General features: G+C 73.2%; 92 protein-coding genes and 5 pseudogenes (1 of these 97 running past the window's edge). 53 read left to right on the top strand and 44 right to left on the bottom strand.

Annotated elements, in window-relative coordinates; translation table 11 throughout:
* The 9 genes from pgi to ACIA6T_RS18705 all read right to left on the bottom strand — a co-directional run.
* On the bottom strand, positions 1-902 hold the 5' portion of the coding sequence (gene pgi / locus ACIA6T_RS18745; RefSeq protein ID WP_399447578.1) for a glucose-6-phosphate isomerase. It extends 745 nt beyond the left edge of the window; the window shows 902 of its 1,647 coding nt (coding positions 1-902); it begins with the start codon at positions 900-902; its stop codon lies off the left edge, out of view.
* Positions 895-1,830: a glucose-6-phosphate dehydrogenase assembly protein OpcA gene (gene opcA, locus ACIA6T_RS18740; protein WP_399447577.1), complete on the bottom strand. Its 936-nt coding sequence runs from the start codon at positions 1,828-1,830 to the stop codon at positions 895-897. The genes pgi and opcA overlap by 8 nt, the downstream gene beginning before the upstream one ends.
* The gene (gene zwf / locus ACIA6T_RS18735; protein WP_399447576.1) at positions 1,827-3,449 is read right to left on the bottom strand and encodes a glucose-6-phosphate dehydrogenase; all 1,623 of its coding nucleotides are present in this window, start codon (positions 3,447-3,449) and stop codon (positions 1,827-1,829) included. Before zwf ends, opcA begins: the two co-directional genes overlap by 4 nt.
* Positions 3,446-3,634 (bottom strand): hypothetical protein, encoded by a 189-nt coding sequence (locus ACIA6T_RS18730; RefSeq protein ID WP_399447575.1) that lies wholly within the window; start codon positions 3,632-3,634, stop codon positions 3,446-3,448. Before ACIA6T_RS18730 ends, zwf begins: the two co-directional genes overlap by 4 nt.
* A 359-nt stretch (positions 3,635-3,993) precedes the next feature.
* Positions 3,994-5,406: a glycoside hydrolase family 16 protein gene (locus ACIA6T_RS18725; protein ID WP_399447574.1), complete on the bottom strand. Its 1,413-nt coding sequence runs from the start codon at positions 5,404-5,406 to the stop codon at positions 3,994-3,996.
* 508 nt (positions 5,407-5,914) lie between these two features.
* Positions 5,915-8,023, bottom strand: a complete 2,109-nt coding sequence (locus ACIA6T_RS18720) for an MMPL family transporter (protein ID WP_399447573.1) — start codon at positions 8,021-8,023, stop codon at positions 5,915-5,917.
* 128 nt (positions 8,024-8,151) lie between these two features.
* On the bottom strand, positions 8,152-8,823 hold the full coding sequence (locus tag ACIA6T_RS18715) for a response regulator (RefSeq protein WP_399447572.1): 672 nt from the start codon (positions 8,821-8,823) through the stop codon (positions 8,152-8,154).
* Positions 8,820-10,016: a sensor histidine kinase gene (locus ACIA6T_RS18710; RefSeq protein WP_399447571.1), complete on the bottom strand. Its 1,197-nt coding sequence runs from the start codon at positions 10,014-10,016 to the stop codon at positions 8,820-8,822. The genes ACIA6T_RS18715 and ACIA6T_RS18710 overlap by 4 nt, the downstream gene beginning before the upstream one ends.
* Positions 10,017-10,406: 390 nt before the next feature.
* On the bottom strand, positions 10,407-11,177 hold the full coding sequence (locus ACIA6T_RS18705; RefSeq protein ID WP_399447570.1) for an IclR family transcriptional regulator: 771 nt from the start codon (positions 11,175-11,177) through the stop codon (positions 10,407-10,409).
* 101 nt (positions 11,178-11,278) lie between these two features.
* On the opposite strand from ACIA6T_RS18705, the gene ACIA6T_RS18700 reads away from it, so the two are divergent.
* Positions 11,279-12,616: a 6-phospho-beta-glucosidase gene (locus ACIA6T_RS18700; RefSeq protein ID WP_399447569.1), complete on the top strand. Its 1,338-nt coding sequence runs from the start codon at positions 11,279-11,281 to the stop codon at positions 12,614-12,616.
* A 183-nt stretch (positions 12,617-12,799) separates the two neighbouring features.
* Here ACIA6T_RS18700 and ACIA6T_RS18695 read toward each other — a convergent pair whose 3' ends face one another.
* Positions 12,800-13,933 carry an ATP-grasp domain-containing protein gene (locus tag ACIA6T_RS18695; RefSeq protein WP_399447568.1) on the bottom strand — a complete coding sequence of 378 codons (1,134 nt, stop codon included), beginning with the start codon at positions 13,931-13,933 and terminating at the stop codon, positions 12,800-12,802.
* Positions 13,934-14,173: 240 nt separating this feature from the next.
* On the opposite strand from ACIA6T_RS18695, the gene ACIA6T_RS18690 reads away from it, so the two are divergent.
* Both ACIA6T_RS18690 and ACIA6T_RS18685 read left to right on the top strand, forming a co-directional pair.
* Complete coding sequence (locus ACIA6T_RS18690) at positions 14,174-15,031, top strand: metallophosphoesterase family protein (RefSeq protein WP_399447567.1); 858 nt, start codon at positions 14,174-14,176, stop codon at positions 15,029-15,031.
* Complete coding sequence (locus tag ACIA6T_RS18685; RefSeq protein WP_399447566.1) at positions 15,028-15,705, top strand: 4'-phosphopantetheinyl transferase; 678 nt, start codon at positions 15,028-15,030, stop codon at positions 15,703-15,705. The genes ACIA6T_RS18690 and ACIA6T_RS18685 overlap by 4 nt, the downstream gene beginning before the upstream one ends.
* A gap of 14 nt (positions 15,706-15,719) precedes the next feature.
* Here the strand turns inward: ACIA6T_RS18685 and ACIA6T_RS18680 are convergent, their stop codons facing one another.
* Both ACIA6T_RS18680 and ACIA6T_RS18675 read right to left on the bottom strand, forming a co-directional pair.
* The gene (locus ACIA6T_RS18680; RefSeq protein WP_399447565.1) at positions 15,720-15,956 is read right to left on the bottom strand and encodes a hypothetical protein; all 237 of its coding nucleotides are present in this window, start codon (positions 15,954-15,956) and stop codon (positions 15,720-15,722) included.
* A 318-nt stretch (positions 15,957-16,274) separates the two neighbouring features.
* Positions 16,275-16,931 (bottom strand): helix-turn-helix domain-containing protein, encoded by a 657-nt coding sequence (locus ACIA6T_RS18675; protein WP_399447564.1) that lies wholly within the window; start codon positions 16,929-16,931, stop codon positions 16,275-16,277.
* 223 nt (positions 16,932-17,154) lie between these two features.
* Between ACIA6T_RS18675 and ACIA6T_RS18670 the strand changes: the two genes are divergently transcribed.
* From ACIA6T_RS18670 to ACIA6T_RS18630, 9 genes and pseudogenes are all read left to right on the top strand, one after another.
* Complete coding sequence (locus ACIA6T_RS18670) at positions 17,155-17,814, top strand: hypothetical protein (RefSeq protein WP_399447563.1); 660 nt, start codon at positions 17,155-17,157, stop codon at positions 17,812-17,814.
* A gap of 65 nt (positions 17,815-17,879) precedes the next feature.
* A complete protein-coding gene (locus ACIA6T_RS18665) occupies positions 17,880-19,043 on the top strand; it encodes an NAD(P)/FAD-dependent oxidoreductase (RefSeq protein WP_399447562.1) in 1,164 nt (387 codons plus the stop codon).
* Positions 19,040-19,339 (top strand): (2Fe-2S)-binding protein, encoded by a 300-nt coding sequence (locus ACIA6T_RS18660; protein WP_399447561.1) that lies wholly within the window; start codon positions 19,040-19,042, stop codon positions 19,337-19,339. The genes ACIA6T_RS18665 and ACIA6T_RS18660 overlap by 4 nt, the downstream gene beginning before the upstream one ends.
* Positions 19,329-20,759 (top strand): FAD-dependent oxidoreductase, encoded by a 1,431-nt coding sequence (locus ACIA6T_RS18655; RefSeq protein WP_399447560.1) that lies wholly within the window; start codon positions 19,329-19,331, stop codon positions 20,757-20,759. The genes ACIA6T_RS18660 and ACIA6T_RS18655 overlap by 11 nt, the downstream gene beginning before the upstream one ends.
* A 17-nt stretch (positions 20,760-20,776) precedes the next feature.
* Positions 20,777-21,667: a dihydrodipicolinate synthase family protein gene (locus tag ACIA6T_RS18650; protein ID WP_399447559.1), complete on the top strand. Its 891-nt coding sequence runs from the start codon at positions 20,777-20,779 to the stop codon at positions 21,665-21,667.
* 12 nt (positions 21,668-21,679) lie between these two features.
* The gene (locus ACIA6T_RS18645; protein ID WP_399447558.1) at positions 21,680-22,681 is read left to right on the top strand and encodes a proline racemase family protein; all 1,002 of its coding nucleotides are present in this window, start codon (positions 21,680-21,682) and stop codon (positions 22,679-22,681) included.
* The gene (locus ACIA6T_RS18640) at positions 22,678-23,337 is read left to right on the top strand and encodes a GntR family transcriptional regulator (protein ID WP_399447557.1); all 660 of its coding nucleotides are present in this window, start codon (positions 22,678-22,680) and stop codon (positions 23,335-23,337) included. The genes ACIA6T_RS18645 and ACIA6T_RS18640 overlap by 4 nt, the downstream gene beginning before the upstream one ends.
* A gap of 57 nt (positions 23,338-23,394) precedes the next feature.
* Positions 23,395-24,393, top strand: a complete 999-nt coding sequence (locus tag ACIA6T_RS18635) for a LacI family DNA-binding transcriptional regulator (RefSeq protein WP_399447556.1) — start codon at positions 23,395-23,397, stop codon at positions 24,391-24,393.
* Positions 24,394-24,748: 355 nt separating this feature from the next.
* A pseudogene (locus ACIA6T_RS18630) lies at positions 24,749-25,912 on the top strand (alpha-amylase family glycosyl hydrolase); the annotation flags it as partial.
* Between the two features lie 28 nt (positions 25,913-25,940).
* Here the strand turns inward: ACIA6T_RS18630 and ACIA6T_RS18625 are convergent.
* The 4 genes from ACIA6T_RS18625 to ACIA6T_RS18610 are packed head-to-tail and all read right to left on the bottom strand — an operon-like array spanning position 25,941 to position 29,282.
* Positions 25,941-26,744: an ABC transporter ATP-binding protein gene (locus ACIA6T_RS18625; RefSeq protein WP_399447555.1), complete on the bottom strand. Its 804-nt coding sequence runs from the start codon at positions 26,742-26,744 to the stop codon at positions 25,941-25,943.
* A 20-nt stretch (positions 26,745-26,764) separates the two neighbouring features.
* Positions 26,765-27,544, bottom strand: coding sequence for an ABC transporter permease (locus ACIA6T_RS18620; RefSeq protein ID WP_399447554.1), 780 nt, complete (start codon positions 27,542-27,544; stop codon positions 26,765-26,767).
* The gene (locus ACIA6T_RS18615) at positions 27,541-28,314 is read right to left on the bottom strand and encodes an ABC transporter permease (RefSeq protein ID WP_399447553.1); all 774 of its coding nucleotides are present in this window, start codon (positions 28,312-28,314) and stop codon (positions 27,541-27,543) included. The genes ACIA6T_RS18620 and ACIA6T_RS18615 overlap by 4 nt, the downstream gene beginning before the upstream one ends.
* A complete protein-coding gene (locus tag ACIA6T_RS18610; protein WP_399447552.1) occupies positions 28,311-29,282 on the bottom strand; it encodes an ABC transporter substrate-binding protein in 972 nt (323 codons plus the stop codon). Before ACIA6T_RS18610 ends, ACIA6T_RS18615 begins: the two co-directional genes overlap by 4 nt.
* A 240-nt stretch (positions 29,283-29,522) precedes the next feature.
* Between ACIA6T_RS18610 and ACIA6T_RS18605 the strand changes: the two genes are divergently transcribed.
* Positions 29,523-30,338, top strand: coding sequence for an IclR family transcriptional regulator C-terminal domain-containing protein (locus ACIA6T_RS18605; RefSeq protein ID WP_399447551.1), 816 nt, complete (start codon positions 29,523-29,525; stop codon positions 30,336-30,338).
* Here ACIA6T_RS18605 and ACIA6T_RS18600 read toward each other — a convergent pair.
* Positions 30,289-30,531, bottom strand: a pseudogene (locus ACIA6T_RS18600) (2Fe-2S iron-sulfur cluster-binding protein); the annotation flags it as partial. The gene ACIA6T_RS18605 and the pseudogene ACIA6T_RS18600 sit on opposite strands and share 50 nt — an antisense overlap.
* A gap of 225 nt (positions 30,532-30,756) precedes the next feature.
* Positions 30,757-31,152: a hypothetical protein gene (locus ACIA6T_RS18595; protein WP_399447550.1), complete on the bottom strand. Its 396-nt coding sequence runs from the start codon at positions 31,150-31,152 to the stop codon at positions 30,757-30,759.
* A gap of 258 nt (positions 31,153-31,410) precedes the next feature.
* Between ACIA6T_RS18595 and lanKC the strand changes: the two genes are divergently transcribed.
* From lanKC to ACIA6T_RS18575, 4 genes are all read left to right on the top strand, one after another.
* Entirely contained in the window at positions 31,411-34,113 is a 2,703-nt protein-coding gene (gene lanKC, locus ACIA6T_RS18590) for a class III lanthionine synthetase LanKC (protein WP_399447549.1), read from the top strand.
* Positions 34,110-34,238 carry a SapB/AmfS family lanthipeptide gene (locus ACIA6T_RS18585; RefSeq protein WP_006130296.1) on the top strand — a complete coding sequence of 43 codons (129 nt, stop codon included), beginning with the start codon at positions 34,110-34,112 and terminating at the stop codon, positions 34,236-34,238. The genes lanKC and ACIA6T_RS18585 overlap by 4 nt, the downstream gene beginning before the upstream one ends.
* A 117-nt stretch (positions 34,239-34,355) precedes the next feature.
* Entirely contained in the window at positions 34,356-36,110 is a 1,755-nt protein-coding gene (locus ACIA6T_RS18580) for an ABC transporter ATP-binding protein (RefSeq protein WP_399447548.1), read from the top strand.
* 387 nt (positions 36,111-36,497) lie between these two features.
* Positions 36,498-38,246, top strand: coding sequence for an ATP-binding cassette domain-containing protein (locus ACIA6T_RS18575; RefSeq protein WP_399447547.1), 1,749 nt, complete (start codon positions 36,498-36,500; stop codon positions 38,244-38,246).
* 41 nt (positions 38,247-38,287) lie between these two features.
* Here ACIA6T_RS18575 and ACIA6T_RS18570 read toward each other — a convergent pair whose 3' ends face one another.
* Entirely contained in the window at positions 38,288-38,920 is a 633-nt protein-coding gene (locus tag ACIA6T_RS18570) for a LuxR C-terminal-related transcriptional regulator (protein ID WP_399447546.1), read from the bottom strand.
* 585 nt (positions 38,921-39,505) lie between these two features.
* Between ACIA6T_RS18570 and ACIA6T_RS18565 the strand changes: the two genes are divergently transcribed.
* The 5 genes from ACIA6T_RS18565 to ACIA6T_RS18545 all read left to right on the top strand — a co-directional run bounded on the left by ACIA6T_RS18565 (position 39,506) and on the right by ACIA6T_RS18545 (position 53,334).
* Entirely contained in the window at positions 39,506-40,375 is an 870-nt protein-coding gene (locus tag ACIA6T_RS18565; protein ID WP_399447545.1) for a DUF4132 domain-containing protein, read from the top strand.
* A 41-nt stretch (positions 40,376-40,416) separates the two neighbouring features.
* Complete coding sequence (locus ACIA6T_RS18560) at positions 40,417-45,435, top strand: DNA-binding protein (RefSeq protein WP_399447544.1); 5,019 nt, start codon at positions 40,417-40,419, stop codon at positions 45,433-45,435.
* Positions 45,436-45,500: 65 nt separating this feature from the next.
* Positions 45,501-49,181 carry a DUF5682 family protein gene (locus ACIA6T_RS18555; protein ID WP_399447543.1) on the top strand — a complete coding sequence of 1,227 codons (3,681 nt, stop codon included), beginning with the start codon at positions 45,501-45,503 and terminating at the stop codon, positions 49,179-49,181.
* Positions 49,178-51,127, top strand: coding sequence for a hypothetical protein (locus ACIA6T_RS18550; RefSeq protein WP_399447542.1), 1,950 nt, complete (start codon positions 49,178-49,180; stop codon positions 51,125-51,127). Before ACIA6T_RS18555 ends, ACIA6T_RS18550 begins: the two co-directional genes overlap by 4 nt.
* Positions 51,128-51,279: 152 nt before the next feature.
* A complete protein-coding gene (locus ACIA6T_RS18545) occupies positions 51,280-53,334 on the top strand; it encodes a phosphocholine-specific phospholipase C (protein WP_399447541.1) in 2,055 nt (684 codons plus the stop codon).
* A 27-nt stretch (positions 53,335-53,361) separates the two neighbouring features.
* Here ACIA6T_RS18545 and ACIA6T_RS18540 read toward each other — a convergent pair whose 3' ends face one another.
* Both ACIA6T_RS18540 and ACIA6T_RS18535 read right to left on the bottom strand, forming a co-directional pair.
* The gene (locus ACIA6T_RS18540) at positions 53,362-54,423 is read right to left on the bottom strand and encodes a hypothetical protein (protein WP_399447540.1); all 1,062 of its coding nucleotides are present in this window, start codon (positions 54,421-54,423) and stop codon (positions 53,362-53,364) included.
* On the bottom strand, positions 54,420-55,223 hold the full coding sequence (locus ACIA6T_RS18535) for a phosphatase PAP2 family protein (RefSeq protein WP_399447539.1): 804 nt from the start codon (positions 55,221-55,223) through the stop codon (positions 54,420-54,422). Before ACIA6T_RS18535 ends, ACIA6T_RS18540 begins: the two co-directional genes overlap by 4 nt.
* A gap of 159 nt (positions 55,224-55,382) precedes the next feature.
* Between ACIA6T_RS18535 and ACIA6T_RS18530 the strand changes: the two genes are divergently transcribed.
* Positions 55,383-55,997 carry a TetR/AcrR family transcriptional regulator gene (locus ACIA6T_RS18530; protein WP_399447538.1) on the top strand — a complete coding sequence of 205 codons (615 nt, stop codon included), beginning with the start codon at positions 55,383-55,385 and terminating at the stop codon, positions 55,995-55,997.
* Positions 55,998-56,137: 140 nt separating this feature from the next.
* Here the strand turns inward: ACIA6T_RS18530 and ACIA6T_RS18525 are convergent, their stop codons facing one another.
* Positions 56,138-57,142 (bottom strand): DUF2510 domain-containing protein, encoded by a 1,005-nt coding sequence (locus ACIA6T_RS18525; RefSeq protein ID WP_399447537.1) that lies wholly within the window; start codon positions 57,140-57,142, stop codon positions 56,138-56,140.
* 263 nt (positions 57,143-57,405) lie between these two features.
* On the opposite strand from ACIA6T_RS18525, the gene ACIA6T_RS18520 reads away from it, so the two are divergent.
* Entirely contained in the window at positions 57,406-60,093 is a 2,688-nt protein-coding gene (locus ACIA6T_RS18520; protein WP_399447536.1) for an ATP-binding protein, read from the top strand.
* Between the two features lie 13 nt (positions 60,094-60,106).
* Here the strand turns inward: ACIA6T_RS18520 and pcaD are convergent, their stop codons facing one another.
* The 6 genes from pcaD to ACIA6T_RS18490 are packed head-to-tail and all read right to left on the bottom strand — an operon-like array spanning position 60,107 to position 65,334.
* Positions 60,107-61,222 (bottom strand): 3-oxoadipate enol-lactonase, encoded by a 1,116-nt coding sequence (gene pcaD, locus ACIA6T_RS18515; RefSeq protein WP_399447535.1) that lies wholly within the window; start codon positions 61,220-61,222, stop codon positions 60,107-60,109.
* Entirely contained in the window at positions 61,219-62,550 is a 1,332-nt protein-coding gene (pcaB, locus tag ACIA6T_RS18510; RefSeq protein WP_399447534.1) for a 3-carboxy-cis,cis-muconate cycloisomerase, read from the bottom strand. Before pcaB ends, pcaD begins: the two co-directional genes overlap by 4 nt.
* On the bottom strand, positions 62,547-63,152 hold the full coding sequence (pcaG, locus tag ACIA6T_RS18505) for a protocatechuate 3,4-dioxygenase subunit alpha (RefSeq protein ID WP_399447533.1): 606 nt from the start codon (positions 63,150-63,152) through the stop codon (positions 62,547-62,549). Before pcaG ends, pcaB begins: the two co-directional genes overlap by 4 nt.
* Positions 63,153-63,158: 6 nt before the next feature.
* Positions 63,159-63,938, bottom strand: coding sequence for a protocatechuate 3,4-dioxygenase subunit beta (pcaH, locus tag ACIA6T_RS18500; protein ID WP_399447532.1), 780 nt, complete (start codon positions 63,936-63,938; stop codon positions 63,159-63,161).
* Entirely contained in the window at positions 63,935-64,579 is a 645-nt protein-coding gene (locus ACIA6T_RS18495) for a CoA transferase subunit B (protein WP_399447531.1), read from the bottom strand. Before ACIA6T_RS18495 ends, pcaH begins: the two co-directional genes overlap by 4 nt.
* Entirely contained in the window at positions 64,579-65,334 is a 756-nt protein-coding gene (locus tag ACIA6T_RS18490) for a CoA transferase subunit A (RefSeq protein WP_399447530.1), read from the bottom strand. Before ACIA6T_RS18490 ends, ACIA6T_RS18495 begins: the two co-directional genes overlap by 1 nt.
* Positions 65,335-65,476: 142 nt before the next feature.
* Here ACIA6T_RS18490 and ACIA6T_RS18485 point away from each other — a divergent pair, with 142 nt between their 5' ends.
* Positions 65,477-65,941, top strand: coding sequence for a MarR family winged helix-turn-helix transcriptional regulator (locus ACIA6T_RS18485; RefSeq protein WP_399447529.1), 465 nt, complete (start codon positions 65,477-65,479; stop codon positions 65,939-65,941).
* 3 nt (positions 65,942-65,944) lie between these two features.
* On the opposite strand, the gene ACIA6T_RS18480 is transcribed toward ACIA6T_RS18485, so the two are convergent.
* A complete protein-coding gene (locus ACIA6T_RS18480; protein WP_399447528.1) occupies positions 65,945-66,928 on the bottom strand; it encodes a DUF3048 domain-containing protein in 984 nt (327 codons plus the stop codon).
* A gap of 198 nt (positions 66,929-67,126) precedes the next feature.
* Here ACIA6T_RS18480 and ACIA6T_RS18475 point away from each other — a divergent pair, with 198 nt between their 5' ends.
* Complete coding sequence (locus tag ACIA6T_RS18475; RefSeq protein WP_399447527.1) at positions 67,127-68,317, top strand: zinc-dependent alcohol dehydrogenase; 1,191 nt, start codon at positions 67,127-67,129, stop codon at positions 68,315-68,317.
* Between the two features lie 60 nt (positions 68,318-68,377).
* Here ACIA6T_RS18475 and ACIA6T_RS18470 read toward each other — a convergent pair whose 3' ends face one another.
* Both ACIA6T_RS18470 and ACIA6T_RS18465 read right to left on the bottom strand, forming a co-directional pair.
* Entirely contained in the window at positions 68,378-70,570 is a 2,193-nt protein-coding gene (locus tag ACIA6T_RS18470; protein ID WP_399447526.1) for an OmpL47-type beta-barrel domain-containing protein, read from the bottom strand.
* 23 nt (positions 70,571-70,593) lie between these two features.
* On the bottom strand, positions 70,594-73,104 hold the full coding sequence (locus ACIA6T_RS18465; RefSeq protein WP_399447525.1) for a ThuA domain-containing protein: 2,511 nt from the start codon (positions 73,102-73,104) through the stop codon (positions 70,594-70,596).
* Positions 73,105-73,305: 201 nt separating this feature from the next.
* Between ACIA6T_RS18465 and ACIA6T_RS18460 the strand changes: the two genes are divergently transcribed.
* The 4 genes from ACIA6T_RS18460 to ACIA6T_RS18445 all read left to right on the top strand — a co-directional run bounded on the left by ACIA6T_RS18460 (position 73,306) and on the right by ACIA6T_RS18445 (position 76,919).
* Positions 73,306-74,298 carry a multicopper oxidase domain-containing protein gene (locus ACIA6T_RS18460; RefSeq protein ID WP_399447524.1) on the top strand — a complete coding sequence of 331 codons (993 nt, stop codon included), beginning with the start codon at positions 73,306-73,308 and terminating at the stop codon, positions 74,296-74,298.
* An 86-nt stretch (positions 74,299-74,384) separates the two neighbouring features.
* Positions 74,385-75,425, top strand: a complete 1,041-nt coding sequence (locus ACIA6T_RS18455) for a LacI family DNA-binding transcriptional regulator (RefSeq protein ID WP_399447523.1) — start codon at positions 74,385-74,387, stop codon at positions 75,423-75,425.
* 322 nt (positions 75,426-75,747) lie between these two features.
* Positions 75,748-76,542, top strand: coding sequence for a VOC family protein (locus tag ACIA6T_RS18450; RefSeq protein ID WP_399447522.1), 795 nt, complete (start codon positions 75,748-75,750; stop codon positions 76,540-76,542).
* A gap of 131 nt (positions 76,543-76,673) precedes the next feature.
* The gene (locus tag ACIA6T_RS18445; RefSeq protein WP_399447521.1) at positions 76,674-76,919 is read left to right on the top strand and encodes a WhiB family transcriptional regulator; all 246 of its coding nucleotides are present in this window, start codon (positions 76,674-76,676) and stop codon (positions 76,917-76,919) included.
* Between the two features lie 30 nt (positions 76,920-76,949).
* Here ACIA6T_RS18445 and ACIA6T_RS18440 read toward each other — a convergent pair whose 3' ends face one another.
* The 3 genes from ACIA6T_RS18440 to ACIA6T_RS18430 all read right to left on the bottom strand — a co-directional run bounded on the left by ACIA6T_RS18440 (position 76,950) and on the right by ACIA6T_RS18430 (position 80,700).
* Positions 76,950-77,918 (bottom strand): acyl-ACP desaturase, encoded by a 969-nt coding sequence (locus ACIA6T_RS18440; RefSeq protein WP_399447520.1) that lies wholly within the window; start codon positions 77,916-77,918, stop codon positions 76,950-76,952.
* 202 nt (positions 77,919-78,120) lie between these two features.
* On the bottom strand, positions 78,121-78,897 hold the full coding sequence (gene ddaH / locus ACIA6T_RS18435; RefSeq protein WP_399447519.1) for a dimethylargininase: 777 nt from the start codon (positions 78,895-78,897) through the stop codon (positions 78,121-78,123).
* A gap of 177 nt (positions 78,898-79,074) precedes the next feature.
* Complete coding sequence (locus ACIA6T_RS18430; protein WP_399447518.1) at positions 79,075-80,700, bottom strand: ABC-F family ATP-binding cassette domain-containing protein; 1,626 nt, start codon at positions 80,698-80,700, stop codon at positions 79,075-79,077.
* 314 nt (positions 80,701-81,014) lie between these two features.
* Between ACIA6T_RS18430 and ACIA6T_RS18425 the strand changes: the two genes are divergently transcribed.
* Entirely contained in the window at positions 81,015-81,662 is a 648-nt protein-coding gene (locus ACIA6T_RS18425; RefSeq protein WP_399447517.1) for a GPP34 family phosphoprotein, read from the top strand.
* A 231-nt stretch (positions 81,663-81,893) separates the two neighbouring features.
* Positions 81,894-82,121, top strand: a pseudogene (locus ACIA6T_RS18420) (isocitrate lyase/phosphoenolpyruvate mutase family protein); the annotation flags it as partial.
* 99 nt (positions 82,122-82,220) lie between these two features.
* On the opposite strand, the gene ACIA6T_RS18415 reads toward ACIA6T_RS18420, so the two are convergent.
* Positions 82,221-82,634, bottom strand: coding sequence for an SsgA family sporulation/cell division regulator (locus tag ACIA6T_RS18415; protein ID WP_399447516.1), 414 nt, complete (start codon positions 82,632-82,634; stop codon positions 82,221-82,223).
* A gap of 727 nt (positions 82,635-83,361) precedes the next feature.
* Here ACIA6T_RS18415 and ACIA6T_RS18410 point away from each other — a divergent pair.
* The 3 genes from ACIA6T_RS18410 (at position 83,362) to mmpA (ending at position 84,677) form a co-directional block, all read left to right on the top strand.
* Complete coding sequence (locus ACIA6T_RS18410; RefSeq protein WP_385055736.1) at positions 83,362-83,685, top strand: plasmid stabilization protein; 324 nt, start codon at positions 83,362-83,364, stop codon at positions 83,683-83,685.
* 67 nt (positions 83,686-83,752) lie between these two features.
* On the top strand, positions 83,753-84,442 hold the full coding sequence (locus ACIA6T_RS18405; RefSeq protein ID WP_399447515.1) for an endonuclease V: 690 nt from the start codon (positions 83,753-83,755) through the stop codon (positions 84,440-84,442).
* A gap of 88 nt (positions 84,443-84,530) precedes the next feature.
* On the top strand, positions 84,531-84,677 hold the full coding sequence (gene mmpA, locus ACIA6T_RS18400; RefSeq protein ID WP_399447514.1) for a morphogenic membrane protein MmpA: 147 nt from the start codon (positions 84,531-84,533) through the stop codon (positions 84,675-84,677).
* Between the two features lie 172 nt (positions 84,678-84,849).
* On the opposite strand, the gene ACIA6T_RS18395 is transcribed toward mmpA, so the two are convergent.
* Complete coding sequence (locus tag ACIA6T_RS18395) at positions 84,850-86,028, bottom strand: saccharopine dehydrogenase family protein (protein WP_399447513.1); 1,179 nt, start codon at positions 86,026-86,028, stop codon at positions 84,850-84,852.
* A gap of 273 nt (positions 86,029-86,301) precedes the next feature.
* Here ACIA6T_RS18395 and ACIA6T_RS18390 point away from each other — a divergent pair, with 273 nt between their 5' ends.
* Genes ACIA6T_RS18390 through ACIA6T_RS18380 form a run of 3 tightly spaced genes read left to right on the top strand, consistent with a single transcriptional unit; the run spans position 86,302 to position 90,935 of the window.
* Positions 86,302-87,456, top strand: coding sequence for a CaiB/BaiF CoA transferase family protein (locus ACIA6T_RS18390; protein WP_399447512.1), 1,155 nt, complete (start codon positions 86,302-86,304; stop codon positions 87,454-87,456).
* Between the two features lie 11 nt (positions 87,457-87,467).
* Positions 87,468-88,682: an acetyl-CoA C-acetyltransferase gene (locus ACIA6T_RS18385; protein ID WP_399447511.1), complete on the top strand. Its 1,215-nt coding sequence runs from the start codon at positions 87,468-87,470 to the stop codon at positions 88,680-88,682.
* 39 nt (positions 88,683-88,721) lie between these two features.
* Positions 88,722-90,935, top strand: a complete 2,214-nt coding sequence (locus ACIA6T_RS18380; RefSeq protein ID WP_399447510.1) for a 3-hydroxyacyl-CoA dehydrogenase NAD-binding domain-containing protein — start codon at positions 88,722-88,724, stop codon at positions 90,933-90,935.
* A gap of 30 nt (positions 90,936-90,965) precedes the next feature.
* Here ACIA6T_RS18380 and ACIA6T_RS18375 read toward each other — a convergent pair whose 3' ends face one another.
* Positions 90,966-91,661 (bottom strand): MerR family transcriptional regulator, encoded by a 696-nt coding sequence (locus ACIA6T_RS18375; protein ID WP_399447509.1) that lies wholly within the window; start codon positions 91,659-91,661, stop codon positions 90,966-90,968.
* Between the two features lie 305 nt (positions 91,662-91,966).
* Between ACIA6T_RS18375 and ACIA6T_RS18370 the strand changes: the two genes are divergently transcribed.
* The 3 genes from ACIA6T_RS18370 to ACIA6T_RS18360 all read left to right on the top strand — a co-directional run bounded on the left by ACIA6T_RS18370 (position 91,967) and on the right by ACIA6T_RS18360 (position 96,389).
* Positions 91,967-92,446 carry a macro domain-containing protein gene (locus tag ACIA6T_RS18370; protein WP_399447508.1) on the top strand — a complete coding sequence of 160 codons (480 nt, stop codon included), beginning with the start codon at positions 91,967-91,969 and terminating at the stop codon, positions 92,444-92,446.
* Positions 92,447-92,574: 128 nt separating this feature from the next.
* A complete protein-coding gene (locus ACIA6T_RS18365) occupies positions 92,575-94,527 on the top strand; it encodes a Xaa-Pro dipeptidyl-peptidase (RefSeq protein WP_399447507.1) in 1,953 nt (650 codons plus the stop codon).
* Positions 94,528-94,667: 140 nt separating this feature from the next.
* The gene (locus ACIA6T_RS18360; protein ID WP_399447506.1) at positions 94,668-96,389 is read left to right on the top strand and encodes a BCCT family transporter; all 1,722 of its coding nucleotides are present in this window, start codon (positions 94,668-94,670) and stop codon (positions 96,387-96,389) included.
* A 278-nt stretch (positions 96,390-96,667) separates the two neighbouring features.
* Here ACIA6T_RS18360 and ACIA6T_RS18355 read toward each other — a convergent pair.
* Positions 96,668-97,012, bottom strand: a pseudogene (locus ACIA6T_RS18355) (FAD-dependent oxidoreductase); the annotation flags it as partial.
* Positions 97,013-97,075: 63 nt separating this feature from the next.
* On the opposite strand from ACIA6T_RS18355, the gene ACIA6T_RS18350 reads away from it, so the two are divergent.
* Both ACIA6T_RS18350 and ACIA6T_RS18345 read left to right on the top strand, forming a co-directional pair.
* Positions 97,076-98,098, top strand: a complete 1,023-nt coding sequence (locus tag ACIA6T_RS18350) for an oxidoreductase (RefSeq protein WP_399447505.1) — start codon at positions 97,076-97,078, stop codon at positions 98,096-98,098.
* Positions 98,099-98,146: 48 nt separating this feature from the next.
* Complete coding sequence (locus ACIA6T_RS18345) at positions 98,147-99,790, top strand: ABC-F family ATP-binding cassette domain-containing protein (protein WP_399447504.1); 1,644 nt, start codon at positions 98,147-98,149, stop codon at positions 99,788-99,790.
* 134 nt (positions 99,791-99,924) lie between these two features.
* On the opposite strand, the gene ACIA6T_RS18340 is transcribed toward ACIA6T_RS18345, so the two are convergent.
* Positions 99,925-102,279: a Tex family protein gene (locus ACIA6T_RS18340; protein ID WP_399447503.1), complete on the bottom strand. Its 2,355-nt coding sequence runs from the start codon at positions 102,277-102,279 to the stop codon at positions 99,925-99,927.
* Between the two features lie 105 nt (positions 102,280-102,384).
* Entirely contained in the window at positions 102,385-102,516 is a 132-nt protein-coding gene (locus ACIA6T_RS18335) for an LPFR motif small protein (RefSeq protein WP_267883264.1), read from the bottom strand.
* Between the two features lie 155 nt (positions 102,517-102,671).
* Between ACIA6T_RS18335 and ACIA6T_RS18330 the strand changes: the two genes are divergently transcribed.
* Both ACIA6T_RS18330 and ACIA6T_RS18325 read left to right on the top strand, forming a co-directional pair.
* Positions 102,672-103,640: a GlxA family transcriptional regulator gene (locus tag ACIA6T_RS18330; RefSeq protein ID WP_399447502.1), complete on the top strand. Its 969-nt coding sequence runs from the start codon at positions 102,672-102,674 to the stop codon at positions 103,638-103,640.
* Between the two features lie 10 nt (positions 103,641-103,650).
* Complete coding sequence (locus tag ACIA6T_RS18325; RefSeq protein ID WP_399447501.1) at positions 103,651-104,286, top strand: DJ-1/PfpI family protein; 636 nt, start codon at positions 103,651-103,653, stop codon at positions 104,284-104,286.
* Here the strand turns inward: ACIA6T_RS18325 and ACIA6T_RS18320 are convergent.
* Complete coding sequence (locus tag ACIA6T_RS18320) at positions 104,273-105,028, bottom strand: enoyl-CoA hydratase/isomerase family protein (protein WP_399447500.1); 756 nt, start codon at positions 105,026-105,028, stop codon at positions 104,273-104,275. The two genes, ACIA6T_RS18325 and ACIA6T_RS18320, sit on opposite strands and share 14 nt — an antisense overlap.
* A 113-nt stretch (positions 105,029-105,141) precedes the next feature.
* Between ACIA6T_RS18320 and ACIA6T_RS18315 the strand changes: the two genes are divergently transcribed.
* Positions 105,142-105,801 carry an HdeD family acid-resistance protein gene (locus ACIA6T_RS18315; protein ID WP_399447499.1) on the top strand — a complete coding sequence of 220 codons (660 nt, stop codon included), beginning with the start codon at positions 105,142-105,144 and terminating at the stop codon, positions 105,799-105,801.
* A gap of 137 nt (positions 105,802-105,938) precedes the next feature.
* Complete coding sequence (locus ACIA6T_RS18310) at positions 105,939-106,400, top strand: ATP-binding protein (protein WP_399447498.1); 462 nt, start codon at positions 105,939-105,941, stop codon at positions 106,398-106,400.
* 294 nt (positions 106,401-106,694) lie between these two features.
* Here ACIA6T_RS18310 and idi read toward each other — a convergent pair whose 3' ends face one another.
* The 3 genes from idi to galE form a co-directional block, all read right to left on the bottom strand.
* Positions 106,695-107,288, bottom strand: a complete 594-nt coding sequence (gene idi / locus ACIA6T_RS18305) for an isopentenyl-diphosphate Delta-isomerase (protein WP_399447497.1) — start codon at positions 107,286-107,288, stop codon at positions 106,695-106,697.
* 158 nt (positions 107,289-107,446) lie between these two features.
* Positions 107,447-108,385 (bottom strand): cation diffusion facilitator family transporter, encoded by a 939-nt coding sequence (locus ACIA6T_RS18300; protein WP_399447496.1) that lies wholly within the window; start codon positions 108,383-108,385, stop codon positions 107,447-107,449.
* Positions 108,386-108,532: 147 nt separating this feature from the next.
* Complete coding sequence (gene galE, locus ACIA6T_RS18295) at positions 108,533-109,504, bottom strand: UDP-glucose 4-epimerase GalE (RefSeq protein ID WP_399447495.1); 972 nt, start codon at positions 109,502-109,504, stop codon at positions 108,533-108,535.
* 285 nt (positions 109,505-109,789) lie between these two features.
* Between galE and ACIA6T_RS18290 the strand changes: the two genes are divergently transcribed.
* From ACIA6T_RS18290 to ACIA6T_RS18265, 6 genes and pseudogenes are all read left to right on the top strand, one after another.
* A complete protein-coding gene (locus ACIA6T_RS18290; RefSeq protein WP_399447494.1) occupies positions 109,790-111,610 on the top strand; it encodes a DUF5941 domain-containing protein in 1,821 nt (606 codons plus the stop codon).
* Positions 111,607-112,359, top strand: a complete 753-nt coding sequence (locus ACIA6T_RS18285; protein ID WP_399447493.1) for a sugar phosphate nucleotidyltransferase — start codon at positions 111,607-111,609, stop codon at positions 112,357-112,359. The genes ACIA6T_RS18290 and ACIA6T_RS18285 overlap by 4 nt, the downstream gene beginning before the upstream one ends.
* Positions 112,347-113,408, top strand: a complete 1,062-nt coding sequence (locus tag ACIA6T_RS18280) for an iron-containing alcohol dehydrogenase family protein (protein WP_385055800.1) — start codon at positions 112,347-112,349, stop codon at positions 113,406-113,408. Before ACIA6T_RS18285 ends, ACIA6T_RS18280 begins: the two co-directional genes overlap by 13 nt.
* Positions 113,386-114,165 carry a CDP-alcohol phosphatidyltransferase family protein gene (locus tag ACIA6T_RS18275; RefSeq protein ID WP_399447492.1) on the top strand — a complete coding sequence of 260 codons (780 nt, stop codon included), beginning with the start codon at positions 113,386-113,388 and terminating at the stop codon, positions 114,163-114,165. The genes ACIA6T_RS18280 and ACIA6T_RS18275 overlap by 23 nt, the downstream gene beginning before the upstream one ends.
* 8 nt (positions 114,166-114,173) lie before the next feature.
* Positions 114,174-115,046, top strand: a complete 873-nt coding sequence (locus ACIA6T_RS18270) for a glycosyltransferase family 2 protein (protein ID WP_399447709.1) — start codon at positions 114,174-114,176, stop codon at positions 115,044-115,046.
* A 100-nt stretch (positions 115,047-115,146) separates the two neighbouring features.
* Positions 115,147-115,343 (top strand): annotated as a pseudogene (locus ACIA6T_RS18265) (ABC transporter permease); the annotation flags it as partial.

Below are 115,343 nucleotides of genomic sequence, written 5' to 3'. Positions count from 1 at the left end.
CGGAACCCGTCGAGCATCTCCCGGAAGCGGTCCGGGCCGATGGCGATCATCAGCGACAGGCCGATCGCGGAGTCGTAGGAGTAGCGTCCGCCGACCCAGTCCCAGAACTCGAACATGTTCGCCGTGTCGATGCCGAAGTCCGTGACCTTCTCGGCGTTGGTCGACAGAGCGACGAAATGCCGGGCCACCGCCTTCTCGTCACCTCCCAGACCCTTGAGCAGCCAGGTCCGTGCCGAGGTGGCGTTGGTGATCGTCTCGATCGTGGTGAAGGTCTTGGAGGCGACGATGAACAGCGTCTCCGCCGGGTCCAGGTCGCGGGTCGCCTCGTGCAGGTCGGCGCCGTCCACGTTGGACACGAACCGGAAGGTCAGCGAGCGGTCGGTGTACGCGCGCAGCGCCTCGTACGCCATCGCCGGGCCGAGGTCGGAGCCGCCGATGCCGATGTTGACGACGGTGCGGATGCGCTTGCCGGTGTGGCCCGTCCACTCGCCGGAGCGGACGCGGCCGGCGAAGTCGGCCATCCGGTCGAGCACGGCGTGCACGGCCGGGACGACGTTCTCCCCGTCGACCTCGACCACCGCGTCCCGCGGGGCGCGCAGCGCGGTGTGCAGCACGGCCCGGTCCTCGGTGACGTTGATCCGCTCACCGCGGAACATGGCGTCGCGCTGCCCGAACACATCGGTGGCCTCGGCCAGTTCACGCAGCAGGGCGAGCGTCTCGTCGTTGACCAGGTGCTTGGAGTAGTCGATGCGCAGGTCACCCACGCGTACGACGTACCGCTCGGCGCGGGACGGGTCGGCGTCGAACAGCTCGCGCAGGTCCGGCTGCGGCAGCGCGTCCGCGCGGTGGTCGCCCAGGGCGGCCCACTCGGGGCGCCGGGTCGGCTCGGGGGCGTCAGACATGGGCGGGGACCTCCTCGGTGGCCTCGCCGCGCAGGGCGACGGCGTACATCTCGTCCGCGTCGAGGCGCCTGAGCTCCTCGGCGATGAGTTCGGAGGTGGGGCGGACCTTCAGTGCCAGCCGGCGCGCGGGCTGCCCCGGCAGGGTCAGCGTGGCCAGCGGGCCCTCGGGGCGGTCGATGACGACCTCGCCGTCCGCGGTGCCGAGGCGGACCGCCGTGACGACGGGCCCCGCGGTCACCACCCGGTCGACGGTCACCCGCAACCGCGCCTCCAGCCAGCGCGCCAGCAGCTCGGCGGCCGGGTTGTCGGCCTCGGCCTCCACGGTCGCCGAGGTCACCGTCGCCCGCGCCTGGTCCAGCGCCGCCGCCAGCATGGAGCGCCACAGCGTCAGCCTGGTCCAGGCGAGGTCGGTGTCGCCGGGCGCGTAGGTGCGCCGCCGGGCCTCCAGCACCTCCATGGGGTTCTCGGCCGTGTACAGGTCGGTGATCCTGCGCTGGCCCAGCGCGCCCAGCGGGTCCTTCGCCGGGTTCTCGGGCGCGTCCGTCGGCCACCACACCACCACCGGCGCGTCCGGCAGCAGCAGCGGCAGCACCACCGAGTCGGCGTGGTCGGACACCTCGCCGTACGTCCGCAGCACCACCGTCTCACCGGTCCCGGCCTCCGAGCCGACCCGGACCTCGGCGTCCAGCCGGGGGTGGGTGCGCTCGCGGGGGTTGCGGGTGTGCCGCTTGATCACGACCAGGGTGCGCGAGGGGTGCTCGTGCGAGGCCTCCTCGGCCGCCCTGATCGCGTCGTAGGCGTTCTCCTCGTCCGTGACGATCACCATCGTCAGGACCATGCCCACGGCCGGGGTGCCGATGGCGCGGCGGCCCTGCACCAGCGCCTTGTTGACCTTGCTTGCCGTGGTGTCGGTCAGGTCGATCTTCATGGCCTGCGCCAGCTCCGTCCGTCTCGTGCGAGCATCTCGTCGGCTTCCGCGGGTCCCCAGCTGCCCGAGGTGTACCGCGCCGGCCGGCCGTGCGACGCCCAGTACTCCTCGATCGGATCGAGGATCCTCCAGGACTCCTCCACTTCCTGGTGACGGGGGAACAGGTTGGCGTCCCCCAGCAGGACGTCCAGGATGAGCCGCTCGTACGCCTCCGGGCTGGACTCGGTGAACGACTCGCCGTACGCGAAGTCCATGGTCACGTCCCGCAGCTCCATCGAGGTCCCCGGCACCTTGGAGCCGAACCGGACCGTCATGCCCTCGTCCGGCTGGACCCGGATGACGACCGCGTTCTGCCCGAGCTCCTCGGTGGCGGTGGAGTCGAAGGGGGAGTGCGGCGCCCGCTGGAAGACCACCGCGATCTCGGTGACCCGGCGGCCCAGCCGCTTGCCGGTGCGCAGGTAGAAGGGGACGCCCGCCCAGCGGCGGTTGTCCACGCCGAGCTTGATCGCGGCGTAGGTGTCGGTCTTCGAGGAGGGGTCGATGCCCTCCTCCTCCAGATAGCCGCGCACCTTCGCACCGCCCTGCCAGGCACCCTCGTACTGTCCGCGCACCGTGTGCCGGCCCAGGTCGTCCGGGACCTTCACGGCCCGGAACACCTTCAGCTTCTCGGTCAGCAGCGAGGCGGCGTCGAAGGAGGCCGGCTCCTCCATCGCGGTGAGCGCCATGAGCTGCAGGAGGTGGTTCTGGATGACGTCACGGGCGGCGCCGATGCCGTCGTAGTAGCCCGCGCGCCCGCCGATGCCGATGTCCTCCGCCATGGTGATCTGCACGTGGTCCACGAAGGACCGGTTCCAGATCGGTTCGAACATCTGGTTGGCGAAGCGCAGCGCCAGGATGTTCTGGACGGTCTCCTTGCCGAGGTAGTGGTCGATCCGGAAGACCTGCTCCGGGTCGAACACCTCGTGCACGATCGCGTTGAGCTCCTCGGCGGACTTCAGGTCGTGTCCGAACGGCTTCTCGATCACCGCGCGCCGCCAGGACCCCTCGGGGGCGTCGGTCAGCCCGTGCTTCTTCAGCTGCTGGACGACCTTCGGGAAGAACCTCGGCGGTACGGAGAGGTAGAAGGCGTAGTTGCCGTTGGTGCCCCGATGGGCGTCCAGCTCGTCCACGGCCTTGCGCAGCTGGTCGAACGCGTGGTCGTCGTCGAAGTCGCCCGGGACGAACCGCATGCCCTCGGCGAGCTGCTGCCAGACCTCCTCGCGGAACGGGGTGCGCGCGTGCTCCTTGACGGCGTCGTGCACGACCTGGGCGAAGTCCTGGTCCTCCCAGTCCCGGCGGGCGAACCCGAGCAGCGAGAAGCCCGGCGGCAGCAGGCCCCGGTTGGCGAGGTCGTACACGGCCGGCATCAGCTTCCTGCGGGACAGGTCGCCGGTCACCCCGAAGATGACCAGACCGGAGGGGCCCGCCACCCGGGGCAGCCGCCGGTCCCGCGGGTCGCGCAGCGGGTTGGCCCAGTCGGCCGGGGGCGCGGGGAGGGCCGCGAGGGCCTCCCCCCGTTCCTCCTGTTCTTCTTGTTCCTCTGGGGCGTCCGTGGTCGGTTCGGTCGTCTCGTCGGTCATTCCGCGTCAGCTCCCTTGCTGTCGAGCGACTCCGTCGCCGAGTCGAGCAGCTCCTGCCGGGAGTCCTCGGACTTCGCGACACCCTCGTTGTCCAGGGTGTCCTCGTCCGCCGGGTCCTTCACCTCGGCGGACGCCCGGCGCTCACCGGAGAAGAGCCTCACGGCTGTTTCACTCACAGTGCTCATCTTCTTCCTCGCGGTCACGACAACCGTGCGCGGCGGTCGGTGATTCCCCGGCGGTCACGTTGCCGGGGCGACGCCGTACGAGGCGGGTGGCGCGCCGCATCACTTCAAGAAGTCCTCGGTTCAAACAGCATCGGTGCCGTCATGTGTTCAAGTTTAAAAGTATGATTTTTTGGTGACGGACCGCCTCCCGGCCGGCGGGGTGCCCTCGGTGCTGGCGGCCCCCCGTTCCTCGCGCGGCGCCGGGTACCGCGGAACCGCCATGACCATGCAGTCTCTGGCCGGGGCATGCGAAAGAGGGCCCACGCGCGTGTGGGCCCTCTTTCGTTCCCGGCCGGGGAGGGCCGGTGTGGGGGGTGGGATCAGTGGCCGAAGGTGAACCAGTTGACGTTCACGAAGTCCGACGGCTGGCCGCTGGTGAAGGTCAGGTAGACGTCGTGGGTGCCCGTCACGTCGCTGATGTTCGCCGGGATCGTCCGCCAGGACTGCCAGCCGCCCGTGTTGCCCACGGCGAAGCTGCCGATGGGCGCGTTGCTCCGGCTGTCCAGCCGCACCTCGACCAGGCCGCTGACGCCGGCGCCGGCACCGCTCGCCACCCGCGCGGAGAACTGCCGGGCCGGGTTCGAACCGAAGGTGACACCCTTGAACTGCAGCCAGTCACCGCCTGCCAGCGCGCCCACGTTCTGGCCGCCGCCGGAGTCCGAGGTGTTCTCCGTCATCACGCCGCCCTGGCCGTCGTAGGACTCGGCCTGGATGGTGCCGTAGGCGTCGCGGTTGCCGGGCGTGCCGGGGTCACCCGGGTCGTCTCCGCCGCCGGAGGTCAGCACCTGCACGTAGTCGACGAGCATCGAGTGCCCGGGCTGGGTGCCCGCGTCCGGGCCGCCGCCGAAGGCGTCGGGGAAGCCGCCGCCCATCGCCACGTTCAGGATGACGAAGTAGCCGTGGTTCGTCGCGTTCGTCCAGGTCGTCGCGTCGACCTGGTTCTCCCGTACGGTGTGGAAGTTGTTGCCGTCGAGGTAGAAGCGGATCTCCTCGACGCTCGTCGAGCGGTCCCACTCCATCCGGTACGTGTGGAAGCCGGCCTGACAGGTCGTGCCCTGGCAGGTGGTCGAACCGCCGATGCCGCTGGTCTCGTTGCACGGGCCGCCCGGCGAGGTGCCGCAGTGCATCGTGGCGAACACGGTGTTGTTGCCCTGTGTGTTCTCCATGATGTCCAGCTCGCCGACGGCGGGCCAGTTCCAGTAGTTGCCCCGGTAGGGGGAGCCCAGCATCCAGAACGCGGGCCAGTAGCCCTTGGCGGCGGCGCCGGTGACGTTCGGCACCTGGATGCGGCCCTCGACACGGAGCTTGCCGCCGGCCGGGGGCTGGAAGTCGGTGCGCCTGGTCTCGATGCGGCCGGAGGTCCAGTTGCCGGAGGCGTCGCGGCGCGGGGTGATGCGCAGGTTGCCGTTGCCGTCGAGGGAGACGTTGTCCGCGTTGGACGTCATCGTCTCGATCTCGCCGGTGCCCCAGTTGGCGGGGCCGCCCGGGTAGCCCTTGCCGGTCGCGTACTGCCAGTCGGAGGTGTTGACACCGCTGCCCGCGGAACCGTTGAAGTCGTCGGCGAAGACCTGGGTCCAGCCCGACGGCGGAGGCGGCACGGACGCGCTCGCGGACGGACTGGCCGCGGTGGCGGCGCCCGCCGCGAGGGCGAGCGCGCTGACGACGGCGAGGACCGCCCGCCGCAGCGGGCGGGGTCTGCGGAGCGTGCGGGGGATGCCGGAGGTGTCACTCATGTGGGGATGCCCTCTCGGGTTCGGACGCCTGTGGCGTGAGAGCGCTCTCAAAGTGACGCCAATGTGCTCTGCGCCTCGGGCGCCGTCAAGAGGTGTAACCGATAAAGTCCTTACCGGCGGAGGGAGTTCACGTTCCGAATTGACGCGAATCCGGGCAAGAGGATGTGTGAGCGTCGGATGGGTGCGACGCCGGCGAGTGCCTGGGCGTCGCGCCCATCGCTCCGTTCGACCATGCGGGAGCGGGAGGTGGGGGGCCGGGTCGGTTGTGTGGCGGCTGCGGGTGCGTCGTGGCTGATCGCGCCCACGCGGCGAAGCCGCATGTCGACACAGCCCCGCGCCCCTATAGGGGCGCGGGGAACTGCGCGTGGGGGTCTGGGGGCGAAGCCCCCAGGGACGATGGGGGCACCTCCCGCTCGAGCGGAGCCGAGAGTGGGGGAGGGAAGGGGCGGAGGGGGCGAACTCCCGGCGCTCCGTCGGGTGAGTGGTGCCGGCCGGTGTGGGCGGACGCTCACACCCCCGCCGGCACCCGCGGCCGAGCCGCCTCCGCAGGCTCCTCGTGGAGTCCGAAGCGCTCGTGGAGCCGCCGCAACGGTGCCGGAGCCCACCAGGCGCGGCGCCCGAGGAGGGACATGGTGGCCGGCACCAGGAGCATGCGCACGACGGTCGCGTCGATGAGGACGGCCAGGGTGAGCCCCAGACCGATCTGCAGGATGGGCGAGAAGCCGCCCGTCATGAACGCGGCGAAGACGACCGCCAGCAGCAGCGCCGCACAGGTGACCACCCTGCCCGAGCGGCGCAGCCCGTCCACCACGGCCCCCGCGTCGTCACCGGTGCGCTCCCGGGCCTCCCGCATCCGGGCCAGGATGAACAGCTCGTAGTCCATGGCCAGTCCGAACGCGATCGCCACGATCAGCGGCGGCGCGGTGAGACTCAGCGAGCCCAGCCCCTCGGCGCCCAGCGGCCCGGCCAGATGACCGTCCTGGAAGACCCACACCACCGCACCGAGCGCGGCGCCCAGGCTGAGCAGCGTCGTCGCGATGGTGCGCAGCGGCAGCAGCACGGAACCGGTGAACGCGAACAGCAGCACGAAGATGCCGGCCAGGACGGTCACGGCCGCCCACGGTGCCCGTTCGGCGAGCATCTCGCGGAAGTCGACCAGCCGGGCCGCGGGCCCGGTGACCTCGACCGGTTCGTCGCCGCGTACCTCCCGCACCCGCTCGACCAGCCCGGTCGCCTCCTCGCCGTCGGCCGCGCCGGGCGGCCGGATCTCCAGCACCGTGGCACCGCCCGGCAGTTCACGGGCCGCGGTGGCCGGGGACAGCGCGCGGATCCCGTCGACGGTCGCGCCGTCGGCGCCGGGCCGGACGACGACGGTGACCGGCGTGACCCCGGTCCCCGGCGGGAAGTGGCCGCCCACGGTGTCGTGCAGTTGCCGGGCCTCGGTGTCCGTGGGGAGCTGCCGCGCGTCCCCGAGGGCGATCTCCACCCCGGCCGCCGGCACCGCCAGGACCAGCAGCACCGGGACGGCCACGGCCAGTACGGCGATCCGGCGCCGGGCCGCGAAGCGGGCGATCCGGGCGAAGAGCCGGCCCTCCTCGCCCTCCGGCCGGTCCTTCGCCGGGGGGATCCGCCCGCCGAACCGGGCCAGCAGCGCGGGCAGCAGGGTGAGCGCGGCCAGCATGTCGATGACGACCACGGCGGCGACCGCGAGGCCCATGCTGCGCAGGAACACGCTCGGGAAGACCAGCAGCCCGGTCAGGCTGACGGCCACCGTGAGCCCGGAGAACAGCACCGTCCGCCCGGCCGCCGCGACCGTGCGGTGCACCGCCTCCACGACGTCCTCGGTGTGCCGGCGTTCCTCCCGGAACCGCACCAGCATCAGCAGGGCGTAGTCCACGGCGAGCCCGAGCCCCAGCATCGTCGTCACCTGGATCGCGTACACGGAGATGTCCGTGACCTCGCTGAAGAGGAACAGCGCCAGGAAGGCCCCCGCGATCCCGCTGACCGCGACGACCAGCGGCAGCAGCGCGGAGCGCAGTCCGCCGAACACCACGAGCAGCAGCACCAGTACCACCGGCAGGGAGATCAACTCCGCGTTCTTCACGTCCTCCTGGGCCCGCTCGGCGATCTGCTGCCCCAGCAGCGGGCCCCCGCTCACCTGGACGTCGGGGGCGTCGATCTCCCTGATCCGCTCGGCCGCCGCGTCGAGCGTGCGCTCCTCGGCGTCGTCGTCCAGACCGCCCTCGAGCGTGACGGGGATGATCAACGCCCGCCCGTCCTCGGCGGTCAGACCGCGCGTGGTGTACGGGTCGGGTACGGCGGCGACCCCGGCGACCGTCCGCACGTCGGCCACGGCCCGCTCGACCTCGGCACGCAGCTCCGGGTCCGAGACGGCGGTGCCGGCCACCACGCCGGTGATCGACTCGCCCGCCGGGTCCGCCCGGTCCAGGTACCGGGCGGCCGACTCCGACTCGGTTCCGGGCACTTCGGACACGTTGTCGGAGAGCCGCGCGAACACGCCCGTCCCCAGCCCGAATCCCAGCAGCAGAAAGAGCCCCCACAGGAGCATCACGGTCAAGGGGCGGCGGGTGGCCGCCCGGGCGAGTGCGGAAAGCACGTTCCCTCCCGGGGAGTTGGTTCTCCGTCGCCTCCCAGACTCGTGCCGCGGGGCGGTGCGCCGGATCGCCCGGGGGAGCGGTTTGCGGCCCTCGCCCGTACGGGGGAGACGGCCCCCTCACTCACTCCTCAGGGGGAGCCGGGGGCGATCAGACCCGTCTCGTACGCGCAGATCACCGCCTGCACCCGGTCCCTGAGACCGAGCTTGCCCAGCACGTTGCTCACATGGGTCTTGACGGTGTGTTCACTGACGAACAGGGTCGTCGCGATCTCCGCGTTGGACAGTCCCCGGGCCAGCAGCCGCAAAGTCTCCGCCTCGCGGGCGGTGAGCACGTCCAGCCGCTGCGGGGTGGTGGCCTCGGCGGCGGCCCGTTCCCGGCGGCACCGCACGACGTCCGCGACCAGCCGCCGGGTCACGGCCGGGGCGAGCAGTGAGTCACCGGCCGCGACCACCCGCACCGCGTGCGCGAGGTCGTCCCTGCGGACGTCCTTCAGCAGGAAGCCGCTGGCACCCGCGTACAGCGCCTCGTACACGTACTCGTCCAGGTCGAACGTGGTCAGCATGACCACCTTGCAGCCCGACTGCGCGCACACCCGGCGGGCCGCCTCCAGGCCGTCCATCACCGGCATGCGGATGTCCAGCAGCAGTACGTCCGGGGCGTGCCGGCGCACCGCGGCGACGGCCTCCTCGCCGTTCCCGGCCTCGGCGACCACCTCGATGTCGTCCTGGGCGTCGAGGATCATGCCGAAGCCGGCCCGGACCAGTTCCTGGTCGTCGGCGACGACCACCCGGATGCTCATCCGAGGGCCCCCTCCCGGTCGGCGGCCACCGGCAGGCGTACGACGACCCGGAAGCCGCCGTCCGGGCCGCTGCCGGTCTCGGCGCTGCCCCCGCAGGCGGCGGCCCGCTCCCGGATGCCGATCAGTCCGTGTCCGCCGACCGGCGTGGGGGCACCCCGCCCGTCGTCCGTCACCGTAAGGGTCACCTGGTCCTCCGCCCAGTACAGCTCCACCACGGCGTGGGAGGCACGGGCGTGCTTCACGGTGTTGGTGAGAGCTTCCTGGACCACACGGTAGGCGGCGACCTCGGTGTCCGAGGACAGCGGGCAGGGTACGCCCGTGGTGCGCAGCTCGGTGCGCAGCCCCGTGGAGTCCCGCACCTGGCCGACCAGCAGGGGCAGCGCCGCCAGGTTCGGCTGCGGCAGCCGCCGCGCGGCCTCGTCGTCCGGCCGTTCCTCCTTCAACACGCCGAGGATGCGCCGTAGTTGGGCCATCGCGTCCCGTCCGGTCGACGCGATGGTGTCGAACGTGGCCTCCGCGCGCTCCGGATCCTTGCGCACCACCACGGGTCCGGCCTCCGCCTGCACCACCATCAGGCTCACGGCGTGCGCCAGGATGTCGTGCATGTCCCGGGCGATACGGGCGCGTTCCTCGGCGCGGGCCCGCGCGGTGTCCGCGGCCCGCTCCCGTTCCAGCCGGCGGGCCCGGTCCTCCAGTTCGGTGGTGTACGCGCGCTGGACCCGGGCGAGCACCCCGAGGGCGTAGGCGCAGACGAGGCCCATCAGGTGGAAGGCGTACTCGAAGGGCTCGTCGCCCGCCAGGTGCTGCATGGTCACGACGACCCCGATCACCCAGCCCGCGAGCATCATCCGGCGCTGCCAGGGCCTGCCCAGGGCGGCCAGGGTGTACAGGACGACCATCCCGCCGTACAGCACGTCCGGCGGGGGAGCGTGGTACAGCGCCTGCGCCGGGGTGGCGACCGACACGGCCCACGCGGCCGTACAGGGCGCGCGCCGCCGCCAGACCAGCGGTACGGCCGTGGCGGCACCGAGCAGCCAGCCCTGCCAGGTCAGCCGGTCGTCGCCCTCGTAGGGGAAGACCCACTGCAGGGAGACGGCGAACAGCACGAGCGCGGCGAGCGCCGTGTCGAGGGCGTACGGATTCGCCGTACGCCAGCGCACGACGACCGGCGCGAAGGCGGACCGGAGGGACATGAGTGGCTCCTCGGGGAGGGGGCCGTACCAGTATCACGAGGAACCGGGGGCCCGGTCCTCACCGGTGAGAGGGATTTCGACGAGGCTCCGGACATACGCGGGGCGGGACGGCCCGCCGCCCCGGCTCGCGCAACTGCCCTCCCAGGACCGCGGACAAGTGGCGGGCGAGAGAACGGCAGGGACCGGCCGGGGCGGGGCTGCCGGAACGTGAGGTGCCGGCCCCTCGGCCGCGTCCGCTTTCCCCGGGACCCGGCTGCCGGCCCGGGGCCGCCGGTGGTGCGCGGGCGGGAGCCGGGTGTCGGGCCGTGGGAGAGGAGCGGCAGGTTTCTCCGGGTGCGCCGGGGCGGCCGGGTCCCGGGCCGGGGCTGTCGACGGGCCGGGAGTGGGGAATCAGGTCTCTTCGGCGGGGGCCGGAGCGGTCGGGTGCCAGCCCAGGGCTCTGGAGATGCCGCGGGCCGCGAGGCGGAGGGCCGGGGTCAGGGTGGGGGCGCGGGCGCCGGAGTGGGGGACCACGACCGACACCGCGGCGGTGACCCTGCCGTCGGGACCGCGCACGGGCGCCGCCACCGACAGCGCGTCCGGGGTGACCTGACGGTCGCTCACCGCGACGCCCGAGCGCCGTACCTCGGCCAGCACCCGTCGCAGCGGCTCCGGTTCGGTGATCGTGTACGGGGTGAAGGAGGCGAGCGGGCCCGCGCAGTACTCCTCCTGGGAGCCGGGGTCGCTGTGCGCGAGCAGGGCGAGACCGACCCCGGTGGCGTGCAGCGGCCAGCGGGCGCCGACCCGTATGTGCACGCCGACCGCCGACCGCCCCGACAGCCACTCGGTGTAGACGACCTCGCCCCCGTCACGCACCGCCGGCTGCACGTTCTCGTGCGTCGCCTCGTACAGGTCCTCCAGGTACGGCAGCGCGACCTGCCGCAGCGCCGGCCCGCGCGGGGCGAGCGCGGCCAGCTCCCACAGCCGCAGCCCGACGTGGTACGTCCCCGACGCGTCCCGCTCCAGCGCACCCCACCGGGCGAGCTCGCCCACGAGCCGGTGCGCGGTGGTCAGCGTGAGCCCGGCCCGGCGGCTGATGTCCGTCAACGTCAGCGCCGGGTGCGCGTGGTCGAAGGCCGCGAGCACGGACAGCAGACGGTCGGGCGCGGAGCGGCTGGTCATGTCCGGCTGTCCTCCGGTGGGCCGGGTCGGCGGAGCGTACCCCGGCGCGGTCGCGCCGCGAGTAGGGTCGTCCCGGTGCGTCGTGGTGGGAAGGTGCGGGTGTGAAGCTGACGATTCTGGGCGGTGGGGGATTCCGGGTGCCGCTGGTGTACGGGGCGCTGCTCGGGGACCGTGCCGAGGGCCGGGTGACCCGTGTCGTCCTGCACGACGTGGACGCCGGGCGGCTGCGCGCGATCGCCCGGGTGCTGGCCGAGCAGGCCACCGGTGTGCCCGACGCGCCCGAGGTGACCGTCACCACCGATCTCGACGAGGCGCTGCGCGGTGCCGCGTTCGTCTTCTCCGCGATCCGCGTGGGCGGCCTCGAGGGCAGGGCCAACGACGAACGGGTCGCCCTCGCCGAGGGCGTGCTCGGCCAGGAGACGGTCGGCGCGGGCGGCATCGCCTACGGTCTGCGCACCGTGCCCGTCGCCGTCGGCATCGCCCGGCGGGTGGCCCGCCTCGCCCCCGACGCCTGGGTCATCAACTTCACCAACCCCGCCGGCCTGGTCACCGAGGCCATGTCCCGCCACCTCGGCGACCGCGTCATCGGCATCTGCGACTCACCGGTCGGCCTCGGCCGCCGTGTCGCCCGGGCGCTCGGCGCACGGCCGCGGGAGGCGTGGATCGACTACGTCGGCCTCAACCACCTCGGCTGGGTGCGCGGTCTGCGGGTCGCCGGCCGCGACGAACTCCCGCGCCTGCTCGCCGACCCCGCCCTGCTCGGCTCCTTCGAGGAGGGCAGGCTCTTCGGCACCGACTGGCTGCAGTCCCTGGGCGCGGTCCCCAACGAGTACCTGCACTACTACTACTTCAACCGTGAGGCCGTACGCGCCTACCAGGAGGCGAAGCAGACGCGGGGCGCGTTCCTGCACGACCAGCAGGCACGGTTCTACGCCGGGGTGACCGGCCCCGACGTCCCCGCCCTGGAGCTGTGGAACCGCACCCGCGCCGAACGCGAGGCCACCTACATGGCCGAGAACCGGGAGGCGGCCGGCGCGGGCGAACGCGAGGCCGAGGACCTGTCCGGCGGCTACGAGGACGTGGCGCTCGCCCTGATGCGGGCGATCGCCCGCGACGAACGCACCACCCTGATCCTCAACGTCCGCAACCGCGGCACCCTGTCGCCCCTGGACGGGGACGCCGTCGTCGAGGTCCCCTGTCTGGTGGACGCCAGCGGTGCGCACCCCGTCTCCGTCGACCCGCTGCCCGACCACGCCACCGGTCTGGTCTGCGCCGTCAAGGCCGTCGAGCGCGAGGTGCTCGCCGCCGCCCGGTCGGGCTCCCGCGCGACGGCCGTCAAGGCGTTCGCGCTGCATCCGCTCGTCGATTCCGTGAACGTGGCCCGCCGCCTCGTCGACGGCTACACCGCCGTCCACCCCGGCCTCGCCTACCTCGGCTAGCCGGCACGGCACATGGCACACGGCTTCGGGCCGGCCGGTCGCCCCCCGTGACAGCGGCCGACCGACCCGAGCCCCCCGTTCCCCCGTGCTTCCCCCCGGCGGCTTCCCCAAGTCGCCTTCACCATCAAGAGCACGCGGCCCGGCCCCTGATACACCCCCGGCGGAAATTCCCCGAAAAAATTTCTACGCGTGCGCCCCGGTCGCCGTCCGCGGCTCCACGGACGCGGCCGGAGCCGGTACGGCCCCCAGCGCGGGCGCGGCCGTGGACACGTCGGCACGCTGCTGCGGCAACGTCACCGGCGGCAGCGGACGCGGACCCGACACCACCGTGTAGTCCTGGCCCAGGAACGGCGGCACCAGCTCGCCCGGGTCCTCGCCGAGCGCCAGCCGCACGGCGGCCCACGGGGCGTTCACCCCGCACAGCGACAACTGGTGCAGTCCGCCCGCCGGCCGGGTGTTGACGTCCATGAGCACGGGCCGCTCGCCCAGCATCCGGAACTGGATGTTGGACAGGTAATGCAGTCCGAAGCCCTCCGCGATCCGCCGGGCCGGCTCCAGCCACTGCTCGTGCAGTGTGAAGCCCCTGCGCCGGCCGTTCTTGGTGCGCCCCACCGCCAGCCGGATCCGGTTGTCGGTGCCGGTGAGGCAGTCCACCGACACCTCGGGCTGCTCCAGCCGGGGCATCACCAGCCAGTCCACCGGCTCGTCGGCCTCCCGCAGGGCGTCCAGCACCAGGCCGAGCGGCACGTACGGGCTCGGGAAGCCGCTCAGCTGGGTGAGCGAGAAGGGCGCGCGGGTGATCACGCGGAAGCCCACCCCGCCCGCGCCGGACACGGGCTTGAAGCAGGCCCGGTACCCGCCCGCCTCCAACTCGTCGACCGCCGCGACGAGTTCTTCCGCACTGCGGACCCGCCACCACGGCGGCACGGGCACCCCGATCGCCTGGACCGCCTCATAGGCGATCACCTTGTCGTGGAACACGGCCACCGCCTCGGGCGGCGGCGCCAGGAGCGCCGTACCGACCGCCTCGAACTCGGCGCGGTGCGCGACGACCGCCGCCTGGTGCAGCCGGGGCACGAACACGTCGATGCCGCGCCGCTCGCACTGGGCGAGCGCGTACTCGACGTACGCCGCCGGGGACAGCCCCTCGGGCTCGAGTTCGGCGGTGTCGGCGGCGGCCAGCACGGGGGAGTCGGGGTCGCCGTGGGTGGCGTGGATCTCGACGGCCCGGTCGTCGGGATTTCTCCGCAGCTGATCCATGAAGAACACGTTCTCCGCGTACGTGCGGTTGAGCCAGACGCGTACGCGAGAGACCATGCAGGCCGCCTTCCGGGGTTCGCGGGCAGGGCTCAGTGGCCCGCTGCCCGGGCAGGAGTGTGGAGGGTCACCGAACCGCCCTGTGCGCAGGACGTTTCACGGCGGTGGTGATGGGGCAGATCATAGGGCTTCGACAGCCGTTCCCGTACCACACACGAGTGACGGGCCGTGCTTGTTCCGGCGGCACGGATGTGATCTCGTTCGTGAGGGCGTGTGCGACGGCTGAAGGGGAGACGGGTGATGTCGGGGACGTACGGCAGCGGACAGCTGTGGGCCATCAGCGACCTGCACATCGGCTACGCCGAGAACCGTGCCCTGGTCGACGGCATGCGGCCCGAGTCGGACAAGGACTGGCTGCTCGTGGCCGGTGACGTCGCGGAGACCGTGGAGGACGTCCGCTGGGCCCTCAAGACCCTGGCCGGCCGGTTCGCCAAGGTCGTCTGGGTGCCCGGCAACCACGAGCTGTGGACCCATCCGAGCGACCCGGTCACGCTGCGCGGCGTCGCCCGCTACGACCATCTGGTCGAACAGTGCCGCGACCTCGGGGTGATCACACCCGAGGACCCCTACCCCGTCTGGGACGGCCCCGGCGGCCCGGTCGTCGTCGCACCGCTGTTCCTGCTGTACGACTACTCGTTCCTGCCCCCCGGGTGCGCCACCAAGGACGAGGGACTGGAGTACGCGCACGGCACCGGGGTCGTCTGCACCGACGAGCGGCTGCTGCACCCCGACCCGTACCCGAGCCGGGAGGCCTGGTGCCGGGCCCGGGTCGACGAGACCGAACGCCGGCTGGCCGAGGTGCCGGACGGACTGCCGCTCGTCCTCGTCAACCACTGGCCGCTGCACCGCCATCCGACGGACGTCCTGTGGTACCCCGAGTTCGCCATGTGGTGCGGCACCGTGCTCACCGACGACTGGCACCGGCGGTTCCCCGTCCACACCATGGTCTACGGCCATCTGCACATCCCCCGGACCACCCGGCAGGACGGCGTCCGCTTCGAGGAGGTGTCGGTGGGCTACCCGCGCGAATGGCGCAAGCGGGAACAGCCGCCGGGGCGGCTGCGCCGGATCGTGCCGGGGGAGGACGAGGGACGATGATCGAGGAACTGCTGCCGCAGACGGTGGTCGCCGTCGAGGCCCACGGCGACGAGGGCGTCGACGCCCCGCTGTACCCCGAGGAGGAGGCGCTGATGGAGCGCGCCGTCCTCAAGCGCCGCCGGGAGTTCACCGCCGTACGCTCCTGCGCCCGCCGCGCCATGGACAAGCTGGGCGTGCCCGCGCAGCCGGTGCTGCCCGGTCAGCGGGGCGCCCCCGTCTGGCCCGACGGGCTGGCCGGCAGCATGACCCACTGCCAGGGCTACCGTGCCGCCGCCCTGGTGCGCACCGCCGACCTGGCGTCCCTCGGCATCGACGCGGAGCCCCACGCTCCGCTGCCCGGGGGCGTCCTGTCCTCCGTGGCGCTGCCGCGTGAGGCGGCGCGGATCGGCGGGCTGGCCGAGGAACTGCCCGCCGTGCACTGGGACCGGCTGCTGTTCAGCGCCAAGGAGTCCGTCTACAAGGCGTGGTTCCCGCTCACCGGGAAGTGGCTGGACTTCATGGAGGCCGACCTCGACCTCTTCGCCGACCCCGGCGACCACACCCGCGGCGGCTTCCGGGCCACCCTCCTCGTCCCCGGACCGCGCGTGGGCACCCGGGTGGTCGACCACTTCACCGGTCGCTGGATCACCGAGAAGGACCTGGTCGCGACGGCGGTCGCCGTCCCGCACAGCTGAGCGGGACGCCCCTTCTACGGCTTGGGGTGCCAGTCGCGCAGCATCCGGAAGAACACCTCCTCGTTGCCGGCCAGGCCCGCCCGGGCCAGGGCGGTGTCCGCCTCGGCGAGCACGGAGGGCGGCACCATCGGGGGCCCGGCGGGCCCCGGCGGGCCCGACCGGGTGTCGAGGGCGGCGCGCACCGTGTGCAGCAGTCGTAGATAGGCCTGGACGGCGGTGCGCTCGCGGTCGGTCAGTACGGCGGTGGACATCGCTCGGCTCTCCCCGTGTCGAGATCGGTCACCCATCGCCTCCAGCTTGCCGCCCACCACTGACAGTCGGGTCCCGCCGGGTGCCGGTTCGCCCGCCCGGCGGGCACGCACGCCGGGCGCTCCTGCCGCGCCGGCCCGCCATGCCGGGCCACGGCCCGCTCGCTGTCCCGGGCGGGCGGACCGCCGTACGGAATGGCACGGGCCGGCCGCGGCGCCTGTTCACCGCCTCGCGCGGAGCCGCGTACGGGTCGGCCGGCCGTGCCGGGAAGCGTCGGCTCCGCCGGGGACCCGCCGGACGGGCGGCGCGTCGCCCCCGGGTCAGGCCCTGGGCCGCTGGACGCTCTCCAGGAGCATGTCCAGCCACTCCGCGACCTTGTCGCGGTGCTGGTCGGTGGGCAGCTGGGCGGCCCGCCAGGCGATGCCGCGCACCCCGTGGTCCTGCAGCAGCCGCTCCAGCGGGTCGTGGGCCGGAGCCGCCGCCGCCCGCTCCCGGTCCGCGAGTTTCTGCAGCAGTTCCTGCTCGGTGTGCTGGAGCGCGCCCGCGAGCGCCTCGGGGTCCTCGGCGGTGAGGAAACCGGCGTGCACCCGGAAGAACCGCTGGATGGCGTCGCAGTGCTCCATGGTCGGGCGCCGGTCGCCGTTGATCAGCGCGCCGGCCTGCTGCCGGGACATGCCCGCGCCGTCGGCGATCTCCTGCTGGGTGTACTTGCGGCCGTTCGGCTTCAGCCGGGTGCGGCGCAACAGGTCCAGCCGCTGCACGAACCGCGCCTGCACATCGGGCTCGCCCGCGGACCGGCCGCTCAGCAGCGCCTTGACCACGGACTCGGGTACACCGGAGGCGGCGGACAGCCGGCCGACGCCGAAGACCTCGGTGTGCGCCACGCCGAGCCGGTCGGCGAGCGCGGTGACGCGGGCGACGACGGCCGGCAGCGCGGTCGTCGGCGTGGCGCCCGGACCCTCGAAGCCACCCGTCACCGAAAGATCTCCTACGTCTCTCACAGGCTTCTCACAAGCGATTGCCATGAACTTCACGGAGACTAGCCGTTGCCGCGAACCCACATCCAGGTCTCGCCACAACTGTGGCCAATTCCAGCCGTCAACCGGCATGAAATGCCACGATAGTTGACACACCTCACGTGCGGGCAGCAGGATCGGGGCGCCGCGTCAGGGCCGCACAGGCAAGAGGGGTGACCTCCCGATGGCACATCAGGCAGGAGGGCAGCGGCCGGTACCGCGGCCCGTCCCCGGGACTCCCGGGGCCCAGGCCTATCTGCAGGACTACGCCGTCCTCCTGGAGGCGGTCCCCTTCCCCTCCCTGGTGGTCGACCACCGCTGGGACGTGCTGCTCACCAACACCGCTTTCCGGTCGCTTTTCCAGGATGTCGAGCCGCACCCCACGGCCCTGCCCGCCGACAACTTCCTCCGGTTCGTCCTCTTCCACCCGGACGCGGCCACGGTGCTCGGCGACCACGAGTCGAGCTGGTGCCTGCCGATGCTGGCCCACTTCGCCGAGACCGTCGAACGGTACGGCCACGACCACGGCCTGGCGGCCATCCGCCGCGACATCGCCCAGGACCCCATCATGGAGGCCGCCTACCGGCACGGACTGCCGCACTGGCTGCGGGCCGTCGGCGAGCAGGCCGCCGAACACGACGGCTCCGTAAGGCCGTTGCTCCACCCCGACCCGCGCTGGGGCGCCACGGACTGCCGGATCGTCACGGAGACGACCCCGGCCCTCCAGGACATGGACTGCACCCGGCTGACGCTGGTCCTGCGCGCGGCGCACCGCACCCCGTCCGGGAAGCGCGGGTACCGCCGCGCCGCCTCCCACCTGAGAGTGGTCCGCTCAGCCGACTGAGGCGGCCCTTCGCCGGCGATGTCCGCCCTCTTCCCCGCAGCAGTGCTGTGTGACATATTACTGGCGTGAGCGAGCCGCTGACCTGCGATGTCGTGGTGGTGGGCGCCGGGATGACGGGCGCCGCCTGCGCCCTGTACGCGGCCCGGGCGGGCCTGGCCGTGACCGTGGTGGACCGGGGCCCCGTGGCCGGCGGCACGACCGGCGCGGGTGAGGGGAACCTCCTCGTCTCCGACAAGGCGCCCGGCCCCGAACTCGAACTCGCCCTGCTGTCCAACCGGTTGTGGGCACAGGTGGCACAGGAACTGGGCAGGCCGGTCGAGTACGAGGCCAAGGGCGGACTCGTCGTCGCCGAAACCCCCGAAACGCTCGACGGACTGCGGCGGTTCGCGGACACCCAGCGGGCCGCCGGGGTGACGGCCGACCCCGTCCCCGCCGACCGGCTCCACGACCTGGAACCGCGTCTGGCGCCCGGCCTCGCGGGCGGCGTGCGCTATCCGCAGGACGCCCAGGTGATGCCCGCCCTCGCCGCCGCCCACCTCCTGCGCGTCTCCGGGGCCCGGCTGCTCACCGGCCGTGAGGTGACCCGGGTCCTGCGCACCGCCGGCGGCGCGGTGCGCGGGGTGCGCACGGACCGCGGCGACCTGCACGCACCCGCCGTCGTCAACGCGGCCGGCACCTGGGGCGGCGAACTGGCCGCCCGCGCCGGGGTGTCCCTGCCCGTCCTGCCCCGACGCGGCTTCGTCCTGGTCACCGAGCCACTGCCGCCCCGTATCCGGCACAAGGTGTACGCCGCCGACTACGTCGCCGACGTCGCCAGCGACTCGGCGGCACTGCAGACCTCCCCGGTGGTGGAGGGAACGGCCGCCGGGCCGGTGCTCATCGGCGCCAGCCGGGAACGGGTCGGTTTCGACCGGTCCCTGTCCCTCCCGGCGGTGCGGGCCCTGGCGGCGGGGGCGACCCGCCTGTTCCCCTTCCTGTCCGGCGTACGGGCCCTGCGCACGTACGCCGGCTTCCGGCCGTATCTGCCCGACCACCTCCCCGCGATCGGCCCCGACCCCCGGGCGCCCGGACTGTTCCACGCGTGCGGCCACGAGGGCGCGGGCATCGGACTGGCCACCGGCACCGGTCTGCTGATCGCCCGGACCCTGACCGGAGGGGCACCGGAACTGGACCTCACCCCGTTCCGGCCCGACCGCTTCCCCCGTACGACGAAGGAGGCCGAGCAGTGAATCCGCTGGAGCTCGCCGGGGCGGGGCCCGGACCCGCCTTCGAGGTCACCTTCGACGGACGGCGCATCGAGGCGCTGCCCGGCCGGACGGTCGCCGCCGTGCTGTGGGCCGCGGGGGTCACCTCGTGGCGCACCACCCGGGGCGGCGGACGCCCCCGCGGGGTGTTCTGCGGGATCGGGGTGTGCTTCGACTGCCTGGTCACCGTGAACGACCGTCCCGACCAGCGGGCCTGTCTGGTCCCGGCCCGGCCGGGCGACATGATCCGCAGCCAGGAGGGGACGGGCCGTGCGGACTGACCTCGCGGTGATCGGCGCGGGACCGGCGGGACTCGCCGCGGCCCTCGCGGCGGACCGGCGCGGTCTGCGGGTCGCCCTGGTCGACGCGGCTCCGGAGCCGGGCGGACAGTTCTACCGGCAGCCCGCCGCCGGACTCCGCGCGGAACGCCCCCAGGTCCTGCACCACCGGTGGCGCACCTGGACCCGGCTGCGGGACCGGCTCGCCACCAGCTCCGTGCGCGTGCTGAGCGAGCACCACGTGTGGTGCGTGGAACGGACACCCGACGGACCGACCGTGCACGCGCTGCTCGGACCGGAGCAGGAGAAGCCGGCCGAGGTGCACGCCGCCGCCGTACTGCTGGCCACCGGCGGATACGAGACCGTGCTGCCCTTCCCCGGCTGGACCCTCCCCGGAGTCGTCACCGCGGGCGGCGCCCAGGCCATGCTCAAGGGCGGGCTCGTCGTACCGGGCCGGACCGCCGTCGTCGCCGGGACCGGGCCGCTGCTGCTGCCGGTGGCGACCGGGCTCGCGGCGGCGGGCGTACGGGTCGCCGCACTGGTGGAGTCCGCGGACCCGGGCCGTCTGCTGCGGCACACCGGAGCGCTGGCCGGCAAGCTGCCCGAGGGCGCCGGGTACGCGGCCCGGCTGCTGCGCCACCGCGTGCCGTTCCTCGCCCGCCACACCGTCGTCCGCGCCCATGGCGACAACCGGCTCACCGGTGTCACCGTCGCCGCCCTCGACGCACAGGGCCGCGTCCGGCCCGGCACCGAACGCCGACTGCCCTGCGACGCCCTCGCGGTGAGCCACGGCATGCTCCCGCACACCGACCTCGCCGAGAGCCTCGGCTGCCGCCTCGACGGACTCACCGTGGCCGTCGACGCGGAACAGCGCACCGACGTACCCGGCGTGTGGGCGGCGGGCGAGGCCACCGGTGTCGGCGGCGCCGCGCTCGCGCTCGCCGAGGGGCACATCGCCGGCCGCTCGATCGCCGCCCGGCTGCGGGGCACCGTACCCGACCCCGGTGAGTGGGCCCCGGCCGCCAGGGTGCGTGCCCGGCTGCGCGGGTACGCCGCCGCCCTCGACGCCGCCTACGCCCCGCCCGCCCACTGGACCGACCGGGTCACCGACGACACCGTGGTCTGCCGCTGCGAGGAGGTCACGGCGGGCGCGGTCCGCGAGGCCCTCGCGCTCGGGGCCGGGGACACCCGCACGGTCAAGCTGCTCACCCGGGCCGGCATGGGCTGGTGCCAGGGCCGGATGTGCGAACCGGCGGTCGCCGGGCTCACCGGATGCGAACCCGCCCCGTCCCGGCGGCCGTTCGCCCGGCCGGTGCCACTGGGCGTACTCGCCGAACAGCACGAACAGCGCGAACAGCGCGAACAGCGCGAACAGCGCGAACAGCGCGAACAGCGCGAACAGCGCGAACAGCGCGAACAGTAGACCGAGAGAGGACCCTCATGACCGACCACCGTCCCTGGCGCGGCGTCCTCGTCGCCACCGCGCTCCCGCTGAACGACGACCTCTCCGTGAACCACGACCGCTACGCCGAGCACTGCGCCTGGCTCGTGGACAACGGCTGTGACGGCGTCGTACCGAACGGATCCCTCGGTGAGTACCAGGTGCTCACCCCCGAGGAGCGCGCCCGGGTCGTCGAGACGGCCGTCGCCGCGATCGGCGGGGAGCGCGTCATGCCCGGCGTCGCCGCCTACGGGTCCGCCGAGGCCCGCCGCTGGACCGAGCAGGCTGCCGAGGCCGGCTGCCGGGCCGTGATGCTGCTGCCGCCCAACGCCTACCGCGCCGACGAGCGTTCCGTCCTCGCCCACTACGCCGAGGCCGCCGCGGCCGGACTCCCGGTCGTCGCCTACAACAACCCCATCGACACCAAGGTCGACCTGGTACCGGAACTGCTCGCCCGGCTGCACGGCGAGGGGTACGTCCAGGCCGTCAAGGAGTTCTCCGGCGACGTCCGCCGCGCCTACCGGATCGCCGAACTCGCCCCCGAACTCGACCTGTTGATCGGCGCGGACGACGTCCTGCTGGAACTCGCCGTCGCCGGCGCCAAGGGCTGGGTGGCCGGCTACCCGAACGCGCTGCCCCGGTCCTGCGCGGAGCTCTACCGCGCCGCCACCGGCGGCGACCTCGACACCGCGCTGCCGCTGTACCGGCAACTGCATCCCCTTCTGCGCTGGGACTCACGGGTGGAGTTCGTGCAGGCGATCAAACTGTCCATGGACCTCGTCGGCCGCCACGGCGGCCCCTGCCGACCGCCCCGCGTACCGCTGGAGCCCGGTCAGGAGGCGGCCGTCCGCGCGGCCACCGAGAAGGCCGTCGCGGCCGGACTCGCGTAGGGAGGGCCGGACATGCGCAGCAAACTCGTCCTGCACGCCGTCGACTCGCACACCGAGGGCATGCCGACCCGCGTCGTCACCGGCGGCATCGGCACCATCCCCGGCGCGACGATGAACGAGCGGCGCCTGTACTTCCGTGAACACCGCGACGACGTCAAGCGGTTGCTGATGAACGAGCCGCGCGGACACTCCGCGATGAGCGGCGCGATCCTCCAGCCGCCCACCCGGCCCGACTGCGACTGGGGCGTCGTCTACATCGAGGTCTCCGGCTACCTCCCGATGTGCGGGCACGGCACGATCGGCGTCGCGACGGTGCTCGTCGAGACCGGCATGGTCGAGGCCGTCGAACCGGTCACCACCATCCGCCTGGACACCCCCGCCGGGGTCGTCGTCGCCGAGGTGGCGGTCGAGGACGGCGCCGCCACCGCCGTGACCCTGCGCAACGTGCCGTCCTTCGCCGTCGCCCTCGACCGGAAGGCCACCCTGCCCGACGGACGCACGGTGACCTACGACCTCGCCTTCGGCGGCAACTTCTACGCCATCCTGCCGCTGGACCGGCTCGGACTGCCCTACGACCGGTCCCGCAAGGACGACATCCTCGCGGCAGGCCTGTCCCTGATGGAGGCGATCAACGCCGAGGGAGAACCGGTCCACCCCGAGGACCCGTCCATCCACGGCTGTCACCATGTCCAGGTGACCGCTCCCGACGCCACCGCCCGCCACTCCCGGCACGCCATGGTGATCCACCCCGGCTGGTTCGACCGCTCGCCCTGCGGCACCGGCACCAGCGCCCGCATGGCCCAGCTCCACGCGCGCGGCGAACTCCCGCTGCACACCGAGTTCGTGAACGAGTCCTTCATCGGCACCCGGTTCACCGGCCGGCTGCTCGGCACCACCGAGGTGGCCGGCCGCCCGGCGGTGCTGCCCAGCTTCACCGGCCGGGCCTGGATCACCGGCACCGCCCAGTACCTGCTGGACCCGCGCGACCCCTTCCCGGCGGGGTTCGTCCTGTGAACACCGCCCTCTCCGACCTGGGAGGCCGCAGGCCCAGCTACCGCGAGCGGGTCGCGGACGCGCTGCGGGCCGCGCTGATCGCCGGGGAGCTGCGTCCCGGCGAGGTGTACTCGGCTCCCGGCCTCGCCGCACGCTTCGGGGTCTCCGCCACCCCCGTGCGCGAGGCCATGCTCGACCTCGCCAAGGAAGGGCTGGTCGACACCGTGCCCAACAAGGGCTTCCGGGTCACCGCCGTCTCCGACCGGCAGCTCGACGAGTACACCCACGTCCGCGCACTCATCGAGATCCCGACGACGGCCCACCTGGCCGCCACCGCGGACCCGGTGGCGCTCCATGCGCTGCGCCCGGTCGCCGAGGAGATCGTCACCGCCGCCGCGGCCGGTGACCTCATCGCGTACATCGAGGCCGATCAGCGCTTCCACCTGGGGCTGCTGGCGCTCGCCGGCAACGGCCACCTGGTCGAGGTGGTCCGGGACCTGCGCCGGCGCGCGCGGCTGTACGGGCTGACCGCGCTGGTGGAGCAGGGGCGGCTGGAGGCGTCGGCCGAGGAGCACCTGGAGCTGCTCGACGCGCTGCTCGCCCGGGACACGGAGGCCGTACGGACCGTGATGACCCGCCACCTCGGACATGTCCGAGGGCTCTGGGCGGCGCCTTGACAGCGAATGTGCGCGGAGACGCAAGCCGCTTGCGTTTCTTGCGCTACTCTTGCGCGCATGGCACGACGACTTGCTGTGGTGGCGAAGAAGGTCGGGGTCAGTGAGGCCACGGTCAGCCGGGTGCTCAACGGCAAGCCCGGAGTCTCCGAGGCCACCCGGCAGGCCGTGCTCTCGGCCCTGGACGTGCTCGGCTACGAGCGGCCCACCCAGCTGCGCGGTGAGCGCGCCCGGCTGGTCGGCCTGGTCCTGCCCGAGCTGCAGAACCCGATCTTCCCGGCCTTCGCGGAGGTCATCGGCGGCGCGCTCGCCCAGCTGGGTCTCACGCCGGTGCTGTGCACCCAGACGCGGGGCGGCGTCTCCGAGGCGGACTACGTGGACCTGCTGCTCCAGCAGCAGGTGTCCGGCGTGGTGTTCGCCGGCGGGCTGTACGCCCGGGCCGACGCGCCCCACGACCACTACCGCCGGCTCGCCGAGCGCGACATTCCGGTCGTCCTCGTCAACGCGGCCATGGAACACCTCGGCTTCCCGGCCGTGTCGTGCGACGACGCCGTGGCCGTGGAGCAGGCCTGGCGGCATCTGGCCTCGCTCGGACACGAGCGCATCGGGCTGGTGCTCGGCCCCGGCGACCACATGCCCTCGGCGCGCAAGCTGGCCGCCGCCCGCGCGGTCGCGGGGGAGGTGCCCGAGGAGCACGTCGCCCGCGCCATGTTCTCCGTCGAGGGCGGTCACGCCGCCGCCTCCCGGCTCATCGAGCGGGGCGTCACCGGCTTCATCTGCGCCAGCGACCCCCTCGCCCTCGGCGTCGTACGGGCCGCCCGCCGCAAGGGACTCGACGTGCCCGGACGGATATCCGTCGTCGGATACGACGACTCGGCGCTGATGAACTGCACCGAACCCCCGCTCACCACCGTCCGGCAGCCCATCGAGGCCATGGGCAAGGCGGTGGTGGAACTGCTGAACGCGCGGATCAGCGGCAGTGCGGTGGTCCCAGAGGAGCTGTTGTTCGAGCCCGAGCTGGTGGTGCGGGGGTCGACCGCCCAGGCGCCCCGTTCCTGAGATCCACTCTGCTGTTCAATAATTTCACATCCTGCGCGACATCTTGCGGACCGATGTCGTCGGTGCTTGAGTGTGCCCCGCCCACCGCTCCTGTTCCGAGGGGTTCACCGTCAACTGCATTCCGTCCAAGAGCGCCGAGGTCGACCGGCGGTTCTTCGAAGAGGACGTCGCCGCCTTCGAGAGGAAGAACCCCGGCATCGACGTCGTCCCGCACGAAGCGTTCCCCTGCCAGGACCCGAAGACGTTCGACACCAAACTCGCCGGCGGGCAGGTGGAGGACGTCTTCCACGCGTACTTCACCGACGCACGGCACGTGGTCGACATCAACCAGGCGGCCGATCTCATCCCGTACGTAGGGGAGTTGAAGAGCGACGACTGGCGGTCGGAGTTCGGCGGTCCCGCCTGGAGCAGGCCGGACGACGGTGACTGGTACCTCCACCTGTTCGCCCCCGAACAGCCCGACCTCGACTGGACCCATCCCGCCGTCCGCCAGGAGCACGAGGACATCCTGCGCTTCTGGTTCGAGCGGGGCGTGGCCGGTGTGCGCGTCGACTCCGCCGCACTGCTGGTGAAGGACCCCCGGCTGCCCGACTTCGTCGAGGGCCGCGACCCGCACCCCTATGCCGACCGCGACGAACTCCACGACGTCCACCGGGGCTGGCGCGCCGTCGCCGACGAGTACGGTGGCGTCTTCGTCGGCGAGGTCTGGCTCCCCGACACCGAACGCTTCGCCCGCTACCTGCGCCCCGACGAACTGCACACCGCGTTCAACCTCTCCTTCATGACCTGCCCCTGGGACGCGGCACGACCGCGCACCTCCATCGAGGACACCCTCGCCGAACACGCGCCGGTCGGCGCCCCCGCCACCTGGGTGCTGTGCAACCACGACGTCACCCGCACGGGCACCCGCTACGGCCGCGCCGACACCGGCTTCGACTTCGCCACCAAGGCCTTCGGCATCCCGACCGACCTCGGCCTCGGCACCCGCCGGGCCCGCGCCGCCGCCCTGCTCTCCCTGGCCCTGCCCGGCGCGGTCTACGTCTACCAGGGCGAGGAACTGGGCCTGCCCGAGGCCGACATCCCGCTCGACCGCATCGAGGACCCCATGCACGCCCGCTCCGGGGGCACCGACCCCGGCCGCGACGGATGCAGGGTGCCGCTGCCGTGGACGGCCGACGCACCGCACGCCGGTTTCGGCGGCGAACCGTGGCTGCCGCAGCCCGCCGGCTGGGCGTCGTACGCGGCCGACCGGCAGGCGCGGGAGCCCGGCTCGATGCTCGCCCTCCACCGCGAGGCGATCCGGCTGCGCCCGGTCCTCGGCGACGGCCCGCTCACCTGGCTGTCCACCGCCGACGGCGTGCTCGCCTTCACCCGCGCGGACGGCGGCACCCTCTGCGTGGTGAGCCTCGCGGACACGCCCGCCACCCTCCCGGACCACACCGCGCCGCTCCTCGCCAGCGGCCCCCGGGACCCCGACGGACGACCGCCGAAGGACACCGCGGTCTGGCTGCGCGCCTGAGGCTCCGCCTCGGAACGTCCCGTGTTGTTCAGTGAAGCGGAGGCGTATCCGTCTTGGCCGTGGCGACCCCGAGCTTCGCCGCCTGGACCTGCTCGTACACATGGGTCCGCAGTTCGGCGAAGCGCGGTGCCACGCGGGTGCCCAACTGGTCCCGTTCGGCGGGCAGGTCGACCTTCAGCCGCTCCCGTACGACGGTGGGGGAGGCGGACAGCACGATCACCCGCTCGCCGAGGTACACCGCCTCGTCGATGTCATGGGTGACGAACAGGACCGTGATCCCGCGCTCCCGCCACAACCGCCGTACCAGGTCCTCCAGATCGGCGCGGGTCTGCGCGTCCACCGCCGCGAACGGCTCGTCCATCAGCAGCACCTCGGGCTCGTACGCCAGCGCCCGCGCGATCGCCACCCGCTGCTGCATACCGCCGGAGAGCTGCCACGGGTACGCCCCGGCCGCGTCCGCGAGCCCCACCGAGGCGAGGGCGTCCGCGACCAGCTCGTGGCGCCGCGCCTTGCCCAGGTCCCTCTGCTTCAGCGGGAGTTCGACGTTCTGCCCGACCCGCATCCACGGGAACAGGCTGCGCCCGTACTCCTGGAACACGAACGCCATGCCGGGCGGCGGACCGTCCACCTTCCGCCCGGCCAGGAACACCTCGCCGGCCGTCGGTTCGAGCAGCCCGCCCACGCACTTCAGCAGCGTCGTCTTGCCGCAGCCGGACGGGCCGACCAGACAGACCAGTTCACCGGCCTCCACGGTGAAGGTCAGGTCGCGCACCGCCTCGACGTGTCGCCCCGAACCCTCGTACACCTTCCGCAGGCCGCGTACGTCGAGCATCGACCGCCCTTTCGCGAGATTCACCGGGACCGCCGGGCGGCGGCGCGCAGACCGTGGTACCAGCCGAGCGCCCGCCGTTCGACCAGCTGGAAGAGGACCGAGAGGACGAAGCCGAGCAGACCGAGCAGCAGGATGCCGGTCCACATGTCGGGGATCGCGAAGGAGCGCTGGAACTGCACGACGGCGAAGCCGAGACCGTTGCTGGCGGCGAACATCTCGCTGATCACCATCAGGATGATGCCGATCGACAGCGCCTGCCGCAGACCCGCGAAGATCTGCGGGCTCGCGGAGGGCAGCACCACGTCCTTCAGACGCGCGGCGCCCGCGATGCCGTAGGAGCGGGCCGTCTCGGTCATCACCGCGTCGACCGCGCGGACCCCCTCGACCGTGTTGAGCAGCACCGGCCAGACACAGCCACTGGCGATGACGACGATCTTCATCGTGTCGCCGATGCCCGCGAACAGCATGATCACCGGCACCAGCACCGGCGGCGGCACGGCCCGCAGGAACTCCAGTACCGGCTCGCACACCGCGCGCACCCTCCGGTAGGAGCCGATCAGCGTGCCGAGCGCGACGCCGACGACGGCGGCGAGGGCGTAGCCCGCCGTGAGCCGCAGCACGCTGGGCAGCACGTCGCCGCGCCACCGCTCACCGGTCCACACGTCCGGGAACGTCTCCAGGATCGTGCGCAGCGGCGGCCAGTACACGTCCTCGCTGCCGGCCGAGGACACCCACCAGACGGTCACCAGCACCACGGGCAGCGCGAGCGCGAACACCAGCCGCAGCAGCAGCCGCCTCACACCGCCACCTCCCCGCGCACCGACTGGTGCCAGGCCAGCGCCCGCCGTTCCACCGACCGGGCCCCGACGTTGATCAGCAGCCCGAGCAGTCCGGCGACGACGATCAGCGCGTACATCTCGGGCACCGCCTGCGAGGTCTGCGCCACGGCGATCCGGGCGCCCAGCCCCGGTGCCCCGACGACGAGTTCGGCGGTGACGGCGAGGATCAGGGCGACCGCCGCCGCCAGCCGCACCCCGGTCATCACGTACGGCAGCGCGGTCGGCCACAGTACGTGCCGGACCCGCGCCCAGGTGCCGAGCCCGTACGACCGTGCCGTCTCCTCGGCGACCGGGTCGACGTCCTGGACGCCGTACAGGACCTGGATCAGCACCTGCCAGAAGGAGGCGTACACGACCAGGAGCAGCACCGACTCCAGTTCGGTGCCGTACAGCAGCACCGCCAGCGGGATCAGCGCGACCGACGGGATGGGGCGCAGGAACTCGACCGTGGACGCCGTCGCCTCGCGCAGATACGGCACCACCGACAGGACCACCCCGGCGACGATCCCCGCCCCGACCGCGATCGCCAGGCCCAGCGCCCAGCCGGTGAGGGTGTCGCCGAGCGCGGTCCAGAAGGCGCCGTCCGTGAGCTCCGTGCCGAGCGCGTCGGCGATGCGGCCGGCCGGCGGGAAGTAGTCCTCCTCGACCAGGCCGAGCCGCGGCACCGCCTCCGCGAGGAGGAGGAAGGCCGCGAGCCCGGCCGCACCGAGGGCGGTGTTCGCGCCCCTCACGGCAGCAGCTCGTCCAGGTCCGGTGTCTGCTTGAACAGGCCGTCCTGGGCACCCAGTTCCGCCAGCCGCTCGATGGCGGCGCGGTCGGGTTCGGCCGGCCACTTCGGCAGGGTCACCTTCGCCAGCACGTCCGCGGGGATCTTCGTGTACGTGGTGACGATCTCGCGCACCTCGTCGGGGTGGGAGTCGGCGTAGGCCAGGGACTCGGCGGTGGCCTCCTGGAACCTCTTCACCACCTCCGGGTTCTCCTGCGCGTACTTGACGGAGGTGAAGTACATGGCGACGGTGAGCTTCGGGGCTATGTCGATCATGGGGGAGGCGATCTCCCGGCCGCCCTGGCTCTTGACGGTGGCCAGCGCCGGTTCCACCACCATCGCCGCGTCGATCCGCCCGGCGTCGAGCGCGGCCGGCATCTGGTCGAAGGCCAGCTCGACCAGCTCCACCTTGTCGGGGTCGCCGCCCGCCTCGCGCACCGAGGCGCGCACCGCGGTCTCGTTGACGTTCTTCAGGGTGTTGATGGCGACCTTCTTGCCCTCCAGCTCCTTCGCCGACTTGATGGGGCTGTCGCCCTTGACGGTGAGCGCCTCGAAGTCCTTGCCCACCTCACCGGTCGAGGCGATGCCGTTCGCCACCGCCTTCACCGGCACGTTGTTGGACCGGGCGATCATCAGCGAGGTCATGTTGGAGAACCCGAACTCGAACTGGCCGCTGGCCACGCCGGGCACGATGGCGGCGCCGCCCTGCGCACTGGAGAAGTCGAGCTTCAGCCCGCGCTCGCCGAAGAAGCCCTTCTTCTGGCCCAGATACAGGGGCGCCACGTCGACGATGGGGATGAGGCCCACCGTCACGCTGGTGGTGCCGCCGGACGAGCCGGCCCCGTCCGGCTCGTCGGAGTCGGACGAGCCGCAGGCCGTCGCGGCGGTCAGGACGGACAGGGCCGTGAGGCCGATGAGCGGACGACGACGCATGACTGTGACTCCCGCGGTGGGACCGGACCGGATGCTCCGACAGGCTGTGCGCAGAGAGAACGAGTGTGCCGATCGGGAACGTAGGGCCCGCGCCGAGACACGGTCAATCCCCGTACACCGTCCAATTGTCGACGACCGCATCGTGGACAACCGCTCAGGTGCGGACGCATCGTTGACAGTCGGATCGCGCACTCATGGCGTGCGCGACGCGTACGCTCGTACGTCTTCCCGGAGGCCACGATGACCGTTGACGTCCGCGGACCGCACTTCGTCCGGTCCTTCGAGCGGGGCCTCGCCGTCATCCGGGCCTTCGACGCCGAGCACCCGGCGCTGACCCTGAGCGAGGTCGCCCGCGCCTGCGGACTGACCCGCGCGGCGGCCCGCCGCTTCCTGCTCACCCTGGCCGATCTCGGCTACGTCCACACCGACGGCCGGCTCTTCCGGCTCACCCCGCGCGTGCTGGAGCTCGGCTACTCCTACCTCGCCGGGTACACGCTGCCGCAGATCGCCGAGCCGCACCTCGAACAACTCGTCGCGCGGGTGCGGGAGTCGTCCTCGCTGTGCGTGCTGGACGGCGACGACATCGTGTACGTCGCCCGCGTCCCCACCAGCCGCATCATGACCGCGTCGATCACGGTCGGCACCCGCTTCCCCGCCCACCTGACCTCCGTGGGCCGGGTGATCCTCGCCGGACTGCCGGACGCCGAGATCGAGGCCCGGCTGGCCCGCGCCGACCTGCGCCCGCACACCTCCCGCACCCTCGTCTCGGCGGACGCCCTGCGCGCCGAACTGCGCCGGGTGCGCCGCCAGGGTCACGCGCTCGTCGACCAGGAACTGGAGGACGGGCTCAGGTCGGTCGCCGCGCCGGTGCGGGACCGGGACGGCGAGGTGGTGGCCGGCGTGAACATCGCGGTGCACGCAGGCCGCAACTCCGTGGAGTCCGTACGCCGGGACCTGCTGCCCCACCTGCTGGCGACGGTCGCCCGGATCGACGCCGACCTCAGGATCACAGGTCCAGCACGAGCCGCCGCCCACGACACCGGGACACACAGATGAGCATGGTCTCCCCGGCCGTCCGCTCCTCCTCGGTGAGCACCGAGTCACGGTGGTCGGGGTCGCCCTCCAGCACCTCGGTCTCGCAGGTACCGCAGGTGCCCTCGGCACAGGAGTGGAGCACCTCGACACCGGCCCCGCGCACCGCCTCCAGGACGGAGACGTCCGGCGCGACGGTGAGCGTCCGGCCGCTGCGGGATCAGGTCGCCAACGAGTACGCCGGCGGCACCTGTGTCCGGGCGGTCCATACGGGCAGCGGCTTCGACTCGGGCAGGGTGTTCGACGCCGCGACGGGCAAGGACTTCTTCGATCCGTTCGGATTCCACGAGGCAGTGGGAGCCCCGGCCGCACAGAATCCGCCGATCCAGGAAACGGAACCTCGGGTGTGCTCCGCCGGAAGACTCCGGCGGGGCACACCCGTTCAGTACGGGGCCATCTCCAGGCCGCCGATCACCGTCAGACCGGCCTGAGCCGCGAGCCACGGGGCGCGTTCGGCCTCGGCCTGCTTGACGTGGACGAAGACGGTGTGGTCGGTCGAGGGCTCCTCCAGTTCGAGGTCACGGACGTGCGTGCACAGCGTCACGAACGCGCCCCTCGCGCCGCCGGCACCCAGGCCCGCCTCCGGGGCCTCGGGCCAGCCCGTGAAGTCCCACCGCACCGTGGCGGGGCTGTCACCCACCAAGCACCATGTGCCGGCCGGCGGAATCCTGACGATCAGGTGATCGCCGCCGTCCGGCCGGGTGTGCGGGAGCCGCGCGAGCACGGCGCCGTCGGAGTCGAACAGCCCGGCCCACTCGGCCGGGTCCGCCTCCGACACCTGTGAAGTCCCCGCGGCAGTGGGTGTTCCCACCCAGCCGGAGCCCACCATGGCGACGCCGCCTTCGCCCCGTCAAGGGGACTCCCGCCGTGAGCCGAAGCCCGGCCGCCGCCGGGCGGGACGGGCCAGGACCCACCCGTCGCGCCGTGAAGTTACCCGTGCGTTCCGCACATCGGAGTGATGACAGCGGTGACTGTGCGGGACGGTACGCCCCGTGACAGCGTCATGCCCGTCAGCAACCGGTGGGAGGGAGACGGCGTGAACAAGGGCTATGCCGTGTACTGCGACGCGGACCCGTACTTCTACGACGCTCCGCACCGCACCGTCTCCCCGGCCGGCACCGGGCGCTCCCGGTACGCCGCGGCCTCGTGGCCCGTCCCGCCGGGATGGCAGCGGAACGAGAGCGGGGACTGGCTCGCCCTGCGTCCGGCCGACGCCGAACTGCCCGACCAGGGCTGGAAGATCCACGTCTCCGCCTGTCTCGACAACGCCGAGTCCGTGCTCGAACGCGTGTGGCGGCACTGTGTCGCCGGCGGCACGGCCTTCAAGTTCGTCCCCAGCCGCTATCTGCTGCACCAGCGCAACGCCAAGTACGCGGACCGGGCGGGCAGCGGCAAGTTCATCACCGTGTACCCGGCGGACGAGGCGCGGTTCGAACGGCTCGCGGGCGAGCTGTCGGAGCTGCTGGCGGGCGAACCCGGACCGTACATCCTGAGCGACCTGCGGCTCGGCGAAGGACCCGTGCACGTCCGGTACGGCGGCTTCACCCGGCGCAACTGCTACGACGCGCAAGGGGAGTTGCGGCCGGCCGTGACCGGCCCCGACGGGGTGCTGGTGCCCGACCTGCGCGGCCCCGTCTTCCGCGTGCCGGACTGGGTGGAGCCGCCCGCCTTCCTCCGCCCGCACCTGGCGGCCCGGGACGCGCTGACCGTGGGCGGCCTGCCCTACACGGTCGAGTCGGCGCTGCACTTCTCCAACGGCGGCGGTGTCTACCTCGCCCGCGACTCCCGCACCGGGGAACGGGTCGTCCTCAAGGAGGCCCGGCCGCACGCCGGTCTGGCGGCCGACGGCGCGGACGCCGTGACCCGGCTGCACCGCGAACGCCGGGCGCTGGAACGGCTGTCCGGTCTCGGCTGCACACCCGAGGTGCTCGATCACCTGACGGTCGGGGAGCACCACTTCCTGGTGCTGGAGCACATCGACGGCAAGCCGCTCAACACGTTCTTCGCCCGCCGTCACCCGCTCATCGAGGCCGACCCCGGGGCGGAGCGGCTGGCCGAGTACACGGCCTGGGCCCTCGACGTCCACGCGCGGGTGGAACGCGCCGTCGAGGACGTCCACGCCCGGGGCGTGGTCTTCAACGACCTGCACCTGTTCAACATCATGATCCGTGAGGACGGCAGTGTCGCCCTGCTGGACTTCGAGGCGGCGCACCAGGTCGGCGAGCCCGGCCGGCAGACCGTCGCCAACCCGGGGTTCGTGGCGCCGTCCGACCGGCGGGGTGTCGCGGTGGACCGGTACGCGCTGGCCTGTCTGCGGCTCGCGCTGTTCCTCCCGCTCACCAGCCTGCTGGCGCTGGACCGGCGCAAGGCGGCCCATCTCGCCGATGTGGTGGCGGGGCAGTTCCCGGTGGACCGGGCCTTCCTGGACGCGGCGGTCGACGAGATCACGGGCGGTGCCACCACCGGCGCCCCGGCGGCGCGACGGGCGGACGGGCCGGTGGTGCCGGTCCGGCCGGACGACTGGCCCCGCAGCCGGGACTCGATGGCCGCTGCCATCCGCGCGTCGGCGACGCCGTCCCGTACCGACCGTCTCTTCCCCGGCGACATCGCGCAGTTCGCCACGGCCGGCGGCGGACTGGCCTTCGGCCACGGCGCGGCAGGAGTGCTGTACGCCCTGGCCGGGAGCGGGGCGGGAAGGGACGAGGACGGGGAGCAGTGGCTGCTGGAGCGGACCAAGCAACCGCCGTCGGGCATGCCGCTCGGTTTCCACGACGGGCTCGCCGGCCTCGCCTGGACGCTGGAACACCTCGGCCACCGCGATCGCGCCCTCGACCTCGCCGAACTGCTCCTCGACCAGCCCTTCGACCACCTGGCCCCGGACCTGCACAGCGGCACCGCCGGACTGGGCCTGGCCCTGGACTCGCTGGCCGCGGCCACCGGGGAGACCGCCCTGCACGCGGCGGCCCGGCGCTGCGCCGAGCTGACCGCCCGGGGCGGGCCGGCCGGGAACGGGAGCCCCGGGGACGGGAGCCCCGGGGACGGGAGCCCCGGGGACGGGAGCACCGGCCGGGCGCGCGCGGGGCTGCTGTACGGCGCGGCGGGACGCGCCCTGCTCTTCCTGCGGCTGTACGAACGCGACCGGGACCCCGCCCTGCTCGACCTCGCGCGGGACGCGCTGCGCCAGGACCTCGCCCGCTGCGTCCGCGGCGCGGGCGGCGCCCTGCAGGTCGACGAGGGCTGGCGGACCATGCCCTACCTGGGCGCGGGCAGCGTGGGCATCGGCATGGTGCTCGACGACTACCTGGCGCACCGGGAGGACGAGGAGTTCGAGCGGGCGAGAGGCGAGATCGTGGCCGCGGCGCAGGCCATGTTCTACGCCCAGCCGGGCCTGTACCGGGGCGTGTCCGGGATGGTGCTGTACCTCGCCCGCACGACGGCCGGGGCACCCGGCACCGGTCCGGAGGCCGTCCGGCGTCAGCTCGACGCGCTGTCCTGGCACGCCATGGCCTACCGCGACCGGCTCGCCTTCCCCGGTGAGCAGATGATGCGCCTGTCCATGGACCTCTCCACGGGCACGGCCGGATGCCTGCTGGCCGTCGCCTCCGCCCACGGTGCCCCGTCCGCCGGGCTGCCGTTCCTTCCGCCGCCGCGCACGCGGGGCGGCCATATGACTCGGCCCCTTCCAGGGGTCGTGATGAAAGAAGACAACCCGTTGTCCTACGAAGGGAAGATGTCATGAACCTGTTTGACCTGCAGTCGATGGAGACCCCCAAGGAAGAGGCCATGGGGGACGTCGAGACCGGCAGCCGCGCGAGCCTGCTGCTCTGCGGCGACAGCAGCCTGAGCGTCACCACCTGTAACTGACGCCGGTGTCGACCGCCGCGGTGACGCGGTGAGTCATGTCGTTCGGCTCCGGCGCCCCGGGCTCCCGCCCGGGGCGCCGTCGCCTGTTCCGGTGGACGGACGGAAGGAGATCGGCCGGTGCTGACGACCGGGTTCCGGGCGCGGGACGGAGCCGGCGGCGCGGAGCCGGGGCGCACGCCCGAAGTACTGGTACTGCTGTGCTCGGTCGGAGCGGCCGCGACGACGGTGGCCCAGCCCTTCGCCCTCGGCCGCACACTGGACCTGCTCCTGCGCGACGGCGGAGCCGACGGCGCCGCGGGACGCTGGCTGGCGCTGAGTGCCGTACTGCTCCTCGGTGAACTGCTCCTCGACAGCCTCACCTCCCTGTTCACCGGCCGCTGCAACGCCGGCTGGACGGCCTCCGTCCGCTCCCGCGCCCTCGACGGCCTGCTGCGCGCCGTACCGGAGCGCGCGGGGCCCTTCACGCCGGGGGACGTCGGAACCCGCCTGACCCTCAACGCCGCCGACGCGGGCGGCGCCCCGGCGGCCCGGGCGGCGCTGGCGGCCTCGATGGTCACGCCGGTGGGCGCGCTCGTGGCGCTGGCCGTCGTCGACGTGTGGGTGGCGGCCTGCGTGCTGGCCGGGCTGCCCGCCCTGGCGCTGGTGCTGCGGACCTTCGCCCGCGACACCGGTGCCTCGGTGGCCGCCTACCAGAACACGCAGTCACAGATCGCGTCCCGGCTGCTGGAGGCCCTGGAGGGCGCGGCGACGATCGCCGCCGCGGGGACCGTCGCCCGCGAACGCGCCCGCATACTGGCGCCGTTGGAGGAGCTCGCCGCCCTGGGCCGGCGCATGTGGGCGCTGCACGGACGGGCTCTGGGCCGAAGCGGTGTCCTGGTCCCCCTGCTCACCCTGGCCGCCACGGCCGTCGGCGGCCTGCGGCTGGCGTCGGGCGCCCTGAGCGTGGGCGAGCTGCTCGCCGTGTGCCGGTACGCGCAGCTGACGGCCGGCGTCGGCGGCGCCGCGTCCCTGCTGGGCACGGTGGTACGGGGCCGCGAGGCACGGAACCGGGCCCTGGCACTGGCAGGCATGCCCACGCTGGACTACGGGACGCGGCGGCTCCCCCCGGCCGGACCGGGCGATCTCGAACTGCGCGGCGTGCGGGTGGTGCGCGACGGCAGGCAGGTCCTGCGCGTTGACGGTGTGCGGGTGGAGGGCGGCACCACCGTCGCGGTGGTCGGCCGCAGCGGAGCGGGCAAGTCCGTCCTGGCCGCCGTGGCGGGGCGGCTGATCGACCCCGACGAGGGACATGTGCTGCTGGACGGTGTCCGCCTCGACCGGTTGACCCGGGAGGCGCTGCGCACCGAGGTCGCCTACGCCTTCGAGCGCCCGGCTCTGGACGACGGCACGGTCGCCGAAGCGGTCGCCGCCGGCCCCCGGCAGGTGTCGCCCGAACAGGTCCGGGAAGCCTGCCGTGCCGCCGGCGCCGACGGCTTCGTCCGCCGGCTGCCGAGCGGTTATGCCACCCCGCTGCCCACGGCGCCGCTCTCGGGCGGTGAGCACCAGCGCCTCGGGCTCGCCCGGGCGTTCGCGCACGCCGGACGACTGCTGATCATGGACGACGCGACGTCCAGTCTGGACACCGCCACGGAGCACGAGGTGGACCGGGCGCTGCGCCACTCGGTGCGGCCCGGAACCAGGCTGGTCGTCGCGCACCGCCCGTCGGTGGCGGCCCGGGCGGACCTGGTGATCTGGCTGGAGGACGGGGGAGTGCGGTCCGTCGCACCCCATCGCGAACTGTGGCACACGCCCGGCTACCGGTCGGTCTTCGGCGCCGCGGCACCGCGTGCGGGCACCACACACCGGCCCGAACCCGAGGAGGCGCGGCGGTGACGCGCGACGCCGGAGCGGGTGCGCGGGGTCCGGGCGACGGGGCTGGGGTGTCGCGTCGTACTGCGTCGCCCGCCCGTCGTTTCCTTGTTCTGGTCACTGAGGCTGTGGCAGCGGGTGTGAGCGCCGTGTGCCGGTCCCGGCCCGAGGGGGTGCGGTGGTGACGCGCGGCGCGGGTCCGGGCGACGGGGCTGGGGTGTCGCGTCGTACTGCGTCGCCCGCCCGTCGTTTCCTCGTTCTGGTCACTGAGGCTGTGGCACCGGGTGTGAGCGCCGTGTGCCGGTCCCGGCCCGAGGGGGTGCGGTGGTGACGCGCGGCGCGGGTCCGGGCGACGGGGCTGGGGCGTTGCGCCATATCGCGTCGCCCGCCCGTCGTTTCCTCGCACGTCGCATGGGCGTGTCCGCGCGGCTCGCGCTCTGGTCGTTCGTCGAGACCGGGCAGGCGTTCCTCGTGGGCTACGGCGTCGCCCACGCCGTCGACCAGGGGTTCCTCGCCGGTGATGTGCGCCGGGGGCTGTCGTGGCTCGCGGTCGCGCTGGTCGCCGTACTGTTCGGTGCCCCGGTGATCCGGGGCGTGTTCACCCAGCTCGCCGGGCTGACGGAACCGCTGCGCGACGGCCTGGTGCGGCGCGCGGTCGACCGGTCCCTGGCCCGGGCCGTCCCGGGCGGGGCCGGCGGGACGGACCGGGCGGCCGTCTCCCGGCTGACGAACCAGGTCGAGATCGCCCGGGACAGCTTCGCCGGTCTCGTCCTGACCCTGCGGTCCTTCGTCTTCACCGCCGTCGGAGCGCTGCTGGGACTGCTGTCGCTGCACCCCGCCCTCCTCGTGGTGGTGCTGCCACCGCTGACGGGCGGCCTGGCGCTGTTCCTGGTGACGCTGCGGCCCATGGCGGCGGCTCAGCGACGCGCCCTGGCGGCCGACGAGGCGCTGGGCGACCACGCGGCCCGGTCACGGGCGGCGTTGCGGGACCTGACGGCCTGCGGAACCGGGCCCGAGGCGGCGCGGCGCGGCGCGGAGCTGGTCGACGGGGCCGCCGCGGCGGCCCGTGTCCTGGCAGGCTGGGCGGCGGTGCGCACGGCGGCGCTCGGCGTCTCCGGCCATCTGCCCGTCCTCGCGCTGCTGCTGGCGGTGCCGTGGCTGCGCGGGCGAGGAGTGACGGCGGGCGCGCTGCTGGGTGCCTTCACCTATCTCGTCCAGTCGCTGCTGCCCGCCCTGCACACACTGATGACCGCGCTCGGTGCGGCGGGGGCCCGGCTGCTGGTCGTCCTCGACCGGATCATCGGACCGGAGCCGGAGCCGGAGCCGGAGCCGGAGTCGGAGTCGGAGCCGGCGGGAACGAAGGCGTCGGCGTCGGAGGCCGGGCGCCGCGCGCGGCCGGAGCCCGCGCACCCGGCCGCGCGCGGCGGACCGGCCGCGGCGGTGGAGCTGCGGTCCGTGACCCTGTCCTACGGCGCCCGCGCCGAACCGGTCCTCGACTCGCTCGACCTGTGCGTCGCCCCGGGCGAGCGCCTCGCCGTCGTCGGACCGAGCGGCATCGGCAAGTCGACGCTCACCCGCCTGGTCGCGGGGACGCTCGCGCCGAGCGGCGGCGAGGTACGGGTGGCCGGCCGGGAGGTGACCGGGCGCGCCCCCGCCGAACTCGCCGCGCTGCGTGTGCTGGTGCCCCAGGAGGCGTACGTCTTCTCCGGGACCGTGGGTGACAACCTCGCGTACCTGCGTCCGGACGCGGACCGCGCGGACCTCGACGCCTCCGTCGGGGCCCTCGGCCTGCGGACGCTCGTCGAGCGCCTGGGCGGACTCGACGCACCGGTGCGGCCCGCCGGACTGTCCCCGGGCGAACGGCAGCTCGTCGCGCTCGCACGCGCCTACCTGTCCCCCGCGCCCCTGCTGCTGCTCGACGAGGCCACCTGCCACCTCGATCCGGCGTCCGAGGCGCGCGCGGAGGAGGCCCTCGCGCGGCGCCCGGGAACGCTGCTGGTGGTGGCGCACCGCTTGTCGTCGGCCGTCCGCGCCGACCGGGTGCTGGTGCTGGACGGGACGGAGGCGGTGTGCGGCACGCACGAGGAGGTGCTGGAACGCTCGCCGCTCTACCGTGACCTGACGGGCCACTGGAACGGCGGCCCGGCCCGGGAGCCCTGACCGGGGCCGGCCCGGTCAGGGTGGGGTCACCGCACGGCCCGTCACGTCCATCCGGCGTTCTGGACGATGCGTATCGCGTCGACCCGGTTGCGGGCGCCCACCTTCCGGATCGCCGTGGCCATGTAGTTGCGGACGGTGCCCCGGGACAGGTGCAGCCGGGCCGCGATCTCGGCCATCGGCGCCCCCTGGGAGGCGAGGGACAGCACGCTCAGCTCGCGGGTGGTCAGCGGCATCTCCGCGCCCTCCAGCAGGGCGACCGTGAGCGTCTGGTCGAGGAAACGTTCCCCCTTGGCGACCGTGTGCACCGCCGTGATCAGCCGGTGCGCCGGGGCGTTCTTGTCGACCAGCCCGAGAGCACCGCCGTCGAACGCCCGGCGGAGGATCCCCGGCCGCTTGGCGGTCGTCAGCACGACGAGCCGGTCCCCGCGCCGGGCGGGGAAGGGCGCGTCGTGCGCCTGCCCCGGCCCCCCGGGGAAGGGCGCGTCGTGCGCCTGCCCCGGCCCCCGCAGGCAGTCACCGTCCACGACCCACACGTCCGCCGGCGACACGTCGCGATCCGGCGGTCCGGCACCGGGTGACATGCACGAGACCTCCAACGCGGCATCGGACCTGAGCAGTTGCACCAACGCCGACCGCAGTAATTCCTCGTCGTGCACCACGACAGTACGAACCATCTCCCCCACCTCTTGTCAGCGGCTGCGCCTGCGGCAGCCGACCACACCCCTCCCGCGCCACGAGCCGTGTGCCCTGATCCACCCGGAACAACACGACGCGTACGCACGTGCGAACCGCACCGGACGTAATCCGCCGTTCCCAGTGCGCCCCGGGGAGGGGAACGGTCGTGGCCGCCCGGCCGAAAACGGCGGAGCCACACGCCCTCCGGCGGGCGGTGCCCGCCCCCGCGGAACGCGGCAGCCGGCCGTCACACCCGCGCCGGCGGCCCCGTCGCCCTGGTGACGACGGCACATCGCCGGCCGGAGCGGCCGCACCACGCCGGGCGGGACGGACCGGGTGACGGGTTCGCCCCGTCCGGGGTTCGGCCGGAAACAGTCATCGTCCAATCTGGCGCGAATCCCACCGCCCGTCCGGACGGGCCGCGCCGCCCGAGGCCTCCCCGCCGACTCGGCCCGGAGCGGGCGCCGGTGGACTGTCGGTGGGTGCCTCTAGTCTTTCGACCGTCGTCACAGCGAGGCACGCCGACAGGGCCGTTGCCGGGCGAGCTGTGCCGAATTCCGAGTGGTGGGAGAGGCGAGCAACCCATGGGCTGGCTGGCAGCGGGTGACACGTACGAAGTCGCTCTGGTGGAGGGCAGGGTGGTGGCGCGGCCCGTATCGGGACCGTCCCCGGCGAAGCAGGTGAGAACTCTGCCGGAAGAGATACGGGACCGCCCCGAGGTGCGGGAACTCCAGCGGTTCGCCGAGTGGCTGGAGCGACACGCGGCCGAGTGCGCCGCACAGGTCGACACCTGGATGGTGTCCTCGCTGCCGGTGCCGACCGGTCTGCTGGCCCGGCTCTGGCCCGACGAGGCATGGCGGTCCGCGCTGCGCGACATCGTCGTCGTCGGTGACGGTCCCGACGAGACCGGCTTCCTGCGCGACGCGGACGACTCGGGTGAGCTGCGGGTGGTCGACCTCGACGGAGAGACCCTCCGCCTGGCCCCCCGCACGGTGACCATGCCCCACCCCGTCCTCCTCCCGGACCTGGAGGAACTCCGCACGTTCGCCGCCGAGTTGGGTGTGACGCAGGGTGTCGAGCAGATCCACCGCGCCACCTGGCACAAGCCCGCCGGCATCGACGCCTCCGCCTACTCGGTCCGCGAGTTCGCCGGCGCCGAGTACCGCTCGTGGTTCCACCTCTCCTCCCGCATCACGTCCCTCGGTTACAAGGTCTCCGGCAGCAGCGCCGTCGACCGGATCCTGGACGGCGGGCGCGTCGTCACCGCCTCGGTCGGCATGAGCGATCCCTACACCGAGGAGAAGGCCTGGACCGGCGGCCTCAGCTGGAGCGACGAGGACGGCTACCGCAGCCTGCCGCTGACCGAAGTCGGCCCCGTCGCCTGGTCCGAGGGCATGCGCATGGCCGCGGCCCTGCACGCCGGCCGCACCGTGACCGAGGACGGCGCCGCGTGAACGACACCACGGCAGCGCACACCCAGGAAAGGCACGCACTCATGAACGACCCGACGACACGCGACGGCGCGCCGGCGGACCCGGAGGAACTGCTGCGCGCCGGTGCGGTGCTGCCGCCGGGCACCAGCGGGGCGGGCGACCGGGCCGTGCCCATGTACACCCAGGCCTACCGCCATCCGGGCCTGGAGGGCAGGATCGTCGTACGCCTCACCACCGAGGAGCAGACCGAGGGCCCGCGCACCGGTTTCCTCGGCCTCGAACCCGAGGGCGAGCCGGTGGAGGTCGGTCTCGGCCGGCCCCGGGCCCTGGGCTTCCCCGACTGGGTGCTGGTCCACCGCCCCTCGGACGGTCACCTCGCCATGTCCCTGGTCGAGGAGATGAACAAGGTGGCTCGGAAGGCGAGATCGAGCCCGAAGCGGGCCCGCGCCACCTACGAGTCGATCGGCGAACGGCTCGCGGGGTCCGTACCGCACTTCCTGCCGACCTTCTACGAGCAGGCCGGCCGGGTCTTCCTGGCCGCCGACGAGAAGGCGTACGCGTCCCAGATGTTCGTCAACGCGCGCAAGGCCGAGACGGCCCACGCGCTGCCGTTCGACGAGGCGCGCATGGACGCCGTGTTCCTGGAGTTCGCCCTCGCCGACGCCATGCCGACGAAGGTCCTCTCCAGCTACGCCAAGGGACTGACCTCCCGGGTCCCGGCCGCGACGGCGTTCCGGCATCTGCGCGGACTGTTCGTCCGGCTGGCGGCGCACGGGCTGCCTCCGTCGAGTCCGGGCGCTGCCGAACTGCGCAAACTGGCGAAGGCGGTCGCGGGCAGGAACGCGCAGGCGGAGGAGATGGCCCATCTGCGCGAGATGCTGACGCTGCCCGGCACCCTCAAGGCGCCGCCCGCCTGGTGGAAGGCGCACCGGCAGGCCCTGCTGGAACTGACCCGGCGGGAGCCCGCCGTCCGCGGCACCCTGCTGGGCCTCATGCCCGAGGAGTGGGAGGGCGAGGACCTGTCCCAGTGGCTGGACCTGCTGGAGAAGTCCGGCGCCACCGCCGGACTCTGCGATGCCGCGCTGCCCGCCGAGGTACGGTCCCCCGACGGCACGGCCGGGTGGACACGCAGGTTCTTCGCTCTGTGCCGGGTCGACCAGCGGCGTCTCGCCCCGCCGGAGCTCGCTCCGCTCGTCGACCGCATGGCCGACGCGCTGCGTGCCGAACTGCACTCCGCCGGAGGCACGTTGCCGCCCCCGGTCAGCGACGTGAACCTCCTCGACCAGCTCCTGTCGCTGCGCGTACCGGTGGCGGAACCACAGGACGGGCAGCAGCTCGGCCTGACCGACTGGGCCGCCGGCGACAACCGGCGCGACCTCGTCGCGCTGGAGGCGGACACCCGTTTCCGCCCGGCGTTCCGGCGCGGCTGCCCCGAGGACGACAGGGGCAACCACAAGGAGACCCTCCTCACCCTGGCCGGGTCCCCCGGCGGACGGCCCATGCTCGCCGAATGGGTGGGCGAGGTCAGCCGGAGGTACCTCACCGCCGAACTGCCCGCGTTCTCCGGCTACTCCGGTGTGCTGCGCACACTGGACTGGCTGCCGGGAGAGGTGCTGGCGGTCGCCGAGGAGGCGGTACGGGACGCGCTGGGCACCGGGACCGCCCCCGCGCTCGCCCGCACGCTGCGCACCGGTGTCCTCGACGAACTGGGCTGGCCCGCCTGGGAGGAGGCGCTCCCGTCCTGTGAACCGGGGCAGCGCGCCCCCAAGGTCCGGATCGTCGACGCCTGGCCGTACCTCGTCGTCATGGCCGGCACACAGGTCCGGGTGATCGGCGCGGAAGGCACGGTGCTCACCCACGAGCTGCGGCTCCCGCCGGACATGACGGACCGGCTGTGGCGCGTCAGCTGCCAGTACGTGGACGGCGAACTGCTCGTCTGGTGGAACTCGTACGCCACCGGCACCGAGGGCTACTGGAGTCACACCCCGGATCCGTCGCCGGTGCCTGTCGGGGGTTACCTGAACAGCGACAGCGACAGTGAGGCGGGCGGACGCGACGAGGACCGGCTTCTCGTCTCCCTCCCGCTGCCCGGGGGCGGGCGGACCACCGGCCACGGCGTGCTGTGCCGGGGGGACACGGTGGTCCCGGTGAGGCGGCAGGTGATCGGCGACGGTACGTCGTACTGGGTGTGGGCCACCCGGGGGGCCGAGGACAGGCTGTGCACCTGGCGCGCGTACGACCCGGCCGGCGACGACGTGGGCGGGCCCGGGGCGCCGGAGTGGTTCGGCGGGGCGTCGGGCACCGGCCCCGAGGACCACCTGCTGCAGAACTCCTGGCTGCGGCCGGCCCCCACCGCCGTACCGGGTCCGGTGTGCGCCCCCGTGGACGGGCTCCTCGGCTGGCGCCTGACGCGGCTGCCGGACGGCCGGCTGCGGGGCGAGGACCTCGCCGGACGCTCGGTCGTCGTACCGGACGGCGGCAAGGACACGTTCCCCCGGCACGCGCTGCGGTTTCCCGGCACCGAACGGACCCTGGCCGTGGTCCGGCACTGGAACGGCGTCCGGCTGCTCGACCCGGACGGCACGGCGCTCGCCGAGGTCCCGGAGAACCGGACGCACGGGCCCTTCAGCGCGGGCACCGCGCTGCTGCCGCCCCTGAGCCACTGGCACCTGCTCCGGCCCCGCGACCCGGAGGGCTCCGCGGCACTCCGCCGGATCGACGAGGACACCGCGCGGGCACTGCTGACCGGGGCCGTGACGGAGCGGCCACGGAACGCCGGGAACCCGGACGAGCCGACCGGGGACGACCAGGACCTGGTGCCCGGACTGGTCCGGAAGCTGCTGCCGGAGGTCGGCCACGAGGCGCTGCGGGTGGGCATCACCGGCGTCGTGCGGTACGCCGCCGAGCAGCAGCGCGTCCTGGACGCGGCGCTCACCCGGCTCGACTCCGCGATCGCCGGGGAGGTCCCGCGGGAGCCACGGCCCAAGGTGGGCGACGAAGTGCTCGGGACGGCGCTGAACGGCGTCGGACTCACCATCGGCTGGCGCCGCCGGTTCTACGACTTCCACCACCACCTCTACGACCTGCCGGCCCTGCTGGGCCGCTCCCTGCGGGGCCTGGCCGAACCGGCTCCCACGGGCCGGACCCACCTCGACATGGACAGCCGGAGATCCCTGGAGTGCCTGCACATCCCGGCGCTGCCCGTACTGCCCGCGGTCCTGGCCCTGAGGGCCGGTTCGGAGGCCGTCGTGGAGGAGCACCGGAAGGCGTTGGACGCGTACCTGGAGGAGTTCGACGCGCAGGGGCTCACGGACCTGGACCCCGGGCACTGGCGGGGGGTCCGGCTGCGGCTGGACCAGAGCCTGTTCGAGGGACCCGACGCCATTCAGGGGTACGGGGACGCGACCGTGCTCGACCTCGGCGACGGCGCGTTCCTGGTCTTCCCCGAGCACGCGTTCCGCTTCCTCCAGGACCGGGACCCCGGCGGCGAGTCCACCGGCCGGCACTACGGAGCGCTCTTCCACGACCCGTCCGGCCGGTTCGAGACACCCGCGCCGTACACCCTGATCGCAGCGGGACCGCTGGTGGCGGAGCCGGCACGGCCGCCCGGCTGGGCCGCGGCGTTCCGCGCCGAGCTCGCCGGGCGCGGACCGGCGCCCTGGTTCCCGGCGGTGGCCGAGGAGTTCGCGCGGCTCACCGGCGTCACCCCGACCATGGCCCGGCTGGTGGTCGCCGGCCTGCCCATGATCGACGACGAGCGCGTGGCGGTGCCCTCGGCGACGCTGAGGACGATCGGCGTGAAGTCGGCCGACGCGCGCGTGGCCAAGGACGAGCTGAGGTCCCTCGACGCGGACGCCCGGCAGGCCGTCGTCGCGGCGCTGCTGCCCGCCGACCCGTCCCGGCTGTGGACGGACGGCCCCGACGCCGTCCGCGCGGCCGAGGTGTGGAACGAGCGGCTCGGCCGGCGCGCGTCCCTCCCCGAGGAACTGCTCCACGACGCGGTCCGCGGCGTGGTCTCCCCGGGCTGGGCGCCGGCCGCGGCGCTGCGCGGCTTCCTCGACGTGACCGCCGAGCCCCGGCTGTCCCGGGACCTCACCTGGAGGATCGGCCCCTACCGCCCGGAGAGCACCGAGCGGACGCCCGGCTTCGACGGCGCGGTCCTGAAGGGCTCGGTGGCCCTGGCCGCATGGCTCGCCCACCGTCTCCCGGCCGGCGACCCGATCCGCGCCACCCTGCCCGGCGTACTCACCGCGCTGCGCGACCGGCTGGCCCACCCCGGCCTGCTGATCGAGGTCGACCGGCGGATCGACTGGGAGGCGTTCCGGCGGGCCGCCGGAGAGCCCGCCGAGACCGGCGACGACTTCGTACGCCACGGCGCGGTCGTGCTGGGCACCGGGGGGTCCGAACCCGTCCCCGCCATCCGTCCCGCGCTGCTGGACGCGACCGGCAACGACCCTCATCTGGCGGCCCTGTTCACCGGCGAGCGGCCCAACGCCCAGGAAACGGCGCTGCGTCTGGTCCACGACCGGCGGTTCGCCGAGCTGCTCGCCGATCCCGGCAACCCGGTGGCGGGCGAACGCGACGCGGACGGGACGTGGTGGCCGCAGGACCCCGCCCGGTCCGTGCCCGACCTGGTCGGCGAGGTGGCCGAGCGGTACGGCATCGGCGAGGACGCCGCCGTCCTCCACCTGATGCTGCTCGCCCTGCCGGACCCCACCGACCGCAACACCGCCCGCTGGACCGGCTGGGGCAAGCAGCGCGGCGGAACGGCCAGGCTCCGGGCCGCCCGCGCCGAACTCGCCGCCACCGACCTCGTCATCGAGGGCAACCGCTCCAAGGCCGGACGCTCCCTGTTCCTGCCCGGCGGCTGGACCCAGCTCACCAACCCGCACCTGCCGCTGGAGCGGTGGAAGCTGCCGATGTACGACCTGCTCGACGGTGAGAGGACCGTCCTGGGCGTCGCCGTGCCCACCCTGCCCGTCGCCGCGCTCTACCGCGAGGCCTGGCGGCGGGTCCAGGACGGGGACGAGCCCCAGCTGGAGGAACTGGAGGTACCGCGACCGCGGAAGAGCCGTCGCTGAGTTCCGTCACGAAGGGGGACGGCCGTCCCGTACGGCCGTCCCCGCCGAACCGCCCACCTGGACCCATGACCGCGAGAGCAGAGGTGGCCGCCCTGGCGGCCCGCACGGAGCCGTACCTGATCGGCGTACGGCACCACAGTCCCGCACTGGCCGTCGCCGTGCCCCGGCTGCTGGACGCCGCGGGCGCCGAGGCCGTCTGCGTCGAGCTGCCGGCCGACTTCCAGCCCTGGCTGCCGTACCTCGCCGATCCGCGCACCACGGCGCCGGTGGCCCTGGCCGGCGCGTACGAGGACGGACGGCTGAGCCTGTACCCGCTCGCCGACTTCTCCCCGGAACTGGCGGCGATCCGCTGGGCGCGGGACCGGGGCGCGGAGGTGATCTGCTGCGACCTGCCCCTCACGGCACCGGAGTGGACGGCCGCCCCGGAAGCGGCCGGGGCGGACGCGGCCGGGGCGGACGCGGACGACCTGTGGGACCGCACCGTGGAAGTGCTCGCACCCGGCAGCGCTCCCGACGCCGTGCGCCGCGCCGCCCTCGGCTTCGGCCTGGCCGTGCGCCGGGACCGGGCGGCCCACGGCGGCATCGCGGCCGTCGACCTCGCCCGGGAGGCGCACATGCGCCGGGCCGTCGCCGCGGCCGGGGCCGGGGCCGGCAAACGCCGGGTCGCGGCGGTGACCGGTGCCTTCCACGCACCCGGACTGACCGACGAGGGCGGGGACACGGGCGTGGGGGAGGGGGCCGGCGCGGGCTCCCCGGTCGTCACCTCCCTCGTGCCGTACGCCTTCGCCCTGCTGGACCCCCGCTCCGGATACCCGGCCGGCATCCGCGACCCGCGCTGGCAGCAGGCGGTGCTCGACGCCGGTGGCGACCCCGGCCGGATACGCGACGCCGCCGCCCGCGTCGTCACCGAACTGTGCCGGGAGATCCGCGCGGCCGGCCACACCGCGGGCACCGGCGAGGCGATCGAGACCCTGCGACTGGCCTGCGACCTCGGCACCCTGCGCGGCCTGGCGGCACCCGGCCGGGGCGAACTGCTGGAGGCGGTGACGTCCGTACTGGGCCAGGGGGGACCACCACCCGGCCGGATCCTGGAGACGGTGCTGGTCGGCACGGGCCGCGGCCGGCTCGCCCCCGGCACACCCCGGTCCGGTCTCGGCCCCTGGGTGGAGGCGGAACTCGCCTCGCTCCGGCTGCCGGGGCCGGGCAGTACCGGCCACCGGGAGGTCCGGCTCTCGCCGCTGCGCTCCGCCCTCGACGCCCGGCGCGAGATCCTGCTCCAGCGGCTCAAGGAGTGCGGGGTGGGCTACGCGGAGCCGGTCGAGGTGTCCGCCGTGAGGGAGGGGAGCGCCCTCACCACACGCTGGCGGGCGGCCTGGACCCCGTCGGTCGCGGCCAGGCTCGACCTGGCGGGTGCCAGAGGGGTCACCGCCGCCCAGGCGGCCGAGGGCACCCTGCGCGAGAACCACCGCAGGGCGACGGAGTCCGGCGGAGTCACCCCGGCGCGGGTCATCGACCTGCTGGGGGCAGCGGCCCGGTGCGCCCTGCCGGACCTGGTCGGCGACTGTCTCACGCAGGCCGCGCGGGTCCTGCCCGCGGCGGCCACGCTTCCCGAACTGCTGCGGTGCATGGACCTGCTGGAGTCGATACACCGGGAACACCTGCCCGGCACCACCGAGCGGACACGACTCCGGGCGGCGGCGCTCCGCGACCTCCTGCTGGAAGCCGCCGTCCGCACCCTGCCCGGGCTGGCCGGCAGCGACGGGACGGAGGACGCCGTCGCCCTCGTGACCCTGGCCGTCCGCAGCGGTGAGGAACGGCTCGGGCTGCGCCTGGACGGCGAGTTGTACGCGCTCGCGCGCACCGGTTCCCCGCTCGTCCAGGGAGCGGCCCTGGCCGCCCGGGTACTGCTCGACCTCGACGGCTCGGAGCTGCTGGGCAGGAGACTCGCCGACTGGATCGACTCGGCGACGGCACCGGAGACCCGGCACCGGCTGGAGCGCCGGCTCGCCGGTCTGCTCGTCGCCGCCGGACCGCTGATCGCGTCCCTGCCCACCTCCCTCGACCCGCTGCTGGAGCGCGTCGAGACCCTGGACGACCGGGGTTTCCTCGACCGGCTTCCCGCGCTGCGCGGCGGTTTCCAGGCGCTCACCCCGGACGGGCGGGGGCGACTGCTGGCGGCCGTGACCGACCGGCTCGGCGCCCGGCCCGACCTCCGGCTCACCACGCCCGCCGAGACGGCCGGCCGGTGGGCCGAGGCCGACCACGAAGGGCTGGCCCTGCTGAGGGAACTGGGCCTGGCGGACCTGGCGACCCCTTTACCCACGGACGGTCCGGCCCTGGGCGGTTCCGCCCCGGGTGGTTCGGCCTTGGGTGGTTCGGCCTTGGACGGTTCCGCCCTGGGTGGTCCGGCCTTGGGTGGTTCGGCCTTGGGTGGTTCGGCCTTGGGCGGTTCCGCCCCGGGTGGTCCGGCCTTGGGAGGTTCGGCCTTGGACGGTTCCGCCCCGGACGCACTCGTCCCGGACGGGCAGGCGTCCGCGGTGAGCGGTCGGTGGCCCGTCCGGGGCGCGGAGCCCGATGCCTCACGCCTCGGCCCCGCCGACCGCTGGCGGCTGCTGCTCGGCCGCGACACGGCGAAACTCCCCCCGGAACTGGTGGCGTACGCCCGTGCTCTGGACGAGCTGTTCGGAGCGGAGGGTCCGACCGGGGACGAGGGCACGGACGGCGGCGCGGAGGAGGCGGGGCAGACGGCCCCGGACCACGGCGGCGACACGGACGAGCTCACCGCAGGCCAGGGCCCGGGTTACCCCAGTGTCCGGCACTGGGCCGAGGACCTCGAAGCGCTCTTCGGCGCGGACATCCGGGAGGAAGTCCTGGGACGCGCCGCGGCCAAGGGCCGTACGGATGTGATCGACCACCTCGCCCCGGACTCGGTACGCCCTTCCGTGGAGCTGCTGTCCGCCGTACTGTCGCTCGCCGGGGGAATGCCCGAACAGCGGATCGCCCGCCTCCGGCCGCTGGTCAAACGGCTGGTCGAGGAACTCGCCCGGGAGCTCGCCGCCAGGCTGCGCCCCACGCTGACCGGCCTCACCACCCCGCGTCCCTCCCGGCGCCCCGGCGGCCGGCTCGACCTGCCCCGTACCCTGCGGGCCAACCTCGTCCACAGCCGCCGACTGGAGGACGGCACCGTCCGGATCGTCCCCGAGCGGCCGGTCTTCAGGACCCGCGCCGTCAAGCAGAGCGACTGGCGGCTGATCCTCGTCGTCGACGTGTCCGCGTCCATGGAGTCCTCGGTCATCTGGTCGGCGCTGACCGCCGCCGTACTCGGTGGTGCGCCCATGCTCTCCGCCCACTTCCTCACCTTCAGCACGCGGGTCGTCGACCTCACCGACCGGATCGACGATCCGCTCTCCCTGCTGCTCGAGGTGAAGGTCGGCGGTGGTACCCACATCGCGGCCGGTCTCGCGCACGCCCGCACACTGGTGACGGTGCCGAACCGCACCCTGATGGTGGTCGTCAGCGACTTCGAGGAGGGCGGCGCGGTCGACGGTCTGCTGACCGAGGTCAGGTCCCTGGTCTCCTCCGGTGTCCACCTGCTGGGCTGCGCCGCCCTGAACGGCGACGGAACCCCCCGCTACTCGGTACCGGTCGCGCGGCAGCTCGTCGCGGCCGGAATGCCGGTGGCCGCCCTCAGTCCCCTCTCGCTCGCCCGCTGGGTGGGCGAGCGCCTCCGCGGAGCGGCCCGATGAGCCGTTCCTCACTTCCACCCGTCGCACCGGAGGTGTTCGCCTCCGCGGTGGAGAGCCTCACCACGAGGCTCCGCGGCAGACTGGACGCGGCCGTCGAGGCCCTGGCCGGCGCACCGGTCACCACCGAGGACGGCACCGTCCGCGTCCGCTGCGGCGAGGACGCCCGGGTGAGCCTGACCCCCGGCCCGTCCGGCACCGTCACGGCCCCCGGCCAGGCCCACTGCACCTGCCTCCTGGCCCCACGCTGCCTCCACCTGGCGGCGGTACTGGGCGCCTGCCCGGGCGCCGACACGGCGCCCACGGCCGACGCGGACGGCCCGGCGGACCGGGCCCGGCCCACGGGCGCGGTCCGGACGCCGGTTCCGGCCCGGCCCGCCGGGCGGGGCCGGGGCGCGGGTCCGGGTCAGGACCGGGGCGCCGATGCCGGCCGTCGTACCGGCCCGGACCGCCCGGCCGACGCCGGTCGTCCCGCTGACGACGGTCGCCGGGCCGCCCCCGGCCGTCCCGGCGCCGAGAAGGAGCCGCTCGCCGGTTCGGGGCGCCGGTCCGTCCTCGTTCCCTCCGCCGACCGGATACGGGCGGCCTCCGGGCTCTGGACGGCGGCGGCGGCCGTGCTGTCCGCCGGGACCGCCGGGGCCGGAGCGGTTCTCCAGGCGGAGTTGCTGCGTGCCGCCCACACCGCCCGTCTCGGGGGTCTCCACCGTGCGGAGGCCGCCGCCCTGGACGTCGTACGCCACCTGCGTGACGAGCGTGACCCGCACGGTCCCCGCGCGCTCGCCGCACTGGTCGACGCCCTGTGCGAACTCCTCCTCGTCACCCACCGGTTGAGGTCCGCCGACCCCGACCCGGCGCTCATCGGCGCCGTCCGCCACCACCACCGCCCCGACGGGCCGCTGCGGCTGTACGGCGTCTGCCGCGAACCGGTGATCGGGCCGGGCGGCCTCGGCGGGGTGGTCACCCACCTCGTCGACGACGACGGTCACGCGTACACGCTTCCCGACGTCAAGCCCGGCGGCCCCGCCCGCGCCCGCCGGGCCGGTACCGCCCATGTCGCCCTCCGGTCCTTCCTGAGCGACCACTTCCGGGTGTCCCGCGGCGGCCTGATCGTCACCGGAGCGGTCGTCGCCCCGGACGGCCGCCTGCTGCCGGAACCGGGCGTCCGCGCCACCTTCGCCGCCGGACGGCCCTGGCCTCCGCCGGACCCGGACCCCGACGGAGCCGGGCCCACCGGGCCACTGATCCTCCGCGACGTGGAGATCGCCGCCACCGACGGCGAGGACCTGCTGGTCCGCGTACTGCCGGGGCGGGCGGCCGGACCGGTCCGGCTGGCCCCCGCACTCCGTCATCCCTCCCTCGCCCACACCGCGAACCTGCGGCGCCTGGGCGAGCACCCCGGGCTGCGGATCCGGGTCGTCGGACGCCTCGACCCCGACCGGGTCACCACCCTCCGCCCGCTCGCCGTCGCCCCGGTACCCGGCACGGAGGCGACCCTGCGCCTGCCGGACGACTGGCGGGGCCGTGCCGATCTCGGCTACGACCACCTCCGGGACGACCACTTCCCGGCGGACCCTCCCGCCCCGCCCGGACCGCTCCCCGCCGGTCCCGTGGACGACTCGCCGCTCTGGCGCGTCCGCCGGCTGGTCGAACTGGCCGTCGCCGGGGGCCGCCGGGCCGCCGCCGAACCCCCGCGCGGCGACGCCCTGCGCGGCCACGCCGCCGCGCTGCGCCGCGACGGATTCGTCACCGGCGCGGCCCTGGCCGCCGCGCTCGGCGCGGTGGCCGCCGACCGCACCCGTGACGCGTTCGGCCGCCTCGACGGGGGCGGTCCCGACCGGTACACGGCCCAGTGGCTCGCCACGGCCGTGTACCTCACCGGCACCGAGGCGGCGCTGCGCCGGGACAACTGGCTCGGCCACTCACCGGGTCCATCCGGGTCCGCACGGTGACCCGGGACGGTCCACGACGCGGCGCCACACCTCACGTACCGACGACCTTCACGCCCGCGCCACGGCGCCCTTCCCCGACGTTCGCTGCTCCTGGAACACTCCTTTCGCGCGCACCCCCTCAGCATCCGGCACCGTACGAGAGGCCCTCACCCATGCCCGAAGTCAACCGGCGCCGATTCCTCCAACTCGCGGGCGCAACCACGGCGTTCAGCGCGCTGTCCGCCAGTATCGAGCGGGCCGCCGCGCTCCCGGCCCACCACCGCTCGGGGTCGATCGAGGACGTGGAGCACATCGTCGTCCTCATGCAGGAGAACCGCTCCTTCGACCACTACTTCGGCAGTCTGCGCGGTGTCCGCGGCTTCGGCGACCCGCACCCGGTGAGCCTGGACGGAGGCAGGCCGGTGTGGCACCAGACCAAGAGCGACGGCACGGAGGTCCTGCCCTTCCGCCCGGAGGCCGACGACCTCGGCATGCGGTTCCTGGAAGGGCTGCCGCACGGCTGGTCCGACGGCCAGGACGCCTACCACAACGGCAAGTACGACCGCTGGCTGCCCGCCAAGGGCACCACCACCATGGCGTACCTGACCCGCGAGGACATCCCCTTCCACTACGCGCTCGCCGACACCTTCACCGTCTGCGACGCCTACCACTGCTCCTTCATCGGCTCCACCGACCCCAACCGCTACTACCTGTGGTCGGGCCACACCGGCAACGACGGCCAGGGCGGCGGCCCGGTCCTCGGCAACGACGAACTCGGCTACGACTGGACGACGTACCCCGAACGGCTGGAGGAGGCCGGGATCTCCTGGAAGATCTACCAGGACATCGGCGACGGCCTGGACGCGGCCGGTCACTGGGGCTGGATCCCCGACGCCTACCGCGGCAACTACGGCGACAACTCCCTGCTGTACTTCAACAGGTACCGGAACGCCGAGCCGGGCGACCCCCTGTACGACAAGGCCCGCACCGGCACCGACGCGAAGAACGGCGAGGGGTACTTCGACCGGCTCCGCGCCGACGTCAAGGCCGGACGGCTGCCGCAGATCTCCTGGATCGCCGCCCCCGAGGCCTTCTCCGAGCACTCCAACTGGCCGTCGAACTACGGCGCCTGGTACATCTCCCAGGTCCTGGACGCGCTCACCTCCAACCCGGCCGTCTGGGCGAGGACCGCCCTGTTCATCACGTACGACGAGAACGACGGCTTCTTCGACCACGTGGTGCCGCCGCTGCCGCCGAAGTCGGCCGCGCAGGGCCGGTCCACCGTCGACGTCTCCCTGGACGTCTTCGAGGGCAGCGGTACCCACCGCGAGGGCTTCTACGGGCTCGGCCCGCGCGTGCCGATGCTGGTGGTCTCGCCGTGGAGCAAGGGCGGGTACGTCTGCTCGGAGACGTTCGACCACACCTCGGTCATCCGGTTCATGGAGCGCCGCTTCGGTGTGCGCGAGCCGGGTATCTCGCCGTGGCGGCGCGCGATCTGCGGCGACCTGACCAGTGCCTTCGACTTCTCCCGCAGGGACAGCCGGCCGGCCCGGCTGCCGGACACCGACGCCTACGAGCCGCCGGACCGCGACCGTCATCCCGACTACCGGCCCACGCCGCCGGCCGATGCCGGCATGCCCCGTCAGGAGCGCGGGTCGCGCCCGGCCCGTCCGCTGAAGTACGCCCCGGTGGTGGACGGTTCCGTCGACCCGGCGGCCGGGAGGTTCACGCTGACCTTCGCCTCCGGTGCCCGGGCGGGTGCCGCCTTCCTGGTCACGTCCGGCAACCGGGCCGACGGTCCCTGGACCTATACGACCGAAGCCGGCAAGGAGATGTCGGACAGCTGGAACTCGGCGTACTCCGGAGGGTCGTACGACCTGACCGTGCACGGTCCGAACGGGTTCCTCCGTGCCTTCCGGGGGGCGAACGGGGCTGCGGGGTGCGAGGTCACCGCTCGCCATACCGGCGACGACATCCGGCTGACGTTCGTCAACGGGGGGCCGGGGACCGTCCGGCTGCGGCTGGCCGACGGCTACGGCGGCCGCCCCACGACCGTCACCGTCCGGCCCGGTGCCACCGTGCACCGCACCGTCGACCTGCGTTCGAGCCACCGCTGGTACGACCTGACGGTCACGTCCGCGGCCGAGCCGGCGTTCCTGCGCCGCTTCGCGGGGCACGTCGAGAACGGCCGGCCGGGCGTCAGCGACCCGGCGATCGCCACGGACTGACTGCCGTCCGGGGCTGGGCGGGGGGTGTTACGCAGCCCGGCGTTCGCGGGGGGCCTCCCCCACTCTCGGCTTCGCTCGAGCGGGGGGACCCCCACCGCCCACCCGTGCCACCCTGGGGGTACCTCCCAGGCCCTTTCGGGCTCTGGGGGAGGCACGACTGCCCGCGGTGACGACTGGGGGGTCCTCCACGGAGCTCCGCTGCCGCATCGCGGGAGCGTTCACGTGGGTCGGGGCCGGGGGGACCGGCGCCGGTGGGGCCACGGGTGCTCCCGTCGGGTGGGGCGTCGCCCGGCTCAGCAGCAGCACACCCCAGGCGGCGAGCGCCGCGCCGGTCAGGGCGAGCAGGATGCCCGTCGGGCCGGCGCGGAGGCGTTCGCCCAGGAGGGAGAGGCCGATCACCGCGGCCGCCAGCGGGTTCGTCAGGGTGACCACCGCGAGCGGGGCGCCCAGGCCACCCCGGTAGGCGGTCTGCGACAGCAGCAGTCCGCCGGCCGCGAAGGCGGCCACCAGCAGCGCCACCACGAGCACCTGCGCACTGAGCAGGGGGCCGGACCGGTCCGTCACCGCGACCGTCACGGTCTGGGTGAGCGCCGAGGCCACCCCGGAGGCGATGCCCGACGCGGTCGCGTGCCGCAGACCGGGCCGGGCCCCCGGCCATGACAGCAGGCCGATCAGCGACGCCGTACCGCCCGCGACGACCAGCGCCTCGGGCACGCTCAGCGCGTCGTCGGGAGCCGGCCCGGACGCCGTCACCAGCACCGCCGCCAGACCGGCGAGGGTGAACGCCGTACCCCGCCACTCGACCGCGCTCACCGGCCGCCCCGCGATCCGCGCCCCCATGGGCACCGCCGCGACCAGGGTGAGGGCGCCGAGCGGCTGGACCACGGTGAGCGGGCCGTACTTGAGCGCGACCACATGGAGCAGCGCGGCCGAGGCGTTCAGCGCGACCGCCCACCACCAGACGCCGTCGGCCAGCAGTCGCAGCGTGCCGGAGGACCGGGAGGCCAGCCGTTCCTGGGCCACCGCGGCGGCGGCGTAGGCGACGGCGGAGACGAGGGACAGCAGGACGGCCACGACGACGGCGCTCATCGGCCCGCCCCCGCGAACGCCCGGTCCCGCGCCGGCACGCGACGGGCCCGTATCCGTCCCGTCCCCGCCCCCGTCGCCGTGTGCCGCGGCAGGCGCAGCACCGCGAGCGCGAGGCCCAGCAGCGCCGCCGCCACGAGCGCGTCCAGCCAGAAGTGGTTCGCCGTCCCCACGATGACCAGCAGCGTCACCAGCGGGTGCAGCAGCCACAGCCACCGCCACCAGGCGCGCGTGGCGACGACCAGGCCGACCGCCACCATCAGCGCCCACCCGAAGTGCAGCGAGGGCATCGCCGCGAACTGGTTCGACAGCCGGTCGGTCCCCGGCGGGCCGTACACCGACGGCCCGTACACCCGCGCGGTGTCCACCAGCCCTGTGGCGGCGAGCATCCGCGGCGGGGCGAGCGGGAACACCAGATGCAGCACCAGCGCGGCGGCGGTGACCGCCGCCAGGATCCGGCGCGCCCAGACGTAGTGGGCCGGGCGGCGCAGATGGAGCCAGACCAGGAAGGCCGCGGTGGCCGGGAAGTGGACGACCGCGTAGTAGGTGTTCGCGAGGTGCGCGAACCCGTCGCCGTGCAGCAGCAGGGACTGCACCGCGCCCTCGCCGGGCAGGTGGAGCGCGCGCTCCAGGTCCCACACCTCGTGGCCGTTGCGGTACGCCTCGCCGGTGTGGCCGGTCGCCAGTCGCCGCCCGAGCTTGTAGACGAGGAAGAGTCCCGCCACCAGCAGGAGTTCACGGACGAGCGGCGGACGCGCCGGCGCGTCGGACCCCGCGGGGCCAGGCTCCTTGCGGCCATTCATCCCCCGGCCCTTTCTGTCGTGGTGCAGACGGTGCGCGCGGGTACCGACTCTCATCGATACGGGTGCGTACCGATACGCCAGTGTACCGATACGGTCGTGTACCGGTACACTGGCGTATCGATGACGCGCGCCTCACTCGAAGGACAAGGAGCCGAGCCGATGACGCCGCAGGACGCGGGCCGACCCGGGCCGGCCGGAACCTCGCGCCGCTCCAAGATCACCCCGGAGCGTGAGCGGGAGTTCTTCGACGCCGTGCTGGACCAGATCCGCGAGTGCGGCTACGACGCCGTGAGCATGGAGGGCATCGCCGCCAGCACGCGGTGCAGCAAGTCCACGCTGTACCGGCAGTGGCGGACCAAGCCGCAGTTCGTCGCCGCCGCCCTGCGCTCCAGCCGGCAGACGCGGTTCGCCCGTATCGACACCGGCACCCTCGCCGGGGACCTGCGCGAGGTCGCGCGGTGCGCGGGGGAGTGGTCGCCGAAGGACACCACGCTGCTCCAGGCGCTCGGGCACGCGGTCCTCCAGGACCGGGAACTGGCGCAGGCGCTGCGCGAGGCACTGGTCGACCCGGAGATCGGCGCGCTGCGGGAGATCCTGCGGCGCGGCGTCGAGCGCGGGGAGGTCGCCGCCGGGAACCCGGCGCTGGAGTACGTCCCGGCGCAGCTCTTCGGTGTGCTGCGGGTCCGGCCCGTCCTGGAGGGCCGCAACGCGGACGCGGAGTATCTGCTCCGGTTCGTCGAGGCCGCCGTGCTGCCGGCCCTCGGCCTCGAATGAGACGCAGGCCGCCGTCGACGGGATGACCGTACGGCGGCCTGACCGCGCCGCACCGTGGGGACGGGGGCGGCGCTCACCCCGGCCGGGTGGGACACCTCTTGAGCGGAGGGGTGCCCCACCCGGCCGTCAGGTGCGGGGTGTCAGACGTCCTGCCCGTTGCCGCCGCCGCCCGAGGACACCTCGATGCCCTCGGTGATCTCGTCGAGCACGGACTGCTTCTGGTCGGTGTCCACCCCGAAACGGACCAGGACGATCTGCTGCGGCTGCGCGGGGGACGGGAAGGCCAGCGACTGGACGTACCCGTCGGAGCCCTCGCTGGTGACCGCCTTCCAGCGCACCAGGTAGCCCTTCTGCCCGGCGACGGTCACGGCCCTGGACGCGAGGACGTCGTGCGAGGTGATCTTCCCGTAGGCCTCACCGCCGTAGCTCTCCTCGGCGTTGGCGGAGATGTCGGCCTTGGCGACCTCCTCGGCGGTGGAGCCCTTGGTGCCGAACGCCAGGGCCGGCGCCGAGTACGCCCCGCCCTTGGTGCAGGTCTTGGAGGTGTCACCGGGACAGTCGTACGAGTTCTCCGACGTCACCGCGGCACCCACCTCCGACTCCTGGCCGTACCAGCCGTCCGGGATGGGCAGACTGATGCCGCTCAGCGCGTCGGTCACCGACCCGCTCTCGATCCGCGGCGCCCCGGACCCGTCCGGCGCCGGCTCCTCACCACCGGAGCCACCGGAACCGCCCGGACCCCCGGAACCACCGGAGTCCCCGTCCTGCCCGCCGGAGTCACCGAACGGCCCGCCGTCCCGTCCGCCCGGTCCCTGCGAGGCCGTGGTGCCGCCGCCCCCGCCGTCGTCCGTCAGCGCGTACACACCCACGCCGATGCTCGCCAGGACGGCGACGGCCGCCGCCACGGCTATCCCGTTCCGCACCCGCCGTCCCCGTCCGGGCGGCGCCGGAGCGGGATACGCCGGGTAGGCCGGATACGCCGGCCCGCCCGCGCCGCCCGGCGCCGGGGGACCCCAGGCGGCGGCCGGCCCCACCGGGCGGACCTGCTCCGTCCAGGCCCTGCCGTCCCACCAGCGCTCGGTGGCCGGCCCCTCATTCGTCTGCCCGGGGTCGGGGTACCACCCGGGAGGAGTCACCTGCGTCATGCCCCTACCGTATGAGGCCTCGGTGAAAGCCGGATGAGAGAGCCCCGTCACACCTCCGCCGCGCCCGCCCCGGAGATTGTCATCTCCCCGCCCCTTGACAGGAGTTGACCAGCAGGACGCCTGGTGAGGGGCGGAACGCGTCGACCCGGCGGGGCCGTGTCACCCGTCACGGCAACACGTGGCGCGAGCGGCCACCGCTGCGGCGGCGGGGGGACTACGCTCAAGGTCTGTACGTCATTCGGGCGACTCGGGGAGGTAGCGGGATGACGGAGGTACGGCCCCCGGCCGCCGCCCCGGCCGGCCTGTGGGAGCGCGACGAGGAAGTCGCCGCCATCACACGGGCCGTCGACACCCTGTGCGCGGACCGCTCCTCACCGGGCGGCCTGCTGGTGCTCCGGGGCGAGGCCGGACTCGGCAAGACCGCGCTGCTCGCCGAGACCCGCCGCATCGCCGAACGGCGCGGCTGCACCGTGTGGTCGGCCCGGGGCGGCGAGACCCTGCGCACCGTCCCCTTCAACGTCGTGCGCCGGCTCCTCCAGCCCGCGCTGGTGTCGATGCTGCCGGAGGAGGCCCGCGAGTACCTCGGCGACTGGTACGACATCGCCGGCCCCGCCCTCGGCATAGCCGACCCCGGCGAGGGACACGCCGACCCGCAGGGCGTGTGCGAGGGACTGGTCGCCGCCGTGCGCCGGCTGGCCCGCCGGGACTGGCCGCTGGTCCTGCTGATCGACGACGCGCACTGGGCCGACCAGGAGACCCTGCGCTGGCTCGCCGCCTTCGCCGAACGCCTGGCGGACCTGTCCGTCCTCGTCGTGGTCGCCCGCCGGTCCGGCGAGATCTCCGGAGCCGGCGCCCGGTACCTGGACGCCGTCGCCGCCGCGGCCGACCACCCCGTCACCACCCTCAGCGTCCTCACCCCGGAGGCCGCGGCCGGACTCACCCGCGCCACCCTGGGGGATCACGCCGACGCCGCGTTCTGCCGCGAGGTCTGGGCCGTCACCGGCGGCAACCCCTACGAGACCGTCGAACTCCTCGCCAAGGTCCAGGACAGCGAACTCGAACCCGTCGAGGCCCACGCCGGTGAACTGCGCGACCTGAACCGCTCCGCCCGCGGCGGCGGACTCGTCGCCCGCCTGGAACAACTCGGCATAGACGCCACCCGGTTCGCCTGGGCCGCCGCCATCCTCGGCAACGACATCACCGTCGGCCTGGTGGCCCGGCTCGCCACCCTGGACGCCGACGACGCCGCCCGCTGCGCCGAACTCCTGCGCAGCGCCCGCATCCTCACCGCCCCCGACCCGTCCGCCACGGGCCGCACCACCCCCGCCGACCTCGAGTTCGTCCACCCCCTGATCGCCACCGCCGTCTACAACTCCATCCCCGACGCGCTGCGCCGCGCCATGCACGGCATCGCCGCCCGGATCGTCACCGACTCCGGACGCGGTGCCGCCGCGGCCGCCCGCCACCTCCTCGAAGTGCACCCGGACGACGACGGTGAACTCGTCTGGCAACTGCGCGAGGCCGCCCGCGAACACCTCGCCGTCGGCGCCCCGGACGCCGCCCGCCGCTGCCTGGAACGCGCCCTGGAGGAACCGCCCCGCCCCGAGGTCCACGCACAGGTCCTCTACGAACTGGGCTGCGCCACCTTCCTCACCGCACCCGCCCGCACCATCGGCCATCTGCGGGCCGCCCTCGGCATGCCCGGCCTCGACGGCGACCGCCGGGTGGACGCCGTGGTCCGCCTCTCCCAGGCGCTGCTCCACAACGACCAGCTGGAGGAGGCCGTCCGCACGGTCGAGGCGGAGGCCGCCCGGCTCGAACCCGGCCCCGCTCAACTGCGGCTGCGGACCGTGCAGTTCATGTGGGAGGGCATCCACTCCGGCGAGGCCGCCTCCCCCGGCCGCTCCGAGCGGCTGGCCGAACTCGCCGCCACCTGCACCGGCCGGGACAACTCCGAACGCGCGCTGCTCATCGTGCGCGGCTTCGACGCCATGATGCGCGGCGAGAACGCCGAGGAGATCGTGGAGATCTGCGACCGCGCCCTCGTCAACGGCCGCCTCGCCCCCGGCCTCGGCTGGACCGACCCCGAGTGGGGCGTCGAGCTGCTGCTGATGCTGGCCGACGCCTATGCCTACACCGACCGCCTGGACCGCGCCGAGAGCCTCTACCACGAGGGCCTGAACGCCTACGAGACGGCGGGCTGGAGCGGGGGCCACCTGGTCCTGGCGCACGCCTACGTGGGCCTCGGGCACCGCAGGCGGGGCCGGCTGCCGGAGGCCGAGGCGTCCCTGCGCGAGTCCCTGCGCCTCGCCGAACGCGTCGGCCGCGGACTGCCCCTGTACTGGACGGCCACCTGCAACCTCGTCGACACCCTGCTCGCCCGCGGCCGGGCCGACGAGGCCTGGGAGGTGGCCGAACGGCACGGCTTCGCGCCGCCCTACCCGTCCACCATCGTGCTGCCCGACCCGCGTTCCGTACGCGGCCGGCTGCTGCTGGCCGTCGGCCGTACCAAGGACGGCATCAACGAACTCGAGGCGGCCGAGAAGGCGGCCGCCACCCGCGGTCACCACAACCCCGTGCACGTCTTCGCGGCCGCCGACCTCGCCCGCGCCCTCGCCGGCGAGGACCCGGCCCGCGCCGCCCGGCTGGCCGTCGACGTCCGCCGGCGGGCCGAACGCCTCGGCACGGACACCGCCATAGGGGAGGCCCTGCGCGTCGCCGCCGCCCTGGAGACCGGCCAGCGCGCGGTCCGCCTCGCCGCCCAGGCGGTCACCTACCTGGAGTCCTCCCCCTGCCAGTACGAACACGCCGCGGCCCGCGTCGAGTACGGCATCCTCGCCCGTTCCGTCCCCGACCTCGAACGCGGCCTCGCCCTGGCCCGCTCCTGCGGCGCGGACGGCCTGGTGGAGCGGGCCGGACAGGAGCTCGGGACGGGCGTGGGACCGCGCTAGAGGACCTCCCCGGTCACTCCTCCTCCGCCAGCACCCGCTGGGCCGTCGCGAACGCCGAGTTCGCCGCCGGGACCCCGCAGTACACGGCCGTCTGGAGCAGTACCGCCCCGATCTCCTCGGGGGTGAGCCCGTTGCGGCGCGCCGCGCGGACATGCATGGCGAGCTCGTCGTAGTGGCCGTGCGCGACCAGCGCCGTGAGCGTGATCATGCTGCGTTCGCGGCGGGTGAGGGTCGGGTCGGTCCAGATCTCGCCCCAGGCGTAGCGCGAGATGAAGTCCTGGAAGCGTGCCGTGAACGGCGTCTGCCGGGCCTGCGCCCGGTCCACGTGCGCGTCGCCCAGCACCTCCCGGCGCACCTCCACACCGCGCCGGGCGGCCCCGTCGAAGTGCGCCCGCAACGCGGTCAGCACCGCCTCCGGGCGCTGTGCCGGCGCCAGGTGCGAGGCACCGGGAAGCTCCACCAGCGTGGCGTCCGGCACCGCGTCCGCGATCTCCCGCAGATGCTCGGGCGGCGTCGCCGGGTCCTCCCGGCCGGCCACCAGCAGCGTCGGCACGGACACCTCCGCCAGCCGGTCCCGCAGGTCGAACGCGGCCAGCGCGTCACAGCAGGCGGCGTACGCCTCCGGGTCGGCCTCCCGGTGGTCCCGGACCAGCCCCGGCACGGTGAACCCGGACGTGAACCAGCGGGCGTCCGCGCCCTCCGCGAGTTCGGCGAGCCCCCCGCCCCGCACCCGCGCCGCCCGCTCCTCCCACGGCTTGGCGCCGTTGAAGTGCGCCGAGGAACAGATCACGGCCAGCGACGACAGCCGGTCCGGACGGTGCACGGCCAGATGCAGCCCCACCGCACCGCCCAGCGAGACGCCCGCGTACGCGAACCGCTCGATGCCGAGCGCGTCGGCGAGCGCGAGTACCAGATCGGCGAGATCGCCGACCGTCGCTCCGGGACCGATCAGCCCCGCCGCCGAGCCGCCGTGCCCCGGCAGGTCCCAGCGGACCACCCGGTGCGCGGCCGACAGTTCGGGCGCCACCTTGTCCCACAGGGCGTACGACGTGCCGAGTGAGGGTCCGAGCAGCAGTGGGGGAGCGGAAGCGGGGCCCTCTTCCGCGTGGTTGAGAAGTCGGTCGGTCAACGTCGCTCCAGGGCACGGTCGGTGAGGGCTCCCGCGGAGCCGGTGTAACGGGCGGGGTCGGTCGCCTCGGTGAGGTCGACCCCCTTCAACTCGGGTTCGATGGCAAGCAGCTCGCCGAGGTCACGGCCCTCCTCGTACGCCCGCCGGGCCAGTTCCGTCAGCAGCTCCTTCGCGCGGGCGCGGCCGAGGACCGGCGCCAGTTCGGCGGAGAGCCGCTCGGAGACGATCAACCCGTGGGTGAGGCCGAGGTGTTCGCGCATCGTGTCCGGGTGCACCCGCAGGCCTTCGGTCAGTTCGGCCGCGTCGCGGGCGGCGCCGCCCACCAGGCGGAGCAGGTCCCTGAGCGGTTCCCACTCGGCGTGCCAGGCCCCGGCCGGCCGTTCGTCCTCGGCGACCAGTGAGCCGTACAGCGTGGCCGCGAGCTGCGGCGCCCGCCGGGCCGCCGCCGCGATCAGCGTCGAGCGGACCGGGTTCGCCTTGTGCGGCATGGCGGACGAGCCGCCACCGCTGCCCTCGCCGAGCTCCGCGATCTCGGTACGGGAGAGGACGAGGACGTCCGCCGCGAGCTTGCCCAGGGCACCGGCGGCGAAGGCGAGAGCGCCGGCGAGGTCGGCGACCGGTGTGCGGAGCGTGTGCCAGGGCAACGGCGGTTCCGCGAGGCCCAGTTCACGGGCGTACGCACCCGGCAGCGCGGTCGGGTCCTCGGCGCCGTACGCGGAGAAGGCCGCCAGTGTCCCGGCCGCACCGCCGAGCTGCGCGGGCAGCGAGCCGCGTACCGCCGTCACCCGGTCCCGGGCGTCCAGCACCAGCGACCGCCATCCGGCCGCCTTCAGCCCGAACGTCGTCGGTACGGCGTGCTGGGTGAGGGTGCGGCCCGGCATCGGGGTGTCGCGGTGCCCGGCGGCCAGGCGGGCCAGGGCCCGCCCGCAGCGGTCGAGGTCGGCGAGGACCGGGCCCAGGGCGCGGTGGGTGACCAGCATCATCGCCGTGTCCATGATGTCCTGGCTGGTCGCCCCCCGGTGCACGTACGGGCCGTACTCCCCGCCCACCGTCCGGGTCAGCTCCGCGACCAGCGGGATCACCGGGTTCCCGCCGGCCCGCGCCCGCCCGGCGAGGGACGCGACGTCGAACCGGCCGGTCCCGGCCGCCTCCGTCACCGCCGTCGCCGCCCGGGCCGGGGCGAGCCCCAGCGTGGCCTGGGCGCGGGTCAGTGCGGCCTCCGCGTCGAGCAGCGCCCGCAGGAACGCCGCGTCCGCCGTCTCGGCGGCGGCCGGGGAACCGGCCCACCCGGGGGCGAGCAGACCGGTGTCGGAATCGGCTGATGTCACTGGAACTCCAGGAAGACCGTCTCGCCCTCGCCCTGAAGGCGGATGTCGAAACGGTACGTGCCGGCGCCCTCCTCGCCCGCGACCAGCGTGTCGCGGCGCGCGGTGTCGAGCCGGGACAGCAGCGGGTCCGCCGCCAGTGCCGCCTCGTCGCCCGGCAGGTAGATCCGGGTGAACAGGTGCACCAGCAGACCCCGCGCGAACACGCACACACTGAGGTACGGCGCGTTCCCCCCGCGCGCTCCGGGGCGCAGGGTACGGGCGTACCAGTGGCCGTTCGCGTCGGTCTGGATCCGCCCGAAGCCGGTGAACTCCACGCCGTTGCGTCCCAGGAAGCCGCCGCTCGCCGGGTCCCGCCGCATCGAACCGTCCGCCGTCGGCGCGTTCCCGTCGGGGTCCGGCCCCCACAGCTCCAGCAGCGCGTCCGGCAGCGGGTCGCCGTTGCCGTCGTACACGTACCCGTGCACGGTGACGGTGTCGGGGTGCCCGAGCGGTGCGATGTCCTCGCCGCCGGGGAAGGGCAGGGCGTGGCCGTAGAAGGGGCCGACCGTGTGGGACGGGGTGGGCAGCACGGTCTCCGGACGCGTGGTGTCGATCTTCGTCATGGTGGGTCAGCGCCCCTCTTCCATCCAGGTGGCCCGCGGTCCGTCGAGCACGATGTCCCAGTGGTAGCCCATCGAGAACTCCGGCACCGACAGGCTGTGGTCGTACGTCGCGATCAGCCGCTGCCGTGCGGCGTCGTCGGTCACCGACTGGATGATCGGGTCGTACGGGAAGAGTGGATCGCTGGGGAAGTACATCTGCGTCACCAGCCGCTGGGTGAACGACGTGCCGAAGACGGAGAAGTGGATGTGGGCGGGCCGCCAGGCGTTGAGGTGCTGGCGCCAGGGGTAGGGGCCCGGCTGGATGGTGGTGAAGTGGTAGCGGCCCTCGTCGTCGCTGAGGGTGCGGCCCACGCCGGTGAAGTTCGGGTCCAGCGGCGCGTCGTGCTGCTCGCGCTGGTGGGCGTACCGGCCGGCCGAGTTGGCCTGCCAGATCTCCACGAGCTGGCCGCGGACCGGCCGTCCGTCGCGGTCCAGCAGCCGGCCGGAGACGGTGATGCGCTCGCCGACGGGCTCGCCGGTGTGCTGCCGGGTGAGGTCGTTGTCGATCTCGGTGATGTCCCGCTCCCCGAACGCGGGGGAGGACAGCTCCACCAGCTCGGGGTCCTTGGTGACGTCGATGGCGACCGGGGGCCGCTTCGGGTGGCGCAGCACCGAGGAGCGGTACGGCGCGTAGCCGCGGCGCGGGTGGTGCTCGACGGGGGCCCCGTCGGCGACCCGCTTCCCGTACGCGGCGTGCTCGGCCGCGATCTCGGCGTCGATGTCGGCTTGAGTGAGTGTGTCGGTCACGACAGGCCCTCCCCGAGGGTGAGTTCGGCTCCGGTCTTGGCGGTGATCTCCTCGACGGTCACGCCGGGAGCGGTTTCGACGAGGACGAGTCCGTCGTCGGTGACGTCGAGGACGCCGAGGTCGGTGATGATCCGGTCCACGCACTCCTTGCCGGTCAGCGGCAGCGCGCACTCCGTCACGATCTTCGGCGAGCCGTCCTTCGCGGTGTGGGTCATCACCACGATCACCGTGCGGGCGCCGTGGACCAGGTCCATCGCGCCGCCGATACCGGTGACGAGCTTGCCGGGTATCGCCCAGTTGGCCAGGTCGCCGCGCCCGGACACCTGCATCGCGCCGAGGACGGCGACGTCGATGTGCCCGCCGCGGATCATCGAGAACGACAGCGCCGAGTCGAAGAAGGAGGCGCCCGGAAGGACCGTGACGGTCTCCTTCCCGGCGTTGATCAGGTCAGGGTCGACGGCGTCCTCGGCGGGGTAGGGGCCGGTGCCCAGGATGCCGTTCTCGCTCTCCAGCACCACCTCGACACCCGGCGGGAGGTGATTGGGGATGAGCGTGGGCAGGCCGATGCCGAGATTGACGTACTGGCCGTCGCTCAGCTCCCGGGCCGCCCGCGCGGCCATCTCTTCCCGTGTCCAGGCCATCAGCCGCTCACCGTCCGCCGCTCGATCTTCTTGTCCGCCGCCTGCTCGGGCGTGAGGGCGACCACCCGCTGCACGAAGACGCCCGGCAGGTGCACCGCGTCCGGGTCGAGGACGCCGGGCTCGACCAGCTCCTCCACCTCCGCGACCGTCACCCGGCCGGCCATCGCGGCCAGGGGGTTGAAGTTGCGGGCCGACTTGTTGAACACGAGGTTCCCGTGCCGGTCGCCCTTCGCCGCCCGCACCAGTGCGAAGTCGGTGCGGATGCCGCGTTCCAGCACGTACTGGGTGCCGTCGAACTCCCGGACCTCCTTCGCGGGCGAGGCGAGAGCCACCCCGCCGGAGCCGTCGTAGCGCCAGGGCAGTCCGCCCTCGGCGACCTGCGTGCCCACCCCGGCCGGGGTGTAGAACGCCGGGATGCCGGCGCCTCCGGCGCGCAGCCGCTCCGCGAGCGTGCCCTGCGGGATCAGCTCCACCTCCAGCTCACCGGACAGGTACTGCCGGGCGAACTCCTTGTTCGCGCCGATGTAGGAACCGGTCACCCGGGCGATCCGGCCCGCCGCCAGCAGCACCGCGAGCCCGGACTCCATCGCCCCGCAGTTGTTCGAGACGACCGACAGGCCGTCGACGCCCCGCTCGTACAGCGCCTGGACCAGCACGTTCGGCACACCGCTGAGGCCGAAGCCGCCCACCGCCAGTGACGCGCCGTCCGGCACGTCAGCCACCGCCTCCGCAGCCGAGGCGACCACCTTGTCCATCCGAGGAACCTCATCCCTTCCAGGCGACCCGAGACCATTTAGTCAGCGCACTGAGTATTTACACGAGGTGGCTCCTCTGTCCAGTACTCTTCTGATGCCCACTGAAAATCAGTGCACCGATGAAACGACCGGGGGAGCGCACATGGCCGCCGTGGACCTCACCACCCATCCCGGGCACCTCGCCCGGCGGCTCCAGCAGGCGCACCACCTGCTGTGGAACACGATGGTCTCCGAGGAGATCACCTCGCCGCAGTTCGCGGTCCTCAACGCGCTCGTCGCCGAGCCGGGCCTGGACCAGCGCACCGTGGGGGAGCGGGTCGGTCTTGACCGGTCCACCATCGCCGAGGTGATCGGCCGGCTCATCCGGCGCGGGCTGCTGGACAAGGTCCGTGATCCGCAGGACGGCCGCCGCTTCCTGCTGCGCCTCACCGACGACGGCGTGCGCACCCACCGCAAGCTGACGGTGCGCACCGCGCGGATGAACCAGGTCTTCCTGGCCCCGCTCGACGCCGGCGAGCAGGCGCTCTTCATCGACCTGATCCGGCGGGTGGCCGACGCGGCCGAAGGACTGCGCGACCCGGCCCCCACCCTGACCGCGCCGCGCTGAGGCTCAGGGCGTCTTCGCGTACACCACCCACACCTGGCCGCGCGCGAAGTTCATCGCTTCGCCGGAGCCGGTGCTGAACGAGGTGCCGCCCTCGGCGGCGGGCCGCTCCCAGTTCGCCTCGTAGGCGCGTCCGCCGCGCAGCACGGTGGCCTCCCCGGAGCCCACCGTCTCGGTGTACGGGGTGTTGTTGCCGAGGAAGTCCCGGAACCCGGAGCCGCGCACGGTCACGTACTGCACCACGACCGTCGCGGGCGCCAGCCGCTCGCCCCCCGGGGTGAGTGCCGGGGCGCCGTCCATCGAGACCAGCCAGCGGTCTCGGGCACCGGACCAGGTGAAGGTGAAGCGGGCGGCCGGGTAGCGCACCGTGAGTTCGTTCCGGGGCTCGCCGTCCGCCGGTGGCCGGCCGAAGCGGAAACCGGTGGTCAGGGCGGCCTCGCCGGGCGGGACGTCCATGAGCCGCTCCGGTCGCAGATACAGGTTGTGGGGAGCGGACCGGCCGGCGTCCCGGGTGTAGGCCCCGGGCTCCGACTCGGGCGTCACCGCCTGCAGCGGTGCCTGCTCGATCAGTGGCGTCAGCCTGCTCTGCGCCCCGGAGTAGGCCAGCACCGGCCGGTCGAACTGGCGCAGCAGCTCCAGATCCGACTCCCGGGCGCTGCGCACCGGACCGACGGACTCCGGCAGCTCGGTGGCGTACACGGCGATCAGCCTGCTGGACCCGCCCTCGACCTGTTCGGCGTACACCACGTCGGCGGCGTCCACGCCGGTCTGAGGCCGGGCTGCGGGAGCGTTGTCGATCTTCACGGCGAGTACCGGCGGGCCGGCCTGCCCGCCGGGCCGTGTCGGTGAACCCCGCCCGTCGTCGCGCGATCCGTCCGATGTCGTACAGCCCGCTGCCAACCCGGCCGCCAGCAAGGCGGCGACCAGCGCCCTCGCTCCCGTGCCGCGCCGTCGGCCCGCCCCTCGTCGCTCCGTGCCCACCGTCGCCACCGCGCCCGCCTCATGTCATCCGTTGTCTTGATTGTGCGCTTTTCCTGTCGTCACCGGCCACAGCCGCTCAGGGGCGGTCCCGCGCGGTGGCCTCCGCCGATCGGCTCGGCGACCGGCGGTTCGGCACACGGCCGCTCGGGTACCCGGACGCCCACCGCACGAGCGACACACCGGCCACCACGGAGGGAGCGGGCGGCGATGAAGGCACTGACTTGGCAGGGAAAGCGGGACGTGAGGGTGGAGAACGTGCCCGATCCCCGGATCGAGGAGCCGACGGACGCGGTCATCCGCATCACCTCCACCGGACTGTGCGGATCGGATCTGCATCTGTACGAGGTCCTCACCCCGTTCATGACCCCGGGCGACATCCTCGGCCACGAGCCGATGGGCATCGTCGAGGAGGTCGGCGCGGCGGTGCCCGACCTCCAGGTCGGCGACCGGGTCGTGGTGCCGTTCCAGATCGCCTGCGGCAACTGCTGGATGTGCCTCACCGGACTGCCCACCCAGTGCGAGACCACCCAGGTCAGTGCCGAGGGGATGGGCGCGGCGCTCTTCGGCTACACCCGGCTGTACGGCGCGGTACCGGGCGCCCAGGCCGAGTACCTGCGGGTCCCGCAGGCCCAGTACGGCCCGATCAAGGTCCCCGAGGGGCCGTCCGACGACCGGTTCGTCTACCTCTCCGACGTCCTGCCCACCGCCTGGCAGGCGGTCGAGTACGCCGGTGTCCCGCAGGGCGGCAGCGTCGCCGTGCTCGGACTCGGCCCCATCGGCGACATGGCCTGCCGGGTCGCCCAGGTCAAGGGCGCCGGGCGGGTGTTCGGCGTGGACCTGGTCCCGGAGCGGCTGAACCGGGCGAAGGAGCGGGGCGTGGAGACCTTCGACCTGCGCTCCTTCGACGACGAGAAGGAACTCGTCACCGCGATCCGCGACCGGACCGACGGCCGTGGCCCCGACGCCGTGATCGACGCCGTCGGCACCGAGGCGCACGGCAGCGCGGCGGCCCGCATGGTGCAGAACGCCTCGGCGCTGCTGCCCCGCAAACTCAGCGGCCCGATGGCGGAACGCTTCAGCGTCGACCGGCTCGCCGCCCTGCACACCGCGATCGAACTGGTGCGGCGCGGCGGCACCATCTCGATCAGCGGCGTCTACGGCGGCATGGCCGACCCGATGCCCATGCTCACCCTGTTCGACAAGCAGATCCAGATGCGCATGGGCCAGGCGAACGTACGCCACTGGAGCGACGAGATCATCCCCTACCTCACCGACGAGGACCCGCTCGGCGTCGACGACTTCGCCACCCACCGCGTGCCGCTCGCCGAGGGCCCGGACGCCTACGCGATGTTCCAGGAAAAGCGCGACGGCGCGGTCAAGGTGCTGATGCAGCCCTGACCCACGGCTTGCCGTGACGGGACGGGAGGCCGGGAACCCCGGCCTCCCGTCCCGCCGTGACTACAGCTCCCTGATCCGGACGTCCCGGTAGGAGACGACGTCCGTCGTGCCGTGCACCTGCAGTCCGATGTAACCGGAGGCGAACCGCCGCCCGTCCGTGCCCGGGTCGTCCGAGCGCGGCGGGGTGAACTCCTGGCCGCCGGTGTTGTCGAACTCGTTGATCAGCACACCGTTGCGGTAGACGGAGTAGTGCTGGTCCACCACCCGGATCTCGTAGTCGTTCCAGGCGCCCTTCTGCGTCACGCCCGCGCCGGCCAGGCCGACCCGGTCGAAGCCGTAGACCGAACCCGTCTTGTACATGTCGCCGGTGGGCGAGTCGAACACCTGTACCTCGTGCCCGTACTTGATGGCGACCCACTCCGGCCGCGTCTCCTCCGGGTGGTCGTGGACCTGCGGGAACCGCACGAACACACCGGAGTTGGCGTTGCCGGTGCCCGGGGCGTCGTCACGCCACTGGAGCTTCAGCGAGAAGTCGCCGTACTTGCGCTCGGGGAACCACAGCATGCCGAGCCCGCCCCGGGTGGTGCCCGAGGTGATCGAGCCGTCCGGGTTCAGCCCGAACGAACCGCCGCCCACCTGCTCCCACTTGGCGAACGACTCCTCGCTGCCGTCCAGGATCTTGCGGTAGCCCTCGGTCTGGCCGGGCCTGCCGATGCCGGACTGCCGGGCCGCCTTGTTGACCGCCCGGTACTCCCGCTGGTCGATGACCCCTTCCTTCTCGAGCCCGTCCAGCACGCTCTTCACGTGCTTCAGGAACAGCGCCTGCGAGGTCCACTCCTTCTCGTCCTCGATCAGCTCGCCGATCCGGCACCGGTTGTTGGTGACCCGGTTCGGCACACCCGAGTCGACCGTGCCGACGATCACCGTCAACCGCTCGTCGTACTCGGGGCAGTTGGGCGCGGGCACCCCGCCGTCCGCCACGACCGTGAAGCTCACCGTGAGCGGCTCGGAGGTGTTGCCGGCGTTGTCGCTCGCCCGGTACGCGACCGTGTGCCGGCCCGCCCGGTCGACGACCACGGGCTCGGTGTACGCCAGGTAGGGGCCGCCGTCGAGCGAGTACTCGATGCCGGCGACGCCGGAACCGCCGTGCCCGTCGTCGGCGCTGACGGTCACGGTGGCGTCACCGACGTAGGCGCCGTCGGAGTTCCTGGTGCCCGCCACGGTCACACCGGTCGCCGGCGGGGTGGTGTCCTGCGGGGGAGCGGCGACGACCGTGAACTCCACGCTCTTGACCGCCGCCGCGTTGCCCGCCCTGTCGGTGGCGCGGTAGCGCACGGTGTGCGTGCCCACCTCGTGCACCATCACCGGACCGGTGTACGCCTGCCAGGCGCCGTCGGCGCCGATCGCGTACTCGATGGTGTTGACGCCAGTGCCGGTGTCCGATGCGGTGACGGTGACCGTCGCCATGTCGATGTAGTCACCGTCGTCGTTCTTCTCACCGGCCACCGTCGCCGAGGTCTCCGGCGGGGTGGTGTCGTCCGACTGCGGGGCGACGACGGTGAACCCGACGCTCTGCTCCGCCGACACGTTGCCCGCCTTGTCCAGGGCGCGGTAGCGCACGGTGTGCGTACCGACCTGGTCGACCACGACCGGGGCGGTGTACGGCTGCCAGGCGCCGTCGGCCCCGACCGCGTACTCGATCCGCTCCACGCCGGAGTCCGCGTCGGTGGCCTCGACGGTCACGCTCGCCGAACCGACGTACTCGCCGTCGGCGTTCTGCGAGCCGGTCACCTTCGCCGTGGCCTCGGGCGCCGTGGTGTCCTCACCGCCGCCGCCCTCGGTCACCGTCAGGATGCCCTGCATCTCGCCGTGGCCGGGGATGGTGCAGTGGTAGAAGTAGCGGCCTGGGGTGAGCGTGACCTCCGCGGTGTACCTGCCGCCCTGGGCGTCGTTCGGATTGGCCATGATGTTCAGCTGGACGTCGTCGTTGAACTCCGGGTCGGAGGTCACGAACGTCAGCGTGTGCGGCATCCCGGTGGTGTTGCCGGTCGCCGCGCTGTTCTCGAAAACGATGGTCGCCGGACCGGCCACCGCGGTCGTCGGCGCGGACGTGTACTCGGTGATGCCGTCACCGGCGGTCCAGGTGAGCACCTGCTCCGCCGCTTCGGCGTCGGTGGACCCGGTCCCGCCGGCCGCGGACGCCGTCTGCAGGCCGAGCACCATGAGCAGGGCGGCCAGCAGGCCGGCCCACATTCTCCGTTGCCGTATCACTGGTCTCACTCGGTTCCCCTCGCCAGCTGACCGGCGGCCGGGGTCGGCCCGCCGCCCGTGTAGGTGACCCGCCACAGCGCGGACTTGGAGTCGGAGGTGAAGAAGCCGCGCCCGTAGTCGAGGACGTACAGCGAGCCGTCCGGGCCGAACTTCCAGCCCATCAGGTTCTTGATGCCGTCGTTGCCGACCGGCACGATCTTCTTCAGGGACTCCGAGTGCACCGGAAGTCCGCCGTCTCCTTGCGTCTTCGGGTCCATCAGCACCGCGTTGCGCGGCTGGTCGGCGTCGTAGAAGTCACCGACGAACCACTTGCCGTCCCAGTACGCCGGCCACTTGACCTCACTGGCGCTGTCGGCGTCGTAGCGGTAGACCGGGCCGTTCATCGCGGCCTGCCCGCCGCCCTTCAGCCAGGGCAGCCTGTACGTGGCCTCGTCCTGCTCGTACGACGGGATGCCGTTCTCGTCGCGCGGGTAGTCCGGGCCGCCGCCCTGCGGCGAGTACCAGATGTTGTTGCCGGTCACCGGCGGCAGGTTGACCAGGCCGTCGTTGTTCGGCGACTCGTTCTTCGGGGCGTCGCAGTCGTACCAGCCCAGGGGCTTCGACGGATCGGGCAGGTTGCGGTCCCGGTAGGGCTGCTTGTTGCCCATGCAGTACGGCCAGCCCCGGTTGGACGCCTCGGTGATCACGGCGAACGTGTCGTACTTCGCCGGACCCCAGGCCGGCGAGGGGGAGCCGGCGTCCGGGCCGACCCAGCCCGCGTACAGGGTGTCGGTCTTCCGGTCGACGGAGATGCGCGCCGGGTTGCGGACGCCCATCACGTAGATCTCGCCGCGCGTCTTGCCACCGCCCTCGGCGGTCTCCTTCCCGGTGAACAGGTTGCCCTCGGGCAGCGTGTACGTGCCGTCCGGCTCCGGGTGGATGCGCAGGATCTTGCCGTTGAGGTTGTTGGTGTTGCCGGCGGTGCGGCGCGCGTCGGCGAAGGACACGCCCTTGAAGTTGGGCTCCGGGTTGTTGCCCGAGTAACCGCCGCTGAAGCCACTGGAGTTGTTGTCACCGGTGGCGATGTACAGGTTGCCCTTGGAGTCCCAGGCCATCCCGCCGCCCGCGTGGCAGCAGCTGTGGATCTGCACCGGCCACTTCAGCAGCACCTTCTCGCCTGCCAGGTCCAGCTTGTTGGTCGCCGGGTCGAGCGTGAAGCGGGAGACCCGCCGCTCGGCCATGTGCGTGTCCCGGTTGATCCCGGAGTGCGGGGTGTAGTGCAGATACACCCACCCGTTCTCCTCGAACCGCGGGTCCAGCTCGATGCCGAGCAGTCCCTCCTCGACCTTCCGCAGCTCGTCGCCGCCGCCCTTGTTGCCGAAGACGGTGAGTGCCCCCGCGAGGGTGACCTTCCCGGTCTCCGGGTCGTAGACGTGGATCTCGCCCCTGCCCTTGCCGATGTCGGGGTCGTTCCAGTCGGTGACCACGGGCTGGGAGGAGTCGGCACCTCCGCGCCCGATGTAGAGGACACGGCCGTCGGGGGCGGCGACCAGGCCGTGCGGCTCACCGATCTGGTCGTTCTGCCCCGGCTGGTTGGGCCGGGTCAACCGCTCCGCCTTGTAGTTGCCGGTGATCGTCGCCTTGCAGTCGGCCTGTACCAGGCGGGTGGTCCACAGCAGGGCGCCGCGCAGATGGTCGCGGAAGTCGGTCTCGTCGTACGACGACACCGTGCCGCCCATACCGGTGTAGAAGGACCGGCCGCCGTCGTAGTCACGGCACCAACTGACCGGGTGGTCCCAGCCGTTGGCGCTCGCACCGGGCGCGTACGTCGACTCGCGCACCCTGGCGACCGTGTGCACGTCGCCGGAGGGGTTCTCCACCCAGTTCAGCCACTTGTCGGGCCGCTTCCACTGCTGCGGCAGGCTCTTGGTCGCCGGGTGCGTCCGGTCGCCGACCTCGACGGTCGCCCGCTGCACCGTGTCCGGACTGGACGCGGCCGGACGGGCGCCGATCAGACCGGTGAACCAGTCCGAGTACGGCTCCGCGCGGGCCGCGTCGTGCAGACCGACGAAACCACCGCCGGCCTCCATGTACGCCTCCAGGCCCGCCTCCTGGTCCGGGTCGAGGACGTCCCCGCCGCCGGTCAGGAACACGACGGCGTTGAACCGGCCCAGCTTCTTGTCGTTGGTGAAGACCGACGCGTCGTCCGTGGCGGTGACCTTGAACCGCTGGTCAGCCGGGCCGGACAGCCCGATCTTCTCGATCGCCGCGATCCCGGCGTTCACGAGCGGCGACTCGTCGCCGGCGGCCGCGGAGCCGTGGAACAGCAGCACGCGTACGTTCGCGCCGCCCGGGGGCGACTTGATGGACATCGTTGTCAGGGACGGATCCGGGGCCGGGCGCGCGCTGGCGGGGGGACCCGACAGCAGTCCGGCGGCGACGACCCCGGCGGTCACGGTGGCCGCCCAGACCCGTCGTCCCGTTCTCGTCCTTCGTGTGCTCGTGGCGCTCGACGTGCTCAACCCTCGTAAGCGCATGGGTTCTTGATGCGATGTGGACCGCACGTGGCCACCCACCCCTCCTCGGTCGCAGCAACAGCGTCAAGGAAGCTAGACCTCTTTGCGCCAGACGCCAATACCTATCGCAGAGATGAAACGAACTTTGTCCTGAGTGTGGATAAACCCCGGAGTGGCCGCTACGGTTTCACAGGTTCATGACAGCCACGTGGGGAGTTCGGCATGGACAGACGCGGTTTCAACCGACGGGTACTGCTGGGCGGCGCCGCCGTCGCGACATCGTTGTCCGTCGCGCCCGAGGCCGTGAGCGCGGCCACACCGGCGAAGACCGCGCCCGCCGGGGGCGAGGTGCGGCGCGTCAAGCTGTACGCCGAGCGGCTGGACGGCGGACGGATGGGCTACGGCTTCGAGAAGGGCAAGGCGTCCATCCCCGGCCCGCTGATCGAGCTCAACGAGGGCGACACGCTGCACGTCGAGTTCGAGAACACCATGGACGTGCCCGTGAGCCTGCACGTCCACGGCCTGGACTACGAGATCTCCAGCGACGGCACCAAGCAGAACAAGAGCGACGTCGAACCCGGCGGCACCCGCACCTACACCTGGCGCACCCACAAGCCCGGCCGCCGCTCGGACGGCACCTGGCGGGCGGGCAGCGCGGGCTACTGGCACTACCACGACCACGTCGTCGGCACCGTGCACGGCACCGGCGGCATCCGCAACGGGCTGTACGGGCCGGTGATCGTGCGCCGCAAGGGCGACGTCCTGCCCGACGCGACCCACACCATCGTCTTCAACGACATGTCGATCAACAACAAGCCGGCCCACACCGGCCCGAACTTCGAGGCCACGGTGGGCGACCGCGTCGAGATCGTCATGATCACGCACGGCGAGTACTACCACACCTTCCACATGCACGGTCACCGCTGGGCCGACAACCGCACCGGCATGCTCACCGGCCCCGACGACCCGAGCCAGGTCATCGACAACAAGATCTGCGGTCCGGCCGACTCCTTCGGTTTCCAGATCATCGCGGGGGAGGGGGTCGGAGCGGGCGCCTGGATGTACCACTGCCACGTCCAGAGCCACTCCGACATGGGCATGGTCGGCCTGTTCCTGGTGAAGAAGCCGGACGGCACCATCCCGGGATACGACCCGGACGCGCACGAGCACGTTCACGAGCCCGCCGCCGAGGAGGAGCCGACGCACGGGCACTGACGGCGCCGGACGTGATCCGAGAGCGCTCTCGCCCGTGACCGGGCCGGGGCTATCCTTTCCCGCAGCCGCAGGTGAGGAGCCCCGAAGTGACCGACACAGCGCCACGCCCCACGCTGGAGGCCGTGGCCGCGCGGGCCGGGGTCTCCCGGGCCACGGTCTCCCGCGTGGTCAACGGCTCCCACGGGGTGCGGGAGCGCCTGGCCGAGCGGGTGAGGCGGGCGGTGGAGGAACTCGGGTACGTGCCGAACCAGGCGGCCCGCAGCCTGGTGACGAAGCGGCACGACGCCATCGCCGTCATCGTGGCCGAACCGGAGACCCGGGTCTTCGCCGACCCCTTCTTCGCCCGGCAACTGCGCGGCATCAGCAAGGAGCTGACGGCCCACGACAACCAGCTCGTCCTGCTGCTCACCGAGGACCGCGACGACCATGTCCGCGTCGGCCGCTATGTGGCCGGCGGCCATGTGGACGGCGCCCTCGTGTTCTCCCTCCATATCGACGACCCCCTGCCCGAACTGATCCGGCAGGCCGGCCTGCCGACCGTGTACGGCGGCCGGCCCGACTTCAGCGGCGGCCAGGGCGGTGTCGTCTACGTCGACAGCGACAACCGGGGCGGCGCCCGCGACGCCGTACGGCATCTGCTCGGCCTCGGCCGCAGCCGTATCGCCCACATCACCGGCGCCCTGGACCAGACCGCGGCGGTGGACCGGCTCGACGGCTTCCGGGACGTCATGGCCGACGCCGATCCCCGGCTGGTCGTGGAGGGCGACTTCACCCCCGCGAGCGGCGAGCGGGCGATGCGGGAGCTCCTCGACCGCTGCCCGGGTCTGGACGCGGTGTTCGCCGGCAACGACCTCATGGCGGCGGGCGCCCTGCGCGTGCTGCGCGAGCACGGGCGGCGGGTGCCGGACGACGTGGCGGTCGTCGGCTTCGACGACATGCTGCCGATCGCGGAACAGACGGACCCCCCTTTGACAACGGTCCGCCAGGACATAGAGGAAATGGGCCGCATGATGGCCCGCCTCCTCCTGCGCGACCTCGACGGCACCGGCACGCCGTCGGAGGCCGCGGGCGCCGGCTCCGACAGCCTGATCCTCCCGACGACGTTGATCCGACGCGCGTCCGCGTGACCCGGCGGGGGTTCTGCGGGCCCGACACGACGCGCCCCCGCCGCCCCTTCCCGTCCCGAACCCGGGGCTCCGCCCCAGACCCCGCTCCTCAAACGCCGGAGGGACTGAATATCAGCCTCTCCGGCGTTTGAGGAGCAGCGGTCCGGGGGCAGCGCCCCCGGGGGACGGGGACGGGGACGGGGACGGGGACGGGGACGGGGACGGGAAGGGGCGGCGGGGGCGAGCAGAACCCACGTCCGTCCGGGGTGCTCCGGCGGTGGTGGTGAGTGGATGGTGGAAGACTCGACAAAGCAGGCGAGGGCACCTCGCCAAGGGAGGCACCATGCTCACCACCCACTTCGTCGACGGCGCCCCCAACTGGATCGACGTCGGCACGCCCGACATGGAGGGCGCCGCCCGCTTCTACGGCGGCCTCTTCGGCTGGGAGTTCGCCTCCGCCGGCCCCGACGCCGGAGGCTACGGGTTCTTCCGGCTCGCCGACCGCATCGTCGCCGGCGGCATGCGGTCCACACCCGGCCAGGGGCCGCCCGCCTGGACCGTCTACTTCCAGAGCCCCGACGCGGACGCCACGGCGAAGACCGGCCGGCAGGCCAGGGGCAGCGTGCCCGTACCACCGACGGACGTGATGCGACAGGGCCGCACGGCGGTCCTCGCCGACCAGGCCGGCGTCCCCTTCGGCGTCTGGGAACCGGCGCTGCGCAAGGGCATCGAGGCGGCCGGCGAGGTCGGCACCCTGTGCTGGGTCGAGCTGTACACCCCGGACATCGCCCGCGCCGCCGCGTTCTACCACTCCGTCCTCGGCTGGGAGACCTCGGCGGTGACCTTCCCCGGCGGCGTCTACACCTCCGTCAATCCCGCGGGGACGGGCGAGGACGGCATGTTCGGCGGACTGGTCCCGTCGGCCGACGACCTCGCCGGGGCGGAGCCCGGCCGGCCCCACTGGCTGCCCTACTTCGGGGTGGACGACCCGGACGCCGTCGTCGCCAGGGCCGTCGAGCTGGGCGGCAGGGTACGGCTGCCCGCCACCTCCCTCGCCGGCGTCGGCCGGCTGGCCCGCCTGGAGGACCCGTACGGCGCACGGTTCGCCGTCCTCAAGGGCGATCCGCGCGAGACCTGACACACCCGGCGCGCCGCCGTGCGCGCCGGGTGCCCCGGCGTCATCATCGTGCGGCCGACGGAGGACCCGAAAGGCCCTCCGTTGATCCCGCGTTGATCGAACGTTTTTCGCCGCACGGCACGCTTCCGGTCATGCACACCGAAACGATCCCGTCGCCCGACCTCACCTGGCAGGAGGAGGCGCTGTGCGCGCAGACCGGGGGAGACTTCTTCTTCCCCGAGCCGGGCAGTTCGGTCCGCGAGGCCAAGCGGATCTGCGGCCTCTGCCCGATCCGCGCGACGTGCCTGGAGTACGCCCTCTCCCACGACATGCGCTTCGGCGTCTGGGGCGGCATGTCCGAGAAGGAACGCCTGGAACTGCGCCGTACGGGCCGGTAGGCCTCCGCCTCCGCCGCCCGCCTCAGTCCGTCAGGCGCGGGCCGCCATACGGGCCTTGCGGGCCGCCAGCTTCTCGTCGAACTTCGCGGCCTCCCCGTCCAGGCCGCCCATGAACAGGCCCAGTTCCTCCTGCGCCTTGAGGCCCTCGGGGCCCAGCCCGTCGACCTCCATGATCTTCAGGAAGCGCAGCACCGGCTGGAGCACGTCGTCGTGGTGGATGCGCAGGTTGTAGACCTCGCCGATCGCCATCTGCGCCGCGGCCCGCTCGAAGCCGGGGATGCCGTGGCCGGGCATCCGGAAGTTCACGACGACGTCGCGGACCGCCTGCATGGTCAGGTCGGGCGCGAGCTCGAAGGCCGCCTTGAGCAGGTTGCGGTAGAACACCATGTGCAGGTTCTCGTCGGTCGCGATGCGCGCCAGCATGCGGTCGCAGACCGGGTCACCGGACTGGTGGCCGGTGTTGCGGTGCGAGACGCGGGTGGCCAGTTCCTGGAACGCGACATAGGCGACCGAGTGGAGCATCGAGTGCCGGTTGTCCGACTCGAAGCCCTCGCTCATGTGCGCCATGCGGAACTGCTCCAGCTTGTCCGGGTCCACCGCCCGCGAGGCGAGCAGGTAGTCCCGCATCACGATGCCGTGCCGACCCTCCTCGGCGGTCCAGCGGTGCACCCAGGTGCCCCAGGCACCGTCCCGGCCGAACAGCGTGGCGATCTCGTGGTGGTAGCTGGGGAGGTTGTCCTCGGTCAGCAGGTTCACCACCAGCGCGATCCGGCCGACCTCGGTGACCTTCGACTGCTCCTTGTCCCAGGCCTCGCCGTCCTCGAAGAAGCCGGGGAAGTTGCGGCCGTCGCTCCACGGAACGTACTCGTGCGGCATCCAGTCCTTGGTGACCTTCAGATGCCGGTTGAGCTCCTTCTCGACCACTTCCTCCAGTGCGTGCAACAGCCGGGCGTCGGTCCAGACCGAAGGGCTGCCGAGGTGGGGAGAAGCGAGCGACACGGGTGACTCCAGGGGACGGTGACATACGGGTGGTGCCGGCGAGCGGTGCCGGGAACCTACGGAATCGTAGGCTACGAAGCCGTAGGTTACGTAGCCGTAGGTTAAGGGCACCGTAAAGGGCCCTGATCAGCGGGGTCCCCATGGAGCGTCGTCCGGCGCGGAGCCGCAGGTCGCTGCGCCGTGTGGGTGACGGTGCCGCCCCTCAGACGTACAGCTCCCGCAGTCGCACCGAGAGGCAGGTCACGCAGCCCTCGAGCTTCTCGAACTCGCCGATGTCCACCGGGACGGGCTCGTAGCCGAGGTCCGCGAACAGCTCGGCGGTCTTCGGCGCGCTCGACGCCATCAGCAGCCTGTCCCCGCCGAGCAGCACCACATGTGCCCCGGCCGCCTCCGGCACCGGCAGGAAGCGCGGGAACAGCGACGGCGCGTCCATGTTCGGGACGTGCCCGACGACCGTCCCGTCCGGCAGCGCCGTGACCGCCGACTTCAGGTGCAGCACCTTGGCGACCGGCACGGTGACCACCCGTGCCCCCAGCGGCTCGAACGCGGCCCGCACCTGCCGCACCCCGGCCGCGTTGGTCCGCCCGCCCCGCCCCACGTACACCGTGTCGCCGACCTTCAGCACATCGCCGCCGTCCAGCGTGCCCGGTTCCCAGACCCAGTTCACCGAGCAGCCGAGCGACGCCACGGCCTCCTCGACGCCGAGGGTCTCCGCGCGGCGGGACTCGGCACCGGAGCGGGCGATCAGCGCCACGTTCCGGTACATCACCACCGTGTCCTCCACGAACACGGAGTCCGGGCAGTCGTCGGCCGGATCGACCTCTGTCGTCTCCCAGCCGTGGGTACGCAGCGTCTCCGTGTACGCCTCCCACTGCTCCACCGCGCGGCCGACGTCGACGCCTTCCCGCTCGACGTGCGTCACCAGCCCCTCGGCCAGACGGGGAGCGGGACGGCGGACGAGGGCCTTCTTGCTGGGCACGAGGGGACTCCGGATCGGACGGGGCAGGGCTCGGCCGTACCGGGGGAGTCCGTGGAGCGGCCGGTTCTCCCGGCGTCGGCCCAGCCATCATGCGGGGCCGGTCCGGCCCGGGCCACCCCCCGGCGGCGATGAGGTGAACCACCGGTGACCGGCCGCGGGCCCGGACCGCCGCGGACGCTACGCGGAACGCTCGACGGTTTCCGGCGACACCTCCTTCAGCTCCCCCTCCTCCATCAGCAGCCACCGGGTGATGCCGATCGACTCCAGGAACGGCAGATCGTGACTGGCCACGATCAGGGCTCCCTCGTACGACTCCAGTGCCGTGGTGAGCTGCCGGACGCTCGCCATGTCGAGGTTGTTGGTCGGCTCGTCCAGCATCAGCAGCTGCGGCGCGGGCTCCGCCAGCATCAGCGCGGCCAGCGCCGCCCGGAAGCGCTCGCCGCCGGAGAGCGTCGCCGCCTTCTGGTCGGCGCGGGCACCCCGGAACAGGAAGCGGGCGAGCCGGGCCCGCACCCGGTTGTTGGTGGCGCCCGGCGCGAACCGGGCCACGTTCTCGGCGACGGTCAGCTCCGCGTCGAGGACGTCGAGCCGCTGCGGCAGGAACCGCAGGGGCACATGGGCCCGCGCCTCCCCGGAGACCGGCTCCAGCTCCCCGGCGACCGTGCGCAGCAGCGTCGTCTTGCCCGCGCCGTTGCGCCCGATCAGCGCCACCCGCTCCGGGCCCCGCAGATCGAAGCCGCCGTTCACCCGGGCGCCGTACGCCAGTTCCAGGTCCATGAGGGCGAGGACGTCACGGCCCGGCGGTACGGCCGTGTACGGCAGGTCGACGCGGATCTCGTCGTCGTCCCGTACGGCCTCCACCGCGTCGTCGAGGCGTTCCCTGGCCTCGGAGAGCTTCTCCTCGTGCATGATGCGGTGCTTGCCCGCGGACACCTGCGCCGCGCGCTTGCGCGCCCCCATGACGATCTTCGGCTCGCGCTTCTGCTCGAACATCTTCTGCCCGTACCGCTTGCGGCGGGCCAACTTGACCTGGGCGTCGACCAGTTCGCGCTTCTGCTTGCGGAAGTCCGCCTCGGCGACGCGCACCATCCGCTCGGCGGCCTCCTGTTCGACGGCCAGGGCCTCCTCGTACGCCGAGAAGTTGCCGCCGTACCAGGTGACCTCCCCGGCGCGCAGGTCCGCGATCTGGTCCACCAGTTCCAGCAGTTCACGGTCGTGGCTGACCACGACCATGACGCCCGGCCAGTCCGCGACGGCCGCGTACAGCCGCCTGCGGGCGTACAGGTCGAGGTTGTTGGTGGGCTCGTCGAGCAGCAGCACGTCCGGGCGGCCCAGCAGCAGCGCGGCCAGCCGCAGCAGCACCGACTCGCCGCCGGACACCTCACCGACGGTGCGGTCGAGACCGATGTGCCCGAGGCCGAGTTCGCCGAGCGTGGCCAGGGCGCGCTCCTCGACGTCCCAGTCGTCGCCGACGGTCTCGAAGTGCTCCTCGGCCACGTCGCCCGCCTCGATGGCGTGCAGCGCGGCCCGCGGCCCGGCGATGCCGAGGACCTCGTCGACCCGCAGCGCGGTGTCGAGCGTCACGTTCTGCGGCAGGTACCCCACCTCGCCGGCGACCCGGACGGCGCCGTCGGCCGGTGCGAGCTCACCGGCGATCAGCTTCAACAGGGTCGATTTCCCCGACCCGTTGACACCGACGAGGCCGGTGCGGCCGGGGCCGAAGGCGACGTCGAGGCCCTCGAAGACGGTGGTGCCGTCGGGCCAGGTGAAGGCGAGGGACGTACAGGTGATGGATGGTGTCACGCGGGCCTCCGCGGTTGCTCGGGGCGATCAGGGGCAAACGCGTATCGAGACACCGCGGGACGAGGACCGGCAGCCGGGAGGGAAGGCCTGGGCATGAGAAAAGCCCTGTTCCGCAAGGACCGCAAGGACGGCTCGAACGCCGAGGTCGCACGCGACGTACACACACGTGTGGTGTGACGCGGTGTCTCAGAACCTCAGACGAGCAACGTCCTTCTCCATTCGACGGCAACAGAACCGCTGTACACCGTAGGAGTGCCCGAAACGGCTGTCAACGGCTTTTCGGAGCACGACGTCACCGCCCCCGAGGAGGCCCCGTGACCGACGGCCCGCTCTCCCTGCCGGCCCGCCTCTGCCTGCTGGCCTGGGACACCGACCCGGCCCGGCTGCCCCCTCTGGTGCGGGCGGGAGCCCTCGCCGAGCTGGCCCGGCGCGGTCTGCTGGTCGACGACGACGGCATCGTCACACCGCTCGACCTGGACTCCCGGACCGGGGACGCGGTCCTCGACGGACTGCTGGAGCTGGTCAGCGAGTCCTGCCCGCACCGCTGGCGCACCTGGGTGACGCTGCGCGCCCGGTACACCCTGGACGCGGTCCGGGAGCAACTGGTGGCCGAGGGGGTGCTGCGCGCCGAGAAGCACCGGGTCCTCGGGGTGTTCCCGTCGGTGGAGCACGTCCTGGCCGACGCGGGCCGGGTACGGGCCCTGCGGCGGCGGGCGCGGCAGATCCTGGACGGACCGACACCGCCCGAGGACGTTCCCGAGCCGGACGCGACGGCCGTCGCCCTGGGCGCTGCGGCGGGCCTGACCACCCTCCTCCCGGCCGGCGGCCACGCCGACCGGGAACACCGCGTCGAGCAGCTCTCCGCCCGCGCGGCGACCCCCGCGCAGGCCATGGTCGTCCGGGAACTCCGGAACACCCTGAGCGCCACCGCGAAGGCATCGCCCCTCCCCACGGGCGGCTGAAGCCCCCCGGCCGTAGGTTCACGTCGGATTCCTGCCGGCCGGGACGGCCGGGCCGCTGGTCGAGCGGCCGGTACGGCGGACTCCACCACCCTTCCGCACGACCGCGCCCCCGCCTTCCGTTCCCTGCACGTCCCGGGGAGCCCGCTGATCCTGCCCAACGCCCGGGACCTCGCCGGCGCCCGGCGGGCGGAGGACGCGGGCGCCGGCACCTTCCCGCGCGGCGCCGGGGGAGTGGACGACACCCAGGAGCTTGCCGCGGACGCCGACGGGATCTTCGTCCCCGGGGCCGTCGACCCGGGGACCGTGAAGGAGCTCGCCGACGGGACCGGCGCGCCGCCGAACGTGATGGCCGGTCCCGGTGCCCCGTCGGCCGGCGAGCCGGCCGCCCCGGGCGTCGCCCGCGTGAGCGCCGGCTCCGGCATCGCCCAGGCCGCGCACGCCCTGGTCCGCCGTGCCGCGCGGGAGCTGCTCGACACGGGGACGTACGACACACAGGCCGGCGGGCCGGCGTACGGCACGCCCAACTCCCTGATGAGCGGCGGGCGTCAGCCGAACACGTCACGCGTCACGCATCAGCTCCGCGAGATCGTGGTCCAGGTCGAGCCGGAGGTGCTCCAGGCCCGTCGGCACCAGCTCGTCGGTGGCCTCCAGGAACTGGCGCAGTTCGCCCGAGCGGACGTGCACGACGGCGGTGCCCTCGGGGGCGTGGAACTCCAGCACGGTGCGGTCGTAGCCGTACGGCCGGACCCGTACGTCGCCGTCGCCCTCGGGCTCCTCCATCCCCGCGGCGAGCAGGTCGCGGGCGAAGGTCCAGCAGACCTCGACGCCCTCCAGGGTGGCGGGCGCGGGGAAGGTCATGCGGACGGCGAACGGGTCGTCGCGGTCGTAGTGCAGGGTGGCGGGAATGCTCGGCATCCGCGGCGCGGCGGCGACGAGACGGGCCTCGACGGTCTGCTCGATGACGGTGGACAACGCCTTGCTCCCTCATGACGGCTGGACAGGCTTCCGGGGCGGATCGGGACGGCTACTGGATGAGACGACGGAATCGGCCAATCCGTGCACACGAAAAGCGAGTGACCTCTGTCACCGCCTTCATGCACGCGAGTGACACGGCTCTTCTCGCGCGCCCCCTGGGACACCCGTGCCGCCCGCCACGAGGTGCCCGGGAAGCACACGACCGGCGACCCGGACGGGACGAACGCGTCGCCGGGCGCCCGTGACAGCCGTGTGCGGCGCCCCCGGCCGCCCCGGCGCCCCCGGCCGCACCGGCCCGGCGGCCGCACCGGCCCGGCGGCCGCACCGGCCCGGCGGCCGCACCGGCCCGGGCGCGCGGACCGGATCGCGGGACGTCCGTCCGGCCACCGGAGGAGCGGCACACGCGCGTGTGTGTGCCGCACTCCGCGGACCGGGGCCGCACCTGGACGGTCACCGGCACCACGGTCCCCCGGGGGCGATCCGGTGCGCGACGTGTTCGCCCTCGCCTTCCCCCGGTGCCGAACACCTGAGGCCCCTCGTCCGCTCCGGTGCCGCCTGGCTCCCGCGCAGCCGCACCACCGCCCTCGCGGTCGACCTCACGCCCGGTCACGGCTGCCGGGCGGCGGGGGAGAGGGGACGGGACGGCCGCCTGGAGCACATGGGGTGCCCTGATCGCCGTCGACGTGGGTACCCGTTCGCCGTACGCGAGAGGAAGTGAGCGGACATGCCAAGCGGTTCCAGCCCCAAACGGGAGCGTCAGTACGAGCACATCAAGGAGAGCGCCGAGGACCGGGGCGAGAGCACCGGACGCGCCAAGGAGATCGCCTCCCGGACGGTGAACAAGGAGCGCGCCCGGTCCGGTGAGTCGAAGACGGCCAGCCGTACCTCGACGCAGGACATGTCGTCCGGCAAGCGCGGCGGCCAGCGGTCCGGCAAGGGCTCCCAGGGCCCCACGCGCGACCAGCTGTACGAGGAGGCCAAGAAGCGCGGCGTCGAGGGCCGTTCGAACATGAACAAGGGTCAGCTCCAGCGGGCGCTCGGCAAGTGAGCCGCCTCCGCGCGGAGGGGGAGCGCCCTCCGCGCGGAGCACGCGCGCCGCGTAGGCTCGGGGCACCATGACGACCGTACGCACACCGGCCGACTGGCCCGTGACCGAGGAAGAGGCCCGCGCGGTCCAGGACGCACTCCGCGCGCGGGTGGTGCTCGACGAACCGGGCCCGCCGCCCGGAACGGGCCATGTCACCGGAGTCGACGTGGCGTACGACGACGAGCGGGACGTCGTCGCCGCCGCGGCCGTCGTCCTCGACGCGGCGACCCTCGACGTGGTCGCCGAGTCCACGGCCGTCGGCCGGATCTCCTTCCCGTACGTCCCCGGACTGCTCGCCTTCCGCGAGATCCCCACCGTGCTGGCCGCCCTCGACGCCCTGCCGTGCCCGCCCGGCCTGGTGGTCTGCGACGGCTACGGCCTCGCCCACCCCCGCCGCTTCGGCCTCGCCAGCCACCTCGGCGTCCTCACCGGCCTGCCGACGATCGGCGTCGCCAAGAACCCCTTCACCTTCACCCACGACGAACCGGACACCCCGCGCGGGAGCACGTCCCCGCTGCTGGCCGGCAGCGAGGAGGTGGGCCGCGCCCTGCGCACGAGGGACGCCGTCAAGCCGGTCTTCGTCTCGGTGGGCCACCGCGTGAGCCTGGACAACGCCTGCGCCCACACCCTCGCCCTGGCGCCCGCCTACCGCCTCCCGGAGACCACCCGCAGGGCGGACGCCCTGTGCCGCCGGGCACTTGGCGAGGCCGCTCCGTAGGGGCTCCCGGGTGACCACGCGGTCTGAGTACCGGTCCTGAGTACCTGTACGGATGCCGGCCCCCGCCCGCCCCGCCAGGCTGGCGTGCATGACAACGCACCGCGCACCCAAGCCTGTCGCCGCCGACGGACGGCCCGTCGAGCGGGCCGTGACCGTGGGACTCGCCCTTGCCGTACCGGCCGGGCTGGGCTGGATCGCCGGAATGATCTACACGTTGGCCGAGTGGCCGCTCTGACGCCCTCACCTGCCCGAGGGCGGGTGACCGGTCCGTGCCGCTCCGCGGTACCACCACGGGTTCCTGTCTCACAAGCCTCCGCCGACCGGTGGGGGCCGGTCTCGCACGACCCCCGCAGGCCTGGCTTCCCGCCCGTCCGGCGGCGGACCGGACGCCTCCGTCGCCCGGCTCCTCAGCGTGTGGCGGCGACGCGGAAGCGGATGCCCGCCGCGCGGAGGCGGTCGATCAGCGCGTCGCCCATCGCCACCGCCGTCGTGACCTGGCCGGCCGTCGGCGGGAGGTCGTCGAAGGCCAGGCAGAGCGCCCCCTCGGCCAGCATCTTCGCCGTCTCGCCGTAACCGGGGTCGCCGCCCGCGACCTCCGTGTACACCCGGCGCCCGCCGCCCTCGCCGACGAAGCGGACGGTGAACCAGCTCCGGGCGCGCTTCTCGGGACCCGGCCCGTCGCCGGGCCCGAGCCGGTCGGAGAGCCGGCGCCGCAGCGGCGGGAACTGGGCCGCCGTCACCAGCGCGCCCACGGCCGCCACCCCGCCGACCGCCACCGGGAGCCGCCGCACGGCCGCGTAGTGCCGGTAGCGGAAGTCGGGACCGTACCGGTCGAGCGCCCTGGCCGAACGGCGCACGATCTGCGCGTCGATGGTCGGCAGGGGCAGGGCCCAGGCGCCGACCTCCGGCGCGTAGCGCGGCGCGCCCGTCGGGGCCGACGCCCGGCGGCCCACCAGCCTCGGTTCATGGCGCCGGCGGTCCAGGGCCGCCGCGCGGAGCCCGCGGTGCCGGGCGAACTGGTTCAGCGCCGAGGCGAAGGTCCCGCCCGAGAAGGCCGCGTCGACGGTCACGAAGCCGTCCACGGTCAGCGGCACCCCCTCCGGGAGCTGGCGCACGGTGAAGTACGCGCCCAGGTCGTGCGGCACCGAGTCGAAGCCGCAGGCGTGCACCAGCCGCGCCCCGGTCTCCCGCGCGCGTGCGTCGTGCCGGACGTACATCAGGTCCACGAACTCCGGCTCACCCGTGAGGTCCACGTAGTCCGCCCCGGTGTCCGCGCAGGCGGCGACGAGTTCCTCGCCGTACTCCACATAGGGGCCGACGGTCGTGGCGACCACCCGCGCGTGCTCGGCGAGGGCGCGCAGCGAGGCCGGGTCGGACACGTCCGCCCGCAGCAGTCCGACCTCCGCGCCGCCGGGCAGCCGGTCCCGCAGCCGCTCCAGCTTCTCCGGGCTGCGCCCGGCGATCGCCCAGCGCAGCCCGGCGGGGGCACGGTCGGCGAGATACTCCGCGGTCAGGGTTCCGACGAAGCCGGTCGCCCCGAAGAGCACGATGTCGTACGGACGGTCCGTCCTTTTCAGCCTGCTCATGACACCCCTTGGTCGTGCAGCCGCGCCGTTGTCGGTGGCCGAGGCTAGCGTGAGGGGTGCGGAGCCCGACGGCGAGCCCGGAGGAAACCGATGACCGTGCCCCGAACGCCCTGAAGAAGCGGGAAAAGGCGCGACAGCGCGTGGACCGGCGCGGGAGACGGGTGCCGCGCCGTACAGTGGCCAAGCGCTTGCTCGCCCGGTCTTGTGCCGGGTGGGACACGTTCCTAACATCATGGGTGTTACACCAGTAGTGTCACAGCCGATGGGGGCTCGATGACGGAGGCGAAGACGCCGGGACACGGTCCGCTCGGCGGCGTGCGCGTGGTCGAGCTGGCCGGGATCGGGTCCGGCCCGTTCGCCGCCATGCTCCTCGCCGACCTGGGCGCCGACGTCGTACGCGTGGACCGCCCCGGCGGGCCCGGACTCGGGATCGACCCCGCCCTCGACGTGACCAACCGCAACAAGCGCTCCGTGATCGTCGACCTGAAGGCCCCCGACGGCCCCGCCCGCGTCCTCGACCTCGCCGAACGCGCCGACGTCCTCATCGAGGGCTACCGCCCCGGAGTCGCCGAGCGCCTGGGTGTCGGCCCCGGCGACTGCCACACCCGCAACCCGCGCCTGGTCTACGGCCGGATGACCGGCTGGGGCCAGCAGGGCCCCCTCGCCGACCGCGCGGGCCACGACATCGCCTACATCGCCCTCACCGGCACCCTCGGCATGATCGGCGACCCGGACAGGCCTCCGGCCGTCCCGGCCAACCTGCTCGGCGACTACGCGGGCGGCTCCCTCTACCTCGTCGTCGGCGTCCTCGCCGCGCTGCACCACGCGCGCGCGACCGGTACCGGACAGGTCGTCGACGCCGCCGTCGTGGACGGCACCGCCCACCTCTCCGCGATGATCCACGGCATGCTCGCCGCCGGCGCCTGGCAGGACCGGCGCGGCGCCAACCTCCTCGACGGCGGCTGCCCCTACTACGGCACCTACGGGACCGCCGACGGCGAGCACATGGCGGTGGGCGCGCTGGAGCCGCGGTTCTACGCCGAGTTCCTGCGCCTGCTCGGCATCGAGGGCCAGAGCGAGGCGCACACCGACGTCACCCGCTGGCCGGAGCTGCGCGCGCAGGTCGCCGCCCGCTTCAGGACCCGCACCCGCGACGAGTGGACGGCCCGTTTCGACGGCTCCGACGCGTGCGTGGCACCCGTGCTGTCCCTGCGCGAGGCCCCGCACCACCCGCATCTCGCCGCCCGGGACACCTTCACCGACCACGCCGGCATCACCCAGCCCGCACCGGCCCCGAGGTTCTCCGCGACCCCCGCCACCCTCCGCACCGGGCCCGCCCGGCCGGGCGCCGACACCGACGACGTGGCCCGCGACTGGGACGTGCCGCGACTGCTGCCCTCACCCCCGAAGCCCTCGAACCCTCAGTGAAAGGCCCCCTCGTGAGCACCGAAGCGTACGTGTACGACGCGATCCGCACCCCGCGCGGGCGCGGCAAGGCAGGCGGAGCCCTGCACGGCACCAAGCCCGTCGACCTGGTCGTCGGCCTCATCCACGAGGTCCGCGACCGCTTCCCCGGCCTCGACCCGGCGGCCGTCGACGACATCGTGCTCGGCGTCGTCGGCCCGGTCGGCGACCAGGGCTCCGACATCGCCCGCATCGCCGCCATCGCCGCCGGACTGCCCGACACGGTGGCGGGCGTGCAGGAGAACCGCTTCTGTGCCTCGGGCCTGGAGGCCGTCAACCTGGCCGCCGCCAAGGTCCGCTCCGGCTGGGAGGACCTGGTCCTCGCGGGCGGCGTCGAGTCGATGTCCCGGGTGCCGATGGCCTCGGACGGGGGCGCCTGGTTCAACGACCCGATGACCAACCTCGCCACCGACTTCGTCCCGCAGGGCATCGGCGCCGACCTGATCGCCACCATCGAGGGCTTCTCCCGGCGCGACGTCGACGAGTACGCCGCCCTGTCGCAGGAGCGCGCGGCCACCGCCTGGAAGGAGAACCGCTTCGAGCGGTCCGTCGTCCCGGTCAAGGACCGCGGCGGCCTCACCGTCCTCGACCACGACGAGCACCTGCGCCCCGGCACCACCGCCGACTCGCTGGCCAGGCTGAAGCCGTCCTTCGCGGACATCGGCGAACTGGGCGGCTTCGACGCCGTGGCCCTGCAGAAGTACCACTGGGTCGAGAAGATCGACCACGTCCACCACGCGGGCAACTCCTCCGGCATCGTCGACGGCGCCGCGCTCGTCGCCATCGGCTCCAAGGAGGTCGGCGACCGCTACGGACTCACCCCGCGCGCCAGGATCGTCTCCGCCGCCGTGTCCGGGTCCGAGCCCACCATCATGCTCACCGGTCCCGCCCCCGCCACCCGCAAGGCCCTCGCCAAGGCCGGCCTGACCATCGACGACATCGACCTCGTCGAGATCAACGAGGCGTTCGCCGCGGTCGTCCTGCGCTTCGCGCGGGACATGGGCCTGTCCCTGGACAAGGTCAACGTCAACGGCGGCGCCATCGCGCTGGGCCACCCGCTCGGCGCCACCGGCGCGATGATCCTCGGCACCCTCGTCGACGAACTCGAGCGCCAGGACAAGCGCTACGGCCTCGCCACGCTGTGCGTGGGCGGCGGCATGGGCATCGCCACCGTCGTCGAACGCCTCTGAACCCCGGCGACCCGCCACCTCACTCACGGAGACCCCCTCATGACCGAGAGCACCACCATCCGCTGGGAACAGGACCGCACCGGCGTCGTCACCCTCGTCCTCGACGACCCCCACCAGTCCGCGAACACCATGAACCAGGCGTTCCGCGACTCCCTCGCCGTGATCACCGACCGCCTGGAGGCGGAGAAGGACTCCATCCGCGGCGTCATCGTCACCTCCGCCAAGAAGACCTTCTTCGCCGGCGGCGACCTGCGCGACCTCATCCGGGTCACCCCCGAGACGGCGCAGGACCTCTTCGACGGCGGCATGGCCATCAAGCGGCACCTGCGCCGCATCGAGACCCTCGGCAAGCCCGTCGTCGCGGCGATCAACGGCGCCGCCCTCGGCGGCGGCTACGAACTCGCCCTCGCCTGCCACCACCGGATCGCCCTCGACGCCCCCGGCTCCAAGATCGGCTGCCCCGAGGTCACCCTCGGCCTGCTCCCCGGAGGCGGCGGCGTCGTCCGCACCGTCCGCATGCTCGGCATCACCGACGCGCTGCTGAAGGTGCTCCTCCAGGGCACCCAGTACAACCCGCGCCGCGCCCGGCAGAACGGCCTGGTCGACGAGATCGCCGACACGCGCGAGGACATGCTCGCCAAGGCCCGCGCCTTCATCGACGCCAACCCCGAGTCCGCCCAGCCCTGGGACCGGCCCGGCTACCGCATCCCCGGCGGCACCCCCGCCCACCCGAAGTTCGCCGCCAACCTCCCCGCTTTCCCGGCCAACCTGCGCAAGCAGACGGGCGGCGCGCCCTACCCGGCCCCGCGCAACATCATGGCCGCCGCCGTCGAGGGTTCCCAGGTGGACTTCGAGACCGCCCAGGTCATCGAGGCCCGCTACTTCGTCGAGCTGGCCGCCGGACAGACCTCGAAGAACATGATCCAGGCGTTCTTCTTCGACCTCCAGGCCGTCAACTCCGGCGCCAACCGGCCCAAGGGCATCGAGCCCCGCAAGGTGACCAAGGTGGCCGTCCTCGGCGCCGGGATGATGGGCGCGGGCATCGCCTACTCGTGCGCCCGCGCGGGCATCGACGTCGTCCTGAAGGACGTCTCCCTGGAAGCCGCCGTCAAGGGCAAGGGCTACTCCGAGAAGCTGTGCGCCAAGGCCGTCGCCAAGGGCCGTACCAGCCAGGAGAAGGCCGACGCGCTGCTCGCCCGGATCACGCCCACAGCCGAGGCCGCCGACCTCGCCGGCTGCGACGCGGTCATCGAGGCCGTCTTCGAGGACACCGCCCTCAAGCACAAGGTGTTCCAGGAGATCCAGGACGTCGTCGCCCCCGACGCCCTGCTCTGCTCCAACACCTCCACCCTGCCCATCACCGCCCTCGCCGAGGGCGTCGAGCGCCAGGCCGACTTCATCGGGCTGCACTTCTTCTCGCCCGTCGACCGGATGCCGCTGGTCGAGATCATCAAGGGCGACCGCACGGGGGACGAGGCGCTGGCCCGCGCCTTCGACCTGGTCCGGCAGATCAACAAGACCCCGATCGTCGTCAACGACTCGCGCGGCTTCTTCACCTCGCGCGTCATCGGGCACTTCCTCAACGAGGGCGTCGCCATGGTCGGCGAGGGCATCGAGCCCGCCTCGGTCGAGCAGGCCGCCGCGCAGGCGGGCTACCCGGCCAAGGTGCTCTCCCTCATGGACGAGCTGACGCTCACCCTCCCGCGCAAGATCCGCAACGAGACGAAGCGGGCCGTCGAGGAGGCCGGCGGCACCTGGACCGCACACCCCGCCGAGGCCGTCATCGACCGCATGGTCGACGAGTTCGGGCGCCCCGGCCGCAGCGGAGGCGCCGGCTTCTACGAGTACGGCGAGGACGGCAGGCGGGCACGGCTGTGGCCCGGACTGCGGGAGCATTTCGGGGGTTCCGGGGGGCGCCCCCCGGGCAAGCAGAGCACGAAGGCCGGCCACGAGATCCCGTTCCGCGACATGCAGGAGCGCATGCTGTTCGCCGAGGCACTGGACACCGTCCGGCTGCTGGAGGAGGGCGTGCTCACCTCCGTCGCCGACGCCAACATCGGCTCCATCCTCGGCATCGGCTTCCCCGGCTGGACCGGCGGCGTCCTGCAGTACATCAACGGCTACGAGGGCGGCCTGCCCGGATTCACGGCCCGCGCGCGTGAGCTCGCCGAGCGCTACGGCGAGCGCTTCACCCCGCCGGCGCTGCTGGTGGAGAAGGCGGAGAAGGGGGAGGTCTTCACGGACGCCCGCTGACCCGCCGCGGGGGGTGACGGGCCCGCCCCGTCACCCCTCTTCGTCGAGCCACTCCCGCAGCTCCTCCCGCAGCGACCGCTGGAAGGCGGTCAGCAGCGCCTGCACCACCAGCGGATGCATCCGGGCGGACAGGGACCGCACGTCCCGCGCGTCCCGCTCCGCGACCGCGTCGCGCAGCAGCCGCGACAGCTCGCGGGCGGCCGCGCGGGAGTGCTCGGTGAGCGCGGTGCGCGCGGCGAGGACCGTCTCGTGGGACAGCGGTACGTCCAGCAGCTCCACCCCGAGGCTCAGCAGCCCGGGGTCGACCCGCAGCACCTCGCCGTCCCGCTCGACGACGCCCATCGCCGCCAGCCGCTCCACGTCCTCCTCGCCCAGCGCCCGCCCCGCGCGGCGCTCCAGCTCCCCGCGCGGCACCGTCTCCACCGTCTCGGGCGCCCAGGAGGCCACCACCGCCCGCTGGACCGCCAGGTCCCGGGCGCTCAGATCCGGCGGGAGCTGCCCCAGGTACCGCTCGATCGCCGCCAGCGTCATGCCCAGGTGCTGCAACTCCTCGATGAGCTCAAGGCGGGCCAGATGCTCCCGCCCGTAGTGACCGACCCGCCGGGGACCGATCACCGGCGGCGGCAGCAGTCCCTTGGTGCCGTAGAAACGGACCGTGCGCACGGTGACACCGGTTCGGGCCGCCAGTTCGTCGATCGTGAGCGGCTGCTCGGTCTCGGTCGTCATGTCCAGCAGTATCGCTGTACCACCAGTGCTGTGACACCTCCCGGTTCTCGTCCGTCCGTCCTCGGCCCGAGGCGACCCCCTCCGCCCGGCGAACCCCGGCGCCGCCCTTCCGCCGGACGAGCGACCGACCATGAGGCGCGTCAGCGCGGTCGACGCCGCCGCCCGTCCCGCTCATCGCCGCGATGCCGGTAGCCGGCTGGTACGGCGTCCGCCGCCGGGTGGCGCGGAACACCGGCCAGGAGCTCTCGCGGCTGACCAAGTAGCGGGCCGCGGCCACTGTCAGTGGCAACGCCTACGGTGGCGTCATGTCGGGGATCACATATGTCCGGGGCGACGCCACCGCTCCGTCGGTGAAGGGCGTCAAGGTCATCGCCCATGTCTGCAACGACATCGGCGGGTGGGGGAAGGGCTTCGTCCTGGCCGTATCGCGCCGCTGGCCCGAACCGGAGGCCGCCTACCGCGCCTGGCACCGCGACCGCGCCGCGAACGACTTCGGTCTGGGCGCGGTCCGGCTGGTCCAGGTCGACCGGTACGTCTGGGTGGCCAACATGATCGGCCAGCGCGGCACACGGACCGGCAGCAAGGGCGTCCCCGTCCGCTACGAGGCGATCGACACCGCCCTCGGCCGCCTCGCCGACAGGGCGACGGAGCTGAACGCCTCCGTGCACATGCCCCGCATCGGCTGCGGCCTGGCCGGCGGCAGGTGGTCCCGCGTCGAGCCGCTGATCACCGAGCGGCTGGTGGAACGCGGCATACCGGTGACGGTGTACGACCACGGCGACTGAGCGGACCCGTCACCGCTCCCGCTCGGGAGCCGGCGCGTCCCACCAGGCGTGGTTTCAGCCACCCGTGGCCTCATGAGGCGTCAATCGCCCTCTTCTGCACCCGAGTTCACCCCTGTACCGTCCCGCGCATGCCGAAACGCACGCGCTTCACGACCTGGAGATCACTTGCGACGGCGGCCACCGCCGCCCTGACGGCCGCACTCCTCACCCCCACGGCCGCACACGCCGCGCCACCGCGCGAGAGCCTGCCCGTCCACTCCTACGACGACGCCGTCCGCGAGGCCGTCTGGGTGGACACCGGACTCGACGAGGACCGGGACGGCCGCACCGACCGGGTCGCCGTCGACATCGTCCGCCCCCGCGAACCCGCGCAGCGGGGCCGGAAGGTCCCCGTCATCATGGACGCCAGCCCGTACTACTCCTGCTGCGGGCGCGGCAACGAGAGCCAGAAGAAGACCTACGACGCGAACGGCGACGTCGTGCGGATGCCGCTGTTCTACGACAACTACTTCGTGCCGCGCGGCTACGCCGTCGTCGGCGTCGACCTGGCCGGAACCAACCGGTCCGACGGCTGTGTGGACGTCGGGGGCCGCTCCGACATCCAGTCCGCGAAGGCCGTCGTCGACTGGCTGAACGGCCGCGGCAGGGCGTACACCAGCCGCACCGGCACCGAACGGGCCGGGGCCGACTGGACGAACGGCCGCACCGGAATGATCGGCAAGAGCTGGGACGGCACCATCGCCAACGGCGTCGCCGCCACCGGCGTCGAGGGCCTGGAGACCATCGTCCCGATCGCCGCGATCTCCTCCTGGTACGACTACTACTTCACCCAGGGTGCCCCGCTCTACGACTCCGGCCCCGACTGGCTGTCCCAGTACGTCGAGAGCCCCGAGGCCCGCGCCGGCTGCGACGCCGTCCAGCGCGAACTCGTCGAGGGCGCCCCGCGCACCGGCGACCTGACACCCATGTGGGCCGAACGCGACTACACGCGCGCCGCGAAGAAGGTGAGGGCCAGCGTCTTCCTGGTGCACGGCATGCAGGACCTCAACGTACGGATGCAGCACGTCGGCCCGTGGTGGGACGCCCTCGCGAAGAACGGCGTCGAGCGCAAGATCTGGCTGTCCCGGACCGGCCACGTCGACCCCTTCGACTTCCGCCGCGCCGAGTGGGTCGACACCCTGCACCGCTGGTTCGACCACGAACTCCTCGGCTACGACAACGGCATCGACCGCGAGCCCATGGCCGACATCGAACGCCGCCCCGACCAGTGGGTGACCTCGAAGAGCTGGCCGCCGCGCGGCACGCACACCACGACCCTGCGCCCCGCCCGGGGCACCGAGGCCGGCGTCGGCACCCTCGGCCTGCGCAGGGGCGAGGGGACCGAGGCCTTCACCGACGACCCGCGGCTGAGCGAGACCGACTGGGCCGCCCGCGTCGACACCCCGGCCCCGGACAAGGCCGGCTTCGTCACCGGCCCGCTCACCCGTGACCTGCGCCTGTCCGGCGCCTCCCGGGTCACCGTCACCGCCACCCCCAGCGCACCCACGGCCCACCTCTCCGCCGTACTCGTGGACCTCGGCCCCGACACCGTCCGCGACTACGCCGCCGACGGGGAAGGCATCACCACCCTCCCCGAGCGCACCTGCTGGGGCGCGAGCACCGAGGGCGACAGCTCCTGCTTCCAGGAGACCCGCGCCACGACCACCGACGTCGAGCACACGATCGTCAGCCGTGGCTGGGCCGACCTCGGCAACCACGCCGACGACGGCAGGGGCGAGCCGCTCACCCCCGGCAAGCGGTACACCATCACCCTCGACCTGGCGGCCACCGACCACGTCGTCCCCGAGGGCCACCGCCTGGCACTGATCGTCGCCGGCACCGACCGGGGCCTGATCGATCCCCCGGCCGACACTCCGACGCTCACCCTCGACCTGGCCCGTACCTCCGCGCGGGTGCCGTTCGTCGGCGGAACGGCCGCCTTCGCCCGCGCCACGGCGGGCTCGCGCACCACGGACCCGGGCACCGTCCTGGACGGGGTGGATCGGCCGGAAGTCACCGCCCACCGCGTCCCCGGCGCCTGATGAAACGCCCCCTCGTCGCATATCGCCTGGTGGAGGAGGTGAATACTTTCTGCCGCTGAGGTGAGTTTTGCGCCAAAGGTGGTAGGGGCGTAGCGGGAGGAGTGTTCTCCGCCCAACGGCTCTGAGGAAAGGTGCCGCCTGTGACGCGGAACCAGCGCAGCGACAAGGACGACACGGCGGGCCCGCTGCCGGGTTCGGAAGCGGGCCTGCCGGGCCGGGAGCATCCGCGGACCGACCGGGTGGTGTTCGGCGTCACGGCCGTACTCACCCTCGCGTTCGTGCTGTGGGGCGCCATCGGGACGGACTCGCTCGAGGACGCCTCCACCACCATGCTCGGCGGGCTGATGCACAACGGCGGCTGGGCGTTCATGCTGGCCGCCTCCGGCTTCGTCGTCTTCGCCCTCTGGCTGGCGGCCAGCCGCTACGGCCGCATCCACCTCGGTGCCGAGGGCGAGGAACCGGAGTTCCGCACGGTGTCGTGGATCGCCATGATGTTCAGCGCCGGCATGGGCATCGGCCTGATGTTCTGGGGCGTGAGCGAACCGCTGGCGCACTACACGACACCCCCGCCGGGCACCAGCCCGGCCGACTCGGGCGATCGCATGGAGACGGCCATGGCGACCACCCTCTTCCACTGGACGCTCCACCCGTGGGCGATCTACGCGGTCGTCGGCCTCGCCATCGCCTACAGCACCTTCCGCAGGCGCCGCCGTCAGACCATCAGCGCCGTGTTCACCCCGCTCATCGGTGAGAAGAACGCCAACGGTGTCGGCGGCCGGGTCATCGACGTGCTCGCCATCATCGCGACGGTCTTCGGCTCCGCGGCCTCGCTCGGCCTCGGCACGCTGCAGATCGGCTCCGGTGTGGAGAAGCTCGACTGGATGGACAAGGTCAGCACGGGGCTGCTGGTCGGCATCATCGCGGTGCTGACCGTGGCGTTCGTGGCCTCCGCGGTCTCCGGTGTGGAGAAGGGCATCCAGTGGCTGTCCAACACCAACATGGTGCTGGCCCTGATCCTCGCCGTGTTCGTGTTCGTCGCCGGCCCGACCGTCCTCATCCTGGACCTGCTGCCGACCTCGGTCTTCGCCTACCTCGGCGACCTGCCCCAGCTGGCCGGCCGCACCGAGATCAGCGGAGGCGAGGGCGTCGCCGACTGGCTGGGCAGCTGGACCGTCTTCTACTGGGCCTGGTGGATCTCCTGGACGCCCTTCGTCGGCATGTTCATCGCCCGCATCAGCCGGGGCCGGACCATCCGCCAGTTCATCGGCGGAGTCATCCTGGTGCCCAGCACGGTCAGCCTGATCTGGTTCGCGATCTTCGGCGGCTCGGCGATGAGGCTCCAGGAGCAGAACCGGCTCGGCGACGAGACGACCCCTGAGGGCCGGCTCTTCGCCGTGCTCCAGGAGTACCCCGTCGCCACCGGCACCAGCCTGCTGGTGATGACCCTCGTCGCCATCTTCTTCGTCTCGGGAGCCGACGCGGCCTCCATCGTGATGGGCACCCTCTCGCAGAAGGGCGCGCTCGAACCCAGCCGCTGGGCGGTGGTCTTCTGGGGCGTGGTCACCGGCGCGGTGGCGGCGATCATGCTGCTGGTCGGCAGCGGGCAGGGCGACGCGCTGACCGGTCTGCAGAACCTCACGATCCTCGCGGCGGCCCCGTTCGTCATCGTGATGATCTTCATGTGCGTGGCACTCATGCGCGACCTGCGCCGCGACCCGCTCATCGTGCGGGGCGAGATGGGCTCGGAAGCGGTGGAACTCGCGGTCATCGAGGGCCACAGGAAATACGACGGCGAATTCGAGATCCGAGTGGGCCCGGGCCGAGGCCCGGACGTGGAGGGCGACCCCATCGGCAAACACTGACACCGGCCGCACGGCCGGGTCGGGTCCGTGCCGGCCCGCGGGCATCCGCATGGCCGGGTCGGGTCCGTGCTGGTCCGCGGGCATCCGCATGGCCGGGTCGGGTCCGTGCTGGTCCGCGGGCAGTCGTGCGGTCGGGTCGGGTCCGTGCCGGTCCGCGGGCAGTCGTGCGGCCGGGTCGGGTCCGTGCCGGTCCGCGGGCAGTCGTGCCGCTGGGGCGGCACGGGTGGGCGCGACGGCACCTCGCAGCCAGGAGCCGGCCAAGCACGCCCCCGGCCGGCTCAGACGGCGGCGAGTACCGCCGCCTCCTCCGCACAGCCCCACGCCACCGTGACCCCCGCACCCCCGTGACCGTAGTTGTGCACCAGCGCCCGCCCGCCCGGCAGCGGCACCCGCACCAGCCGCACCGCGTCCCGAGCCGGCCGCAACCCCACCCGGTGCTCCAGAACACGCGCCCCCGCGACAGCCGGACACAGCACCGCACACCGCCGCACGATCGCCTCGGCCACCCCCGGATCCGGCTCCAGGGACCACGCGTCCTCCTCCGCCGCACCCCCCAGCACCAGCCGCCCCGGCTGCGGGAAGAGGTACGCCATCGAACCGTCCGCCCCCGTGGACACCGTCCATGGACCGTAGCGGAATATGTCATGCCGTGCTCAGGTCCGTCCCGCGGTGGGAATACTCACAGCATGTCTGCCGAGTACGCGACCTTCGGCCTGGCACCGGCGACGAGAGCCGGTGGACTCCTCGCCGACGGTGCCTACCAAGTCCACCGGGACTTCGTCGACTTCGTCGTCGACGGACGCCCGCTGCTCTTCCGCCTCGCCGACCTGGACGCCGTCTCCCCGCTCGCCTCCGACGTCCCGCCCTCCCTCTTCACCGCCCAGGTCCAGGGCCTGCTGCTGGAGACCGGGGCACCGCTGCCCGCCGGCCGGTACATCGTCTACGGCTGCCCCGAGTGCGAGGACCTCGCCTGCGGCGCGGTGACCGCGGTCATCGAACGGGACGGCGAGGACTTCATCTGGCGCGACTTCGCCTGGCAGACCGACGAGCACGCCGACCTGGAGCTCAACGGCTACCACGGCCTGGGCCCGTTCCGCTTCCAGGGCACCGAATACCGTACGGCCCTCGCCTCCCTCCTCGACGGCGACGTCCCCGGCGCCCGCCGCCGGGTCCTGCTGATCGGCGCCAGGGTCGCCCTGCTCGCCAGGCTCGCCGCGGCCCTGCGCACCATCGGCATCGGCGCGGACATCGCCCACGACGCGGACGGTGTCCCCGCCGACGAACTGCGCGGCTACGGCGCCGTGGTCTTCGGCCGGTCGGTGAGGGACGGCGAACGCGACGCCGTCCGCCGCGCCTTCGCCGGCGCCGGCGTCGACGTGCCCTGCGTCGACGGCTTCGCCCCCGTCGTCCCGCTCCTCGTCGCCCAGACCGAACAGGCCCTGGAGCGCGGCCCGCGGGACCGGCGCCGCCTGACGGAACTCACCGCCACCGGCGACGCGGCGGAGCTGGAGGTCACCTCGTCCTGCCGGGTCAGGCTCACCGCGTACCGGATCGACCGCCTCTCCCGCACCCGCACCCGGGACCTCTTCGACGGCGTACTCGAACCCGGCCGCCACCGCGTCCCGCTGGACGGCCGGGCGGTGAAGGGCGAGGCGTACCTGGTCGCGCGCACCGGCGGGACGGTACTGGTGACGGAGGTGGCGCGGTGAGAACCGGGGCGCGGCCGGCCGCGCGCGGCCATTAGGATCGGCGGTCTGATGACTGCCACCCTCGTCGCCAAGAACCTAGCCGCCGGGCACGGCGACCGCTCCCTGTTCACCGGTCTCGACCTCGTCGTCGCGCCCGGCGACGTGATCGGTCTGGTCGGTGCCAACGGCGCGGGCAAGTCCACGCTGCTGCGCCTGCTCGCCGGCCTCACCGCACCGGAACAGGGCGAGTTGCGCCTCTCCCCGCCCACCGCGACCGTCGGGCACCTCCCACAGGAGCCGGAGCGCCGGCCCGGCGAGAGCGTACGGGCGTTCCTGGCCCGCCGTACCGGTGTCGCCGAGGCCCAGCGGACCATGGACGAGGCGACCCAGGCCCTGGTCGACGGCGCGCCGGGCGCGGACGACGCCTACGCCACCAGCCTGGAGCGCTGGCTGTCCCTGGGCGGCGCCGACCTCGACGAGCGCGCCGAGGAGGTCGCCGACTCCCTCGGCCTGGCCGTCGGCCTGGACCAGCCGATGACCTCGCTGTCCGGAGGCCAGGCGGCCCGCGCCGGACTCGCCTCCCTCCTCCTCTCCCGCTACGACGTCTTCCTCCTCGACGAGCCGACCAACGACCTCGACCTGGACGGCCTGGAACGCCTCGAACGCTTCGTGACCGGCCTGCGCGCCGGCACGGTCGTCGTCAGCCACGACCGTGAGTTCCTCACCCGCACGGTCACCAAGGTCCTCGAACTCGACCTCGCCCAGCGGCAGATCAACCTCTACGGCGGTGGCTACGAGGCCTACCTGGAGGAGCGGGACGTGGCCCGCCGGCACGCCCGCGACGAGTACGAGGAGTACGCCGACAAGAAGACCGCGCTCCAGGACCGGGCGCAGACGCAGCGCGCCTGGATGGACAAGGGCGTGAAGAACGCGCGCCGCAAGGCGGGCAACGACAACGACAAGATCGGCCGCAAGTTCCGCAGCGAGGCCAGCGAGAAGCAGGCCGCGAAGGCGCGCCAGACCCAGCGCATGATCGAACGCCTGGAGGTGGTCGAGGAGCCGCGCAAGGAGTGGGAGCTGCGCATGGAGATCGCGTCGGCCCCCCGCTCGGGCGCGGTCGTCGCCACCCTCCGGGACGCCGAGGTCCGACGCGGCGACTTCACGCTCGGCCCGGTCTCCCTGCAGATCGACTGGGCGGACCGGGTGGCGGTGACGGGCGCGAACGGCGCCGGCAAGTCCACCCTGCTCGGCGCCCTCCTGGGCCGCGTCCCGCTCGACGCCGGGCACGCGGCGCTCGGCTCCGGCGTCCTGCTCGGCGAGGTCGACCAGGCCCGCGCGCTGTTCCACGGCCCGGAGACCCTGCTCGACGCGTTCCGCCCGGCGGTCCCGGACCTGGACCCGGCCGACATCCGCACGCTCCTGGCCAAGTTCGGCCTCAAGGCGGACCACGTCGTGCGCCCGGCGGCCACCCTCTCACCGGGCGAGCGCACGAGGGCCGCCCTGGCCCTCCTCCAGGGCAGAGGCGTCAACCTCCTGATCCTCGACGAGCCGACCAACCACCTGGACCTGCCGGCCATCGAACAACTCGAATCAGCCCTGAACACCTACCAGGGCACCCTCCTCCTGATCACCCACGACCGCCGCATGCTCGACGCGGTCCGGGTGACCAGACGCCTGGAGGTAACGGACGGCAAGGTCGTAGAGCGCGCTTGACTGCGGGCAGTCGTGCCTCCCCCAGTGCCTCAAGGGCCTGGGAGGTACCCCCAGGGCGGCACGGGTGGGCGCAGCGGCACCCGGTAAGCGCCGGCCCGCGAAACCCACCCCCGCCCAGTCCCAGCAAGCCGCGCCTACGCCAGCCCGGCCCGCCGCAACGCGTCGGCCATCGCCCCGTTGGCCGGAGCAGGCGCGGCCGCGGACCGCCCCTTCCCCCCGGAACCGGACCGCCCCTGCTGCCGCTGCTTAGGGGGGCGCCCCCCTTGCCGCTGCTCCCCGCGCTGCCCCCGCTGCTCCCCCTGAGGCGCGGCCTCGTCATCCAACCGCAGCGTCAGCGAGATCCGCTTCCGCGGGATGTCCACATCAAGCACCTTCACCTTGACGATGTCCCCCGGCTTCACCACATCCCGCGGATCCTTCACGAACGTCTTCGACATGGCCGACACATGCACCAGCCCGTCCTGATGCACACCGACATCGACGAACGCCCCGAACGCGGCCACGTTCGTCACGACACCCTCCAGCACCATCCCGGAGGCCAGATCGGAGATCTTCTCCACCCCCTCCTTGAAGACGGCGGTCTTGAACGCCGGCCGAGGGTCCCGCCCCGGCTTCTCCAGCTCCCTCAGGATGTCGCCCACGGTCGGCAGACCGAACTTCTCGTCCACGAAGTCCCCCGGTCGCAGTGACCGCAGCACCGCCGTGTTCCCGATCAGCGCGGCGACCTCCGCCCCGGAGGACTTCACCATCCGCCGCACCACCGGATACGCCTCCGGGTGCACACTGGACGCGTCCAGCGGATCGTCACCGCCGCGGATCCGCAGGAAGCCCGCACACTGCTCGTACGCCTTCGGGCCGAGCCGCGCCACCTTCTTCAGCTCACCACGCGACCGGAACGGACCGTTGTCGTCCCGGTGCGCCACGATGTTCTCGGCGAGCCCGGACGTGATGCCGGAGACCCGCGCGAGCAACGGCGCCGACGCGGTGTTGACGTCCACACCCACGCCGTTCACACAGTCCTCCACCACCGCGTCCAGCGAACGCGACAGCTTCACCTCGGACAGGTCGTGCTGGTACTGGCCGACACCGATCGACTTGGGGTCGATCTTCACCAGCTCGGCCAGCGGGTCCTGGAGCCGGCGCGCGATCGACACCGCGCCGCGCAGCGACACGTCCATGTCGGGCAGCTCCTGGGAGGCGAAGGCGGAGGCCGAGTACACGGAGGCGCCCGCCTCGGACACCATCACCTTGGTCAGCTTCAACTCGGGGTGCCTGGTGATGAGTTCACCGGCGAGCTTGTCGGTCTCGCGGGACGCCGTGCCGTTGCCGATCGCGATCAGCTCGACCGCGTGCGCCTTCGCCAGCCGCGCCAGCTTCACGATCGCCTCGTCCCACCGGTTGGCCGGGACATGCGGATGGATGACGTCCGTGGCCACGACCTTGCCGGTCGCGTCCACCACGGCGACCTTCACACCCGTACGGAAACCGGGGTCGAGGCCGAGCGTCGCGCGCGTACCGGCCGGGGCGGCGAGCAGCAGGTCGCGCAGATTGGCCGCGAAGACCCGCACCGCCTCGTCCTCGGCCGCCGTCCGCAGCCGCAGCCGCAGATCGATGCCGAGGTGCACCAGGATGCGCGTGCGCCAGGCCCAGCGGACCGTGTCGCCCAGCCACTTGTCGGCCGGACGCCCCTGCTGGGAGATCCCGAACCGGCCGGCGACGATCCCCTCGTACGACGACGGGCCGTCCACCGGCTCCTCCGGCTCCAGGACGAGGTCGAGGACCTCCTCCTTCTCGCCGCGCAGCATCGCCAGGATCCGGTGCGAGGGCAGATCGGTGAACGGCTCGGCGAAGTCGAAGTAGTCGGAGAACTTCGCGCCCGCCTCCTCCTTGCCGTCCCGCACCTTCGCGGCCAGCCGTCCGCGCACCCACATGCGCTCGCGCAGCTCGCCGATCAGGTCGGCGTCCTCCGAGAACCGCTCGGCGAGGATCGCCCGCGCACCGTCCAGGGCGGCCTGAGGATCGGCGACGCCCTTGTCGGCGTCCACGAACGCGGCGGCCGCGGCGAGGGGCTCGACACCCGGGTCAACGAGCAGCCCCTCCGCCAGCGGTTCGAGCCCCGCCTCACGCGCGATCTGCGCCTTGGTGCGCCGCTTGGGCTTGTACGGCAGGTAGACGTCCTCCAGGCGCGCCTTGGTCTCCGCGCCCCGGATCCGCGCCTCGAGTTCGCCGGTGAGCTTGCCCTGCTCGCGCACCGACTCCAGGATCGCCGTCCGACGCTCCTCCAGCTCCCGCAGATAGCGCAGCCGCTCCTCGAGCGTGCGCAGCTGCGCGTCGTCGAGCATCTCGGTCGCTTCCTTGCGGTAGCGGGCGATGAAGGGCACGGTCGAACCGCCGTCGAGCAGTTCCACCGCGGCCTTGACCTGCCGCTCCCGTACGCCGAGCTCCTCGGCGATCCTGCTTTCGATGGACCCTGTCAGGGGTGTCGTCACGTTCCCGTACCGCCTTCTCCACTGAGGTTGCGCGGCAATTGTGGCAGGTGGCGCCGACAACCGGGGATCAGGGCGGCGACTCGCCCGGGGGACGCACGAGTGGCGTCAGGCGCGACGGCCCCGGGCGGTGGACGAGGCCCCGCCGAACAGCCTGGCGAGCGCCCGGAACGGCAGGGTCACTACGGTGGCGATGGCCCCGCCGATCTGGCGCAGGACATCCGCGATGGCACGCAGCACGTGTCTCTCCTTCCGTCTCCCGGCCCCGTCGGCCGGGTCTGACTGCGTGTACCTCGTCAACGCTTCGACATGCATGCGGTCCCGGTCCGGGCATGGCAGGAAAGGTGGGGAATTCGTCGTTGCGGCCGTGCCGGGCGCCGCCAAGAATCGACGGCATGGCGCAGCGAACCGTTCTCGTCGTCCTCTTCGACGGCGTGCAGAGCCTCGATGTCACCGGTCCCGTGGAGGTCTTCGCGGGCGCCGAGCAGCACACCCCGGGGACGTACCGGCTGAGCACCGCGTCCCTGGAGGGCGCTCCCGTGCGCACGACCAGCGGACTGACCGTCGTACCGGACGGGGCGCTGGCCGACGCGCCGGAGCCGCACACGCTGCTGGTGCCCGGCGGCCGGGGGACCCGCCGGCCCGACCCGCGGCTGACCGACTGGCTGCGGTGGCACGGGCCGCGCGCGAAGCGGCTGGTCTCCGTCTGCACGGGGGCGGCCCTGCTCGCCGGGGCCGGGCTGCTGGACGGCCGCCGCGCCACCACGCACTGGGCCTACTGCGACACCCTCGCCAGGAACCATCCGGCCGTCGAGGTCGACCCGGACCCCATCTACGTCCGGGACGGCCGGGTCGCCACCTCCGCCGGCGTCACCTCGGGCATCGACCTCGCGCTCGCCCTGGTCGAGGAGGACCTGGGCCGCCAGGCCGCGCTCACCGTGGCCCGGCACCTGGTGGTGTTCCTGCGCCGGCCCGGGAACCAGGCCCAGTTCAGCGCCCAGCTCGCCGCCCAGACCGCGCGGCGCGAGCCGTTGAGGGAAGTCCAGCAGTGGATCACCGAGCACCCCGGCGCCGATCTGACCGTCGAGGCGCTCGCCACCCGCGCCGCCCTCTCGCCGCGCCACTTCGCCCGCGCCTTCCACACCGAGACCGGTATGACACCGGGCCGCTACGTCGACCGCGTACGCCTCGAACACGCCCGCCGCCTGCTGGAGGACACCGCCGACGGCGTAGAGGAGATCTCCCGCGCCAGCGGCTACGGCACCCCCGAGGCGATGCGGCGCGCCTTCGTCCGCACCCTCGGCGCGTCACCGGCGGAGTACCGCCGCCGCTTCCGGCCCGCCCCCGCAACCGACCGCACCTGAAAGGCCGCCGATGCAGATCGCCATCGTCCTCTTCGACCGCTTCACCGCCCTCGACGCCGTGGGCCCCTACGAGACCCTCGGCCGTCTCCCGGACGCCGAGACCGTGTTCGTCGCCGAACGGACCGGGCCCGTGCGCACCGACACCGGCGCGCTCGCGATCACCGCCGACAGGACCCTGGACGAGGTGCCGGGGCCGGACATCGTCGTCGTCCCCGGCGGCCCCGGACAGACACCCCAGATGGAGAACGCCGCCCTGCTGGACTGGCTGCGCGCCGCCGACGCGTCCAGCACCTGGACGACGTCCGTGTGCACCGGCTCCCTGCTGCTGGCCGCCGCCGGACTCCTCCGGGGGCGGCGGGCCACCTCCCACTGGCTGGCACTCGACCACCTGAAGCGGTACGGCGCCGAGCCGACCGGGGACCGGGTGGTGACCGACGGCAAGTACGTCACCGCGGCCGGTGTCTCCTCCGGCATCGACATGGGGCTCACCCTGCTCGGCCGGATCGCCGGCGACGAACACGCCCAGGCCGTCCAGCTGCTCACCGAGTACGACCCGCAGCCGCCCTACGACGCCGGCTCCCCGCGGAAGGCGCCCGCGCACCTCGTCGAGGAGTTCAGGTCGAAGAGCCGCTTCATCCTGACGTAGGCACGGTCCAGGTGAAGCGCGGAGGCCGGCGCTCCAGGAACGCGGCGACGCCCTCCGCGGTGTCGCCGCTCTCCCCGGCCCGCTCGCTCCAGTACGCGTCCCGGTCGGTGCGACCGTTCGCGAACTCCTTCGCCGCGGCCTGCGTCAGCCGCGAGCGGGACGCCAGGATCCGGGTGAACTCCGCGACCCGCTCGTCCAGTTGGCCCTCGGGCAGCACCTCGTCCACCAGACCGGTGCGCAGCGCCCGCTCGGCCTCGATCAACTCACCCGAGAACAAAAGGTACTTGGCGGTGGCCGGACCGACCAGGGAGACCAGCCGCCGGGTCGCGGAGGCCGGGTAGACGATGCCGAGCTTCGCCGGGGTCACCCCGAACCGCGCCCCCTCCTCGGCGAACCGCAGATCGCAGGCCGCCGCGAGCTGTGCCCCGCCGCCCACGCAGTGCCCCCGGACCGCCGCCAGGGTCGGCTTGGGGAAGGCGGCGAGCGCCTCCTCCGCCGCCACGGCCAGCCGCTGCGCCCGGAGCGGCGACCCGCGGAGCGTGGAGATGTCGGCGCCGGCGCAGAACGTCCCGCCCTCACCGGTGAGCACCAGCACCCGTACGTCCGGGTCGGCCGCCAGCGTTTCCAGCAGCGGCGGCAGGGAACCCCACATCGCGGCCGTCATGGCGTTGCGCTTCTCCGGATGGCGGATGACGACCGTGGCGACGTGCCCGGTGACGCCGTGCAGCAGCTGGGGCTCCATGCGCCGGATGCTATCCGCCCAGGCCGGCGCCCCGGCCGACCGGGCTCCACCCGGCGGGCGGCGGGCGGGCGGCGGAGACTGGGAAGAGGGGAAACGGGAGCGAGGAGGCAGTCATGGCCAAGTCCACCAAGCCCCAGGGCGAGACCGCGAAACTGAGCCGCGGTTTCAGCTGGCTCGCCGTACTCGGCGTGATCCTGGTCGTCGCGGGCCTGGTCGGCCTGGTCTACACCGGCCTCGCCACCCTGACCTCGATGGTGCTGTTCGGCTGGCTGCTGCTGATCGGCGGCCTGGTCGGACTGCTGCACGCCGTCCAGGCGCGGCACACCAACTTCTTCTGGCTCGGCGTGGTCGTCGCGGCCCTGAACATCGCGGCCGGCGTGGTCGTCCTGAAGACACCGGAGGCCGCGGCCGAGGCGCTCACCATGTTCGCCGCGCTGCTGTTCCTCACCGGCGGGGTGTTCCGCCTCGTCGGCAGCCTGGTGGTGCGCGGGCCGCAGTTCGGCTGGACGCTGGTGCAGGGCGCCTTCGGGCTGCTCCTGGGAGTCCTGGTGCTGGCCACCTGGCCCAGCAGCAGCCAGTACGTCATCGGTACGTTCTTCTCCCTCTCCCTGCTCTTCGACGGGCTCGGCCTGATCGCCACCGGCTACGGCGGACGCCGGATCGTCGGCATGGTCTCCGACCGGCTGGCAGGCGAGAGGGAGGCCGCGCGGGCGCCGGGGGAGGCGCCGCACGGCGGTGATCACCGGGCCGTCAAACCCGTACAACCCGAATAGTTCGCCGACCCGGCACAGGGCGGACCGGAACGGTCCCGCAAGCGACCGTGTCATCCACAGTCGGTCGGAAACGCTCGATATCCGCTGACTTCTGTTCAGGGGCGGGGAGCGGGGCCGACGGGCCCAACACTCGACGTGTGGTGACAATCGAGCGTGAGAGCGGCGATCCGCTGCCGTACGAAGGTGTCTGGCGATTCACCGCCCCGTCCGTCGACGCCTCGGTCCCGCAGGCCCGCCACGCCGTGCGGGACCTGCTGCTGCGCCAGGGAGTGCCGGTCGCGGACGACATCGTGCAGGGACTGCTGCTGATCGTCTCCGAGCTGGTCACCAACGCCGTACGGCACGCGGCGCTGCTGTCCCCGACGCTCGCCGTCGAGGTCGCCGTCGGCGCCGAGTGGGTCCGGGTGTCCGTGGAGGACAACCACCCCTACCGGCCCACCGCCCTGGAGACCGACCACGGCCGTACCGGAGGCCGCGGACTGCTCCTGGTGCGGGAGATCACCCGCGAGGCGGGCGGGGCGTGCGACGTCGAGCACACCCCCACCGGCGGCAAGGTGATCTGGGCCGTCCTGCCGCTCAAGCCCACGCGGATCTCCTAGGGGGTGCCGTTCGGATCAGGCCGGCTCCAGCGAGCGGCGCCCCTGCAGTTGAGCCGAGCGGGGTCTGGTGGTGGGGGTACCTCCCACGCCTTTCAGGCAGTGGGGGAGCATCGCAAGGCGGAGGAGGGCGACAGGGCGGAGCCCCGGCAACCGACGACAACGCGGCGGTGGGGGTCCCTCCCGCTCATGGGGTCCCCCCGCTCGAGCGGAGCCGAGAGTGGGGGGAGAAGCCGAGAGTGGGGGAGCGGTGCCAGAGCCCGCGACCCCGGCAAGATCCGAACGACGCCCCCTGGGTCACCAGCCCGCGGACGGTCCCGTCAGTTCGCGGACCGCCGGGCGGGCCGCGTCCAGGACGGTCGGGAACCAGGCCGAGAAGGTGTCCCGCGCGTGCCGCTCCGCCAGCTCCGCCGGGGTCACGAACGCCGTGGTCGCCACCTCCTGCGGGTCCGGTTGCGGCGGTGACTGCACCATGCCGACGAAGAGGTGGTTGTACTCCTGCTCCACCAGGCCCGAGGCCGGGTCCGGGTGGTTGTAGCGGACGGTGCCGGCCTCGGCGAGCAGCGACGGGGAGACGCCCAGCTCCTCGAAGGTCCGCCGGGCCGCCGCCGCGAACGGCGCCTCACCGGGGTAGGGGTGACCGCAGCAGGTGTTGGACCACACACCGGGGGAGTGGTACTTGCCCAGCGCCCGCTGCTGCAGCAGCAGCCGCCCGCGCTCGTCGAACAGGAACACCGAGAACGCCCGGTGGAGCCGCCCCGGCGGCTGATGGGCGGCGAGCTTCTCCGCCGTGCCGGTCGTCACGCCGTCCTCGTCGACCAGTTCCAGCAAAATCGGCTCGGCGGCGCCGTTCGACGGGCTGTTCGTCGCGGTGGCAGGTGTGATCGGCATACCCATCCTTCACTCGGTCTTCGCGCCCCAAGTCTGCCGCACGAATCCGGCACTCCCGGCACTCCCGGACGCGCCCGCATGTCCCCGGGGCGCCCGCACGGGGGCGGAAGACCGCGTACTACGGCGCATCGGCGCGCGGCGGCGCGCGTGGACCGGTCCTAATGGCACAGGCGCGCCTCGTGCTCCGCGTGCCCGCCGGGCTCCAGCTGGAAGGTGCAGTGCCCCACGTCGAAGTGGGCGCCCAGACAGTTCTGCAGCTCGTGCAGCATCTTCTCGTGCCCGATGGTGTTCAGGACGTCGGAGCTGACGACGACGTGCGCGGAGAGCACCGGCATCCCCGAGGTGATCGTCCAGGCGTGCAGGTCGTGCACGTCCTCCACGCCGTCGGTGGCGAGGATGTGCTCCCGCACCTGAGCCATGTCCACGCCCTTGGGCGCCGCCTCCAGCAGGACGTCGAGTGTCTCGCGCAGCAGCTTCACGGTGCGGGGCACGATCATCAGCGCGATCAGCAGCGAGGCGATCGGGTCGGCGACCGTCCAGCCGGTGGTCAGGATCACCAGCGCGGCGAGGATCACCGCGACCGAGCCGAGCGCGTCCGCCGCCACCTCCAGGAAGGCGCCGCGCACGTTCAGGCTCTCCTTCTGCCCGCGCATCAGCAGGGTCAGCGACACCAGGTTCGCGACCAGGCCGATCGCGCCGAACAGCATCGCCAGGCCGCCCTTGGTGTCGGCCGGGGTGACGAACCGCTCGATCGCCTCGAACAGCACATAGCCGCCGACGCCGAGCAGCAGCACACAGTTGGCCAGGGCGGCGAGGATCTCCGCGCGGGCGAGGCCGAAGGTGCGGTGCTCGCTCGGCGGGTGGCTCGCGAAGTGGATCGCGAGCAACGCCATGCCCAGGCCCAGGGCGTCCGTCGCCATGTGGGCCGCGTCCGTGACCAGCGCGAGCGAGTCGGCCAGCACACCGCCGACGATCTGGACCACCATGACACCGAGCGTGATCGCCAGCGCCACCCGCAGCCTGCCGCGGTACGCCGCACTCGCGGTACCGCCGGCGGGCGCGCCGTGCGCATGCCCGTGATCGTGCCCAGCCCCCATGAAACGGCCCCTTCCCGTGACCCCGTCCGGGTCACAGTGAACTACGGGGAGGGGGTATCCGCAACGCGGCACTGAACACCGTTGTCATCTGCTCTGACCTGCGCAAACGATTCGCAGGTCAGACGGTGGACGACAGTCGCGCGGCGCTCAGCGGCCCTGGTGCAGCCGCCACCCCTGCCACGCCGACTCGATCATCTCCCGCACCGAGCGCCGGGCGGTCCAGCCGAGCCGCTCGGCCGCGCGGGCGGCCGACGCCACCGCGCGGGGCGCGTCGCCGGGGCGGCGGCCCTCGACGAGCGGGGCCCGGGTGTCGCCGGTGACCTCGCCGATGACCGTGATCAGCTCGCGCACCGAGACGCCCTCGCCGCGGCCGATGTTCACCGTCAGGTCCCCCGAGAGGTCCCCCTCGGACAGCCTTCGGGCCGCCGCCAGGTGCGCCTGGGCCAGATCGGCCACGTGGATGTAGTCACGGACGCACGTGCCGTCCGGCGTCGGGTAGTCGTCGCCGAAGATGCGCGGGGCCTCGTCACGCGTGAGCCGGTCGAAGACCATCGGCACGATGTTGAAGACACCGGTGTCGGCCAGCTCCGGCACCGCCGCCCCCGCCACGTTGAAGTAGCGCAGGCACACCGTGTCGATGCCGTGCGCCCGGCCCGCCGCCCGGACCAGCCACTCACCGGCGAGCTTGGTCTCGCCGTAGGGGTTGGCCGGGGCGCAGGGGGCGTCCTCCGTGATGAGGTCCACACCGGGGTCGCCGTACACGGCCGCCGACGAGGAGAAGACGAAGCGCCCGATCCCGGCGTCGGCGACGGCGTCCAGGAGCGTCCCGAGGCCCCCCAGGTTCTCCCGGTAGTACATGGTCGGGTGCGCCACGGACTCGGCGGGCTGCTTGCGCGCGGCGAGATGCACCACTCCCGTCACCCCGTGCTCCGCGCACACCCGCTTCAGCAGCTCGCCGTCCAGCGACGATCCCCTGACCAGCGGGACGTCGGCGGACAGCCGCGCCGGCACCCCGGCGGAGAGGTCATCCAGCGCCACGACCCGCTCCCCGGCACCGGTCATGGCCCGCGCCACGTGTGCCCCGATGTAACCGGCCCCGCCGGTGATCAGCCATGTCATGGTCGCCCACCCTATGCCGAGCGGACCCGGCGGTCCCCAATGTGTCGAGTCGTACCGAATGCCTGTTCTGATACGGCGGTTTGTGGGCCGGGCCCCGCATCACCGATGATGATCGCGGCGGAGGCGCGGGCGAACCGTGCCGATCCGGCCGTCGAACAGGCGGTGAACACGGGTTTCCGGGCATCCGATAACCTCTGCCGACATGCCGCCCGGAGGTACCGCACGGGCGCCTCATCGTGTACATGACCGGCGTCGACGCGTCGGCACCCAGGGAGTGAGATTCGGTTGTCGACCGCCATCCTCACCGGCCAGCCGGTCCCCGGTTCGTCACTCGAGGGCGATCTGCGCTCCCTCGGCTTCGACGTACGGACCGCGTCCGGCATCGCCGAGGCCAAGGCCCTGCTCGCCGGGGTGCCCGCGGGACAGCGGGTCGCCGTGGTCGACGCCCGCTTCGTGGGCCACGCGCACGCGCTGCGCCTCGGCCTCACCGATCCCCGCTTCCCGCTCTCCGCGATCCCCGGCGCCGTCACCGCCCAGCCGGCCGGCCGCCAGGCCCTGATCCGCGCGATGGCCCGCGAGGACTCCGCGGCCGCCGCCGGGCCGGCCGGCGCCACCGTCCTGGCCGACAGCCCCGCCGACCGGGTCGTCACCGCCCTCGACGCCGAGGGCGCCGACGTGCACCGCCCCGAGCTCGGCAGCCTCGTCGCCACCGTCCCCGGCGACCCCCAGACCCGCAACGAGGCCCGGCAGGCCGTCGCCGCCGTCGACGACGAGGCCGTACGCCTGAAGTCGGCCGTCAAGGCCCGCGACGGCTTCTTCACCACCCACTTCATCAGCCCGTACTCGCGCTACATCGCCCGCTGGTGCGCCCGCCGCGGACTGACCCCCAACCAGGTCACCACCGCGTCCCTGATCACCGCGCTCATAGCCGCCGGCTGCGCCGCGACCGGCACCCGCGCCGGCTTCGTCGCCGCCGGCGTGCTGCTCCTCGCCTCCTTCGTACTGGACTGCACCGACGGCCAGCTCGCCCGCTACTCCCTGCAGTACTCCACCCTCGGTGCCTGGCTCGACGCCACCTTCGACCGTGCCAAGGAGTACGCCTACTACGCGGGCCTCGCCCTCGGAGCCGCCCGCGGCGGCGACGACGTATGGGCCCTCGCCCTCGGCGCGATGGTCCTCCAGACCTGCCGGCACGTCGTGGACTTCTCCTTCAACGAGGCCAACCACGACGCCACCGCCAACACGAGCCCCACCGCCGCCCTCTCCGACAAGCTCGACAGCGTCGGCTGGACGGTCTGGCTGCGCCGCATGATCGTCCTGCCGATCGGTGAACGCTGGGCGATGATCGCCGTCCTCACGGCCGTCACCACCCCCCGGATCACCTTCTACGCCCTGCTCATCGGCTGCGCCTTCGCCGCGACGTACACCACGGCGGGCCGGGTCCTGCGCTCGCTGACCCGCAAGGCGAAGCGGACCGACCGGGCGGCACAGGCGCTCGCGGACCTCGCCGACTCCGGCCCGCTCGCCCAGGCCCTCGCCGGCCCGCTGAAGAACCCCGCGCGGCGCCTGCCCGGCTTCACCGCCCCCGCCGTCGCCCTGCTCGGCGGCCTCGCCGTCGTCGCCACGGCCCTGCTCACCGGCTTCGGCGGCCCCTGGACGATCGTCGCCGCCTGCGGCTACGCCCTGACCTCCGCCCTCGCCGCGGCCCGCCCCCTCAAGGGCGCCCTCGACTGGCTGGTCCCGCCGTTCTTCCGCGCCGCCGAGTACGGCACCGTCCTGGCGCTGGCGGCGAAAGCGGACGTGAACGGAGCCCTTCCCGCGGCCTACGGCCTGGTGGCCGCGGTCGCCTACCATCACTACGACACGGTCTACCGCATCCGCGGCGACGCGGGCGCGTCCCCGCGCTGGCTGGTGCGGGCGATCGGGGGGCACGAGGGCCGAACCCTGGTGGTCGCCGTCCTGGCGGCACTGCTCACCGCCTCCCAGTTCACGGTCGCGCTCACGGTCCTCGCCGTGGCCGTGGCCCTGGTGGTGCTCGTCGAGAGCATCCGCTTCTGGGCGTCCTCCGGGGCGCCCGCCGTACACGATGAAGGAGAACCCGCATGATCGGCCTCGTGCTGGCGGCCGGCGCCGGACGGCGTCTGCGCCCCTACACCGACAGCCTTCCCAAGGCGCTGGTGCCGGTGGGGCCCGCGGGCATAGAGGGCGAACCGACGGTCCTGGACCTCACCCTCGGCAACTTCGCCGAGATCGGCCTGACCGAGGTCGGGATCATCGTCGGCTACCGCAAGGAGGCCGTCTACGAGCGCAAGGCCGCCCTGGAGGCGAAGTACGGCCTCGAGCTCACCCTCATCGACAACGACAAGGCCGAGGAGTGGAACAACGCCTACTCCCTGTGGTGCGGCCGTGACGCCCTCAAGGACGGCGTGATCCTCGCCAACGGCGACACCGTGCACCCGGTCTCCGTCGAGAAGACCCTGCTCGCCGCCCGCGGCGAGGGCAGGCGGATCATCCTCGCCCTCGACACGGTCAAGCAGCTCGCCGACGAGGAGATGAAGGTCGTCGTCGACCCCGCCAAGGGCATGACGAGGATCACCAAGCTGATGGACCCCGCCGAGGCCACCGGCGAGTACATCGGCGTCACCCTCATCGAGGGCGACGCCGCCGCCGAGCTGGCCGACGCGCTGAAGACCGTGTGGGAGACCGACCCGCAGCAGTTCTACGAGCACGGCTACCAGGAGCTGGTGAACCGCGGCTTCCGGATCGACGTGGCGCCGATCGGCGACGTCGAGTGGGTGGAGATCGACAACCACGACGACCTCGCCCGCGGACGGGAGATCGCGTGCCAGTACTGACCCGGCTGATCCCCTCGCCGGTCGTCGTGGACATCCGCCCGGGTGCCCTCGACGACCTGGGCTGTGTCCTCGCCGACGAGCGCATCTCGCAGTCCGGCCGGCTCGCCATCGCCGTCAGCGGCGGCTCGGGCACCCGGCTGCGCGAGCGGATCGCGCCCTCGCTGCCCGGTGCCGACTGGTACGAGGTCGGCGGCGGAACCATCGACGACGCGGTCCGGCTGGCGGGCGACATAAAGGGCGGCCACTACGACGCGGTCGTCGGCCTCGGCGGCGGGAAGATCATCGACTGCGCCAAGTTCGCGGCGGCGCGCGTCGGCCTGCCCCTGGTCGCCGTCGCCACCAACCTCGCGCACGACGGCCTCTGCTCGCCGGTCGCGACCCTCGACAACGACGCGGGCCGCGGCTCCTACGGCGTACCGAACCCGATCGCGGTCGTCATCGACCTCAACGTCATCCGCGAGGCCCCGGTCCGTTTCGTACGGTCCGGCATCGGCGACGCCATCTCCAACATCTCCGCCGTCGCGGACTGGGAACTGGCCCACCGCGTCAACGGGGAGAAGATCGACGGCCTGGCCGCCGCCATGGCCCGGCAGGCCGGCGAGGCGGTGCTGCGGCACCCGGGCGGGGTCGGCGACGACGGCTTCCTGCAGGTGCTGGCCGAGGCACTGGTCCTCACCGGCATCGCCATGTCCGTCTCCGGCGACTCCCGCCCCTCCTCCGGCGCCTGCCACGAGATCAACCACGCCTTCGACCTGCTCCACCCCAAGCGGGCCGCCGCCCACGGCGAGCAGTGCGGACTGGGCGCCGCCTTCGCGATGTACCTGCGCGGGGCCCACGAGGAATCGGCCGCCATGGCCGAGGTGCTCCGCCGCCACGGACTCCCGGTGCTGCCGGAGGAGATCGGATTCACGCCGGACGAATTCGTCCGGGTCGTCGAGTTCGCCCCGGAGACCCGCCCCGGACGCTTCACCATCCTCGAACATCTCGACCTGAAGACCGAACAGATCAAGGACGTCTACGCCGACTATGTCAAGGCCATCGGTAGCTGAACTCCGTCCGGTCGTGCACCCCCCGGGGGTCAAGGACCGGCGCAGCGGTGAGCACTGGATGGGGCGCCTCTACATGCGCGAGGTGTCCCTGCGGGTGGACCGCTACCTGGTGAACACCAGGGTCACGCCCAACCAGCTCACGTACCTGATGACCGTCTGCGGTGTCCTCGCGGCCCCGGCGCTGCTGGTGCCGGGGATCACGGGGGCCGTCCTCGGCGTGGTCGCCGTCCAGCTCTACCTGCTGCTGGACTGCGTCGACGGCGAGATAGCACGCTGGCGGAAGCAGTACTCGCTCGGCGGGGTCTACCTCGACCGGGTCGGCGCCTACCTCACCGACGCGGCCGTCCTGGTCGGCCTCGGCCTGCGCGCCGCCGACCCGTGGGGCAGCGGACGGATCGACTGGCTCTGGGCCTTCCTCGGCACCCTGGCCGCGCTCGGCGCGATCCTGATCAAGGCCGAGACCGACCTCGTCGGCGTCGCCCGCCACCAGAACGGGCTGCCGCCGGTGAAGGAGGCCGCAGCCGAGATGCGTTCCTCCGGCATGGCGCTGGCCCGCCGGGCCGCCGCCGCGTTCAAGTTCCACCGCCTCATTCTCGGCATCGAGGCGTCCCTGCTGATCCTGGTCCTCGCGATCGTGGACGCCGTCCGGGACGACCTGTTCTTCACCCGCCTGGGCACCGCCGTCCTGGCCGGCATCGCTCTGCTGCAGACCCTGCTGCACCTGGTGTCCGTCCTCGCCTCCAGCAGGCTGAAGTGAGCGCCGGCATGAAGGTCGGCGCGGTGATCATCACCATGGGCAACCGCCCCGACGAGCTGCGCGCCCTGCTGGACTCGGTCGCCAAGCAGGACGGCGACCCGGTCCAGGTGGTCGTGGTCGGCAACGGCTCGCCCGTCCCCGAGGTCCCCGAGGGCGTCCGCACCGTGGAACTGCCGGAGAACCTCGGCATCCCCGGCGGCCGCAACGTCGGCATCGAGGCCTTCGGCCCCGGCGGCACCGACGTCGACATCCTGCTCTTCCTCGACGACGACGGCCTGCTCGCCGGCCACGACACCGCCGAGCTGTGCCGCCGGGCCTTCACGGCCGACCCGGCGCTCGGCATCATCAGCTTCCGCATCGCCGACCCGGGGAGCGGCGTCACCCAGCGCCGCCACGTGCCCCGGCTGCGCGCCTCAGACCCGATGCGCTCCTCCCGCGTGACCACCTTCCTCGGCGGCGCCAACGCCGTACGCACCAAGGTCCTCGCCGAGGTCGGCGGGCTGCCGGACGAGTTCTTCTACGCCCATGAGGAGACCGACCTGGCCTGGCGGGCCCTCGACGCCGGCTGGATGATCGACTACCGGTCCGACATGGTGCTGTACCACCCGGCCACCGCCCCCTCGCGGCACGCGGTCTACCACCGCATGGTCGCCCGCAACCGGGTCTGGCTGGCCCGCCGCAACCTCCCCGCGCCCCTGGTCCCGGTCTACCTGGGTGTCTGGATGCTCCTCACCCTGCTGCGCCGGCCCTCGCGCCCCGCGCTGAAGGCGTGGTTCGGTGGTTTCCGGGAGGGCTGGGCCACCCCCTGCGGACCCCGCCGGCCCATGAAGTGGCGTACGGTGTGGCGGCTGACCCGACTGGGCCGGCCCCCCGTCATCTGACAAGCTCGTATCCGGGAACATCGGGGCCGTACCCAGGCTCTCCGGCTCATGCCAGGCCCGCCCGCGGGCCGCGCATCTCGAGGACGAAAGTTTTCCACCAGTGAGTGAGACCACGCACGACGGCACGGTCGCGGTCACCGCGCCCGTGCCGCCCGACGAGGGCCTGACGGCGGACCGGCTCGCCGCCAAGTACGGGCTGTCCGTCAGCGGCGCCCGGCCGTCCCTGACGGAGTACGTCCGTCAGCTCTGGGACCGGCGGCACTTCATCCTCGCCTTCTCCCGGGCGAAGCTGACCGC

Source organism: Streptomyces sp. NPDC051740 (assembly GCF_044453165.1).
Classification (GTDB): domain Bacteria; phylum Actinomycetota; class Actinomycetes; order Streptomycetales; family Streptomycetaceae; genus Streptomyces; species Streptomyces atrovirens.
The sequence above is the reverse complement of the archived record's forward strand: the minus strand, read 5'-3'. Positions and strand labels throughout refer to the sequence as shown.

Excerpts from the sequence above, each read along its gene's own strand:
- ACIA6T_RS18320 (WP_399447500.1), bottom strand. The coding sequence starts at position 105,028 with ATGGAGCCCCAGCTGCTGCACGGCGTCACCGGGCACGTCGCCACGGTC.
- ACIA6T_RS18445 (WP_399447521.1), top strand. The coding sequence starts at position 76,674 with ATGCACACCGAAACGATCCCGTCGCCCGACCTCACCTGGCAGGAGGAG.
- ACIA6T_RS18520 (WP_399447536.1), top strand. The coding sequence starts at position 57,406 with ATGACGGAGGTACGGCCCCCGGCCGCCGCCCCGGCCGGCCTGTGGGAG.
- ACIA6T_RS18315 (WP_399447499.1), top strand. The coding sequence starts at position 105,142 with ATGGCCAAGTCCACCAAGCCCCAGGGCGAGACCGCGAAACTGAGCCGC.
- ACIA6T_RS18490 (WP_399447530.1), bottom strand. The coding sequence starts at position 65,334 with ATGGACAAGGTGGTCGCCTCGGCTGCGGAGGCGGTGGCTGACGTGCCG.
- ACIA6T_RS18380 (WP_399447510.1), top strand. The coding sequence starts at position 88,722 with ATGACCGAGAGCACCACCATCCGCTGGGAACAGGACCGCACCGGCGTC.
- ACIA6T_RS18460 (WP_399447524.1), top strand. The coding sequence starts at position 73,306 with ATGGACAGACGCGGTTTCAACCGACGGGTACTGCTGGGCGGCGCCGCC.
- ACIA6T_RS18270 (WP_399447709.1), top strand. The coding sequence starts at position 114,174 with ATGAAGGTCGGCGCGGTGATCATCACCATGGGCAACCGCCCCGACGAG.
- ACIA6T_RS18635 (WP_399447556.1), top strand. The coding sequence starts at position 23,395 with ATGGCACGACGACTTGCTGTGGTGGCGAAGAAGGTCGGGGTCAGTGAG.
- ACIA6T_RS18710 (WP_399447571.1), bottom strand. The coding sequence starts at position 10,016 with ATGTCCCTCCGGTCCGCCTTCGCGCCGGTCGTCGTGCGCTGGCGTACG.
- ACIA6T_RS18705 (WP_399447570.1), bottom strand. The coding sequence starts at position 11,177 with ATGACCAGCCGCTCCGCGCCCGACCGTCTGCTGTCCGTGCTCGCGGCC.
- ACIA6T_RS18405 (WP_399447515.1), top strand. The coding sequence starts at position 83,753 with ATGACGACCGTACGCACACCGGCCGACTGGCCCGTGACCGAGGAAGAG.
- ACIA6T_RS18585 (WP_006130296.1), top strand. The coding sequence starts at position 34,110 with ATGAACCTGTTTGACCTGCAGTCGATGGAGACCCCCAAGGAAGAGGCC.
- ACIA6T_RS18715 (WP_399447572.1), bottom strand. The coding sequence starts at position 8,823 with ATGAGCATCCGGGTGGTCGTCGCCGACGACCAGGAACTGGTCCGGGCC.
- ACIA6T_RS18555 (WP_399447543.1), top strand. The coding sequence starts at position 45,501 with ATGACCGCGAGAGCAGAGGTGGCCGCCCTGGCGGCCCGCACGGAGCCG.
- ACIA6T_RS18575 (WP_399447547.1), top strand. The coding sequence starts at position 36,498 with ATGGGCGTGTCCGCGCGGCTCGCGCTCTGGTCGTTCGTCGAGACCGGG.
- ACIA6T_RS18300 (WP_399447496.1), bottom strand. The coding sequence starts at position 108,385 with ATGGGGGCTGGGCACGATCACGGGCATGCGCACGGCGCGCCCGCCGGC.
- ACIA6T_RS18570 (WP_399447546.1), bottom strand. The coding sequence starts at position 38,920 with ATGGTTCGTACTGTCGTGGTGCACGACGAGGAATTACTGCGGTCGGCG.
- ACIA6T_RS18450 (WP_399447522.1), top strand. The coding sequence starts at position 75,748 with ATGCTCACCACCCACTTCGTCGACGGCGCCCCCAACTGGATCGACGTC.
- ACIA6T_RS18695 (WP_399447568.1), bottom strand. The coding sequence starts at position 13,933 with ATGGTCTCTCGCGTACGCGTCTGGCTCAACCGCACGTACGCGGAGAAC.
- ACIA6T_RS18495 (WP_399447531.1), bottom strand. The coding sequence starts at position 64,579 with ATGGCCTGGACACGGGAAGAGATGGCCGCGCGGGCGGCCCGGGAGCTG.
- ACIA6T_RS18365 (WP_399447507.1), top strand. The coding sequence starts at position 92,575 with ATGCCGAAACGCACGCGCTTCACGACCTGGAGATCACTTGCGACGGCG.
- ACIA6T_RS18345 (WP_399447504.1), top strand. The coding sequence starts at position 98,147 with ATGACTGCCACCCTCGTCGCCAAGAACCTAGCCGCCGGGCACGGCGAC.
- ACIA6T_RS18560 (WP_399447544.1), top strand. The coding sequence starts at position 40,417 with ATGAACGACCCGACGACACGCGACGGCGCGCCGGCGGACCCGGAGGAA.
- ACIA6T_RS18350 (WP_399447505.1), top strand. The coding sequence starts at position 97,076 with ATGTCTGCCGAGTACGCGACCTTCGGCCTGGCACCGGCGACGAGAGCC.
- ACIA6T_RS18540 (WP_399447540.1), bottom strand. The coding sequence starts at position 54,423 with ATGAGCGCCGTCGTCGTGGCCGTCCTGCTGTCCCTCGTCTCCGCCGTC.
- ACIA6T_RS18685 (WP_399447566.1), top strand. The coding sequence starts at position 15,028 with ATGATCGAGGAACTGCTGCCGCAGACGGTGGTCGCCGTCGAGGCCCAC.
- ACIA6T_RS18535 (WP_399447539.1), bottom strand. The coding sequence starts at position 55,223 with ATGAATGGCCGCAAGGAGCCTGGCCCCGCGGGGTCCGACGCGCCGGCG.
- ACIA6T_RS18650 (WP_399447559.1), top strand. The coding sequence starts at position 20,777 with ATGACCGACCACCGTCCCTGGCGCGGCGTCCTCGTCGCCACCGCGCTC.
- ACIA6T_RS18330 (WP_399447502.1), top strand. The coding sequence starts at position 102,672 with ATGGCGCAGCGAACCGTTCTCGTCGTCCTCTTCGACGGCGTGCAGAGC.
- ACIA6T_RS18275 (WP_399447492.1), top strand. The coding sequence starts at position 113,386 with ATGTCAAGGCCATCGGTAGCTGAACTCCGTCCGGTCGTGCACCCCCCG.
- ACIA6T_RS18395 (WP_399447513.1), bottom strand. The coding sequence starts at position 86,028 with ATGAGCAGGCTGAAAAGGACGGACCGTCCGTACGACATCGTGCTCTTC.
- ACIA6T_RS18325 (WP_399447501.1), top strand. The coding sequence starts at position 103,651 with ATGCAGATCGCCATCGTCCTCTTCGACCGCTTCACCGCCCTCGACGCC.
- ACIA6T_RS18285 (WP_399447493.1), top strand. The coding sequence starts at position 111,607 with ATGATCGGCCTCGTGCTGGCGGCCGGCGCCGGACGGCGTCTGCGCCCC.
- ACIA6T_RS18550 (WP_399447542.1), top strand. The coding sequence starts at position 49,178 with ATGAGCCGTTCCTCACTTCCACCCGTCGCACCGGAGGTGTTCGCCTCC.
- mmpA (WP_399447514.1), top strand. The coding sequence starts at position 84,531 with ATGACAACGCACCGCGCACCCAAGCCTGTCGCCGCCGACGGACGGCCC.
- ACIA6T_RS18565 (WP_399447545.1), top strand. The coding sequence starts at position 39,506 with ATGGGCTGGCTGGCAGCGGGTGACACGTACGAAGTCGCTCTGGTGGAG.
- ACIA6T_RS18390 (WP_399447512.1), top strand. The coding sequence starts at position 86,302 with ATGACGGAGGCGAAGACGCCGGGACACGGTCCGCTCGGCGGCGTGCGC.
- ACIA6T_RS18610 (WP_399447552.1), bottom strand. The coding sequence starts at position 29,282 with ATGCGTCGTCGTCCGCTCATCGGCCTCACGGCCCTGTCCGTCCTGACC.
- ACIA6T_RS18525 (WP_399447537.1), bottom strand. The coding sequence starts at position 57,142 with ATGACGCAGGTGACTCCTCCCGGGTGGTACCCCGACCCCGGGCAGACG.
- ACIA6T_RS18645 (WP_399447558.1), top strand. The coding sequence starts at position 21,680 with ATGCGCAGCAAACTCGTCCTGCACGCCGTCGACTCGCACACCGAGGGC.
- opcA (WP_399447577.1), bottom strand. The coding sequence starts at position 1,830 with ATGAAGATCGACCTGACCGACACCACGGCAAGCAAGGTCAACAAGGCG.
- ACIA6T_RS18725 (WP_399447574.1), bottom strand. The coding sequence starts at position 5,406 with ATGAGTGACACCTCCGGCATCCCCCGCACGCTCCGCAGACCCCGCCCG.
- ACIA6T_RS18470 (WP_399447526.1), bottom strand. The coding sequence starts at position 70,570 with ATGTGGGCCGGCCTGCTGGCCGCCCTGCTCATGGTGCTCGGCCTGCAG.
- ACIA6T_RS18625 (WP_399447555.1), bottom strand. The coding sequence starts at position 26,744 with ATGCTCGACGTACGCGGCCTGCGGAAGGTGTACGAGGGTTCGGGGCGA.
- ACIA6T_RS18530 (WP_399447538.1), top strand. The coding sequence starts at position 55,383 with ATGACGCCGCAGGACGCGGGCCGACCCGGGCCGGCCGGAACCTCGCGC.
- ACIA6T_RS18605 (WP_399447551.1), top strand. The coding sequence starts at position 29,523 with ATGACCGTTGACGTCCGCGGACCGCACTTCGTCCGGTCCTTCGAGCGG.
- ACIA6T_RS18475 (WP_399447527.1), top strand. The coding sequence starts at position 67,127 with ATGAAGGCACTGACTTGGCAGGGAAAGCGGGACGTGAGGGTGGAGAAC.
- ACIA6T_RS18680 (WP_399447565.1), bottom strand. The coding sequence starts at position 15,956 with ATGTCCACCGCCGTACTGACCGACCGCGAGCGCACCGCCGTCCAGGCC.
- ACIA6T_RS18370 (WP_399447508.1), top strand. The coding sequence starts at position 91,967 with ATGTCGGGGATCACATATGTCCGGGGCGACGCCACCGCTCCGTCGGTG.
- ACIA6T_RS18375 (WP_399447509.1), bottom strand. The coding sequence starts at position 91,661 with ATGACGACCGAGACCGAGCAGCCGCTCACGATCGACGAACTGGCGGCC.
- ACIA6T_RS18690 (WP_399447567.1), top strand. The coding sequence starts at position 14,174 with ATGTCGGGGACGTACGGCAGCGGACAGCTGTGGGCCATCAGCGACCTG.
- idi (WP_399447497.1), bottom strand. The coding sequence starts at position 107,288 with ATGCCGATCACACCTGCCACCGCGACGAACAGCCCGTCGAACGGCGCC.
- pcaG (WP_399447533.1), bottom strand. The coding sequence starts at position 63,152 with ATGACGAAGATCGACACCACGCGTCCGGAGACCGTGCTGCCCACCCCG.
- ACIA6T_RS18410 (WP_385055736.1), top strand. The coding sequence starts at position 83,362 with ATGCCAAGCGGTTCCAGCCCCAAACGGGAGCGTCAGTACGAGCACATC.
- ACIA6T_RS18485 (WP_399447529.1), top strand. The coding sequence starts at position 65,477 with ATGGCCGCCGTGGACCTCACCACCCATCCCGGGCACCTCGCCCGGCGG.
- ACIA6T_RS18545 (WP_399447541.1), top strand. The coding sequence starts at position 51,280 with ATGCCCGAAGTCAACCGGCGCCGATTCCTCCAACTCGCGGGCGCAACC.
- zwf (WP_399447576.1), bottom strand. The coding sequence starts at position 3,449 with ATGACCGACGAGACGACCGAACCGACCACGGACGCCCCAGAGGAACAA.
- ACIA6T_RS18730 (WP_399447575.1), bottom strand. The coding sequence starts at position 3,634 with ATGAGCACTGTGAGTGAAACAGCCGTGAGGCTCTTCTCCGGTGAGCGC.
- ACIA6T_RS18465 (WP_399447525.1), bottom strand. The coding sequence starts at position 73,104 with ATGCGCTTACGAGGGTTGAGCACGTCGAGCGCCACGAGCACACGAAGG.
- galE (WP_399447495.1), bottom strand. The coding sequence starts at position 109,504 with ATGACATGGCTGATCACCGGCGGGGCCGGTTACATCGGGGCACACGTG.
- ACIA6T_RS18670 (WP_399447563.1), top strand. The coding sequence starts at position 17,155 with ATGGCACATCAGGCAGGAGGGCAGCGGCCGGTACCGCGGCCCGTCCCC.